This is a genomic window from Haladaptatus sp. W1, from assembly GCF_001723155.1.
Taxonomy (GTDB): Archaea; Halobacteriota; Halobacteria; order Halobacteriales; family Haladaptataceae; genus Haladaptatus; species Haladaptatus paucihalophilus.
The window spans coordinates 1-99,043 of record NZ_MEIH01000132.1 but is presented as its reverse complement, the minus strand read 5'-3'; the positions used below and the strand labels follow the sequence as shown (position 1 = coordinate 99,043).

At 61.9% G+C, this 99,043-nt stretch carries 104 protein-coding genes, 1 tRNA gene and 2 pseudogenes; 56 read left to right on the top strand and 51 right to left on the bottom strand.

Annotated features, from left to right (window positions below):
* The coding region (gene hisG, locus BG842_RS07585; protein WP_069450301.1) for an ATP phosphoribosyltransferase at nt 1–743 on the bottom strand (743 nt) is incomplete at its 3' end.
* 130 nt (nt 744–873) lie between these two features.
* Between hisG and BG842_RS07580 the strand changes: the two genes are divergently transcribed.
* The 6 genes from BG842_RS07580 (at nt 874) to hjc (ending at nt 6,061) form a co-directional block, all read left to right on the top strand.
* Nucleotides 874–2,166 (top strand): amidohydrolase, encoded by a 1,293-nt coding sequence (locus BG842_RS07580; RefSeq protein ID WP_069450300.1) that lies wholly within the window; start codon nt 874–876, stop codon nt 2,164–2,166.
* A 191-nt stretch (nt 2,167–2,357) separates the two neighbouring features.
* On the top strand, nt 2,358–2,981 hold the full coding sequence (locus BG842_RS07575) for a hypothetical protein (RefSeq protein ID WP_069450299.1): 624 nt from the start codon (nt 2,358–2,360) through the stop codon (nt 2,979–2,981).
* A 51-nt stretch (nt 2,982–3,032) separates the two neighbouring features.
* Nucleotides 3,033–4,316, top strand: a complete 1,284-nt coding sequence (locus BG842_RS07570; protein WP_069450306.1) for an adenosylhomocysteinase — start codon at nt 3,033–3,035, stop codon at nt 4,314–4,316.
* A gap of 119 nt (nt 4,317–4,435) precedes the next feature.
* On the top strand, nt 4,436–5,221 hold the full coding sequence (locus BG842_RS29670; protein WP_069450298.1) for a hypothetical protein: 786 nt from the start codon (nt 4,436–4,438) through the stop codon (nt 5,219–5,221).
* Complete coding sequence (locus tag BG842_RS07560) at nt 5,218–5,496, top strand: hypothetical protein (protein WP_069450297.1); 279 nt, start codon at nt 5,218–5,220, stop codon at nt 5,494–5,496. Before BG842_RS29670 ends, BG842_RS07560 begins: the two co-directional genes overlap by 4 nt.
* Nucleotides 5,497–5,572: 76 nt before the next feature.
* Complete coding sequence (gene hjc, locus BG842_RS07555) at nt 5,573–6,061, top strand: Holliday junction resolvase Hjc (RefSeq protein WP_069450296.1); 489 nt, start codon at nt 5,573–5,575, stop codon at nt 6,059–6,061.
* A gap of 45 nt (nt 6,062–6,106) precedes the next feature.
* Here the strand turns inward: hjc and BG842_RS07550 are convergent, their stop codons facing one another.
* Nucleotides 6,107–6,790, bottom strand: coding sequence for an SWIM zinc finger family protein (locus BG842_RS07550; RefSeq protein ID WP_175424098.1), 684 nt, complete (start codon nt 6,788–6,790; stop codon nt 6,107–6,109).
* Between the two features lie 325 nt (nt 6,791–7,115).
* Here BG842_RS07550 and BG842_RS07545 point away from each other — a divergent pair, with 325 nt between their 5' ends.
* Nucleotides 7,116–7,319 (top strand): transporter, encoded by a 204-nt coding sequence (locus BG842_RS07545; RefSeq protein ID WP_069450295.1) that lies wholly within the window; start codon nt 7,116–7,118, stop codon nt 7,317–7,319.
* A gap of 52 nt (nt 7,320–7,371) precedes the next feature.
* Here BG842_RS07545 and BG842_RS07540 read toward each other — a convergent pair whose 3' ends face one another.
* Nucleotides 7,372–8,436 (bottom strand): DNA primase large subunit PriL, encoded by a 1,065-nt coding sequence (locus BG842_RS07540; protein ID WP_069450294.1) that lies wholly within the window; start codon nt 8,434–8,436, stop codon nt 7,372–7,374.
* Nucleotides 8,437–8,582: 146 nt separating this feature from the next.
* Here BG842_RS07540 and BG842_RS07535 point away from each other — a divergent pair, with 146 nt between their 5' ends.
* Nucleotides 8,583–9,170, top strand: a complete 588-nt coding sequence (locus tag BG842_RS07535; protein WP_069450293.1) for a hypothetical protein — start codon at nt 8,583–8,585, stop codon at nt 9,168–9,170.
* A 29-nt stretch (nt 9,171–9,199) separates the two neighbouring features.
* Here BG842_RS07535 and BG842_RS07530 read toward each other — a convergent pair whose 3' ends face one another.
* Complete coding sequence (locus tag BG842_RS07530) at nt 9,200–9,943, bottom strand: DNA polymerase sliding clamp (RefSeq protein WP_007976444.1); 744 nt, start codon at nt 9,941–9,943, stop codon at nt 9,200–9,202.
* Between the two features lie 194 nt (nt 9,944–10,137).
* Here BG842_RS07530 and BG842_RS29665 point away from each other — a divergent pair, with 194 nt between their 5' ends.
* Nucleotides 10,138–10,293: a hypothetical protein gene (locus tag BG842_RS29665; RefSeq protein ID WP_007976446.1), complete on the top strand. Its 156-nt coding sequence runs from the start codon at nt 10,138–10,140 to the stop codon at nt 10,291–10,293.
* Between the two features lie 98 nt (nt 10,294–10,391).
* Nucleotides 10,392–11,156, top strand: a complete 765-nt coding sequence (locus BG842_RS07525) for a 23S rRNA (uridine(2552)-2'-O)-methyltransferase (RefSeq protein ID WP_007976447.1) — start codon at nt 10,392–10,394, stop codon at nt 11,154–11,156.
* Between the two features lie 9 nt (nt 11,157–11,165).
* Here BG842_RS07525 and BG842_RS07520 read toward each other — a convergent pair whose 3' ends face one another.
* The 3 genes from BG842_RS07520 to BG842_RS07510 are packed head-to-tail and all read right to left on the bottom strand — an operon-like array spanning nt 11,166 to nt 14,346.
* Complete coding sequence (locus BG842_RS07520; RefSeq protein WP_069450292.1) at nt 11,166–11,894, bottom strand: queuosine precursor transporter; 729 nt, start codon at nt 11,892–11,894, stop codon at nt 11,166–11,168.
* Nucleotides 11,887–12,060 (bottom strand): ribbon-helix-helix domain-containing protein, encoded by a 174-nt coding sequence (locus BG842_RS07515; protein WP_007976451.1) that lies wholly within the window; start codon nt 12,058–12,060, stop codon nt 11,887–11,889. Before BG842_RS07515 ends, BG842_RS07520 begins: the two co-directional genes overlap by 8 nt.
* Nucleotides 12,061–12,096: 36 nt before the next feature.
* On the bottom strand, nt 12,097–14,346 hold the full coding sequence (locus BG842_RS07510) for a twin-arginine translocase subunit TatC (RefSeq protein WP_069450291.1): 2,250 nt from the start codon (nt 14,344–14,346) through the stop codon (nt 12,097–12,099).
* 94 nt (nt 14,347–14,440) lie between these two features.
* Here BG842_RS07510 and BG842_RS07505 point away from each other — a divergent pair, with 94 nt between their 5' ends.
* Nucleotides 14,441–15,295, top strand: coding sequence for a twin-arginine translocase subunit TatC (locus BG842_RS07505; RefSeq protein WP_007976453.1), 855 nt, complete (start codon nt 14,441–14,443; stop codon nt 15,293–15,295).
* Nucleotides 15,296–15,423: 128 nt separating this feature from the next.
* Here the strand turns inward: BG842_RS07505 and larE are convergent, their stop codons facing one another.
* Nucleotides 15,424–16,455: an ATP-dependent sacrificial sulfur transferase LarE gene (gene larE / locus BG842_RS07500; RefSeq protein WP_394327463.1), complete on the bottom strand. Its 1,032-nt coding sequence runs from the start codon at nt 16,453–16,455 to the stop codon at nt 15,424–15,426.
* Between the two features lie 157 nt (nt 16,456–16,612).
* On the opposite strand from larE, the gene BG842_RS07495 reads away from it, so the two are divergent.
* From BG842_RS07495 to BG842_RS07480, 5 genes are all read left to right on the top strand, one after another.
* A complete protein-coding gene (locus BG842_RS07495; RefSeq protein ID WP_069450290.1) occupies nt 16,613–18,586 on the top strand; it encodes a DNA mismatch repair protein MutS in 1,974 nt (657 codons plus the stop codon).
* 75 nt (nt 18,587–18,661) lie between these two features.
* The gene (locus BG842_RS27315) at nt 18,662–18,820 is read left to right on the top strand and encodes a DUF1059 domain-containing protein (RefSeq protein WP_007976456.1); all 159 of its coding nucleotides are present in this window, start codon (nt 18,662–18,664) and stop codon (nt 18,818–18,820) included.
* Between the two features lie 75 nt (nt 18,821–18,895).
* On the top strand, nt 18,896–20,026 hold the full coding sequence (locus BG842_RS07490) for an ORC1-type DNA replication protein (RefSeq protein ID WP_069450289.1): 1,131 nt from the start codon (nt 18,896–18,898) through the stop codon (nt 20,024–20,026).
* A 106-nt stretch (nt 20,027–20,132) separates the two neighbouring features.
* Nucleotides 20,133–22,190, top strand: coding sequence for an excinuclease ABC subunit UvrB (gene uvrB / locus BG842_RS07485; protein ID WP_069450288.1), 2,058 nt, complete (start codon nt 20,133–20,135; stop codon nt 22,188–22,190).
* A 188-nt stretch (nt 22,191–22,378) separates the two neighbouring features.
* Nucleotides 22,379–23,284 carry a sulfite exporter TauE/SafE family protein gene (locus tag BG842_RS07480; protein ID WP_069450287.1) on the top strand — a complete coding sequence of 302 codons (906 nt, stop codon included), beginning with the start codon at nt 22,379–22,381 and terminating at the stop codon, nt 23,282–23,284.
* Nucleotides 23,285–23,311: 27 nt separating this feature from the next.
* Here the strand turns inward: BG842_RS07480 and BG842_RS07475 are convergent, their stop codons facing one another.
* On the bottom strand, nt 23,312–24,319 hold the full coding sequence (locus BG842_RS07475; protein WP_254662978.1) for an SPFH domain-containing protein: 1,008 nt from the start codon (nt 24,317–24,319) through the stop codon (nt 23,312–23,314).
* A gap of 255 nt (nt 24,320–24,574) precedes the next feature.
* Here BG842_RS07475 and BG842_RS07470 point away from each other — a divergent pair, with 255 nt between their 5' ends.
* Nucleotides 24,575–24,886, top strand: coding sequence for an antibiotic biosynthesis monooxygenase (locus BG842_RS07470; protein WP_069450285.1), 312 nt, complete (start codon nt 24,575–24,577; stop codon nt 24,884–24,886).
* 80 nt (nt 24,887–24,966) lie between these two features.
* Here BG842_RS07470 and BG842_RS07465 read toward each other — a convergent pair whose 3' ends face one another.
* Together BG842_RS07465 and BG842_RS07460 are read right to left on the bottom strand one after the other, a co-directional pair.
* Nucleotides 24,967–26,700: an excinuclease ABC subunit C gene (locus tag BG842_RS07465; RefSeq protein WP_069450284.1), complete on the bottom strand. Its 1,734-nt coding sequence runs from the start codon at nt 26,698–26,700 to the stop codon at nt 24,967–24,969.
* A gap of 9 nt (nt 26,701–26,709) precedes the next feature.
* On the bottom strand, nt 26,710–27,318 hold the full coding sequence (locus BG842_RS07460) for a hypothetical protein (protein WP_069450283.1): 609 nt from the start codon (nt 27,316–27,318) through the stop codon (nt 26,710–26,712).
* Nucleotides 27,319–27,407: 89 nt separating this feature from the next.
* Between BG842_RS07460 and BG842_RS07455 the strand changes: the two genes are divergently transcribed.
* Genes BG842_RS07455 through BG842_RS07445 form a run of 3 tightly spaced genes read left to right on the top strand, consistent with a single transcriptional unit; the run spans nt 27,408 to nt 29,505 of the window.
* Nucleotides 27,408–27,662 (top strand): hypothetical protein, encoded by a 255-nt coding sequence (locus BG842_RS07455; RefSeq protein WP_069450282.1) that lies wholly within the window; start codon nt 27,408–27,410, stop codon nt 27,660–27,662.
* Nucleotides 27,663–27,706: 44 nt separating this feature from the next.
* Nucleotides 27,707–28,621, top strand: coding sequence for an ABC transporter ATP-binding protein (locus BG842_RS07450; RefSeq protein WP_069450281.1), 915 nt, complete (start codon nt 27,707–27,709; stop codon nt 28,619–28,621).
* On the top strand, nt 28,618–29,505 hold the full coding sequence (locus tag BG842_RS07445; protein WP_069450280.1) for an ABC transporter permease: 888 nt from the start codon (nt 28,618–28,620) through the stop codon (nt 29,503–29,505). Before BG842_RS07450 ends, BG842_RS07445 begins: the two co-directional genes overlap by 4 nt.
* On the opposite strand, the gene ligA is transcribed toward BG842_RS07445, so the two are convergent.
* Nucleotides 29,502–31,559, bottom strand: coding sequence for an NAD-dependent DNA ligase LigA (ligA, locus tag BG842_RS07440; RefSeq protein ID WP_069450279.1), 2,058 nt, complete (start codon nt 31,557–31,559; stop codon nt 29,502–29,504). The genes BG842_RS07445 and ligA overlap by 4 nt on opposite strands.
* Before the next feature lie 115 nt (nt 31,560–31,674).
* Here ligA and BG842_RS07435 point away from each other — a divergent pair, with 115 nt between their 5' ends.
* Nucleotides 31,675–32,016, top strand: coding sequence for a hypothetical protein (locus BG842_RS07435; RefSeq protein WP_069450278.1), 342 nt, complete (start codon nt 31,675–31,677; stop codon nt 32,014–32,016).
* 139 nt (nt 32,017–32,155) lie between these two features.
* Here the strand turns inward: BG842_RS07435 and BG842_RS30530 are convergent, their stop codons facing one another.
* The gene (locus BG842_RS30530; protein ID WP_217493286.1) at nt 32,156–32,305 is read right to left on the bottom strand and encodes a hypothetical protein; all 150 of its coding nucleotides are present in this window, start codon (nt 32,303–32,305) and stop codon (nt 32,156–32,158) included.
* A gap of 317 nt (nt 32,306–32,622) precedes the next feature.
* Nucleotides 32,623–33,717 (bottom strand): aminopeptidase, encoded by a 1,095-nt coding sequence (locus tag BG842_RS07430; RefSeq protein WP_069450277.1) that lies wholly within the window; start codon nt 33,715–33,717, stop codon nt 32,623–32,625.
* Nucleotides 33,718–33,822: 105 nt separating this feature from the next.
* Here BG842_RS07430 and BG842_RS07425 point away from each other — a divergent pair, with 105 nt between their 5' ends.
* Nucleotides 33,823–34,839 carry a low specificity L-threonine aldolase gene (locus BG842_RS07425; RefSeq protein WP_069450276.1) on the top strand — a complete coding sequence of 339 codons (1,017 nt, stop codon included), beginning with the start codon at nt 33,823–33,825 and terminating at the stop codon, nt 34,837–34,839.
* A gap of 195 nt (nt 34,840–35,034) precedes the next feature.
* Here BG842_RS07425 and BG842_RS07420 read toward each other — a convergent pair whose 3' ends face one another.
* Both BG842_RS07420 and BG842_RS29660 read right to left on the bottom strand, forming a co-directional pair.
* The gene (locus tag BG842_RS07420) at nt 35,035–35,460 is read right to left on the bottom strand and encodes an EamA family transporter (RefSeq protein ID WP_069450275.1); all 426 of its coding nucleotides are present in this window, start codon (nt 35,458–35,460) and stop codon (nt 35,035–35,037) included.
* Between the two features lie 271 nt (nt 35,461–35,731).
* Nucleotides 35,732–35,884, bottom strand: coding sequence for a hypothetical protein (locus BG842_RS29660; protein WP_007976483.1), 153 nt, complete (start codon nt 35,882–35,884; stop codon nt 35,732–35,734).
* A gap of 84 nt (nt 35,885–35,968) precedes the next feature.
* Here BG842_RS29660 and BG842_RS07415 point away from each other — a divergent pair, with 84 nt between their 5' ends.
* A complete protein-coding gene (locus tag BG842_RS07415; RefSeq protein ID WP_069450274.1) occupies nt 35,969–36,604 on the top strand; it encodes a helix-turn-helix domain-containing protein in 636 nt (211 codons plus the stop codon).
* A 95-nt stretch (nt 36,605–36,699) separates the two neighbouring features.
* Here BG842_RS07415 and BG842_RS07410 read toward each other — a convergent pair whose 3' ends face one another.
* A complete protein-coding gene (locus BG842_RS07410) occupies nt 36,700–37,218 on the bottom strand; it encodes a metallophosphoesterase (RefSeq protein WP_069450273.1) in 519 nt (172 codons plus the stop codon).
* 141 nt (nt 37,219–37,359) lie between these two features.
* Here BG842_RS07410 and BG842_RS07405 point away from each other — a divergent pair, with 141 nt between their 5' ends.
* Together BG842_RS07405 and BG842_RS07400 are read left to right on the top strand one after the other, a co-directional pair.
* Nucleotides 37,360–38,328, top strand: coding sequence for a cation diffusion facilitator family transporter (locus BG842_RS07405; protein ID WP_007976487.1), 969 nt, complete (start codon nt 37,360–37,362; stop codon nt 38,326–38,328).
* Nucleotides 38,329–38,423: 95 nt separating this feature from the next.
* Complete coding sequence (locus tag BG842_RS07400) at nt 38,424–40,607, top strand: ATP-dependent DNA helicase (protein ID WP_083252466.1); 2,184 nt, start codon at nt 38,424–38,426, stop codon at nt 40,605–40,607.
* A 19-nt stretch (nt 40,608–40,626) separates the two neighbouring features.
* Here BG842_RS07400 and BG842_RS07395 read toward each other — a convergent pair whose 3' ends face one another.
* Nucleotides 40,627–40,800 carry a 2'-5' RNA ligase family protein gene (locus tag BG842_RS07395; protein WP_254662977.1) on the bottom strand — a complete coding sequence of 58 codons (174 nt, stop codon included), beginning with the start codon at nt 40,798–40,800 and terminating at the stop codon, nt 40,627–40,629.
* Here BG842_RS07395 and BG842_RS07390 point away from each other — a divergent pair.
* The 4 genes from BG842_RS07390 (at nt 40,774) to BG842_RS07375 (ending at nt 43,985) form a co-directional block, all read left to right on the top strand.
* Nucleotides 40,774–41,073 carry a hypothetical protein gene (locus tag BG842_RS07390; protein WP_254662976.1) on the top strand — a complete coding sequence of 100 codons (300 nt, stop codon included), beginning with the start codon at nt 40,774–40,776 and terminating at the stop codon, nt 41,071–41,073. The two genes, BG842_RS07395 and BG842_RS07390, sit on opposite strands and share 27 nt — an antisense overlap.
* 179 nt (nt 41,074–41,252) lie before the next feature.
* A complete protein-coding gene (locus BG842_RS07385) occupies nt 41,253–41,468 on the top strand; it encodes a surface glycoprotein precursor (RefSeq protein ID WP_007978619.1) in 216 nt (71 codons plus the stop codon).
* Between the two features lie 69 nt (nt 41,469–41,537).
* Nucleotides 41,538–41,816 (top strand): UPF0058 family protein, encoded by a 279-nt coding sequence (locus BG842_RS07380; RefSeq protein WP_007978620.1) that lies wholly within the window; start codon nt 41,538–41,540, stop codon nt 41,814–41,816.
* Nucleotides 41,817–42,233: 417 nt separating this feature from the next.
* Nucleotides 42,234–43,985, top strand: coding sequence for a hypothetical protein (locus tag BG842_RS07375; RefSeq protein WP_394327462.1), 1,752 nt, complete (start codon nt 42,234–42,236; stop codon nt 43,983–43,985).
* Here BG842_RS07375 and BG842_RS07370 read toward each other — a convergent pair.
* Nucleotides 43,982–44,287 carry a hypothetical protein gene (locus tag BG842_RS07370; RefSeq protein ID WP_007978624.1) on the bottom strand — a complete coding sequence of 102 codons (306 nt, stop codon included), beginning with the start codon at nt 44,285–44,287 and terminating at the stop codon, nt 43,982–43,984. The two genes, BG842_RS07375 and BG842_RS07370, sit on opposite strands and share 4 nt — an antisense overlap.
* 233 nt (nt 44,288–44,520) lie before the next feature.
* Here BG842_RS07370 and BG842_RS07365 point away from each other — a divergent pair, with 233 nt between their 5' ends.
* Nucleotides 44,521–45,933: an adenylosuccinate synthase gene (locus BG842_RS07365; RefSeq protein WP_069450272.1), complete on the top strand. Its 1,413-nt coding sequence runs from the start codon at nt 44,521–44,523 to the stop codon at nt 45,931–45,933.
* Nucleotides 45,934–45,985: 52 nt separating this feature from the next.
* Here the strand turns inward: BG842_RS07365 and BG842_RS07360 are convergent, their stop codons facing one another.
* On the bottom strand, nt 45,986–46,402 hold the full coding sequence (locus tag BG842_RS07360) for an EamA family transporter (RefSeq protein WP_069450271.1): 417 nt from the start codon (nt 46,400–46,402) through the stop codon (nt 45,986–45,988).
* Between the two features lie 100 nt (nt 46,403–46,502).
* On the opposite strand from BG842_RS07360, the gene BG842_RS07355 reads away from it, so the two are divergent.
* Genes BG842_RS07355 through corA form a run of 7 tightly spaced genes read left to right on the top strand, consistent with a single transcriptional unit; the run spans nt 46,503 to nt 51,240 of the window.
* Complete coding sequence (locus BG842_RS07355; protein ID WP_069450270.1) at nt 46,503–46,688, top strand: methytransferase partner Trm112; 186 nt, start codon at nt 46,503–46,505, stop codon at nt 46,686–46,688.
* 49 nt (nt 46,689–46,737) lie between these two features.
* Nucleotides 46,738–47,289 (top strand): hypothetical protein, encoded by a 552-nt coding sequence (locus tag BG842_RS07350; RefSeq protein ID WP_069450269.1) that lies wholly within the window; start codon nt 46,738–46,740, stop codon nt 47,287–47,289.
* Nucleotides 47,290–47,328: 39 nt separating this feature from the next.
* Nucleotides 47,329–47,832 (top strand): hypothetical protein, encoded by a 504-nt coding sequence (locus BG842_RS07345; RefSeq protein ID WP_069450268.1) that lies wholly within the window; start codon nt 47,329–47,331, stop codon nt 47,830–47,832.
* 55 nt (nt 47,833–47,887) lie between these two features.
* Entirely contained in the window at nt 47,888–49,375 is a 1,488-nt protein-coding gene (gene cysS / locus BG842_RS07340; RefSeq protein ID WP_069450267.1) for a cysteine--tRNA ligase, read from the top strand.
* A gap of 41 nt (nt 49,376–49,416) precedes the next feature.
* Nucleotides 49,417–50,052, top strand: coding sequence for a DUF6517 family protein (locus tag BG842_RS07335; RefSeq protein ID WP_069450266.1), 636 nt, complete (start codon nt 49,417–49,419; stop codon nt 50,050–50,052).
* A gap of 40 nt (nt 50,053–50,092) precedes the next feature.
* Entirely contained in the window at nt 50,093–50,263 is a 171-nt protein-coding gene (locus BG842_RS29655; RefSeq protein WP_175424097.1) for a hypothetical protein, read from the top strand.
* On the top strand, nt 50,260–51,240 hold the full coding sequence (corA, locus tag BG842_RS07330) for a magnesium/cobalt transporter CorA (RefSeq protein ID WP_069450265.1): 981 nt from the start codon (nt 50,260–50,262) through the stop codon (nt 51,238–51,240). The genes BG842_RS29655 and corA overlap by 4 nt, the downstream gene beginning before the upstream one ends.
* A gap of 1 nt (nt 51,241) precedes the next feature.
* Here corA and nreA read toward each other — a convergent pair whose 3' ends face one another.
* The gene (nreA, locus tag BG842_RS07325; RefSeq protein WP_069450264.1) at nt 51,242–52,501 is read right to left on the bottom strand and encodes a DNA repair protein NreA; all 1,260 of its coding nucleotides are present in this window, start codon (nt 52,499–52,501) and stop codon (nt 51,242–51,244) included.
* A 112-nt stretch (nt 52,502–52,613) separates the two neighbouring features.
* Nucleotides 52,614–53,579 carry a transcription initiation factor IIB family protein gene (locus BG842_RS07320; RefSeq protein WP_026177694.1) on the bottom strand — a complete coding sequence of 322 codons (966 nt, stop codon included), beginning with the start codon at nt 53,577–53,579 and terminating at the stop codon, nt 52,614–52,616.
* A gap of 129 nt (nt 53,580–53,708) precedes the next feature.
* Here BG842_RS07320 and rnhA point away from each other — a divergent pair, with 129 nt between their 5' ends.
* Together rnhA and BG842_RS07310 are read left to right on the top strand one after the other, a co-directional pair.
* Nucleotides 53,709–54,302 carry a ribonuclease HI gene (rnhA, locus tag BG842_RS07315; RefSeq protein ID WP_069450263.1) on the top strand — a complete coding sequence of 198 codons (594 nt, stop codon included), beginning with the start codon at nt 53,709–53,711 and terminating at the stop codon, nt 54,300–54,302.
* Nucleotides 54,295–54,840, top strand: coding sequence for a rnhA operon protein (locus tag BG842_RS07310; RefSeq protein WP_069450262.1), 546 nt, complete (start codon nt 54,295–54,297; stop codon nt 54,838–54,840). Before rnhA ends, BG842_RS07310 begins: the two co-directional genes overlap by 8 nt.
* Here the strand turns inward: BG842_RS07310 and BG842_RS07305 are convergent.
* Nucleotides 54,821–55,177, bottom strand: a complete 357-nt coding sequence (locus BG842_RS07305) for a PadR family transcriptional regulator (protein ID WP_069450261.1) — start codon at nt 55,175–55,177, stop codon at nt 54,821–54,823. The two genes, BG842_RS07310 and BG842_RS07305, sit on opposite strands and share 20 nt — an antisense overlap.
* A 214-nt stretch (nt 55,178–55,391) precedes the next feature.
* On the opposite strand from BG842_RS07305, the gene BG842_RS07300 reads away from it, so the two are divergent.
* From BG842_RS07300 to BG842_RS07285, 4 genes are all read left to right on the top strand, one after another.
* Nucleotides 55,392–55,925, top strand: a complete 534-nt coding sequence (locus BG842_RS07300) for an inorganic diphosphatase (RefSeq protein ID WP_069450260.1) — start codon at nt 55,392–55,394, stop codon at nt 55,923–55,925.
* A 174-nt stretch (nt 55,926–56,099) separates the two neighbouring features.
* The gene (locus BG842_RS07295; protein WP_069450259.1) at nt 56,100–57,212 is read left to right on the top strand and encodes a bifunctional oligoribonuclease/PAP phosphatase NrnA; all 1,113 of its coding nucleotides are present in this window, start codon (nt 56,100–56,102) and stop codon (nt 57,210–57,212) included.
* A 66-nt stretch (nt 57,213–57,278) separates the two neighbouring features.
* Nucleotides 57,279–58,625, top strand: coding sequence for an alkaline phosphatase family protein (locus BG842_RS07290; RefSeq protein WP_069450258.1), 1,347 nt, complete (start codon nt 57,279–57,281; stop codon nt 58,623–58,625).
* A gap of 70 nt (nt 58,626–58,695) precedes the next feature.
* Entirely contained in the window at nt 58,696–59,553 is an 858-nt protein-coding gene (locus BG842_RS07285) for a DMT family transporter (RefSeq protein WP_069450257.1), read from the top strand.
* A gap of 13 nt (nt 59,554–59,566) precedes the next feature.
* Here the strand turns inward: BG842_RS07285 and BG842_RS07280 are convergent, their stop codons facing one another.
* Nucleotides 59,567–60,097, bottom strand: a complete 531-nt coding sequence (locus BG842_RS07280; RefSeq protein ID WP_069450256.1) for an SRPBCC family protein — start codon at nt 60,095–60,097, stop codon at nt 59,567–59,569.
* Between the two features lie 102 nt (nt 60,098–60,199).
* Here BG842_RS07280 and BG842_RS07275 point away from each other — a divergent pair, with 102 nt between their 5' ends.
* Nucleotides 60,200–60,964 (top strand): NAD(P)/FAD-dependent oxidoreductase, encoded by a 765-nt coding sequence (locus BG842_RS07275; RefSeq protein ID WP_069450255.1) that lies wholly within the window; start codon nt 60,200–60,202, stop codon nt 60,962–60,964.
* A gap of 415 nt (nt 60,965–61,379) precedes the next feature.
* Here BG842_RS07275 and sugE read toward each other — a convergent pair whose 3' ends face one another.
* Nucleotides 61,380–61,703 (bottom strand): quaternary ammonium compound efflux SMR transporter SugE, encoded by a 324-nt coding sequence (gene sugE / locus BG842_RS07270; protein WP_069450254.1) that lies wholly within the window; start codon nt 61,701–61,703, stop codon nt 61,380–61,382.
* Between the two features lie 96 nt (nt 61,704–61,799).
* Between sugE and BG842_RS07265 the strand changes: the two are divergent.
* Nucleotides 61,800–63,771: pseudogene (locus BG842_RS07265) on the top strand (ABC transporter ATP-binding protein).
* A 33-nt stretch (nt 63,772–63,804) separates the two neighbouring features.
* Complete coding sequence (gene coaBC, locus BG842_RS07260) at nt 63,805–64,971, top strand: bifunctional phosphopantothenoylcysteine decarboxylase/phosphopantothenate--cysteine ligase CoaBC (RefSeq protein ID WP_069450253.1); 1,167 nt, start codon at nt 63,805–63,807, stop codon at nt 64,969–64,971.
* Between the two features lie 357 nt (nt 64,972–65,328).
* Here coaBC and mnhG read toward each other — a convergent pair whose 3' ends face one another.
* From mnhG to mbhE, 7 genes are read right to left on the bottom strand one after another with little or no spacing between them, the layout of a single operon-like run.
* Nucleotides 65,329–65,652 (bottom strand): monovalent cation/H(+) antiporter subunit G, encoded by a 324-nt coding sequence (gene mnhG / locus BG842_RS07255; protein ID WP_069450252.1) that lies wholly within the window; start codon nt 65,650–65,652, stop codon nt 65,329–65,331.
* Entirely contained in the window at nt 65,649–65,936 is a 288-nt protein-coding gene (locus BG842_RS07250; protein WP_069450251.1) for a monovalent cation/H+ antiporter complex subunit F, read from the bottom strand. The genes mnhG and BG842_RS07250 overlap by 4 nt, the downstream gene beginning before the upstream one ends.
* On the bottom strand, nt 65,926–66,516 hold the full coding sequence (locus tag BG842_RS07245; RefSeq protein WP_069450250.1) for a Na+/H+ antiporter subunit E: 591 nt from the start codon (nt 66,514–66,516) through the stop codon (nt 65,926–65,928). Before BG842_RS07245 ends, BG842_RS07250 begins: the two co-directional genes overlap by 11 nt.
* On the bottom strand, nt 66,513–68,090 hold the full coding sequence (locus BG842_RS07240) for a complex I subunit 5 family protein (RefSeq protein ID WP_069450249.1): 1,578 nt from the start codon (nt 68,088–68,090) through the stop codon (nt 66,513–66,515). Before BG842_RS07240 ends, BG842_RS07245 begins: the two co-directional genes overlap by 4 nt.
* A complete protein-coding gene (locus BG842_RS07235; RefSeq protein ID WP_007978675.1) occupies nt 68,087–68,443 on the bottom strand; it encodes a sodium:proton antiporter in 357 nt (118 codons plus the stop codon). The genes BG842_RS07240 and BG842_RS07235 overlap by 4 nt, the downstream gene beginning before the upstream one ends.
* A complete protein-coding gene (locus tag BG842_RS07230; protein WP_007978677.1) occupies nt 68,440–68,901 on the bottom strand; it encodes an MnhB domain-containing protein in 462 nt (153 codons plus the stop codon). Before BG842_RS07230 ends, BG842_RS07235 begins: the two co-directional genes overlap by 4 nt.
* Nucleotides 68,898–71,270, bottom strand: coding sequence for a hydrogen gas-evolving membrane-bound hydrogenase subunit E (gene mbhE, locus BG842_RS07225; RefSeq protein ID WP_069450248.1), 2,373 nt, complete (start codon nt 71,268–71,270; stop codon nt 68,898–68,900). The genes BG842_RS07230 and mbhE overlap by 4 nt, the downstream gene beginning before the upstream one ends.
* Nucleotides 71,271–71,765: 495 nt before the next feature.
* Between mbhE and BG842_RS07220 the strand changes: the two genes are divergently transcribed.
* The 6 genes from BG842_RS07220 to BG842_RS07195 all read left to right on the top strand — a co-directional run bounded on the left by BG842_RS07220 (nt 71,766) and on the right by BG842_RS07195 (nt 74,488).
* The gene (locus tag BG842_RS07220; RefSeq protein WP_069450247.1) at nt 71,766–72,170 is read left to right on the top strand and encodes a type IV pilin; all 405 of its coding nucleotides are present in this window, start codon (nt 71,766–71,768) and stop codon (nt 72,168–72,170) included.
* A gap of 358 nt (nt 72,171–72,528) precedes the next feature.
* Entirely contained in the window at nt 72,529–73,095 is a 567-nt protein-coding gene (gene hpt, locus BG842_RS07215; protein ID WP_007978682.1) for a hypoxanthine/guanine phosphoribosyltransferase, read from the top strand.
* A 1-nt stretch (nt 73,096) separates the two neighbouring features.
* Nucleotides 73,097–73,438: a hypothetical protein gene (locus BG842_RS07210; protein WP_069450246.1), complete on the top strand. Its 342-nt coding sequence runs from the start codon at nt 73,097–73,099 to the stop codon at nt 73,436–73,438.
* A gap of 44 nt (nt 73,439–73,482) precedes the next feature.
* A complete protein-coding gene (locus BG842_RS07205; RefSeq protein ID WP_069450245.1) occupies nt 73,483–73,734 on the top strand; it encodes a hypothetical protein in 252 nt (83 codons plus the stop codon).
* A gap of 7 nt (nt 73,735–73,741) precedes the next feature.
* Nucleotides 73,742–74,269: a hypothetical protein gene (locus tag BG842_RS07200; RefSeq protein WP_069450244.1), complete on the top strand. Its 528-nt coding sequence runs from the start codon at nt 73,742–73,744 to the stop codon at nt 74,267–74,269.
* Between the two features lie 6 nt (nt 74,270–74,275).
* Nucleotides 74,276–74,488, top strand: a complete 213-nt coding sequence (locus BG842_RS07195; RefSeq protein WP_007978686.1) for a hypothetical protein — start codon at nt 74,276–74,278, stop codon at nt 74,486–74,488.
* Here the strand turns inward: BG842_RS07195 and BG842_RS07190 are convergent.
* The 11 genes from BG842_RS07190 to BG842_RS07140 form a co-directional block, all read right to left on the bottom strand.
* On the bottom strand, nt 74,485–74,742 hold the full coding sequence (locus BG842_RS07190) for a hypothetical protein (protein ID WP_069450243.1): 258 nt from the start codon (nt 74,740–74,742) through the stop codon (nt 74,485–74,487). The genes BG842_RS07195 and BG842_RS07190 overlap by 4 nt on opposite strands.
* 40 nt (nt 74,743–74,782) lie before the next feature.
* Entirely contained in the window at nt 74,783–75,262 is a 480-nt protein-coding gene (locus BG842_RS07185; RefSeq protein ID WP_069450242.1) for a hypothetical protein, read from the bottom strand.
* Nucleotides 75,259–75,753: a hypothetical protein gene (locus BG842_RS07180; protein ID WP_254662974.1), complete on the bottom strand. Its 495-nt coding sequence runs from the start codon at nt 75,751–75,753 to the stop codon at nt 75,259–75,261. The genes BG842_RS07185 and BG842_RS07180 overlap by 4 nt, the downstream gene beginning before the upstream one ends.
* Nucleotides 75,754–75,833: 80 nt before the next feature.
* Entirely contained in the window at nt 75,834–77,201 is a 1,368-nt protein-coding gene (locus BG842_RS07175) for an ABC transporter ATP-binding protein (RefSeq protein WP_069450240.1), read from the bottom strand.
* Complete coding sequence (locus BG842_RS07170; RefSeq protein WP_254662973.1) at nt 77,174–78,322, bottom strand: ABC transporter ATP-binding protein; 1,149 nt, start codon at nt 78,320–78,322, stop codon at nt 77,174–77,176. The genes BG842_RS07175 and BG842_RS07170 overlap by 28 nt, the downstream gene beginning before the upstream one ends.
* 3 nt (nt 78,323–78,325) lie before the next feature.
* Nucleotides 78,326–79,282, bottom strand: coding sequence for an ABC transporter permease (locus BG842_RS07165; protein ID WP_083252465.1), 957 nt, complete (start codon nt 79,280–79,282; stop codon nt 78,326–78,328).
* 3 nt (nt 79,283–79,285) lie between these two features.
* On the bottom strand, nt 79,286–80,272 hold the full coding sequence (locus BG842_RS07160; protein WP_254662972.1) for an ABC transporter permease: 987 nt from the start codon (nt 80,270–80,272) through the stop codon (nt 79,286–79,288).
* 182 nt (nt 80,273–80,454) lie between these two features.
* Nucleotides 80,455–82,509, bottom strand: coding sequence for an ABC transporter substrate-binding protein (locus BG842_RS07155; protein WP_083252464.1), 2,055 nt, complete (start codon nt 82,507–82,509; stop codon nt 80,455–80,457).
* A gap of 143 nt (nt 82,510–82,652) precedes the next feature.
* Nucleotides 82,653–82,922 carry a hypothetical protein gene (locus BG842_RS07150; RefSeq protein WP_069450236.1) on the bottom strand — a complete coding sequence of 90 codons (270 nt, stop codon included), beginning with the start codon at nt 82,920–82,922 and terminating at the stop codon, nt 82,653–82,655.
* 53 nt (nt 82,923–82,975) lie between these two features.
* Nucleotides 82,976–83,659, bottom strand: a complete 684-nt coding sequence (locus BG842_RS07145; protein ID WP_069450235.1) for a type 1 glutamine amidotransferase domain-containing protein — start codon at nt 83,657–83,659, stop codon at nt 82,976–82,978.
* A gap of 191 nt (nt 83,660–83,850) precedes the next feature.
* Nucleotides 83,851–83,925 (bottom strand) — tRNA-Met (locus tag BG842_RS07140).
* 149 nt (nt 83,926–84,074) lie between these two features.
* Between BG842_RS07140 and BG842_RS07135 the strand changes: the two are divergent.
* Nucleotides 84,075–86,350 (top strand): annotated as a pseudogene (locus BG842_RS07135) (DUF2298 domain-containing protein).
* Here BG842_RS07135 and BG842_RS07130 read toward each other — a convergent pair.
* The 7 genes from BG842_RS07130 to BG842_RS07100 all read right to left on the bottom strand — a co-directional run bounded on the left by BG842_RS07130 (nt 86,347) and on the right by BG842_RS07100 (nt 94,475).
* The gene (locus tag BG842_RS07130) at nt 86,347–87,165 is read right to left on the bottom strand and encodes a nucleoside phosphorylase (protein ID WP_069450234.1); all 819 of its coding nucleotides are present in this window, start codon (nt 87,163–87,165) and stop codon (nt 86,347–86,349) included. The pseudogene BG842_RS07135 and the gene BG842_RS07130 sit on opposite strands and share 4 nt — an antisense overlap.
* A gap of 114 nt (nt 87,166–87,279) precedes the next feature.
* Complete coding sequence (gene cdd / locus BG842_RS07125; RefSeq protein WP_007978705.1) at nt 87,280–87,666, bottom strand: cytidine deaminase; 387 nt, start codon at nt 87,664–87,666, stop codon at nt 87,280–87,282.
* Nucleotides 87,667–87,907: 241 nt separating this feature from the next.
* Nucleotides 87,908–88,960, bottom strand: a complete 1,053-nt coding sequence (locus BG842_RS07120; protein WP_083252462.1) for an ABC transporter permease — start codon at nt 88,958–88,960, stop codon at nt 87,908–87,910.
* Nucleotides 88,953–90,266: an ABC transporter permease gene (locus tag BG842_RS07115; protein WP_069450232.1), complete on the bottom strand. Its 1,314-nt coding sequence runs from the start codon at nt 90,264–90,266 to the stop codon at nt 88,953–88,955. Before BG842_RS07115 ends, BG842_RS07120 begins: the two co-directional genes overlap by 8 nt.
* A complete protein-coding gene (locus tag BG842_RS07110) occupies nt 90,263–91,810 on the bottom strand; it encodes an ABC transporter ATP-binding protein (protein WP_069450231.1) in 1,548 nt (515 codons plus the stop codon). The genes BG842_RS07115 and BG842_RS07110 overlap by 4 nt, the downstream gene beginning before the upstream one ends.
* Nucleotides 91,811–91,858: 48 nt before the next feature.
* Complete coding sequence (locus BG842_RS07105) at nt 91,859–92,992, bottom strand: BMP family protein (protein ID WP_069450230.1); 1,134 nt, start codon at nt 92,990–92,992, stop codon at nt 91,859–91,861.
* A gap of 121 nt (nt 92,993–93,113) precedes the next feature.
* A complete protein-coding gene (locus BG842_RS07100) occupies nt 93,114–94,475 on the bottom strand; it encodes a phosphomannomutase (protein ID WP_069450229.1) in 1,362 nt (453 codons plus the stop codon).
* A 91-nt stretch (nt 94,476–94,566) separates the two neighbouring features.
* Here BG842_RS07100 and BG842_RS32465 point away from each other — a divergent pair, with 91 nt between their 5' ends.
* Entirely contained in the window at nt 94,567–94,698 is a 132-nt protein-coding gene (locus BG842_RS32465; protein ID WP_256388509.1) for a hypothetical protein, read from the top strand.
* An 18-nt stretch (nt 94,699–94,716) separates the two neighbouring features.
* Here the strand turns inward: BG842_RS32465 and BG842_RS07095 are convergent, their stop codons facing one another.
* Complete coding sequence (locus tag BG842_RS07095; RefSeq protein ID WP_007978721.1) at nt 94,717–95,190, bottom strand: DUF5793 family protein; 474 nt, start codon at nt 95,188–95,190, stop codon at nt 94,717–94,719.
* Nucleotides 95,191–95,427: 237 nt separating this feature from the next.
* Between BG842_RS07095 and BG842_RS07090 the strand changes: the two genes are divergently transcribed.
* Nucleotides 95,428–97,062 (top strand): type II/IV secretion system ATPase subunit, encoded by a 1,635-nt coding sequence (locus BG842_RS07090; protein WP_069450228.1) that lies wholly within the window; start codon nt 95,428–95,430, stop codon nt 97,060–97,062.
* A partial coding sequence (locus tag BG842_RS07085; RefSeq protein WP_069450227.1) for a type II secretion system F family protein occupies nt 97,062–99,043 on the top strand: 1,982 nt, incomplete at its 3' end. The genes BG842_RS07090 and BG842_RS07085, both read left to right, overlap by 1 nt.

Here is a 99,043-nt window from a genome sequence, read left to right as displayed (position 1 = left end):
ACGGCGACCTTGCCGTTTCCTGCGATGTCCATGACGGTCGGTCCGCCGAGGCCGGGAATCACTTCCCGAATCTCGTCGAGTTTGTCCTCGGGGGCGTTCATCATGAGGTAGCGTTTGCCTTCCGCCGAGATGACCGACTGGAGCGCCATCGTGACCTGTTCGACCTTCTCATCGCCGACCATGTCCTCGCGGGCGAACAGCCGAACCGAACTCGACAGCACTTCGTCGATGATGCCGAGGCGGTTGACCTTTAGCGTCGTCCCGGTGCTCGTGATGTCGATGATGGCGTCGGCCATATCGACGTGGGGGGTGAGTTCCGTGGCACCCGAAACCTCCACGATTTCGGGCGACACCTCGGTCTCGGCGAAGTACTGTTTCGCCACGTTCGGGAACTCGGTGGCGACCGTTTTACCCGCGAGGTCGGCGACTTCGTTAATGTCTCCCTCCTCGGGTGCTGCCAACACGAGCCGACACTGGCCGTAGCCCAAATCGAGGAGGTCCGAAACGTTGCCGGGGTTCGCCTCCCGCATCTGGTCGAGACCGGTGATGCCGATGTCGGCGGCGCCGTCGCTTACGTACTCCGGGATGTCGGCGGCTCGGGCGAACAACAGCGTCACGTCCGGGTCGACGGTGTTCGCGTACAGCTTGCGGTCCGCACCGTCCACGACATGCAGCCCGGCGTGTTCGAGCAATTCCATCGACGGGTCGTGCAACCTGCCCTTGTTAGGGACCGCGATTCGCATTATCTCGGGTTCGGTCGGCCAGACGGATTACTCTTGCTTTCCCGGTTCAAACTGCAAACCGTGATAAAACGTACCGTATCGCGGACTCCAATCCACCAGAGTCATGCGAGAGCGACGACAACCCCGAGCCATGACGACGCTCCGAATCGCCGGGGGGCAGGTACTGCGACCGGACATGACCGTCGAACGAGCCGACGTACTGATAGACCAGGACGACGGGACGATTCTCGCCGTCGGCGACGTCGCTGACGCCGACGAGACGCTCGACGCCAGCGACGGCCTCGTGATTCCGGGCCTCGTGAACGCCCACTGTCACGCCGCGATGACGCTCCTTCGCGGGTATGCGGACGATAAACCGCTCGATTCGTGGCTCCGCGAGGACGTGTGGCCGGTCGAGGCCGCCCTGACGCCGGAGGACGTGCGTGCCGGAACCGAACTCGGCATGCTGGAGATGATTAAATCCGGGACGACCGGCTTCGCGGACATGTACTTCGAGGTCGACGAGGTTGCCGAAGCCGTCGAGGAGGCGGGGCTTCGCGCCCGAATCGGTCACGGCGTGGTGACCATCGGAAAGGACGAGGAAGTCGCCCGCGAGGACTTCGAGACGAGCCTCGCCATCGCCGAGGAGTTCGACGGCGCGGCGGACGGCCGCATCACAACGGCCGTAATGCCACACAGCCTCACGACGGTCGGCGAGGAGTATCTGGACGACTACATCTCCCGCACGCGTGACCTCGGCGTCCCGCTCCACTACCACGCCAACGAAACCCGCGACGAGGTTGCCCCCATCGTCGAGGAGCGCGGGAAACGACCGCTCGAATACGCCCGCGAGAAGGGCATGACCGGCGAGTCCGATTTCGTCGCCCACGGCGTCCACGTCAACACGACGGAAATCGACCTGCTGGCGGAGACGGGCACGGGCGTCATCCACTGTCCGGCCTCGAACATGAAACTCGCCAGCGGGATGGCCCCCGTGCAGGCGATGTTGGACGCGGGCGTCACGGTCGGACTCGGGACGGACGGCGCGGCGTCGAACAACGACCTCGACATGTTCGGCGAGATGCGAGACGCGGCCATGCTCGGGAAACTCGCCGCGAACGACGCCAGCGCGGTCGCCGCCGAGTCGGTCGTGGAGATGGCGACACGCGGAAGCGCGACCGCCCTCGGGTTCGACAGCGGCCGCATCGAGGAGGGCGCTAACGCCGACCTCGCCGTAATCGACCTGTCGTCGGCCCATCTCGTTCCCCATCACGACCTCGTGAGCCACCTCGCCTACGCCGCGCGCGGCAGCGACGTGAAGCATACGATTTGTGATGGGACTGTCCTCATGGCAGATAGGGAACCACTCACGCTGGACGAAAAGTCGGTGACGGAAAACGCAGAAAAGCGGGCGAAGGAACTCGCCGAACGCGCTACCGAGTAGATAGCTGCGGCTCATTTACGAGGACTATTTCACGCCCGAAAACACATACTCTGTAGTTGTCATCAACGGTAAATTGAACGATTATATCGGTTTTTAAACTCTCTAGCGTTCTCTGAACTATTTATGTACAAATATAACGATGCCAAACGGGAATCGGGGTTTATGGGGGTATCCCCGGTGGAAGAAATCGCATGACAGCAAAACGATTTGCGATACTGCTCGCGGCGGCGGTGCTGCTCTCCGTCGCCGCGCCCGCCTTTGCAACGACTGGCACTGACGGACTGACGGTCGGTGTCTCCCAAAACGAGAACGTCATCGTGACTGTGACCACGAACGGAACGGCGGCCGAGAACGCCTCGGTCTCCGTCGAGGCGCTCAACAACTCCACCTACGCGGGTGCCGGGAGTTACACCACCGACGAAAACGGAACCATTGCACTACCGACTCCTGCGAACAACACCACTATTCACGTCGTGGCGACGAAAGGGAACCTGACCGATTCGACGACCGTCGCGCTGGTCGCGCCCGCGAACGAGGACGTCGAATCCGACGACTCCTTCGGTCACGGTGTCTCCTCGTTCGTCCACCAACTGCTCTCGGGCGAGGACGTGAAACACCCGGGGAGAGTCATCTCGACGTGGGTGACGTCCCACAACCCCGGTGCACAGAAGAAAGCCGACCACGCGAAGTCGAGCCACGACGCCGACGACCACCCCGGAAACGGTCACGACGACCACCCCGGAAACAGCCACAAACAGGGACACGACAAGGGGAAGAAGGACCACGACCGCGGTGACGACTCCGACGACGAATAGGCGTTGACCGCCTTCGGTACCGTTTTGAACGCGCTCGCCCATCTCGAACGTATGGGAACCTATCCGCCGATAAGCGAGCAGTTGGACGACGTTGAGTCCGCTCGCGCCGAGGGGCACCGCAAGATGGACTGGGCGCGCCAGCACATGCCGATAATGACGACGATTCAGGAGGAGTTCGTCGCCGACAAACCGCTGGAGGGCCAGCGCATCGGCATGGCGATGCACGTCGAGGCGAAGACCGCAGTTCTCGTCGAGACGCTCGCGGAGGGTGGCGCGGAAGTCGCCGTCACCGGGTGCAACCCGCTCTCGACGCACGACGACGTGAGCGCCGCGCTGGACGAACACCCGAACATCACCTGCTACGCGAAGCGCGGCGTGGACGACGAGGGTTACTACGAGGCCATCGAGTCCGTCATCGACCTCGAACCCACCATCACGGTGGACGACGGCATGGACATGGTGGCGGCCATCCACGAGGACCATCCCGAACTCATCGAAACCGTCGTCGGCGGCTGTGAGGAGACGACGACCGGCGTGCACCGACTCCGCGCGATGGACGAGGACGGCGCGCTCGACTACCCCGTCTTCGCCGTCAACGACACGCCGATGAAGCGCCTGTTCGACAACGTACACGGCACCGGTGAGTCGTCGCTGGCGACCATCGCCATGACGACCAACCTCTCGTGGGCCGGGAAGAACGTCGTCGTCGGCGGCTACGGCTACTGCGGCAAAGGAGTGGCGAAGAAGGCGGCGGGCCAGAACGCGAACGTCATCGTCACGGAAGTCGAACCGCGCCGCGCGCTCGAAGCCCACATGGAAGGCTACGACGTGATGCCGATGGCCGAGGCCGCCGAAGTCGGCGACGTGTTCATCACGACGACGGGCAACCGCGACGTCATCACGAAAGAGCACTTCGAGGTTATGAAGGACGGCGTTCTCCTCGCCAACGCGGGGCACTTCGACGTGGAGGTCAATCTGAACGACCTCGCGGACCTCGCGGTCGCCGAGCGCGACGCCCGCGACGGCGTTCACGAGTACGAGATGGAGGATGGCCGCCGACTCAACGTCATCGCCGAGGGCCGCCTCGTCAACCTCGCCGCGCCCATCGCGCTGGGCCACCCCGTCGAAGTCATGGACCAGAGCTTCGGCGTGCAGTCGGCCTGTGTGCGCGAGATGGTCGAAAACGGCGAGAAATACGACGCTGGCGTCCACGACGTGCCCGACGAACTCGACAAGGAGATTGCGGAAATCAAACTCGACGCGGACGGCGTGGAGTTCGACTCCCTCTCGGACGAGCAGAAGGAGTACATGGGTAGCTGGCAGCACGGGACGTAACACCGCTCTTCTCCCCGTATCGAGCGCAATTCGAGTCGAGTTGGGTCGAGTCGGATTTTCGTTCTCCGCCCGAGATGTCGTTCAACAAGTATTTACCGTCTCCTTTTTCAAACGGACGTATGCAACGCCGCCAGTTCCTCCAGAAGAGCGTTCCGCTCGCCGTCGGTGTCGGTGCCGCCGGGTGTACCGATTCGAGTACCGACTCCAGTTCCGCCGGATACGCCACCGACGAGATTGCGTCGAACGAGGGTAACGCGTGGGACGATTCCGATACCGCCGAATCGGACGGAAGCGACCCGGCGCTCGAAGCGCCACCCCGCGAGTCCGAAGTGTTCGAAGCCATCGAATCCGGCGACAGACGGGAAACCGTCGTCGTCACGTTCGAAGCGAACCCCGTTGTCCAAGCCCGAATCGGTTCGGGGACGACGACTACGACGATGACGACGCACACGGACGCGGAGAACACGACGACGCGAACGACTGTCGAGAGCACGACGACTACCGACGAAGAAAGTTCTCGGACGTGGATGGATAGTCTGTCGCCCGATTCCCTCCTTCCCGTCGGCGTCGCCGCCGGACGAGGCAGGGGAGGTCGAAGCGGCGGCGGACGGAGCGGTCGGGGTGGACGAAGCGGAAGTGAGGGCGGAAGCCGCGGAAGCGGACGGGGCGGGAGAAGTAGCGGTGGAAAGAGCGGAAAAAGTGGGGGCGGAAAGAAGGGAAAGAACGGGAAGGGGAAGTCGAAAAACGGTAGCGGAAAGGGAGACGGGAAAAGAAGTCCGGTCGTCGCGGCAGCGGGACGAGCGCGTTCGTCGGACGGAACGGGCGGTTCAAGTGGCACGGCGGGCGGTACGCGGCGTGGCACGACCGGCACGACGACGAACTCGACGAGTACGATGCGGTCGTGAGCAATTGCGGGGTCGGACGCATCGGCTCCGCGGACGCGACGGAGGACGACCTTCCCGGCGTCGGTGCCATCGACTGGAACAGCGAGTGCGACGGCGACCACGCCGAAATGCGGTTCACGCCGTCCGCATCGGGGTGGTACCGCATCGGTGCGCGACTGCAGACGACGGACGAGAGGCGCGACTTCGGGTGGGAAGCGGTGGACGTGAAAATCGTCGAAACGGACGAATCGCGCTGGGTGATCGAGAGCCAGTGGAAGGTCTCTCCCCGGCTCTGAACCGTCACTATCCCCGTTTCGTCGGGCGAAAAGCGGGAAACTAAGTCGGTGCGTACGAGAGGTCGAACCGAACAACATGGCGAATCGGAAAGGTGACAGGCGGGAGCGCGAACTCGTCAACAGGCTCGACGACACGGGATTCGCGGTCATGCGCGCTCCCGCGAGCGGGGGGGCAACGCAGCGCGAACTGCCGGACGTGCTGGCCGGAAACGGGAACGCGTTCTACGCCATCGAGGCGAAATCGAGCGCTGGCGACCCCATCTATCTGACGGGGGAGGAAGTCGAAGCGCTGGTCTACTTCTCGCAGAACTTCGGTGCGAAGCCGAAAATCGGCGCCCGCTTCGACCGGGAGGACTGGTACTTCTTCCACCCGGCGGACGTCCACCAGACGAAGGGCGGGAACTACCGGGTCAAGAAGGAGACCGCGCTGAACGAGGGTGAGACGATGGACGAGTTGTGGAAAGACGACGAGGACGAGGCGTCGAAACACAGCGTCTCGGACGTTCTCCACGCGGTCGAACAGGGGGTCCTCTCGGTGGACGAGGCGACGGAGATTTTGGAGTAGCCGTCGCTCCGCGGTCGGGGTTGAAAAACCGAAAAATTGGCTCGACTACTCCGGTTCCGGGAAGTCGGACAGTTCAGACTGATTTCCCGGACGCCCGGGGCGTTGGAGCCGCGAACGCGGGAACGAGTAGCGCCGCACGTGACGCGGCTCGACCTGTTCGGGGCGAAGCCCCGACGGAATCGGGTAGAGCACTTCGACCACTGGGTCGTCCGTCGGGTAGCCCTCGTTCGTCGGGTACTCCGCGACGGTGCAGTCGCGGCCCGGAACCTCGACTTGGTTGGCCCGATAGTCGGTCATGGCGACGACGACCAACAGGTCGCCGGTCGCGCGGTCGACTACGGGTTCGCCGGGTTCCAGTCGGCAGTGGTCGCAGAAGTGCGGCCCGGCGGCCGCCGTCTTCTCGTCCACGAAGATGACTGACTCGCATCTCGCGCACTCGACCGCCTCTTTTCCCGGCGGCGGGACGCGACCTTCGTTGATCTCGATTGCGACCCGGCGGATGTGTTTGCACCGGACGCCCCGCATCATGTGGTCGGGGCAGGTGCAGCGACTCCCGAGCAGATCCACGAAGTACGTGTTGTCGCTCTGGCTTTCGACTTCGTACAGTCCGCCACCGAGCGGCGTGACGGACATGCGCTCTGCTCTGGCGCGTTGGGACCGCGGGTCAGTCTCCTCGGTCTCGGCCAGCGGCGTCAGCGATACTTTTCCGGAAGCGGCTGTGTCTATCATGGGTGCTTCCTCCGACGTGAAACCTGACGACGAAAATCGGCTCGTACCGGCCACTCTACGTCGGTTTCGACGTATCATAGTACGCACCGAGCGACCCTAAGGCTTTCACCTGTCAACGCAAGTCTCGGCTTTTCTTGCCCCGCAAAACGCTGGTAATGGCTCGTTTCCGTGTCGCGGGAACGGTCCCGCCTTCGGGAAACTTCTACGGCGTTCGCGTTCGGCGCTGATTTGCCGTTAAAACGGCGTCGACCTCGCGAGTTCGGGGAGAGTCGGACGGCAACTTCGAAGCGGAGAACTTTTGACGCAACCACGGAAAACGAAGAGCATGAATCTCGAGGACGACACGGTTCGCGACATCGTCGTCTCCGTCGTGTCGGTCGGCGTCTTTATCGTAGCGATGTTTGTCGTGGGCTCGCAGTTCGAAAGCGGCGGAATCACCGGCACTGGCGCGCTCGAAATGGTCGGCGTCATCACGCTCTTCGTCCTCGTCATGACGGGTGTCGGCTTCTGGCTGGCGAATCAACACTGACGTTCGAACAGACTCGTACCGATCGCATCGATCCCCCCGGTCACACCGACCTCTACCGGTCGCGCCAATCCGTCACGGTCCCATTTTCGTCCAGCGCGTCCTCGTAGTACACGAGCGGATGCGTCACCGTCTCACATCGTTCGTCCTTGTTCACACAGTCCCCGTACGCTTGGAGCGTCGCGCAACTCGGCGGCGCGAACTGCGTCGTCCGTTCGTCCCGGAGCCGTTCGATTCGGGCGCGTAACCGGTCTGCGCGTCCCGACGAGCGAACTTCACAGAGCGAGAGGATTTCGTCCGCGTCGAGTCCGATGCTCGTGAGAAACGAGACGAGCGTGAACTCGGAGTGTGCGGGAAGCGACTCCGCGTCACGAGCGCGTGCGAGCAGTGCCGACATACACGGCGGGAACAGTTCCGGCGCGAGCGTGTCGATGTCGTGGGAGAAATCGGCGTCGGTGAACGACGACTCCAGTTCCGACAGTTCGTCGGCGAGCGTCGCGCCGATTTCGTCAGGGACGGGAAGGGGAAGGTCGTCGGCGATGCGTATTTCGACCGCCGTCCGAAGCAGTTCGTGTAGCTCCGCCTGCGAGACGACCACGACGCCATCGTCGAGTTGGCGCGTCACGAGTCGCCACTCGTCGCCGAACTCCCGAGCGAGCGAGATGTAGGTCGAGACGGCAACGCCGAACCCGTCACGACGGGTCACTACATCGTCGTCGAGGTCGAAATCGGCGAGAAACGTTTCGAGCGTGAGCGACGTGCCTCGCGTGCTTTTCAGTCCGTCATCCGGCGTCTCGAAGTCGGCGGTGAACCGCTCGTAGGCCGTCGTCGCCTCGGCGTTGGCGTACTTTTCGACCGCTCCCGGCGCGTCGAGGAGCGACACCAACATCCGGGCGATGGGGTACGAAAGCACCTCCGCCGACGTCGACCAGCGCCGCCCGTCGTCCGGCGCGCGCACGGTCCCGTCGAGGAGCGCCCGTCGCACGCGCTCCACGCCGCGCTCGACTGCCGGGTGGCGGTCGCCCTCCCCCGCGATGACTGCCGCGAGGTCGAGGTTCGCGTCCCGAACCGCCTCGCGAGCGGACGCGAGAAACGGGTATCGGGCATGGAGCGAGTTCATTAATCGCCTTTTCGAGCGGTGCCCGATAAACGCGACGGTCGCGCGGTAACGCGAGATTTCCCCGGCTCGACCCCCGCGGAAATCCCGCGTTTCCCCGGTTCGGCCGAATCCAATCACCTATTACCGGGGCGTGAGAAGCGGGGTTCGTGCCACGCTTCGCCTATCCGTGCCCCGACTGTCGAACGACGACGAACCTCCACGGCCCGGACTGCCGGTTCGACGGGGAGCCGTGGACGGACATCGAGAAAGCGTATACCGACATCGTCGCGGTGCTCTCGGCCGATTCGGTGACGGAGGAGGAACTCCGCGACGCGGTTCACGGCCGTTGGAACGCCACACACGTCGCGGCGCTCGACCGCCTTCGTCACGAAAAGCGGGTCGTGGAGAGCGACGGAACCTTACGCCTCCTCACCGCCGACGAGTTCCGAGAGACCGTCTCGGAGCCGAGCTTCGAGCCGATGCGGACGATTTACGAGAAGGGAAGCGTTCCGGGCTGTCACGACAACGCCGTCTTCGCCATGATCGCGTGGTACGAGATGGTCGGCCTGTCGTGGCCCGAGACGCGCGAGAACGTCGTCGAGTGGCTCCACAAGAGCGGAACGTGGGGGCGCGGCGGGTTCGAGGAGTCCTCGCCGGAGGAACTGGTCGAAACCAAGCGTCACGTCTACGAGGCCGGGTACGGGTGGAAAGAGAAGGCCCAGTCGGCGAAGGCGGTCATCGACCGGAACCTGTAGAAGCGAAAATCGAATCGAGTCGTTTTTCCTCAGTCGCTCTGGATCCGCGGCGCGAGCATGTAGGTCACGTCACCCATGCCTTCCGCGATTTCGAAGTGAAGTTTGACGGGGAACTCCTCGCCGAGGTCGATGGACACTTCGCCGTCGTTCGGGATCGCCTTGTTCATGTCTTTGAGATAGTCGAGGCTGAACAGGGAGTGGGCGGGACCGGTCGTGAGGTCGATGAGGTCGTCGCGGTCGAGTTTCAGGTCGACGTTGTCGGTGTCGCCTTCGGCTTCGACGTAGAATATCTCGTCGTCCTCGTTCACGCCAAGGGCGATGTGGTCGGAAACCATGTCGGCGGCTTTGACCGCGCGGTCGATGTCGGACCCTTCGACGACGATGGTCGCCGAGAGGTCGAGGTCCGGGATGTCTGGTTCTTGGCGAATGGAATCGGGGTCGATGAGCGCGAGCGTGTATTCGAGTCCGTCGATTTTAATGTGGAGTTTGCGCGTCTCTTCGTCCAACTCCATCTCGATGAGTTGGTCGGAGCTGGCCATGCCAGCGATGCTTTCGAGACGGTCGAGGTTGACGCCGAGGACGCCTCCGTCAGCCTCGTAGGATTCGAATGCTTCGGAATCGAGTTGGAGGTCCACCATTCCGACGTTGGCCGGGTCCACTGCCTTGATGGTGAGGCCATCCTCCTCGAGGTGGATTTTGCATTCATCCACCAGAACGCCCACGGAATCGATCGTCGTCCGGAGCGTATCCGCGCTCACGATAGCCTTGAACATGTTGGTGATTCCTATGAAAGGGTGGCATAAAAAGTCACCCGTTCGCGCGCGCGAGGTGCCGTGCAGAAACAACGGACATCGGATAGGAACCGGGAACGGCCGGTGTTTAACTCACCGCAGTCTCCCGATTATTACAGAAGATAATACAAAGATTTTTGATAAACGTTTTACGCTAGAAGGTATTCTGAACGTATATGTCGCAGGAGTGGCGGCCGGAAGAATACACGCTCGACGAAGACGACCCTCGATGGGGAGTCTGTAATTACTGTAAGAAGAAGGTCTTCGTCGGTGGCAAGAACAAATCGGATCTCATTCGGCATCAGGCCGAGTGTGAGTATCGAGACGGGTAGTTTCCCGTCGGCGAATCATTCATTTTGGTCGTAACGGCCAGCGGCGGGGCGACGAACGAAGGGCGTAAACATCCGCGTAGACAACCGTCTCACAACGAATGGCCCGTAAAGACCACTACTACAACAAATCAAAGCAGCAAGGCTACCGCTCGCGGGCGGCCTACAAACTCAAGCAGTTGGACGAATCCGCACACCTCCTCCACGAGGGCGAGACGGTCGTGGACCTCGGGGCGGCCCCCGGCGGTTGGCTCCAAGTCGCCGCCGAGGAAGTCGGCGACACCGGCACCGTCATCGGGGTCGACCTGCAGCGGATCAAGGACATCGACGGCGTGGAAACCATCCGCGGCGACATGACCGAGGAGGAAACCCAAGAGGAGGTCATCGACGTCGCCGGGTCCGCCGACGTCGTTCTCTCGGACATGGCACCGAACATGACCGGCGAGTACAGCCTCGACCACGCTCGCTCGGTGTACCTCGCCCGACAGGCGTTCGAGACGGCGCTCGAACTCCTCGATTCCGGCGGCGACTTCGTGGTCAAGGTGTTCCAGGGACCGGACTTGGACGACCTGCGCGAGGACATGGAACCCGAGTTCGAGTACGTTCGAACCATGAGTCCCGACGCCTCGCGCGACGAGTCCTCCGAGGTCTACCTCGTCGCCCGGAAACGCCTCACCGCGCCCGTCAGACCCGGCGACACCCTCGAAGTGACCATCGAAGGTGTGGGGAGCGAAGGCGACGGCGTGGCGAAAGTCGAGGAGTACACGCTGTTCGTTCCGAACACCGAGGAGGGAGAGACGGTCGAAATCCGCGTCGACGACGTGAAACCGAAGTTCGGCTTCGCACAGCGATTGGACCGAGACTGAAGTCCGCGTTCAGTCGGCCGAACTCGGCACCCTACTTGCGGCCGTTTGCGACCGGAGGAAACCGACGACGGCGTAGACGAACGGGGTGTCGAGCAGCGCGACGAACAGTTTGAAGACGTACTGGCCGACGATGAGCGAGAGGATGACGTTCTCCGGGAGTATCGGCCCGATACCGGCGAAGCGGGGGAGCGCGTAGAACGCGACGCCGACGAAAATGACGGTATCGATTGCCTGACTGCTCGCCGTGGACCCGATGTTGCGAGCCCAGAGGTGGTCGCCGTCGGTGAGGTCGCGGATTCGGTGGAAGACGATGACGTCCCAGTTCTGACTGACGACGTAGGCACAGAGGCTTCCGACGACGATGTTCGTGCTCGCGCTGAGGACGGTGCGGAACTTGGCGGGGTCCACGCTGTTCTGTGCGGCGGGCGCTTCGATGGTGGACCAGACGAGCACCAGCATGACGAATATCATGACGAAGGCGACGTTGACGAGTCGCTGGGCCGCCTTTCGTCCGTACACCTCGGCGTAGCAGTCGGAGGCGAAGAAGGTCAGCGCGTAGGCCAGCGCCGCCCCCGGAAGGACGAGCGCGTCGCCCGTGATCGGCAGGGTGAGCGGAATGGTGAACTGGAGCACCTTCGCCGCCGTGAGCTGTGCCGTCACGAGCGCCGTCACGAACAGCGCGGTGAGGCCGAGTTGCCCGGTGGCCAGTACTGAGTGAGCGTCCCGCCGCTCAGTCATCTTCAAGTCTCCCGTGCCGTTCGTCGATTTCGTCCAGAATGTCCAGCATCTTCCGAATCGAAGCTCGAATCGCCTCGCTCCTGTTGACGAACTTACCGTCGTCGCCCACGTGGTCGTCCAAATCCGAGAGGAGTTCGTCGGGCACTTCGACGCTTATCTTGGTCATACCGGGATATTCCGGGAGGAATACTTAAGCCCAGCGTCAGGCGCGTCGGCCGCCGAGCGTCCCTATCCAGAGGACGCTCAGTCCGAAGATGTACGCGACGGAGACGGGGATGGCGACGAGGAACATCGTGTAGAGGCTGTCGGGGGTCACCAGTGCGGCGACGGCGAAGACACCGATGACGATGCCGCGCCAGTATTCGAACATCGACTTGAACGGGACGATTCCGGCCCAGTGGAACAGGAACATCGTCACCGGTACGTCGGCGAGCAACCCGATGCCGACCGTGGTGAGGAACACGAGCCAGAAGAACGCCTTCACTCGGTAGTAGATGAGCATGTCGGCGTTGTGGGCGTCGGTGACGAGCCACGAGATGATGTTCGGGGCGACGATGGTGTAGCCGACGTAGCTCCCGACGATGAGTCCGACGAACAGCGTGCCGCCCCACAGGAAGAACACGTTGCGGTTGCCCCTGACGAGTTTGCGCTCCTTCATCGCGGGCCAACTGTAGTAGAGCACCATCGGGAGCACCGACACGGCGGCGAGCAGGGTGCTTATCTTCACCTCGAAGATGAGCGCCTCGACCGGGTGCAGGGTGACGACGTTGAGCTGTTGACCGTTCGCCAGTATCGACTGTGGCACACGGCTCGTGAAGTCGCTGTTGATGTCGCCGATGCCGCCCTGGTACAGGTAGACGAACACGCTGGCGAGCACGAGCATGAACACGCCGACGATGCGGAAGAACTTCGACGTGAGACTCTGGAGGATGAACGCGAAGTCGTAGTAGTAGCCGCCGATGTCGTCCTCGGTCGTCTCGTCTTCCGTGAACGCGTTCGTCATGCCCGCGGCGGTGCGCTGGAGGACGTTGCCCTCTTCTTGGGCCTCTTGGCTCGGTTGCTGGGCGACGTCCTCGGCGAGCGGTGCGCCCTCGGCCTCGCGGACCTCCTGGTCCGCTTCCGCGGCTTCCGCTTCCTCTTCTTCTTCCTCGGCGTTCGCTTCGTCGAAACGGTCGAAGATGGCCTGTGCCTTCTCGGGTTGGTCGGCCTCCATCGCGGCGCGGGCGTAGTCGAGCGATTCGCCCTCGTCCATCTCGGTGAACACTTCGGGCGGAGCGGCTCGAACCCCGGCGGCGTCGAGCTGTTCGATGTCGATCGCGGCCGGTGCGCCACTGCGCTGCTGGCCGACCGCGGCGTTCGCTTCGAGCGAGACGAACAGGTAGTAGAGAGCGGCGACGACGAGCGCGACGACCGCGACCGCTCCGGCGACGAGGAGGAGGGCCGTCCCGCGCGGCATGCCCAGCGCCTCCTCGATGGGGGAGAACGCCGCGGGTCGGAACTCGGCCGGGAGTGCTGGGAGCAGTTGGCTGTTCACGTAGCTGACCCCGGCTCGGCTGAAGAAGAGGTACGTCGCGCCACCGGCGATGAGCGCGATACCGAGGAGGTAGTTCCACCGCTCCGCCACCGATTTTCTGATGCTCACCTTGCTGCTCCCGCGCTTGATGGTGACGAGGATTTTCGACAGATAGAGACTGAATCCGTAGAGGATGACGAGCGGAATCGCCCACATAACCTGCGTGAACGGGTCCGGTGGGGACGCGACCGCGCCGAAGACGAAGATGATGAGGATTGCGTAGCGCCACTTGTCGCGGAACGTCTCGTATTTGACGATGCCCGAGTAACTGAGGCCGCTCATGATGAGCGGCAGTTCCGCGGCCAGACCGAACGAAAGCGAGATGATGAGGACGAACTCGGTCCACTGCACGATACCGTACTTCGGGCTCAGGTTCGCCTGCACCGCGTTCTTGGCGAGGAACTGGAACATCAGCGGGAGATAGACGGAGTACCCGTAGGCCAGTCCGCCGATGAACAGGGCCGCCGCGAGACCGACCAGCGGGATTATCTTCCAATAGGAGATGGAGAACTCGGGATACCATTCGCGTTGCCGAATCGAATCACGACCGAGATAGAGCAAAACGGGGATAGCGAGAATAATACCGGAGAACATCGCTATTTTCGCTTGGAGGAGAATGACGTCGAACGGCGTCACCGCGACGATTTCGACGTGTTTCATCACTGTCTGTGACATCCCGGAGGTCGTCACGTCGCGCAGGAACGGCCACACCACCATCGACATGGCGTAGAACATGCCGATGAAGCCGAGAACGAATACGATGAAGACTTTCTGCAGGTGCGTCTGTGCCGTCGAAAGCATCGCTCCGATGGTTTCTCGCCCGGAAGCGACGGTGTTGGCGGTATCCTCGTCGATGAGACTGTTCCCCGAGGTAGACATTGCTTGGGAATGGTAACCCCCTGCCAGTTATCAATCTTCTCGTCTCGCAAGATGAAGAAAGCCTATAATAACTCGGCTGCTTATCCCCGGGTGAATGGGCGAAGAATCGGAGGCGACGGCAGGCAGTAATATATCGAAGGTTCCGGCGTCGGAAGAAGCGCCGGAGCCGCCGGACGAGAACCTGTACGCGCCCGAGGACCCGGAGCCAGCAGTCGAGCGGCCGAGCCAGCCGATGGACGACGAGGAGATGCCGCTCGCCGACCACGTGGAGGAGATGATAAAACGGCTCGCCATCGTCCTCGTCATCGCTGGCGTCGTGAGTCTCATCACCCTCCCGTTCGCGGATCACGTCATCAACTTCCTCTGGAATCAGATTCTGCCGGTCGGTCCCGAAACCCGACCACGGCTCTACGCGCCGCTGGCACTCGTGATGACGAAACTCAAGGTCGCCAGCCTCGCGGGTCTCATCATCGCCCTCCCCGTCATGGTGTACGAGACGTACCTCTTCATGCGCCCCGGTCTCTACCCGCACGAGCGTCGATACTACCTCGCGGCGGTGCCGACGAGCCTCGTCCTCGCGTTCGTGGGCGTCAGCTTCGCGTACTTCCTCATCCTCCCCGCCATCTTCACTTACTTCCTGTCGTACACACAGAGCGCGAACGTCGCCGTCGCGTTCGGTCTGACGAAGACGTTCAACCTCATTCTGATGATGATGGGCGTGTTGGCCGTCGTCTTCCAGATTCCGCTTCTCATCATGCTCGCCATCATGATGGGCCTGACGACGCGCCAGTGGATGGCCAACCGACGGCTGTACTTCTGGGGTGCGTTCGCCGGATTCGCGTTCCTGTTCAGCCCCGACCCGACCGGGATGGCCCCGTTCCTCGTCGCCATCACGATGGTCGGCCTGTTCGAAGGCACCTTGCTCCTCCTGAAGTGGACGGGCAAGTGACGGTTTTGAACCGTTCTCTCGTCCTCCTCGAATATTCGGAATCACACAATGGCACCTTTCGATGTTCGTAACCGGGTTATAACTAAGGGAGTTTGTCTCCAACGGAGCGGTAGCGTTCGTGCCTACCCTTAGCTCGCGTGCCAGCAGCTACAGACCGCAGTTCGCGTGCCAGCAGACTGCCACCCTTCGGGTGCGAACGCCCGACGCTGCTTTCTACTGACCACCGGTCGGATACTCCGTGCTAAACACGTCTTCGACCAGCGGTTCGCCTTGCGGTCCCGACTCGCGCGCATCGCCGTCCGCTTGCTCGCGGGTCGTCCCTCCCCCTCGCCGTTTGATGCCTCGTCGACATCGCCTTCCGGACTTACACTCCCGGTTCGATAGCCGTGCAAGTCGAGCGTGACGTGTTCGAATCCGAGGTCCGTCAGGTGGTCCCGTGCGGCGCGAACGAACTCCTCGTCCAGCGCCCGCGACAGCTCGTCCTCGCCGATTTCGATGCGCGCCAGTCCGTCGTGGTCGCGGACGCGGAACTGGGTGAACCCCCACTGGCGGAGCACCGTTTCGGCGCGTTCGATTCGGGAGAGGCGTTCCTCGGTCACTTCCAAACCGGTCGGGATGCGCGAGGAGAGACATGCCATCGCGGGTTTGTCGGCGACGGAGAGGTCGTACGCTTCCGCGATTTCCCTGACCTCGGCCTTCGAGATGTCGTGTTGGAGGAGCGGCGAGTAGGCGTCCAACTCCTCGACGGCGCGGAGGCCGGGGCGGTGCCCTGCGGATACGTCGTCGGCGTTCGTCCCGTCGCAGACGATATCGATGTCGAGTTCGGCCGCCTTGTCGAACATCGCACCGAGGCGCATCGTCCGGCAGTGATAACAGCGGTCGTCGCCGTTCTCGACGAAGTTCGGGTCGTCCAACTCGCTGAACTCGGCGACGACGTGGCGGATTCCGATTTCGTCGGCGACACGATTCGCGTCCCCGAGTTCGGCCTCGGGCAGGGTTTCGCTCTTCGCGGTGCACGCGACGGCATCGTCCCCCAGCGCATCGTGGGCGATAGCGGCGACGACGCTCGAATCGACCCCACCGCTGAACGCGACGAGTACGCCGTCGCGCTCCGCGAGGTCTGCCTTCGCGGCGGCCAGTTTCTCCTCGACGGTTGGCATACTTCGTGATTGTTGCGAACGGGCAAAAGCGCCTCGTCACGCGTCCGTGTCGTCGCAGTTCGATTCGATTTCGACGCTCCACTTCGGGTGCGGAACCGTCTTTTCACCGATGCACGTCGGGAACGTTTTTTATGTATGACGCAATATCACGGAGCGAATGGACCTTGAGGCGGTACCCGGCGTCGGTGCGAAGACCGCGGACGCGCTCGCGGAACTCGACGACGCCGAGCGAGCGTTGGAAACCGGCGATGTCGCCACGTTGGCGCGAGCGCCGGGAATCACGGAAGGGCGGGCCGCTGCCATCGCGCGCGGTGCCATCAGGATTCGACACGACGACGACGGCGGCTTTCTCGCCACCGACAGGGCGCGGGAGTTGTACCGAGACGCCCTCTCGCTCGTGAAAGCGCGGGCCGTCACGACGCACGCGAAAAAGCGTCTCGAAACGCTGTATCCCAGTTCCGCCGCATCCAGAATCGAGGAGGTACAGGCGTTCACGCGTGGGGCGATGGAACGAACGCCGACGGCGGACGTTCGGGCGGCGTTGGCCGACGTCGAACCGCTCTCGGCCCCGCAAGGCGTTCGGGTTACCGACCGCTGTCTGGCGACGACCGACGCCGAGCGGTACGCGAAAGCGCGCGAGGTGATTCCCGAACTGCCGGTCGAAGTCGTGGAGGACACGCGGGAACTGGCGGAACTCGCGCGCGGATACTCCACCGTCGTCGCGCTGGACGAGGCGTTCGCGGGCGTCACCATCGACGGAGACGTTCGCGTCGAACCGGGTGCGCTGGAAACCCCGGCGGAACTCGTCCCCGAGCGTCCGCTCGCCTTCTTCGCCGCGAATCGGGACACCCTGCTCGCCGCCGCCGAAGTCCATCACGTCGCGGGGATGGACGCGCCGCTCGACATCGACGGATTGGAGTCCGCACTCGCCCGCGTCACCGCGGATGGCGGGGTGACGGGCGACGACGAACTCGCTCGGTTGACGGATGCCATCGCTGACTTGGACGCCGCCGTCTCGATGGCCGAAAACGTCGCCAACGACCGACTTCGGGAGGCGATTCGGGAGCGGGACGTGACCATCGAAGGCTCCGACCTGCTCTCGCTGGTCGAGCGCGGTGCGGGCGTCGATTCGCTCCTCTCGCGCGAGTTGGGCGACGAGTACGATGCCGCCGTCGAGGCCGCCCGCGAGCATTTGGTCGAGACGCTGGCGCTGGACGCCGGTGAAACCGAACTTGCACGGCAGGCGTTCCCGGAGGACCCGACGTTTCCCGTGGAGCACGACGAGAGCGTGATTTCGCGGCTCCGTGAACAACTGGAAGCCGAAAAGTCGCGGCGGGCGGCGCGACACAAGCGCGAACTCGCCCGCGAACTCGCGGACGAGCGCGAGGCGGCGGAAGAACTCGTTCGCGCCGCGCTCGAACTGGACGTGGAACTCGCCGTCGCCCGGTTTGCCAGAGACTTCGAGTGCGTCATGCCCGACTTCGACGGTGACGGGTTCGACATCGCGGCCGGGCGCTCCCCGTTGCTCGACGTGGAGTTCGCCGCCGTCGAACCGGTCGATTACGGCGTCTCGGGCGTGGCCCTCCTCTCGGGAGTCAACAGCGGCGGGAAGACGTCGACGCTTGACCTCGTGGCGCTCGTCGTCATCCTCGCCCACATGGGCCTGCCGGTTCCGGCGGACTCGGTTCGCTTGCGACGATTCGAGGAACTGCACTACCACGGCAAGACGCAGGGGACCCTCGACGCGGGGGCGTTCGAGAGCACGCTCCGGGAGTTCGCGGCTCTCGCCGACGGACAGGCGGGCCGCCTCGTGCTCGTGGACGAACTCGAAAGTATCACCGAACCCGGCGCGAGCGCGAAAATCATTGCGGGGATTCTGGAGGAGTTGGGCGAGCGCGACGTGACCGGCGTCTTCGTCTCCCACCTCGCCGACGAGATTCGGGACGTGGCGCGGTACGACGTGGCGGTGGATGGCATCGAAGCCAAAGGACTGGTCGACGGCGAACTCGTGGTAGAGCGCTCCCCGGTCAAGGACCACCTCGCTCGTTCGACGCCCGAACTTATCGTGGAGAAACTGGCCGACGGGGGAGAAAACGGGTTTTACGAGCGATTGCTGGAGAAGTTCGAGTAGCCCGACAGCCAGAACTGTTACTTACGAGTGTGCCGTTCCCGTTTGTGCCCCGTCGAGGGGGAGGAGAGATATAATATGGCACACCAGTTCGAATGTACGCAACAGGATTGTGACTTTATGGTACGGGCCGACGACGAGCAAGAAATCGTCGATATGGTGCAGGAACACGCCCGAGAAAAGCACGGTATGTCGATGGACCGAAACGACGTCCAAGGCGCGATAGAGCAAAGCTAGTCGCTCAAACGGCGGTTCATCGGCTCTTTTGTCTCTGGCGAAGGATTAAGTAGCTACGGGAGCGTGGTGAAAGTGATGGCAGACGACCCCGAGGAGGGGATGTTGTCGTGGGACGAGTCGGTGTTCCGCGAGGAGCACGTCTTCGAAATCGACTACGTTCCGGAGACGTTCAAACACCGCGAATCCCAGACACAGAGCCTACAATACGCGCTTCGGCCAGCAGTTCGCGGGTCGCGTCCACTCAACGTCATGGCGCGCGGACCGCCGGGGACTGGCAAGACGACCTCCGTACAGAAACTGTTCGACGAACTGTCGGCCCAAACCGACGTTCGGACGGTTCGCGTCAACTGTCAGGTGGATTCGACGCGATACGCCATTTTCTCGCGCATCTTCGAGGGGATATTCGACTACGAACCGCCGTCCAGCGGCATCTCGTTCAAGAAGCTGTTCCGCCAAATCACGGACAAACTGGTCGAGGAGAACGAGGTGCTCGTCGTCGCGCTGGACGACGTGAACTACCTGTTCTACGAGGGCGAAGCCTCCGATACGCTCTACTCGCTCCTTCGCGCTCACGAGGCCCACAGCGGGGCGAAAATCGGCGTCATCGTCGTCTCCTCCGACCTCAACCTCGACGTCATCGAGGGACTCGATACCCGCGTCCAGAGCGTCTTTCGACCCGAGGACGTGTACTTCCCGGTCTACGACCGACAGGAGATCGTCGATATCCTCGGCGAGCGCGTCAAGCGCGGCTTCCACGAGGGCGTCATCGGCCCGGACGTGCTGGAGCGCGTCGCCGAACTCACCGCCGAGAGCAGCGACCTTCGCGTCGGCATCGACCTCCTCCGGCGGGCGGGCCTGAACGCCGAGATGCGCGCCAGCCGAACCGTGAGCCTGCAGGACGTGGAGGACGCCTACGAGAAATCCAAGTTCGTCCACCTCTCTCATAGCCTGCACGCCTTGAGCGAAAACGAGGTCGCGCTCGTCCGCGTCATCGCCGAACACGACGGCGAACAGGCTGGCGAGGTGTACGACGTGTTCCACGAGGAGACCGACTTGGGTTACACCCGATATTCCGAAATCATCAACAAGGTGGACCAACTCGGCATCATCGACGCCACCTACACCAACGTCGATGGTCGCGGGCGGTCGCGGTCGCTGTCGCTGCGATATGACCCCGAAGCCGTGTTGGCGCGGTTGGACGACTGAGACTTCGGCCGGTTGGTTCTTTTTTCGTGTGTTTCGACTGTCGTAGAACCGTCGGGTATCATGCAAGCGACCTTCTCAAGTACCTCGAATCCTTACGAAAGATACCATGAGCGACACCCAGTCCGGCCCGCTTCGACCGGACAACCCGGACGCCGAAACCGATTTTCGAGTTGACGCGCCGTTCGACCCGGCGGGGGACCAACCCGAGGCCATCGAGCAGTTGGCCGAGGGGTTCGACGAAGGGATGGAGAAACAGACCCTGCTCGGCGTCACGGGGTCGGGGAAGACGAACACAGTTTCGTGGACCATCGAGGAGGTCCAGAAACCGACGCTCGTCATCGCGCACAACAAGACGCTGGCGGCGCAGTTGTACGAGGAGTTCCGGAACCTCTTCCCGGACAACGCGGTGGAGTACTTCGTCTCCTACTACGACTACTACCAACCGGAGGCCTACGTCGAGCAGACGGACACCTACATCGACAAGGACGCGTCCATCAACGAGGAGATAGACCGCCTTCGACACTCCGCGACGCGCTCCCTGCTCACTCGGGACGACGTTATCGTGGTGGCGTCCGTGTCGGCTATTTACGGCTTGGGTGACCCGCAAAACTACGAGGACATGCGCCTGCGACTGGAAGTCGGCGAGGAAATCGGACGCGACGAACTCCTCGCCCGTCTCGTGGACTTGAACTACGACCGGAACGACATGGACTTCACCCAGGGTACCTTCCGCGTCCGGGGCGATACCGTCGAAATCTTCCCGATGTACGGCCGCTACGCGGTTCGCGTCGAACTCTGGGGCGACGAAATCGACCGGATAGTGAAGATAGACCCGCTCGAAGGCGAAGTCAAATCACAGGAACCCGCCGTACTCGTTCACCCGGCGGAACACTACTCGATTCCCGAGGAGACGATGGCGGAGGCAATCGCCGAAATCGAGGAGGATTTGGAGCGCCGAATCCGCTACTTCGAGCGAAACGGGGACTTGGTGGCCGCCCAACGAATCGAGGAGCGGACCACGTTCGACCTCGAAATGATGAAGGAGGCGGGCTACTGTTCCGGCATCGAGAACTACTCGGTGTACTTCACCGAGCGCGAGGTCGGCGACGCGCCGTACACCTTGCTGGACTATTTCCCCGACGACTTCCTCTGCGTCATCGACGAATCTCACCAGACGGTGCCCCAGATTCGGGGCCAGTTCGCGGGCGATAAGTCGCGCAAGGATTCGCTCGTGGAGAACGGCTTCCGACTCCCGACGGCCTACGACAACCGCCCGCTCACGTTCGAGGAGTTCGAGGAGAAAAGCGCGAAGACGCTCTACATCTCGGCGACGCCCGCGGACTACGAACGCGAGCAGAGCGAGCAAATCGTCGAACAGATCGTTCGCCCGACGCACCTCGTGGACCCGAAGGTCGAAGTCGCCGACGCCTCCGGTCAAATCGACGACCTGATGGCGCGCATCGACGACCGAATCGAGTGCGACGAGCGCGTCCTCGTCACGACGCTGACGAAGCGGATGTCCGAGGACTTGACCGAGTATCTGGAGGAGGCGGGCGTCGCGGTCGAGTACATGCACGACGAGACGGACACGCTCGAACGTCACGAACTCGTTCGCGGACTCCGGTTGGGCGAGTTCGACGTGCTCGTCGGCATCAACCTGCTCCGCGAGGGGTTGGATATCCCGGAGGTGTCGATGGTCGCCATCCTCGACGCCGACCAGCAAGGGTTCCTCCGCTCGGAAACCGCGCTCGTCCAGACGATGGGCCGCGCGGCCCGGAATGTCAACGGCGAGGTGGTCCTCTACGCCGACGAGGTGACGGACGCGATGGAGAGCGCGATGGACGAAACCGGACGGCGGCGTCGGATTCAACGGGAGTTCAACGAGGAGCACGGCTACGAACCACAGACCATCGAAAAAGCGGTTTCCGAGGCGAACCTGCCGGGAAGCAAGACCGACACCGGCGGCGTCACCCGCAACGCGCCGGAAACGGACGAGGAGGCGCTCGAACAGATTGCCCAACTCGAAGACCGGATGGAGGAGGCCGCCAACAATCTGGAGTTCGAGCTCGCGGCTGACATCCGCGACCGGATTCGAGAGTTGCGCGAGGAGTTCGACGTGGAGACGGAGATCGGCGGCGTCGAACCGGAGCGTGGGGAGTTCTAATCCGGAATTCTGCCTCATCGTTCCTCGATATTTTCCCGAACATCAACCTTTTTCAGTGTAACTGTGCGTGTAGCAGTCACGATGTCACGATTACATGGAGCGACCGCACCGTGTCGGTTTTCGGATGTTTCCGGCGAGACCAATCGCGTTCGATACGCGCCGTTCCCCAACGAGGGTGTTAGCTGAGGATGTCGCTTCCGCTAGGATTCTCGCCGACCGGGTTGGCTTTCTTCGTTCTGCTGACCTTCCTCATCGCGACGACGGTCAACACGTTCGCCATGGAAGCGGCGGTACTGTTCACGCCCGCGTTCCTGTTCGTCTATCCGGAACTGGTTCCGGCGTTCCCCGACCTCGCGTTGCAGGGGGCTATCGGACTCGCGCTGTTCGTCGAACTGTTCGGGTACACGAGTAGCGTCTCGGCCTACTGGTTCCGCGGACAGGTGGATTGGACCGTCGCCAAAGCCGTCCTCGCGGTCAGCGTGCCGGTCGCAATCGTCGCCAGAGCGGTGTCCTACTTCGTCCCGTCCGCCGCGCTCAAAGTGCTGTTCGGCGGGATGTTGCTCGTGCTCTCTTTCGTCCTCTATCTCTCACATCGGGACGGAAAATCGCTCGGCGACTTGGTTGACGCGAGCCGACTCTTTGGAGATTCGTCCCGAATACGGACGGACGGTGGAACACCGGACTCCTCCCAGTTCGACCGGTTCGACCGCACAATCGCGGGCGTCGGCGGGGCGATGGCTGGCCTGGTCGGTATCGCCATCGGCGAACTCGCACAGACCCTGTTGACGGTCCGAAAGAACGTGTCCATCCGCATCTCCACGGGGACGAGCGCGCTCATCCTGCACGGAACCATCGTGTCCGCGCTCGTTGCGAACCTCCTTCTCCTGCGCTACGCGCCCGAATCGTTCAGCGGTCACAACTTCACCGTCCCGTTCGAGTTTGGACTCGTCGCCGGGGTGACCTGCGCTGTCGGCGGTCAGACGGGTGCGTTCCTCAACAGTCGCGTTCCGGAACACCGGACCGTGCAGACGATGACGGTCGTCTACTCCCTCGTCGGCGTGTTCACTCTCGTCCGCGTGTTCGTCCTCGGCTGACGCCCTTCGAAGTGAATTTCGGTCGAATCAGTTCGATTCCGGTTCGACCTTTTCACCGATATTCGCGGTTTCGACCGCCTCGGTGTCGATTTCGGAAAGCGTCTCCTCGATGTCGTCCAACCCGAGTAGTTCGCGCGTCTCGGGATCGAACTCGTTCGATTCGAGGAACTCCGCGCCGTCGCGCACGTCGCTGCCGGTGAGGTGCTTGCCGTAGCGGCCGACGAGCGAGGAGAGTTCTTGCGGCAGGACGAACGTCGTGGATTCTCCCTCGCCGATGGTTTGGAGCGTCTCCATCCCCTTCTCGACGATGGCGCGTTCGCCCATCGACTGGGCGGATTTCGCGCGGAGAACTATCGACACCGCATCCCCTTGCGCTTCCAGAATTTGGCTCTGTTTCTCACCTTGCGCGCGGATAACGTTCGACGCCTTCTCGCCTTCCGCCCGCTCAACGGCACCGCGGCGTTCACCTTGCGCTTCGAGAATCATGGCGCGGCGTTTCCGCTCGGCGCTGGTCTGCTGTTCCATCGCGTTGACGACGGCGCGGCTCGGCATCACTTCCTGCACTTCGACGCTCTCGACGCGAATGCCCCACTCGTCCGTCGGCGGGTCTATCTCCTCGCGGATTCGCCGGTTGATGACGTCACGGCGCGAGAGCGTCTCGTCGAGTTTCATGTCGCCGATGACGGCCCGGAGCGTCGTCTGTCCGAGGTTGGCGACGGCGCGTTCGTAGTTGTCAACGCCGAGAAACGCCCGCTCGGGGTCCATCACGCGAACGTAGAGGACGGCATCCGCGACGACGGGCGAGTTGTCTTGCGTGATCGCTTCCTGTTTCGGCACGTCGAACACCCGCGTTCGCATATCGAATCGTCGCGTAGCGCTCACGAACGGCGGGATGAAATGGATACCGGGGTCGAGCAGTTTGCGGTACTCCCCGAAAACGGTCAACGCGCGCTTTTCGTACGGACCGACGATTTCCACGGCGCTGTTCACCGTGGCAATCGCGAGGGCGAGCAGGAGGAGCCCCGCTATTGCCATCGTGTCGAGAAACGGGAGGGCAAGAAAGAAGAAGACGGCGAAACCGATGGCGAAGAGGGCTTTCCCTGCATTCATCCTCGACGTCGCTTTGCCGAGGGTGTAGAAGGGCTTATCCATACTACCCGATAGTTGTTCAGTTCGCATAACAGTTCCCACCGCGTCCGTCCCGAATCGAAGTGTATAATCGAATTTGGATTATATCAAATCGGTTTCGAGGGATAGAGTTAAACCCGGAACCGGCGCAGTATCCGGTGCATGATAGTCGTCGAAAACAGATTGTTCGTCGCCGAAGAGTACGCGGACCAGTTCGTCGAGCGGTTCCGAAACAGCATGGGTGAAGTGGAGTCCCAGCCCGGTTTCGTCAAGTTCGAGTTGCTGACTCCCGCTCGCCCCGACACGGATTCCTACGTCGCACAGACGTACTGGGAGTCGATGGCTGACTTCGAGGCGTGGACCGACACCGACGCGTTCCGCGAGGCGCACGCCGACCGACCGCCGAGGGAGATGTTCACCGACAAGAACCAACTGGAAGTGCACGAAGTTTCGTTCGAGCGGACGGGCGAGTAGTCGAGGTTCGTCTCTTCTGACGCTCTTTTCCGCCCGACGCACGTCTCACAGCCAGCGCTCGATCCCTCTCGACGTTCGACTCACAAGCGGCGTCGTAACGCCGTCACCGTTTTTTCACCGATACCGTCCACGTCCCGGAGTTCGGCGTCGGAGGCCGCGCGAATCCCGTCCAGACTCCCGAACCGTCGGAACAGTTTTCGACGCGTCTGGGGTCCGACGCCGGACACGTCGTCCAAGGCCGTCGAAACGTCGTCGCGGAGCGTCTGGTGGTACTGCACCGCGAATCGGTGCGCCTCGTCGCGCACCCGCTGGAGGACGTGGAGGTGTGGCGCGTCGTTCGGCCAGTTGTAGGTACCGTTCGGCGTGACGACGATTTCCTCGGCTTTGGCGAGTCCGACGGCGGGCACGTCCCAGCCGACGTCCGCCAGCGCTTCGCGCGCGGCGTCGAGTTGACCCTCCCCACCGTCGATGAGGAGCAGGTCGGGGTCCGGTCGTTCATCGCGGCCTTCGACGGCCCGTTTGGCCCGCCAGCGAACGAGGTCGTGCATGTTCGCGTAGTCGTCGTTCTTCTCGGTCAGCTTCTTCCGGCGGTAGTCGCGCTTCTCGGGCGACCCGCCGACGAGGACGACGTTGCTCCCGACCACCGACGACCCCTGCGCGTGGCTCACGTCGAAGCCCTCGATTCGCTCGGCGGACGGGAGGGAGAGCGCGTCCGCCAGCGCCCGGAGTTCGTCCGGGTTGCCCGCCCCCCTGCGGGCGTTTTTCAGCGCCAAATCTACGAGCGTCGCCTCCCGACCGGCACCCGGAACGCGAGTTCCGACGCCTTCCGCGTCCAACCAGTCGAGCACGTCCGCGTCGTCCGGTCGCTCGGAGAGCAACAGCGCGTCGGGCAACTCGCGTTCGGCGTAGAACTGCGGGATGAACCCGCCCAGTACCGCCGCCGCGTCGTCTCCGTCCGGCACCGACAGCGAGTGGTGGTCGCGGTCCACGAGTTGGCCGCGTTCGCTATGCAACCGGGCGACGGTCGCCCGTTCCCCCTCGACCGCGGCACCGAGCACGTCCACGGTTCGCTCGTCCGTCCGTGACGAAATCGCGCCCGCATCTCCACCGTGGAACGATTCGACGGCTTCGAGTCGGTCCCGGAGGTTGGCCGCCCGTTCGAACTCGCGGTTCTGGGCGGCGGCCTCCATCTCGCGGCGGAGCGGGCGCGCCAACACGTCCACCTCGCCGCCCAGGAACCGCTCGACGCTCTCCACGTCGCCGAGGTACGCTTCCCGGCCGATTTCGTTCGTGCACGGCGCGGTACAGAGGCCGATGTCGTGGTCGAGGCACGGTCGGTCGCGGTTGGCGAACTTGTGGTCCGAACAGCCGCGGATGCCGTACGTCTCCCGGAGCGCCTTGACGACCGTTTCGACCGTCGATTTGTTCGTGAATGGGCCGAACACCGTCGCCCCCGTGCGGTCGGGGTCACGGGTGATCTCTATTTGCGGAAATTCGTGGCCCGTCACCTGCACCAGCGGGTAGGATTTGTCGTCCTTCAGGCGGACGTTGTACCGCGGCTGGTAGCGTTTGATGAGGTTCGCTTCCAACAGGAGCGCCTGCGTCTCCGTGTCCGTGACGGCGAAATCGAGCGCGTCGGCGCGTTCGACCATCCGTCCGATGCGGTCGCTCCGCGGGTCCGCGTACGACCGAACCCGTGCTCGGAGGTCGACGGCCTTCCCGACGTACCGAACCGTTTCGCCTTCCAAAAACTGATACACGCCGGGTTCGCGCGGCAGTTCGCCCGCACGCTCCCGAACGGTGGCCGCGTCCATCGATTTCGACTAGTCGGCGCTCGGCTTTGAACTTGTCCCTACCGCCGCCCGAATCCGACGGGCGGCGTCTTTCGCCTCGTCGCCATTTACGGGCACGCGAATCGGGTCCCGACCCGCACGTTCGATTATCAGTTCCTCCGACCGAGTAGTGACGTAGAGGGCGCCGAAGACGGCGGCGGCGAGCAACAGCACCCCACCGACTGGAAGTAGCACGCTCGTGAGTAGGGTGAACGCGCTCACCATCATGCCGACCATCTGCTGGAGACCGAGAATAACGTCTCCCTCGGTCGGTGTCGTTCCGTCGAGGTTCGTGAGCAGACCGCTGCTGTTGAGCAGGTAGCCGCAGCCAACGAGAAGTAGGCCGTAAACGAAGCTCCTGACGCTCCACGAGAGGTAGTCGGGCTTTCCGGCGGCTTGGACGCGAGCGTCGAGAACGTTCGGTCGGTCTTCGTGGTCGAACCGTCTCTCACCCCCTTCGGGCATGAACGCGAGTAAACGATGGCTCGTCACCGCGATTCGTGCACCTTCCAACTCTATTTCCTCCTCTATTTCTTCACCCGCAAAGAGCATGTCGAGCAGGCGGTCGTCGGACGCCTGTGACAGCGGGGACTGTTCCATCGTTTACCGAGACAATCACTGCGATAAATAAGGTTGTGGCTGGGAACTCGCTCGTCAGATACAAATTCGAGACTCGCAAACGTCCCGCCATGGACGACGTTCGAGTGTGGTTGGTCGAGCGAACGTACAGCGACCGCGACCTACTGACGCTGGTGTACGCGACACCCGACGGCGAGCGATACCTCAGGAAGGAACGGGCGGGACGACTCGGCGGCGAGACGACCGCCGCAATCGACGTCGATGGTGAGCGGCTTTCCCCCGTTTCCGACGGGGACGACCGGGAGCGATACGCCGCCGAAGCGACTCGAATGAAGCGAAAATGCGACCCGAATGACACTGTGTAACACAGAACAACAATGTTATATGTTCGTTACCGAAAGCTGAAACTATGACCGCCATTCGACTCGACGGCGTGACGAAACGGTACGGTGACGTCACGGCCGTTAACGACCTCTCCCTCGACGTGAAAGAGGGGGAGGTGTTCGGCTTTCTCGGGCCGAACGGTGCGGGGAAATCGACGACCATCGACCTCGTTCTCGATTTCATTCGTCCGACGAGCGGCACCGTCACCGTCCTCGGGCACGACGCACAGGCAGAAAGCATCGAAATCCGAAACCGGACCGGCGTGTTGCCCGAGGGGTTCTCGGTCTACGACCGCTTGACCGGCATGCAGCACCTCGAATTCGCTATCGAAGCGAAGGACGCCGAAGACGACCCGGCGGAACTTCTCGACAGGGTAGGCATCCTCGACGCCGCGGACCGCAAGGCGGGCGGCTATTCGAAGGGGATGGCCCAACGCCTCGGGCTTGCCATGGCGCTCGTGGGCACCCCGGACCTGCTCATCCTCGACGAACCCTCGTCCGGGCTGGACCCCACGGGTGCCCGCGAGATGCGAGAAATCATCCGCGAGGAACAAGGGCGCGGGGCGACCGTGTTCTTCTCCAGTCACATTCTCGGTCAAGTCGAAGCCGTTTGTGACCGCGTGGGTATTCTCCGCGATGGCGAACTCGTCGCGGAGGACTCCATCGAAGGGCTTCGAGCGAACGTCGGCGACGGCACGACCCTCCGCGTCGAAACCACCTCGCTTCCGTCGGCGGCAGTCCAGCAGGTACGAGACATCGACGGCGTGGGAGGCGTCGAACGCGACGGCGAAACGCTCACCGTCGATTGTGATCGGAACGTCAAGACGACGGTCATCACCACCCTCGAAAACGCGGGTGCAACCGTCGCGGACTTCGACACGGAGGAAGCCTCGCTCGAAGACCTTTTCGTGGCCTACACCAGAGGCGGGGTGACAGCATGACGTGGCAATCCGTCGCACGAAAGGATTTCCGCGACTCCCTTCGGTCACGGTGGCTGTGGGTGTTGACGGCGCTGTTCGTCGTCCTCTTCGCTGTCCCACCGATTCTGGCCTTTTTGATAGAGAACGGGTCGATACAGGGTTCCGCCGGACAGAGTACGGACCAGTATCTCTACCTGATGAAACAGGAGACCGCCGTCCTCATTCCCCTCATCTCCATCGTCATCGGCTACGCCGCCATCACCGGCGAGCGCGAGTCGGGAACGCTCAAGCTCATGCTTTCCCTACCCCACTCGCGGACCGACGTGGTGCTCGGAAAGGTCCTCGGTCGAAGTAGCGTCGTCGGCATCTCCACCGTTCTCGGGTTCGTCGTCGCCGCTATCATCCTCCTGATAACCTCTCTCACGTTCAAATTCGTCAACTACGTCCTCTTTGCCTCCCTCACGCTCCTACTCGGACTCGTGTTCGTCGGCTTGGCGGTCGGTATCTCGGCGGCCGTGAAAACCGGCCGTCGAGCGATGGTCACGACGATATCGTTCTACATCGTCTTCCTCGTGCTCTGGAGCGGGCTGGCCAAACGGGTGGCTAGCCTCCTCGGACGGTACGCCGGTGTGGGAACTGCCGGACAGGTTTCGACGATTCTGTTTATCCGACTCCTGAACCCGATGACGGCCTACAAGACGTTGGTCGATACGATACTCCTGTCCAGCCAGCTCGATGCACGGGTCTTGCTGTTCAACCGCTACCTTCAGAGCACCGTCGCCACCATCCTCGGCAAACCCGTTCCGATATACTTCAGCGACGCCTTCGTCATCGTCTACCTGCTGTTCTGGCTGTTCGTCCCCGTCGCTGTCGGCTACTACGTCTTCGACCGGGCGGACCTCTAACGGTCGATACCCGCCTCTTCCAACAGGTTCCAGAACTCGTCTTCGGACAGTATCGGCACGTCGTTTTCGTCCGCGTCGTTCGGCTTCGACTGCCCCGGATTCTCGCCGACGACGAGGTAATCCGTGTTGCCGGAGACGCTCCCCGTCGCGTTCGCGCCGTGATTTTCGACGAGTTCGGAGATGTCCGACCGCGGTTCCGAGAGCGACCCCGTGAACACGAACGTCAGGTCGGCGAGCTCGTCGCCGCCTGCCACCTCCTCCCGTTCGGGTTCGACGTGTTTCAACAGTTGCTCGACGACGGACCGGTTCCGGTCCGAGTCGAAGAACTCCCGAATCCCGGCGGCGACCTTCGGCCCGATGTCCGGAACGGCTTCCAGTTCGTCGCTATCGGCGTTCATCACGTCGTCCATCGATTCGAACGTCCGCGCCAACTCCCGGGCCGTCTCGGTGCCGACGCGGGGAATTCCGATAGCCGAGAGGAAATCCGCGAGCGAGGGGCGTTTCGACTTCTCGATTTCAGCGAGTAGATTCTCGGCGCTCTTCTCGCCCCACCCTTCCAGTTCGAGCAGTTCCTCCTCGTCGAGTTCGTAAAGGTCGGGCAGGGATTCGAGCAATCCCGCGTCGATGAGTTGATTCACCCGCTCCTCGCCCAATCCGTCGATATCGAGCCCGTCGTCGCTTCCGTAGTACGCCACGGCCTGCCGAAGCTGTGCGGTACAGGCGAGTCCGCCGGTACAGTAGGCAATTGGCCCGTCGCGCTCGACCGGACTCCCACAGACGGGGCACCGGTCCGGCAGTTCGTAGTGCCCCTCGCTGTGCTTCTCGACGACTTCGGAGACGTAGGGAATCACGTCCCCCGCACGTTTTACCTGCACCTCGTCGCCGACGTTGATGTCCTTCTCGGCGATTTCGTCGGGATTGTGGAGACTGGCGCGCGAGACGGTGACGCCACCGACATCGACGGGTTCGAGCAGTGCGACAGGGGTCAGCCGTCCCGTCCGTCCGACTTGCACCGTCACGTCCATGATGCTCGTTCGCTCCGAGCGGGCCGGGAACTTGTAGGCGTACGCCCAGCGGTACGAGCGCGCGGTCGTGCCGAGTTCCGCGCATTTCTCCCGGTCGTTCACCTTGATGACCGTCCCGTCGATTTCGTAGTTCAGGTCCGCGCGGTCGGCCATCAACTCGTCACGATATTCGATGCAGTCCTCGATATCGTCCACCCGTTCGGTGCGGTCGTTCACCTTCAGACCGAACTCGGGTAACGCTTCGTACTCCGACCAGTGAGTCGGGAACTCCTCGCTCGCGGCGAGCACATCGTAGAAGAAACAGTCGAGCGGACGTTCGGCCGTCACCGACGGGTCGAGTTGTCGAAGCGACCCCGCGGCCGCGTTTCGTGGATTGGCGAACGGGTCTTCTCCCTGTTCGACTCGCTCGCGGTTGAATTCGGTGAACGCGTCCAACGGAAGGTACACTTCTCCGCGAACCGCGAGATAGTCCGGGTAGTCGCCGCGGAGGTGGTGGGGAATGCTGGCGATGGTGCGCACGTTTTCGGTGACGTCTTCGCCCGTCTCGCCGTCGCCGCGCGTGGCGGCGCGAACGAACGCCCCGTCCTCATAGACGACTTCCAGTGATAGTCCATCGAACTTCGGATCACAGACGTACTCGACGTCCCCGACTTCCCGGTGGATTCGGTCGTCGAATCCACGGACGTCCTCGGCTTCGCCGCTCGAATCGATGGAGAGCATGGGTGCGACGTGCTCGACGCTTTCGAGTTCGTCCAGCGGTTCGCCGCCCACCCGCCGAGTGGGACTGTCTGGCGTTTGGACGTCGAACGCCTCCTCTAACTCCTGTAGCCGCGTGAAGAGTGCGTCGTACGTCCGGTCGCCGATTCGCGGGTCGTTTTCGACGTAGTAACGGTAATCGTGATGTCGAATCGCCTCCCGGAGCAGTTCGGCTTGCTCGCTCGCTCCGGCTTCGTCCATCTCGGCTACGGGTTCGAAATCGGTGTCCGGCTCTTCGACGTACGGGTTCTCGTCCGCGCTCACCTCTGCCATCGTTCGGGCATTGTTCGTCGTCGGGTAAATATCTCGGTACCGCTAGTGCGCGGGAAACAAACCCCTGCAGTAGCAACCCCAGCGTTCACACCGCTTCCTGTTGGAATGCCACTTGATGACAGAGTACAGCGTTCACGAGCCGACGTTCAGCGGAACGACCGACGACGATTGGAGTGCGCCCGAGGAGAAGGACTTCGACACGAACGACCTCTCGGACATCGCGAGCCACTTCGTCCTCTCCTCGTCCGGGTTCGATGACCCGGACCGGTACAGCGACCTGACGCTCCCCGTCGTCGGCCCGGACGGACAGTTGAACAAGCACGCGGTCAAAACCGCCTACAACGGCGGCCACAGCGTCGAACGGGTGGACGATATCGACGATGACACGAAATCGAACGCGAAGGACGTTCTCTCCGACCTCGCCGATAACTTCGACGACCTCGATGTGAACGACTGACGCGTTCGTGAGTGTCGTTGGGATTCGGTGACCGTTCCAGAGAGACTGGTCGCTATCGAACTGACGGCGAGTAACGATGTGCGATATCGACCGTCCACTGTCGCTTCACTGCTGCTCGATAGAACGTCTCAAAGAACAGTTACAGCAGCTCAGCGACGTTCTCGATGGCGTTCCGGCAGAACGGACAGCGGTAGTTCGTCGAGAAGCCACTGGACTGAGCAATGGTTCTGGTTTCCAGTTCGTGGAACGCGATGTTCCGTCGACAGTCTGGACAGGCTACTTTTGACACGATTGTTGGTTTTCGACTGGACCCACTTAACTTCCGGGGGCCACAACAAATATATACTAACTCGTCGTTGGGCGTTGTCCTACGTGGCACTGGGGTCGTCCGAAGGTACTCGAATCCGCGGCGAACGTCGAGACGACAACCCGTTCTCCCTGAATGTGTCACTATGATTTGTCGAACTGAATGCGAACAGGCGGCACAACCGGTTTCGCGCGAAGGAAGGCCACACACCCGCCTGGACCGCTCGCGCGCCGATGATCAGGTCATGCCGGGGTTGGTCCCGGCACGGTATATAAACCCTCGCTGTGCTCCTCGCGGACCTATCCCTCGAAGCCGTCTTCGAATCTGAAGGTCCCGTTGCGCTGGACGATTTCTCCGTCCACCTCGATGAACGAGTCCTCGCTCATGTCTACGATGATGTCCACGTGCACCGCGCTCTCGTTTTGCTCTCGCTCGTCGGGAACACAGATGTCGTAGGCCATGCCGACCGCGAGGTGAACGGTGTCTCCCATCTTCTCGTCAAAGAGCATGTTGTAGGTGAAGCGGTCGATGTCGCGGTTCATGCCGATGCCGAGTTCGCCGAGTCGCCGTGCGCCCTCGTCGGTGTCGAGCACGCCAGCGAGGACCTCCTCGTTCTTCTCGGCGCTGAAATCGACGACCTCACCGTCTTCGAATTCGAGCCAGACGTTCTCCACGATGCTACCCTGATGGACGAGTGGTTTGTCGAAGAGCACTTCGCCCTCGACGGAATCGGGGACGGGTGCGGTGAACACTTCCCCGCCCGGAAGGTTGTTCTTCCCTTCGTCGTTGATGGTCTTCATTCCCGACACGGACATCGTGAGGTCGGTGGTGTCGCCGGAGACGATGCGCACCTCGTCGGCCGAGTCGAGAAGTTCGACCATCTGCTGTTGGAACTCGCGCTGTTCGTCCCAATCCTTGTTCATCGCGCTGTAGACGAACTCCTCGTAGGCTTCCGTGCTCATCTCGGCGAGTTGCGCGCTGCCGGGCGACGGGTACTGCGTGAGACACCAGCGCGACGAGAGGATTTCCTGCTGTATCGGCTGATACGCCTGATTGTACGCCGCGTGCGTTTCGGCGTCCACGTCGCTCATGTCCGAGGCGTTCTCGTGCGCTCGAACGTGGACGATGGCGTCCGCGGCCTCGAAGAGCGCCTGTTCGTGTTCGGGGGTTTCGAGGTCGTCCGGGTCGATGGCGCGAAGGAAGGCCGCCCGCTTTCTGTCCCGCCGACCCGCGGTGACGAGCGGAAACGCACCGCGTTCCCCGAGGAGTTCGGAGAGCGCAACCGCGAGGTCGTCCGCGACCGTCGGTGCGCGAACGACGACCGTATCGCCCGCTTCGACGTCGATGGAATGGTCAACTATCGTCTCGGCGTGGTCCCGAATTCGTTGGTCCATGGTGGAAAATTTTGCTGATACTGGGAACCACTTTCGATGTAATTTCTCCGGGAGCACCCTGCTCCTACCCTCGACTATTTGTCTGCCGGTGCGAAAGGAGCGCACATGCTAGACCTTCGGAGCGACACGGTAACGAAACCGAGCGAAGCGATGCGGGACGCGGCCACCGACGCCGACGTGGGCGACGACGTGTACGGCGAGGACCCGACCGTAAACGAACTGGAATCCGTCGCCGCGGAGCTGATGGGGATGGAAGCGGCCCTCTACGTTCCGACCGGGACGATGGGCAACCAGATAGCGGCGCGCGTCCACACCGAGCGCGGACAGGAGGTGCTGGTCGAGCGCGAGAGCCACATCTACAAGTGGGAACTCGGCGGACTGGCCCAGCACTCGGCGCTTCAGGTGCGAACGCTGGACGGCGGCGACCGCGGGATTCCGACGCCGGAACAGGTCCGTGACGGCTACGTCGAGGAGGACGCTCACCGACCCGGAACTGGGCTGTTGACGCTCGAAAACACGCACAACAGTAAGGGCGGCGTCGCCATCGCGTCCGAGAAGATAGACGCCGCGGCGGAAGCGGCTCACGACCTCGGCCTTCCGGTCCATCTCGACGGTGCGCGCGTGTGCAACGCGGCGGTCGCGCTCGACGTCTCGCCGTCTCGCATCACCGAGAACGTCGATTCCGTGATGTTCTGTCTCTCGAAGGGGTTGGGTGCGCCGGTGGGGTCGGTTCTCGCCGGTGACGAGGAGTTCATCGCTCGCGCACGACGCGTGCGGAAGTTGCTCGGCGGCGGCATGCGACAGGTAGGCGTGCTGGCCGGGCCGGGCCTGCTCGCGCTGGACAACGTGTCCCGACTCGAAGCGGACCACGAGAACGCCCGCGTTCTCGCGGAACTCCTCGCCGACGTGGACGGCCTCTCCGTCCAGTCGCCCGAGACGAACATCGTCCTCGTGAACACCGAAGACGCCGGACTCACCGCCGGGGAACTCCTCGACGCGTGCGAAGAACGCGGCGTTCTCGGGTCGGAATTCGGAACGCACGTCGTTCGGTTCTGCACCCACTGGGACGTGGACCGCGGGGATGTCGAAACCGCCGCGGAGCGGGTTCGAGACGCGCTCTAACTCGACGGGAGAGATTTACCGTCCGACTTGGGCGCCAGTGTACGCGAACGTCCGACTAGCTCTTGCTCGGAATCCTGTCGTCCCCGTTCGGCGGAATCGCGCTTATCGGAAACGTCGTCCTCCCTCGCCCTTCCGTACGAACGGGCGAAAGCGACGATGTGCAGTACTGTTTTCCGACCACTGTGTAGCGGCGATTTATCGAGCGACCAGGACGACGCCAATAACTGCGAACGCGATACCGGCAAATTTGGTCATCGTAACCTCGTCTCCGAGGGCGACCATGCCGATGATGGCTGCGACGACGAAGTACATGGCACCAAGAGTTGAGACGACCGTTGTTGACCCTTGAGCTAATCCGAAGTACATCGAAATAAGGCCGATTCCGGTGAACAATCCGGCCATGCCAGCAAGCAACCCTCCCCTCGCGGTAACGGTGATGGATGCGTCTGAAACGAGGATAAATCCGAGTGCGAGGAGCCCCGCTGTGAGATACGAGATGGCGGCTGCAGTCCTGGGGTCGATGGACTCCGACGCGGCGTTACCCAAGACGATCCAGATTCCCCATGTCACCATCGTAATCAAGCCGAACAAAACGGCCGAATCCGCTTCGATGAATTCCATTGGTGAGCGTCTCGTGTCTCCCCCCTAAGTAATCTCGTCCTCGTAATCACAGATTATTAAGTACCCTCTGCTACAGCGGTATCCTCCTCGCCGTGAACGGCGTGGCTTGAAAACCGAGAAACAGCACGACGGGCCAGCATGACAGCACGTTCGACGAACCAGCGGCGTCGTGACTTCAGCAGGGTATCAATCTCACACCGCGCTACTCACTCGTCATGTTTCTCAGCAATGGTTTCGACAACGCCAAAATAGCGTACTATCTCGATGTCGGCTAGCGCTGCCCCTTCTGTACTCCTTCCTGAAACCCCGTCAGCGTTCGGCGGATGAACAGATAGACGAAGAAGACGAAGCCGAGCATGATGACGAGAAGCGCGACGAATAGGGGGTCGTTGAGGAAGTTTTCGAAGATTCCGAGTGGTTCCATACCCAGTCTATCAGTCCACGAACCAAATTCGTTTCGCCGTTCTAGTGACAAAGTTGATTGACGAGCGGTTTCATACGGTCACTTATGGCTGATCTCTTGCCCTCCAGTTCCGACGTTGAACCCCCTTCGGGCGGCACTCCTCGGGTGCTCGGAGTGGACAGTGACGACGCCGACGATCTACTCGGGGCGCTCTCGTCCGAAACCGCACGCAGTCTTCTCTCCGAACTTCACGACCAACCGGCGACCGCTTCCGAACTGAGCGACCGCGCCGACACTTCGCTTCAGAACGCCCAGTACCACCTGAAGAAGTTGGAAGATGCGGACCTTATCTCCTCCGTCGATACCATCTACTCCGAAAAGGGCCGGGAAATGAAAGTGTACGCGCCGACGGACGGCCCGCTCATCCTCTTCGCGGGCACGGAAGAGCAGACGACCGGACTGAAAGGCGCGCTCTCCCGCGTCCTCGGCGTTGCCGTCCTGCTCGGTCTCGTCAGCGCCGCGATTCAGTACGCCGTCTCCGAAGGGCTGTTACAAATCGGCAAGAGGGCCGCGGAAACGGCATCCGGCGGCGGGCAGATGGGGACGTTTTCGACCGAATCGACGACGGCGGACGCCGCCGGAAATGTACTGGCGACGATTCCGCCGGGAGCGTTGTTTTTCGCGGGCGGCGCGCTCGTTCTCGCCCTCGGTGCGGCGGTATATTTCGTTCGAAATCGATAACTAAAACGCTCTTTTGAGCTTACCAAGGGTACATTATGTCCCTCCGCATAGGATGAAATGGAGCCGCCTTGCTTCGGCCCTCCACTGGTACGCCATCAACTTTCCAGCCCTCCAACGGGAATCTCCCCCATGATTTTCCCGTCCTGCCTGTAAATCCTCCCAGCGAAGCCCTTCTCCCTCGGTTCGAGTTCGATGTGTGTCGGATGGTTCCCCCGCGGCTGTGCGTAGCTCCCCGGATTCAACAGCAACACCTCACCAGCGCGCTCGGCGAGGTGTCGGTGCGTGTGCCCGAACACGACCACGTCCGCCTCTCGCTCCCGACCGAACAGGGACAGTGCCGTGCTGCCGCCTCGTTTCCGGTGCGTGAGAGCGAACCGAATCCCGTTTTCCTCGAACGTGCGCGCCTCCGGAAGCCGGTCGGCAACCGCTTCGGTCGCGTTGTTGCCGCGAACCGCCACCAACCGCGAGCTTTCCGCTTCGAACGCGTCGAGCGCCGCCGCGGTCGTAAAGTCCCCCGCGTGGACGACGAGTTCGGCGTTCCGCACGGCGTCGAGCGTTCGTCCCGAAAGCTCGTGACCGGTCGTGCTGTGGGTGTCCGAAACGATGGTTATCATGCTCCGACGTTGGTAGCCCCTCGTTTTCCGTCTTACGTCGGGTCGCGCTCGATTCTCACGGGTCCGTTCCGCGGTGTCGTCGGACTGCCGTTCGGCCCTCCGTCGTAAGGACTTTGACACCTCCTCGCCGCTAGTGGCATAATGGCGAATAGCAAGTCCGTCGTGATTGCCGCCCTCGTCGCAAACGCGGCGATTGCCGTGATGAAGTTCGTCGGTTTCGTCCTCACTCAGAGTCCGGCCATGCTCTCCGAGACGTTTCACTCCATCTCCGACACCGGGAATCAGGTGTTCCTCCTCATCGGTATCTGGTTCGGCGGGCGAAAACCGACGCGCGCTCATCCGTTCGGCTACGGCAAGGCACAGTTCTTCTACAGCTTTCTGGTTAGCGTCCTCCTCTTCGGTATCGCCGGGTGGGAGAGCGCGAAACACGGGTACGAAGCCCTGCTCCACCACGAGACGGTCAACGGTGAGGCGGTCCATTTCCTCGGACAAACGTTTCCGCCCGTCTACGTGAACTACGCAGTCCTCATCGGTGCGATCGTCTTCGAGAGCTACGCCTTCAGCAAGGCGTACCGCGCGACGAAACTCGAAATCGACCGCCGAAACTGGAGCGGATTCCGCGAGGCGTTCCACAAGACGAGCGACGTTTCGACGTTGACGGCGCTCACCGAGGACACGGTTTCCGTCAGCGGTGCCGGGTTCGCGCTGTTCGGCATCTGGCTGTCGCAAATCACCGGAAACCCGATTTACGACGCCGCCGCGGCGCTCCTCATCGGGCTTCTCCTGATGGGCTTCGCCGTCGCGCTCGCGTGGGAGAACAAGCGCCTCCTGCTCGGCGAAAGCCTGCCCAAGGAAGAGGAGGACCTCCTCCGGTCCAAGCTCGACGGCTGGGAGGGCGTCACCGAGATAATCGACTTCCGAACGGTCTACTTCGGCCCCAACCGCATCATCGTCACCGCCGACGTGGCGTTCGACCCGACGCTCGACACCGGCGAAATCGACGAACACATCACCGACATCGAAAACGAACTGTTCGAGACCAACGACAGCGTGAAGAAGGTGTACATCGAGCCGGAAGTGCAGGAGACGGCATCGGAATCGGTCGTCTAACCGAAGAACTCGAAACCGGTCCGCATCGGGTGCAAAACACGCGTTTCTCTCACGTAGGCAAGGGTTTTTGAACCAAGCCGCGAATATCCCGTATCGTGTCCACGACGAACGAGTACATGCGGTTCTTCCCGTACGATTCTCCCTACGAGAACCAACGGGAGGCGATGGACCGCATCTACAACGGATTGACGCGCGGGCAGGACGTGCTCTTCGAAGGCGCGTGCGGGACGGGCAAGACGCTCTCGTCGCTCGTCCCCGCGCTGGAGTTCGCGCGCGAGGAGGACAAGACGGTCGTCATCACGACCAACGTCCACCAGCAGATGCGCCAGTTCGTCACGGAGGCGCGCGAGATAACGCGAAAGGAACCGCTCCGCGCCGTCGTCTTCCGGGGGAAGGGGTCGATGTGTCACATCGACGTTGATTATCAGGAGTGTCAGGTGCTCCGGGACAACACCTACGAGGTCGTCGATAAAGAACGCGACAAACGGGAACTCGAACAGCGCCAGAGCGAACTGCTCTCCGATATGCAGGAGGGCGATTCGAACGCCGCCGAGGCGCGCAGCGCGGTGATGGACGAACTCGAACAGATTCAGGACGAGGTGGAGAATCTGAAGGAGAAGAACGTCTGTGAGTACTACTACAACAACCTCACGGGGAACACCGAGGAGTTCTATCAGTGGCTCTACGACGGCGTTCGGACGCCCGACGACATCTACGAGTACGCCGAGCAACAGCAGATGTGCGGCTACGAACTGCTGAAGGACGGGATGGAGGGCGTGGATTTGGTCGTCTGCAACTATCACCACCTCCTCGACCCGATGATACGCGAGCAGTTCTTCCGGTGGTTGGGCCGCGACCCGGAGGACGTCATCACCATCTTCGACGAGGCGCACAACATCGAGGGGACGGCCCGCGACCACGCCTCGCGCACGCTGACCGAGAACACCATCGACAGCGCGCTGGACGAACTCCAGGAGAGCGACGACTTCCGGAGCGAGGCGGGATTCAACGTCCTCGCCGCGTTCCAGCGCGCGCTGAAAGCCACCTACGAGGATTCGTTCGGTTTCGGCGAGCGCGAAGCGATCGGCGAGAACTGGCAGGACGTATCGGTTGCGAACGAGAACAAGCGCGACGACCTGACGCTGAACTTCCTGCAGGAGTACTCCGGGAAGGGAATCGACGCGGAGTTGGACGACGCGCTCTCGCTCGCCAAGGAACTCGACCAGAAGTACGAGGACGCCTACAAGGAGGGCGACGCGACGACGCGAAAGGAGTGCCAGACGTTGCAGGCCGCGGCGTTCGTCAAGTCCTACATGGACGAGGGGGCAGAACTCGGACAGTATCCGGTCGTCGCGGTGCGGCGCGACGAGGGAACCGACCAAGTGTACGGACGGGCGGAACTGTACACCTGCATCCCGCGCGAGGTGACGCAAGCCCTGTTCGACGAGGTGTACGCAACGGTGCTGATGAGCGCGACGCTCCGCCCGTTCGACGTGCTGTCGGACGTGTTGGGGCTCTCGGAACCCGTCACGCTGGCCTACGGACTCCAGTTCCCGGAGGAGAACCGTCGCACCTTCGCGGCGGAGACCCCGGCGTTGTTCGCCAGCGAGCGAAGCGACCCGGAGACGCAGGAGACCATCGCCGAGGCGTTGACCGACGCGGTTCGGTTCACCGCCGGGAACACGCTCGTCTTCTTCCCGAGTTACGCCGAGGCGGAGCGCTACCGCGACCTCGTTCGGAACCGCGTCGATGCGACCCTCTACTTCGACGAGGCCGGAACCCCCGTCGAGGAACTCCGCCAGCAGTTCACGTCGGACGGCAACGGCGTGCTCTTCACCTCGCTGTGGGGGACGCTGGCAGAGGGCGTCAGTTTCGACGGCGACGACGCGCGGACCGTCGTCGTGGTCGGCGTCCCGTACCCGCACCTGGACGACCGGATGGACGCGGTGCAGGAAGCCTACGATACGGTGTTCGCGGACCGCTCCGGCCGGAATTCGGGCTGGGAGTACGCCGTGGAGATCCCGACGATTCGGAAGACTCGGCAGGCGCTCGGGCGGGTGATTCGCTCGCCCGAGGACTTCGGCGTTCGCATCCTCCTCGACAAACGCTACACCGAGAAGAGCGTCCGAGAGATGGGGAAGTACAGCGTTCGGGAGACGTTCCCGCCCGAGGAACGCGGGGAGACCATCGACATCGCGCCGGAAAAGCTCAAGTTCGCCATGCTGAACTTCTTCACGGACAAGGACGCGTGGGACGGCGACCCGCCGAAACCGCAGTAAAAACGGAACCGAGAGCGAATCAGACGGGAAGCGCGATTCTGGCGGCGGTCTCCTCGTACTTTGCATCCCAGAGGTGGAGTTCCGTGACGCTCCACGAAATCGAATCGATATCGCGTTGGGCGAGTTGCCGCGCCGTCTCCACGTCCCCACCGCGCGCCAGCGTGACGTGCGGAACGTAATCCTCTCCTTCCAACCCCTCGATGATCCCGAACTCCTCGGTCAGTTCGCGGCACAGGAATCGACGACCGACATTGCGATACTCGCGTCGGCGGCATCGGTGCTCCTCTCGTGGCACCAGTTCTTCGTCAGGGGGAACCGCGAGCGCGGACTCTTCATCGGCCTCTGGCCGCCGACCATCCTCGCGTTCGCGAGCTACTTCAACCAGAAACGAATGGAGCAGCGAATGGAGTCGTTGAAACCGAGCAGCATCATCAACTCGCTCGACCAGATGTTCGGCAATCGGTGAGTCCAGACAGACAAGTTTTCGTTTCTCCGGCCCCACGGCCGGGGGATTTTCTGGAAGGACGAATTTAAGTTCTTTTTAAGAAAATCCGATTTCTTGGATTCAGAAACAGTGTTTTCAATACCGGTACAATCTACCCGTCAGACTTAAGAACACCCCTCCCGAAGCCCACAATTGTTCCAATGCCAAAGGTAGAGATTACCGTCCCAGAGCACCTCGAAATGCAAATCGCCCAGATGGTCGACCAGGGCGAGTTCGTCAACCGTGAGGAAGCCGTCGAGGACTTGCTCGCAACCGGTCTCAAGGCATACAAGACCAGTGGACCGATGGACAACGATAGAGAACCGGGACTCGAAGATGAGGGGATGATGGGTCACGAAGACGAGTACGTCTTCTAACGGACTGTGCCCTCAACGTGTGAATAGTTCTCAGAAACTCTTAAACCGACTAACTTCTAATGGCCGTGCATGCATAAGGACGAGCTTTTGGAGCTGCACGAGCAGATGGTGACCATCATGGAGTACTTCCGTGAACAGGACGACGTTCCGACCGGTGCGTTCGACGCATACGACCAACTGGACGTCGACCCCTCGCACGTTCACAAGTCCAAGAGCGAACACAAACACGCCGTCTTCGTTCTCGGAAACTCGCTCGCCGACGTCATGAGCGACGACGAGTTCAGCGAAGCGGGCCGTATCGGCAAGCGCATGGAAGAGCTCGCCGACGACGCCGAACAGAAAATCTGATTTTCGAACGACGCTATCGCCGGTTCGATGATTCGAACGGCGCGACCACTCCCCGCCCGAGACGCTCGTGCGAACGGTGTCTCACAAAAGCTCTCTCGCCTTTTCTCACTCCGTACTTGATGCGTGGACCCGGTTAACCCGAAACTATTTGAGGGGGATTCCGTTTTGACGTAATATGGATGCGCGCATAGTCGAGCAGATAACCGAGTGGAGCTCTCGTCCATTCTCCGGTGGGCTGGAGACGCTCCACGCACTTGCCGACGAGGAATTTTCCGGTGCGGTCAAAGCGGGCGGGACGTGGCTGTTCATGTTGAACGGCCGCGTCATCGGCGTGTTTGATGGCGCATTCGATACGTTCGAGGATGCCGACGGGACGCTGTTCGACGCCCCCACCCCTCGCTTCCGCTGTTGTTCAGCATGCAAGAGCGAGGTGGAAAGACGCAAGCGAAGTACTACACGAACGATACGCCCCTCAAGGAGGCGAGCGAGACGCTCGCGTCGAACAATTTCACGGGGTACATCGAACTCAGCGAGAACGTTCTCAGCGGCGACTACTACGTGGTCTACCACGCCGGGCGGTCGATGAGCGCCGCCTACGTCGGACAAAGCGAACAACTGGTTACCGGGGACGAGGCGTTCGAGCGGGCGAACGACGAGGTGGGGATTTACGAGGTCGTCGCGGCGGACGTGGACATCATCGAACTCCCGGAGCCGAAAACGCCCGAACCGGAACCCGAGCCGGAGCAGTCACCCGCGCCGTCCGCGCCTGACGAGTCGAGTTCATCGGCGGAACCGGACGGGACGAGCGAGCCCGAACTATCGACGGACGAAGCCCAGCAGTCCCCCGCATCGACGGCGAGCGAGGGACCCCGGTCGCCGACCGAAACGGAACCCGACCAACGACCGACCACGGAGACCGCGGCCGACGCCAACCGCCAGCCGACGCCCTCGACCACCGCGACCCCGACAACCGGCCAGTCGGCGGAGGCGAGCACACAATCGGCACCGACGCCGAACGCGTCGAGCGCCGAGGATGCCGAAAGCGATAACGGTGGTGGGGTATCCGACCCCCTGTCGGACGAACAGCAGTGGCAGGAGACCACGACGATTCCGTCGCTGGACCCCGAGAAAAGCAGTTCGTCGAAGTCCCGCGACGCGGGCGTCAAACAGCGACGGACCGCTCGGCAGACGCCACAACGCCAATCCGCACAGCGACAACCCACGCCGCAACAGTCGCCCCGACACGGGCAGTCGAACAGGGCGAAGGAGATAGAGGCCGAACTCACGGCGCGAGCGGAGAAAATAGAGGCGCTCCAGTCGAAACTCGCACAAACCGAAGCGGAGCGTGACGAACTGAAATCGGAGCGTGACCGACTTGAAGCGCGGGTTGGCGAGCTGGCGGACGAACTCGAAACGCTTCGGGAACAGAGTCCGGGCGTCACCGCCGAGCGCCAGTTGACCCCCGAACAGGCGCTCACGCAGACCAACTTCTTCGTCCGCTACGGCTCGAAGGGGAAGGGCACCCTGTCCGACGCCACGGCGGGCGAAGCCAGCCGCGAAACCATCGAGTCGAACCTGCAACTCGAACACCACACGCAGTTCGATACGGTGGGCGTCGCGGTCGATGGACAGGAGTTCGAGGCGTTCCTTCACGACTCGATGGAGTACAAGTTCGTCTCGTGGCTCGTCGTCGACCTCCTGTACGAGATTCTGGAGACGGGACACCAGCGCGGGTTGAAGGACCTGTTCGAAGCGATTCAGAAGATAGACCGCGTCGAACTACACGGAGCACTGGTCACCGAAGACGAGGAGGGTGGAGAGACGGAATTCCCCTTCGACGTCATTCTCCGCGACAGGATGGGCAACCCGCTCGTCGTGGCCAACATCAACGACTCGCGCGACCCCGCGACCGGCGAGATGATGGGGTCGCTGGTGGACGCGGCCAGCAGCGTTTCCAGCGCGAGCGACGAACTCAGCGCGGCCTTCCAGGTCACAAAGAGCTTCTTCGAACCGGCCGCGTTGGAGACGACCGAGGATGCGACCAGCGGTGGACTGTTAACGCGGGAAAAAAGAGAGAGTTTCGTCAAGCTATCCCGCAAACGAGGATATCATCTGTGTCTGGTGGAATCACGAAACGGTGAATTCCACGTTACGTTTCCGGAACTCTAGTTTTCGGCTTCGGCTTTCTCGCCGATCTTCATCGAGTCGAGTTTGTTCGTAATCTCGGAGAGTTTTTCATCGAGTTCGGAAACGAACTCCTCGGTACGGTCGGTCGTGATCGCACCTTGGTTGGAGGGCGAGATGAGGTTTTCCTCTTCGAGAACTCGCAGCGAGTAGCGAACCTTGTGATGGGGGTATCCCGTCTCGTTCGACATCTTCACGATGCCGATAGGTTCGTTCTCAATGACCATTTTCAGGACCTGCAAGTGGCGTTCCAGCATATCGACTTCCTTCTCCAGTCGATCTATCATGGCATGTGTTAACTTGTCTTAGAGCCTTTTAAAGGTTATTGTCCGCATCGCAAGCAGAAACGTAGAACGAATCTTTCTCTTGAGACGAGTTAACACTTCCGAATCGTCCGTCAGAATGTCGTCGAAATTGCTAGAATCGGCGCTCAGTCGCCACCGAAATGCACACGTTCGTGCATCATCTTGCTTCGAAGACCGTAATCGGTTTACGAGGTGCGGGAGAAATCACCTCCGGTATGACCGTAACCATCGTCGGTTCGCAACTCGGCGACGAAGGCAAAGGCCGCGTCGTAGACCTCTACGGCGCGGCCGCTGACGTTGTTGCTCGCTATCAGGGCGGCGACAACGCAGGCCACACCGTCGTCGAGGGTGGCAACGAATACAAGCTCTCCCTCGTTCCCAGCGGCGTCGTCCGCGGAAAGGTCGGCGTCCTCGGGAACGGCTGTGTCGTGAACCCGGACACGCTGTTCGACGAGATAGACACGCTCCGCGAGCGGGGACTCGACCCCGACGTTCGACTCGCGCGCCGCGCGCACGTCATCCTCCCGTACCACCGCGTCCTCGACGGTATCGAGGAAGACGTGAAAAGCGATTCGGACCGCAAGGTGGGAACCACGGGTCGGGGTATCGGCCCGACCTACGAGGATAAAGCCGGTCGACGCGGCATCCGCGTCGGCGACCTACTCGATTCCGAACTCCTCCGCGAGAAGCTCGAATACGTCGTCCCTCAAAAGCGAGCACTCGCCGAGAAGGTCTACGGCGTCTCCATGAGCGAAGCGATTGGAGGCTCGTCGGACGAATCCGACGGCGTCGAAACCGGCGAAGCGTTCGACGTCGATGCGCTCCACGAACAGTACGAGCGCTACGGCGAGCGCCTGAAAGAGGAGAACATGACCGTCGAGGCCGGGGAGTTCCTCTCATCGCGCCTCGACGCCGGCGACGAAGTCATCTTCGAGGGCGCACAGGGTACCCTCATCGACATCGACCACGGTAACTACCCGTACGTCACCTCCTCGAATCCGACCGCGGGCGGGGCCGCCACGGGAACGGGTCTCAGCCCCGGCGTCATCGGCGACGGCGACATCATCGGCATCGTGAAAGCCTATCTCACGCGCGTCGGGAGCGGCCCGCTTCCGACCGAACTCGGCGGCGTCGTCGGTGACACACCCGACTACGACGAGCAAGGGGCGGGCGAAAACGAGGACCTCGCCGAGTACATCCGCGAGGAAGGTGGCGAGTACGGTACCGTCACCGGCCGACCGCGCCGGGTCGCGTGGCTCGACATGCCCATGCTCCGACACGCCGCCCGCGCGAGCGGCTTCACCGGTCTCGCCGTCAATCACATCGACGTGCTGGCGGGCCTCGACGAGGTGAAAGTCGGATACAGCTACGATGTCGATGGCGAGGAAATTTTCACCATTCCTGCCACGACCGAGCGCTGGGGTCGCTGTGAGCCGAACTTCCGTTCCTTCGACGGTTGGCCGGAAGTGGACTGGAGCGAGGTCGCTGACGAGGGCTACGACGCGATTCCGGAGAACGCGCAAACCTACCTCGAATACATCAGTGACGAACTCGATGCGCCCATCTACGCCGTCGGTATCGGCCCGAGCAGGGAGGATACCGTCGTGCTCGAACACCCGTTCGAGTAACCGAACCACGAATCTCGCTTTCTCTTTTTGCGTTTCCGTTTTCTTCGGTCCGCTACTCGACCGCGGTGAGATATATCGCGACCAGAGCGAACCCGATTCCGGCGGTCTTTCGCGCCGTGAGCGGTTCGTCGAGAAACGCGATACCCAGAATCGAACTCGTGGCGATGAACAGGCCGAAAATCGGAACCACGACGCTGACCGGGCCTGATGCCAACGCACGATAGTAGGCGAGGATACCGATTGCGAGGAACACACCCGCGAGGTACATGTAGGGCGCTTTCTCGCTAGTGAGGTACGGAACGATTTGTTCGCCCTCGTACATCGTCACCGCGAGGGCCGCGATGACGAGCATGCCGTTCGCCACCAGTGCGGCGACCGTGTCAGGGATATCCTGCGTTGCGATGCTGACGAGGGGGGGCAGTGCCGTGTATCCGATGAGGGCGACGATGGCCCATCCGATGTAGTTCATGGATAAGCCTTTCACGCAGGGATGAGAGTCGTTTCGAAAGCGGAGCGCCCGAACCGCACAACCCGTCACGCTTTTTGCCTCCCCCTTCGTGGACTCGGGCATGAAGAAATCCCTGATGGACATCATCTGCTGTCCACTGGACAAACAGGAACTCGAACTCGACACACGACAGGAAGAGGACGAGGAAGTCATCTTCGGGACGCTCACCTGCACCGAGTGCGGCGAGGAGTACCCCATCGAGGACGGCATCCCGAACCTCCTGCCGCCCGACATGCGAGAGGCCTGAATCTTTTAATAGTTGAGTATTTTACTCTAACCCAAGAGGGAGGTGCACTGTGTCCGAAACGTTGTTAACACACATCAACCGCGACGGACTTCATCACATCGACGTAGCACCGTCGTTCGAAACCGACGACTCGTTCAGCGTTTCGCTCGCAAACCACGGTGCGCCGATTCACGTGCATCTCCATTTGGACGACGAGCTCTCCGACGTGGCATCCCTGTCCGCGACGAATCACTACATCGAGGCCAACTCGACTGAGGCAGTGCCGATTACGGTTCACGACGGTCCCGCCCGCGGAAAGCTGAAAGTCGTGACCGGATACGGGGCCGAAACGGCCTACGTGGACGTCGATATTGCCGAAATAGACCCGGAGAAAGACTCGATACCGGTGGACGAGTCCCTCTCGAAACCGCGACAGAAACCGGTTCAATCGGATGCCGATGCGTCGGAGCTGGCGCGAAACATCCCGCTCGTCGTCCTCGGCATTATGGCGCTGGTGCTCGTTCTCGGCGTCGGCGTTCTCGTCGATTGGGTCCTCGCGCTGTTCGGCGCGATTACGGTGCTGGTCGGTATCGGCGTCGCGGGGTACTTCCTCGTCCGGTAATCGTATTCCTTTTTCCCGCACTCCTCGTGCTGGTCGGTAATGTCACTCGCAGAAGCCACCCGAAACGCGGTTCGGCGACGGCCGTTCCTCCTCGAAGCGCTCCGTGCGGACGTGGTGAACTACACCGCCGCCGCGCGGTTCCTCGCGGACGAAATCGACGTCGGCGACGACACCGACGCGGTTTCGACGGCGCTCTCGCGGTTCGCCGACGAACTGCCGACGTACGAAATCGACTCCCGGGACGCCCGCGTCACCATGCGGAGCGGCCTGGGTCGAGCGGACGACCCCGCCGATTCGCTCCTCGTCGTCGGCGACGCAGGGTTCGCCCCCGATTCGGGGTCGTTGACCGGCGTCATCGCGGCGGGCGACGTGGACTGCGTGGCGTTTTCCGTCGTCCTCTCCCGACTCGTGGCGGAGGACGTCGATGTCGTCGCGACCGGGGTCGCGGAGTCGCTGGTCGTCGTCGTCGAGCGCCGCGACGGCGCGAACGCGGTCCGGTTCGTCGAGGATGCGCTGGACGCCGTTCCCGAACGGGACGATTGAGGCGGTTGGTGTCGCTTCCGACGATTTAAAACGGTTGCTGGCACTACCGTTCCCTATGACACTCTTCGTAACGAACACGCTCACGGGTGAGCGGGAGCCGTTCGAACCCGGCGACCCCGATTCCGTCCTCCTCTACTACTGCGGGTTGACCGTCTCGGACTTCGCGCACCTCGGCCACGCGCGCGGGTGGATTCACACCGACGTGATGCACCGATGGCTCGAACACCTCGGCTACGACGTCCACCACGTCGAGAACTTCACCGACGTGAACGAGAAAATCACGGCGCGCGTTGGCGAGGACGACCTCGGCGACGACGAGGCCGACGTCGCACGGACCTTCATCACGCAAGTCATCCGCGACATGCGCGACCTGAACCTGAAACGGGCCGACGTGTATCCACGCGTCAGCGAGCATCTCCCCGAAATCACCGATCTCATCGAGACGCTGGTGGAAAAGGACTACGCCTACGAATCCAACGGCTCGGTGTACTTCGACGTCACGACCTTCGAGGACTACGGCAAACTCTCGAACCAGAAGGTCGAGGAGATGGAAGCGCAGGGAGAGGGCGACGAACGCGGAGAGAAGCGTCATCCCGGCGACTTCGCCCTTTGGAAGGCCGACGGCGTGAGCGAGGGTGCCGTCGAGGAACACCGCGACCCCGACACGGAGTACGCGGTGTCCCACCCGTCCGGTCAGACGTGGGACTCCCCGTGGGGAGAGGGACGTCCCGGCTGGCACATCGAGTGTTCGGCGATGAGCATGGAACACCTCGGCGAGACCATCGACATCCACGTCGGCGGACAGGACCTCGTGTTCCCGCACCACGAAAACGAAATCGCCCAGAGCGAGGCCGCGACCGGCCACCAGTTCGCCCGCTACTGGCTCCACGTCCGCCTGCTCGAAACCGAGGGCGAGAAGATGAGTTCGAGTTTGGGCAACTACTCCACCGTTCGCGGCGCGATTTCGGAGATCGGCGCGAACGCCGTCAGGATGTTCCTCCTCTCTACGTCCTACGCCAACCGCCAGACGTTCAGCGACAAAACGGTGAACGAGGCCGTCGAACGCTGGGACCGATTTTCGGACGGCTACGACCGCGCCGTCGAAGCCCTCGACGGCCCGGGCGCGCGAACCAAGGTCGAGGACGACGAGTTGCGCCAAGCCGTCACCGAAACGCGCGAGGAGTTCGCGGACGCGATGAACGACGACTTCAACACCCGCCGCGCGCTCGCCGCGCTGCTTGACCTCGTGACGGCGGTCAACCGCCACGCGGACGCGCACGAGGAGTACGACTACGACGGCCTCAAATCGGCCGTCGAGACGTTCGAGGAACTCGGCGGCGACGTGCTGGGCTTCTCGCTCGGCGGAGAGGCGGGCGGCGACGTGCGACTCGCCGAAGACCTCGTGGAACTCGTCCTCGACCTCCGCGAGAGCGAGCGGGATGCCGGGAATTACGACCGCGCCGATGCGCTCCGCGACGACTTACAGGCGCTCGGCGTCGACGTTCAGGATTCCGACTCCGGTCCTTCGTTCAAGCTCCCGTAGCCGTCGGACTTATACTGGGGGGTTGAGTATCGGGGATAGACATGAACCGGAAACTGATTGCAGGCGCGTTACTGGCGACGCTCGTCCTCACGAGCGGTTGTCTCGGGTTTATCCTCGGAGACACCCTCGAAGTCAGCGCCACGAAGGCGACCGTCGGCGACAACGCGCTGTCGCAGACGGGCTACGAGAAAGCGAAGGTCGAATCCCTCGAAGCGAAACGGACGTTCGAAGCGGCGGGCCAGAGCCGCGAGGTGAAGGTGACGAACTGGGTCGCACAGTACGAGAAGACCATCGGTATCGATGGCGTCGCGGAGGGAACGGCGGCGACCTTCGTCGTCGTCAGCAGTCCCGACGTGAAGATAGCGTCCAAATCGTTCAACCCGCTGTCGAAGTTCGACAATCGGGACCTCGTCGAGAAGTTCGTATCTGGATACGGAAACATCCACGACATCCGAACCGTCGGGTCGGAGAACGTGACGGTACTGGGGACGAACACGAAGGTCTCTGAATTCACCGCAACCGCCAGCTCGCACGGCGCGAACGTGGACGTAACGATTCAGGCGACCAAGCTCAAACACGACGGCGATTATATCGTCGTGCTCGCGGTGTACCCGAAGCGGCTCGACGAATCCGATAGCGTCTCCAGCCTGCTCTCCGGTATCCAACACGGCGGCTAATCGGGCAACGTTTTTTCTCCCTTCTGTCGGTACGGACGGTATGAACCAAACTCTCGTTTCGGGACTCGGCCTCACCATCCTCGGAGTGGTGGGGTACCTGATAGGTCTCTCCGCGCCGTATCCGGGGCGCGCGTTCTCTATCACAGGAATCATGGTCGGCATCACGCTCGCCGCCATCGCCAACGCGACCGAACCGGAGGACGCCCAATGACGGTCGAATCGCTCCGGTTCGCCGACGGCGAAGTCGAGACGGTCGAGGACTTCCAATCCGCGCGCGTCGGATCCGGTACCGTCTGGGTGCGGGCGAGCGACGCCACGCCCCTCGAACTCGAACGCGTCGCGGAAGCGTTCGACATCCACCACCTCTCCATCGAGGACATCAGAAACGAGATTCGACCGAAGACGGAGGAGTTCGCGGGCTACACGTTCGTCCTGCTCAAGACGGTCGAACTCGCCCGCGGCGAAACCACCTTCGAGGAGGAGACCCGCGTCAAACCGGTCGGCGTGTTCGTCGGTGAGGACTGGCTCGTCACCCTCTCGGAGTACGACATCGACGCCGTTTCGCGCATCTGGCGCGCCGCGCTCGACGGCGACCGGCGAATCGTCGGCCGCGGGCCGGACTTCACGGCGTACCGCGTCTGTGACGGCATCGTGGACGGCTACTTCGCGGCGCTCGACCAGATAGAGGAACAGATAGAGGCCGTCGAGGAGGCCGTCATCAGCGACACGAGCATCGAGACGCTGGAGTCGATAAACGGCGTCCGGCGGGAACTGCTCGCGTTCCGAAAACTCGCGTGGCCGACCCGCGAGGCGGTGGGCTACCTCGCCCGCGGCGACCCCGAGGAGGTGCGCCCGGAGACGGAGAAGTACTTCCGCGACGTGTACGACCACCTCGTCCAACTCGTGGACTTGACCGAAACGTACCGCGATTTGGCGGGCGGCGCGCGCGACATCTACCTCAACATGCTCTCGGTCTCGACCAACGAGGTGATGAAGAAGCTGACCGTCGTCGCCACCATCGTCCTCCCGCTGACGCTCGTGGTCGGCGTTTACGGCATGAACTTCCAAGACGGCCCGTTCAACATGCCGGAACTGGGCTGGACCTACGGGTATCCGGCGGTGATGCTCGGGATGTTCCTCATGAGCGCGATTCTGGTCGTCTACTTCCGAAAAGCGGGTTGGTTGTGAGTCACGGGGCGAAATCCGAGAGGTTGGCCTGCACCCCGGAGACCATCTCGGACTTCCGGCGGAGCGAGTTCATCGAAATTGGAAGTTGCGGGACGATTTCACGAACGGCCCTGTGGAACGATTCCGCCTCCCCAAAGCGCCCGTCGAAGGCGTTTCTGACGCTCTCGCGCACCTGCCAGACGCCGACGGGTGCCCAGTAGTCGTCGCTGACCTCGCGGAGAACGAGGGCCTTGGCCTGTCGGCCGATGTCTTCGAGATGTTCCAGCACGCCGAGGCGGGAGGCGTAGTACGCTCCGGCGGTTTCATCGACGTAGCTCGTTCTGCCCTCGAAGCCCTCGTGGGCGCTCCCCATCCAGATGTCGCCGGTCGGCGAGGGATTCCAGATACTGCCGGGGGCTTTCATCTCCACGAGTTCGAACTCCCACTGACCCGGCGCGAGGATGACCCAGTAGCGGTTGCCCATGTACTCGTTCACCCAGACCTGCGTATCGTCGATGCTCGGCGCATTTCGGATGCGTCCGCGGAGGTATTGTCCCACCGTGTCGTCTACGGCGGTAATCGACCAGCGTGTCGGAACGAGCTTTCGGTTCTGCCCCTGACCCAACGCCCCCGCCGAGAGGATGGTGTTGATGTCGTACACGTCGAACCCGCGGCGGTACAGGTAGTTCATCGCGCCTTGGGCCTGCCAGTCGTCGTCTTCGAGCGTCTTCTTCACGGCGCGGGGAACGTGCGGGTTCTCGGTCAAATCCGCCGAGGACGCGCGGGCCGTCGGGCCGGTCGGCGTGGCGATGTCGTCCACGTTCACGTCCAAGTCGAGTTTCTCGGTCAGACCGATTTCCACGTCCACCGGGCGGTCGGCGATGGCGATTTCGCGCTGGACGCCGACGAACCCGTCCCACACGTCGTCCACGTTCACCTTCGCGGAGCGGTTCGAGTTCAGCAGGCCGGTCCGGTACTGGAGGACGTTATCGATACCGAGGCCACGCTGGTACCAATCGCCGCTGGTGGCGAACTCCGCGGCGTCCTCCTCCGCGCCGACCGGCGAGAGGATTCCCGTCGAGACGTTCGGGTAGGACGACCGGCCGACGAACACCGAGGGCGAGGTACTTCCGAAGAGCGAGTCGCCCTGCGCCACCTCGGAAAACCGGTCCTCGAAGTCGTCCACGTAGTCCAGAATCTCGTAGGACTTCTCCTCGGCCAGACAGCGGCGGCGCTCCTCCTCGTCCGGGCGCAAATCGTCGATATACTCGTCCAACCGCATCCACGGAACGTAGGGAAGCGAGAGGCTTCAACGTTCGGCAATCGGACGGAAACGGCCGCCGGGAACGCGCCGGCTGTCGCTCGAAAGGGACAAAAACGGAAGGATGACGCGGTTAGCTATGGATTCCCATCGCTTCTATCTGTTCCTGATACCGGTTGCGGATGGTGACCTCCGTCACCTGTGCCACGTCGGCGACTTCGCGTTGCGTCTTCTTCTCGTTGCACAACAGCGAGGCGGCGTAAATCGCGGCGGCGGCGTAGCCGGTGGGCGATTTACCGGACAACAATCCCTCTTCGGCGGTGGTTTCGATGATGTTGTTGGCCTTCGACTGCACCTCTTCGCTGAGTTCGAGTTCAGAACAGAACCGCGGAACGTATTTTTTCGGGTCGACCGGTTTCATCTCCAGACCGAGTTCTTGGGAGATGTATCGATACGTTCGTCCGATCTCCTTTCGTTCGACCCGCGAAACCTCGGAGATCTCCTCCAGACTTCGTGGAATCCCTTCCTTTCGACAGGCGGCGTACAGCGCGCTCGTTGCCACGCCTTCGATGGAGCGACCACGGATGAGGTCCTCCTTGAGTGCCCGTCGATAGATGACCGATGCGACCTCTCGTACCGACCGCGGGACACCCAGCGCGGATGCCATACGGTCGATTTCGGACAGGGCGAACTGGAGGTTTCGCTCGCCCGCGTCCTTCGTTCGGATGCGCTCCTGCCACTTACGCAGGCGGTGCATCTGACTGCGTTTCTTGGAAGAAATAGACCGACCGTAGGCGTCTTTGTCCTTCCAGTCGATAGTGGTCGTCAACCCCTTATCGTGCATCGTCTGCGTCGTCGGCGCTCCCACGCGCGACTTCTGTTGTCGTTCCTGATGATTAAAAGCACGCCACTCCGGGCCGGGGTCGATCCGTTCCTCCTCGACGACCAACCCACAGTCGTCACAGACCAGTTCGGCACGGTCGGTACTTTTGATCAACGTTTCGGACCCACATTCAGGACAAGTACGCTCTCCCTCTCGTTCGTTCGCCGTTTGCTCCCCTTCGAGTTGGCGCTCCCGCTGGCGAGTGGACCGTGTCATCGCACTTTTATAGTAGTAACTCCCAAACATTTAAACCCTTGGGCAAAACCTATATATATCTGACAAACGGTCACATACCACTCCCGCGAGACCGGAACCTGTTTACTCGAACACGGACGAGTGTCGGCAATGCCAGTCATCGAGTGTGACGTGGACGAGGCACGCCGGACGCTCGCCGACGCCGGGGTCATCGTCTCGGACGGCAAATCCGAGTACGAAGAGTGGCGGGCGAGACACGGCGACGCCGTCGCCATCGCATACGACGACAAGCTCGTGATTCAGGGGGCGAATCCACAGGACATCGAGGCGATTCTTCGAGATGCGGGGGGGCACGCCTACCTCTACTTCGACGGTGCCAGTCGCGGAAATCCCGGCCCGGCGGCGACCGGGTGGGTCATCGTGACGAGCGATGGAATCGCCGCGGAGGGCGGAACGAGAATCGGACGCGCGACGAACAACCAAGCCGAGTACGAGGCGCTCATCGAGGGGCTCGAAACGGCCTGCGACTACGGTTTCGACTCCGTGGACGTGAAAGGTGATTCCCAGCTCATCGTCAAGCAGGTGACGGGTGCGTGGAAGACGAACAACCCCGAACTCCGCGAGCGCCGCGTTCGCGTCCGGGAGCTGTTGGAGGAGTTCGACAAATGGTCCCTGAAACACGTTCCGCGAGAGGTAAACGAACGCGCGGACAAATTGGCAAACGAGGCGTTAGACGATGGCTGAACTGCCGGACGACACGGTTTCGGAGGCGGAACGATTGACCCACCTCGCGCGTGACCGCGAGGGCGAAGAGGCGGAGCAATATCGTACGGAACGGACGCAGCTGCTCGAAACACACGGTTTCGTCGCACGGATTCGGGAAGAGGATACCAGAACCGTACTGGTTCTCCATCCCGAGGAGTGGGTCGAGGACGGAACCATTCGCGTCGAGCGAATCGAGGACACGGACCGCGCGGTCGAAATCCCGCTGACGGGCGCTGGCGACCCGGACGATTGGGACGAAATCGACAAGCACAACCGCGCCGTTGCGGCGCGAGTCCGAGAGGAATACGGCGACGTCCACGGCGCGAACGCCGAGGCCTTCGCGGACTTCATAGGCAATCACTACGCGCGACCCGTCGAGTCGGCGACGAGCGACGAAGTGGACGAATTTCTGACGGAGTACTTCCCGCGGAATGCGTGGCCGACTTCGGAACAGAAAAAAGCGGTAAAAGAATCGGTCGAACTCGTGTTCGAGTGCGTTAGTCGGACTGCTCGATGAGCGCGCGGACCTTTTCGGCACGCGCGTCGTCGGTGATGAACTTCGAGAGCGACCACGCGAACGCGTCTTCGATGGCTTCGAGACCGGCCTGGGTCAGACCGTACTGGTTGGTCCGCTTGTCGAGTTCGCTCTTCTCGACCAGTCCGCGCTCGACCAGCGTGTCGAGGTTGGGGTACAGGCGGCCGTGGTTCACTTCCTCGTCGTAGTAACTTTCGAGTTCGCGCTTGATAGCGAGCCCGTACATCGGTTCCTCGGTGAGGACGATGAGGATATTACGCTGGAACGCGGTGAGGTCGCGGGCGGTACTGCTTTCGGTGAGTGTTTGTGCCTCTGACATTGGCTTTGACACGACGAAATATGTAACCGAGATATTTAACCCTTCTCAAGTTTCTTGGTGTTTCTCCGTTCTTTCGTTCGATTTTAATACCCAACTGCCACTCATGGATTGCGGAAGGGTGTCACACTTATGAGTGATTTCATGGGTACGAGTCACTTGTTTACACCCATGCCGAAAGGACTTTTTGGTCTTCCCGTCGAGTTCCAAGCGACCCATGACGAATCTCTGGGAAGACCTCGAAACGGGGCCGAACGCTCCCGAGGAAATCTACGCAGTTGTCGAGTGTCTCAAAGGCGACCGGAACAAGTACGAATACGACAAGGACATCCCCGGTGTCATGCTGGACCGCGTGCTCCACAGCAACGTCCACTACCCCGGTGACTACGGATTTATCCCGCAGTCGTTCTACGACGACGAAGACCCCTTCGACGTGCTCGTGCTCGTCGAGGATTCGACGTTCCCCGGCTGTGTCATCGAGGCCCGCCCCGTCGCCATGATGAAGATGGACGACGACGGCGAACAGGACGACAAGGTCATCGCCGTCCCCATCGAGGACCCGCGCTTCGACCACATCGAGGACGTCGAGGACATCCCGCAGCAGACGAAGGACGAGATCGACGAATTCTTCTCCACCTACAAGAACCTCGAAGCCGGAAAGGAAGTCGAGACGCTGGGCTGGGAGGACAAACAGGCGGCGTACGACGCCATCGAACACTCCCAAGAGCTGTACGACGAGAATTTCAACTAGATTTCATAGTCCGTTCAGCTTTTCGAACACTTTCCGACTTTTTTGGAACCGCTGAATAACGTCGATTACCGGCCGATTACGTCCGAATTCGCTACTTCTGTCCTCAATCCCACATAAAGATGCCATAGAATACACTCGAAATTATATACGAGTGGAAGGAGCTATGCGTTAGCAATGCTCGCCGGATTCGTCGCCGAAAACATGCCAGCGGTCGCCACTGCCGTTCTCTTGCTCCTCTCCGGCGGCGGCGTGCTGTACGCCGTTCAGTTTCGGTCGTGGGGTGGCACCGAGAACCCGGAATCGGCCGGGTCGCTCCGGAAGGTCGTCGCCGGACAGAACCGCGTCGCGCTCGTCGTCCCGGAAAGCCCGATTATCGACTCCTTGGCGGCGGCGGTCGGGGTACAAGCCCTCTGTAAGGACTGGGGCGTCGCGGCGCGAATCGCGGCGGAGGGCGAGATAACCGGCGAGGACAGCAAGGCGTTCTGCAACATCTTCGACATCGACGTGACGATTCTCGACGAAAACGGGGAAGGACTCCCGAACTGCGACGGCGGAATCGCAATCGGCGGCGGCGGTGCGGTTCCCCGACTGGCGAACAACCCCCCGGTCGTCGGCGTCATCCGGCACCGACCGACCGCGGAGGAGAACATCCTCACGATTACGCGCACGGACGACGGCGCGACATCGACGGTCGTGACCGAACTCGTGCGCGACATGGGGTTCGTTCCCGACCAGCGCGTGGCGACCGCGCTGTTGTACGGTATCCGCGCCGGAACCCGCGAGTTCCGGCGGGCCAACGGGTCGAACGACTACGACGCCGCCGGGTTCCTCCACGCCTACGCCGACCTCGGACGGATCGAGGAGTTGCGCTCGCCGGGCGTCAGCAGCGACACCTTCGACGTGCTCGGCGAGGCGATAGCGAGCCGGGAACGACGGGCGAGTTTCGCCGTTGCGAACGTCGGCGTCGTCCCCTCGGTGAGCGCGCTGGAGGAGGCCGCTGATTCGCTCCTGCGACTCGAAGGCGTCTCGACGGCCGCCGTGTTCGGCCTCCACGAGGAAACCATCGTCATCTCCTGTCGCGCGGAGGACGTCCGAACCAGCGCGGAGGATATCCTGACCGGCGCGTTCGACGCGAGCGAGACGACGGGCGGGAACGCGGACGCCGCGACTGCTCGGGTATCGCTCGGCATCTTCGCACGGGTCGATAGCGAGCTCACGAAGACGCTGGACTCGCTCATCGACGCGAGCACCCGGAAGGCGTTGTTCACCGCGTTCGAAAGTTCGTGAACGAAAACTTGAGAGGTTGTAGCATGGAAACGAAGGTTCTTGTAGTCGCCTGTGGTAGAGCGGCGTATGGGTCTATTCGATAGGCTCCGTGGAGACGACGCTCCGCGGGTCGCCTTCTTCGGCATCGACGGCGTGCCGTACAGCTTTCTCAAGGAAAACGCCTCGGAGTTCCCGAACATCGCATCGCTGGCGAGCGAGGGGAGCGCCGGAGCGATCGACAGCATCGTGCCGCCGGAGTCCTCCGCCTGCTGGCCAGCCCTCACGACGGGGGTCAACCCCGGGAATACGGGCGTGTACGGGTTCCAAGACCGCGAAAACGGTTCGTACGACACCTACGTCCCGATGGGACGCGACGTGCAGGCGACGCGCGTCTGGGACCGCGTGACCGACGCGGGCCGCGACGCGACGGTGATGAACGTCCCCGTCACGTTCCCACCGCAACGGAACGTCCAGCGCATGGTTTCCGGATTCCTCTCTCCCGGCGTTGACAAGGGTGCGTACCCCGACGAGATGCGGGACTACTTGGAGTCCATCGACTATCCCATCGACGCGAACGCAAAGCTGGGACACAAGGACGACAAATCCGAGTTCATCCAGAACGCACACGAGACGCTCGAAACGCGCTACGAGTCGTTCCAGCACTACATCGACCAGGACGACTGGGACCTCTTTTTCGGCGTCTTCATGACGACCGACCGCGTGAACCACTTCCTGTTCAAGGATTACGAGGAGGACGGCGAGTACAAAGAGGAGTTCATCGAGTTCTACAAAAAGCTCGACGAGTACCTCGGGAAACTCCGTGACTCCCTGCCGGACGACGTGACGATGATGGTCGCCAGCGACCACGGTTTCACCAGCCTCAACTACGAGGTTCACTTCAACTCGTGGCTCGAACAGGAAGGCTGGCTCTCCTACGAGGACGACGACCACGAGGAACTCGGCGACATCAGCGACGACACCGATGCCTACTCGCTCATTCCGGGTCGGTTCTACATCAACCTCGAAGGCCGCGAACCGCGCGGTAGCGTCCCGCAGGACGAGTACGAGGAGAAGCGCGCCGAACTCAAAGAGAAGCTCGAAAACCTCGAAGGGCCGGACGGCAACAAGGTTTGCTGGCGCGTCGTGGAGAAAGAACAGGCGTTCGACGGCGACCACGAGGACATCGCACCCGACCTCGTTGCCATCCCGAACCACGGCTTCGATTTGAAGGCCGGATTCAAGGGCCACGACGACGTGTTCGGCGTCGGGCCGCGCAACGGCATGCACAGCTTCGACAACGCGACGCTGTTCGTGGACGACCCGAACGCACGAATCCCGGAGGACACGGACCTCCTCGACATCGCCCCGACCATCCTCGACCTGATGGAACTCGACTACCCGTCGAGCGAACTCGAAGGGCGTAGCCTGGTCTGAAACCGGTCGCGTCGCGGTCGATTCACCGCTTTCGAATCTCCTTTATCCGCAACCGATAAACCTCGGTCGAATGAGCGACCGCCTCGGAACCGCGCTGGTCATCGTCTCGGCCGTCGGGTTCGGCACGCTGGGAATCCTCGGCAAGCTTGCCGCGGGCGCGGGGCTGTCGATTCCGACCGTGCTGTTCTTCCGGTTTCTACTCGCCACCGCGTTGGTGTGGGCGGGCCTCGCGGTGCGCGGACGACTCCGACGGTTTTCGGGACGGACCCTGCTCGTCGGCCTCGGTCTGGGCGCGTTCGGCTACGCGGCCATGAGCGGACTCTACTTCTGGGGCCTCTCGTTTCTGACCGCCGGACTCGTCGGCATCCTGCTCTACACCTATCCCGTCATCGTCGTCGTGCTCTCCGCGCTCTTCCTCGACGAGCGCATCACGCGCCGAACCGGCGTCGCGCTGGTTCTCGCCTTGGTGGGCGTCGCGCTCATCACGGGCGGCGACCCGGCGGGTGCCGACCCGCGCGGCATCGTCGTCGTCCTCGCCGCCGCGGTGGTGTACGCGAGCTACATCACCGCGAGCAGGGTCGCGCTGGACGCCGTGCCCGCCGACCTGCTCACGGCCCACGTCCTCCCCGCGGCGGCCTGTGCGTACCTCGTCTACGGTTCGGCGACGGGGACGCTCTCGGTCCCGGATTCGGGGAGCCAGTGGCTCATCGTCGCGGCCATCGCCGTGCTCGCAACCGCGCTGCCCATCTTTACTTTCTTCGCCGGACTGGGCCGCATCGGGGCGAGTCGCGCTAGCATCGTCAGTACCGTCGAACCCGTCGTCACGCTCCTGCTCGGCGCGGCGATACTCGCCGAACCGGTGACGCCGGTGACGGTGCTCGGCGGCGCGTCGGTGCTCGCCGGGGTCCTGCTCGTACAGGCCGAGTGAATCGATGCGAAAATCAGACGGCGTTGGGTTTCTCGTGGATTTCGAGGTCGACTGGTCGCGGTTCGCCCTCCAAGTCCGTGACGATGCGTTCGACGACCTTTTCGGCCTCCGAGAGCACGAGCGGTTTCACCTTGCTCACGACCCACCCGAGCGAGACGAACGCGGGGAGATTGAGCATCCCCGAATCCGCCGAGTCGGCGTCGAAGTGGATGGAGAGCCACACCCGGGAGGCGGTCTCCTCGCCCTCCGGCGCTTCCTCCGGGGCTTCCTCCACACGCCAGTGTCCGTGGGCGTGAATGTCCTTGATTATCTTCCAGTCGATGCGGTTCGGTGGGTCGAGTTCCGTCACCTCGGAGCGGACGGTGTACCGAACCTTCCACCACTTGAGGTGAATGTCGTACTCGGTTCCCGGCCCACCGTCACCCTCGTGCGTGACCTGCGTGAGGTGTTTCGAGTAGTTCGCGTAGCCCGGAAAGTCGAGCAGGAACTCGTAGGCCTCCTCCGGCGGCACGTAGACGACGGTACTGAGTTCGAGGTGGTCCACGCGTTTCGATTCTGTTCGACTGAAAGTAAACATTCCGGCGAGGTACCTGCACGAACGTACCTAATCCAGTCGTTTATACCACCCCATCGACAACCTCCGACCATGACGGACTACGACGTACTCATCGTCGGCGGTGGCGTCGCGGGCCTCTCCGCGGCCACGTTCACCGCACGCGCCGATCTCGACACGCTGGTCGTGAACGACGGCGTTTCCATCCTCCACCGAAACGCGATTCTGGAGAACTTCCCCGGATTCCCCGCCGGAATCGACTCGCGGTTGTTCTCCCTGATGCTCCAAGAGCAGGCCGAACGCGCCGGGTGCGCGCGTCTGGATGCAAAAGTCACAGACGTACGGCCTGCGGACGACGACGGGTTCGTTGTAAAAATCGACGGCGGAAGCAACGATGGCGGCGAGGACGGCGACGGGACGATTTCCGCCGAACGGGTCGTCGTCACCTCGTGGTCGGACGCCTCGCACCTCGACGGACTCGACCTCGACCTCGAAGACTCGGGGAGCAAGCGGTACGTCCCCGTGGATGACGACGGCCGAACCGACGTCGAGGGCGTCTACGCCGCCGGACGAATCGCCGAGCAGTACCACCAAGCCATCGTCTCGGCGGGCCACGGGTCGCAAGTCGGCATCACCGTCGTCCACGACGCCAACCCCGACTTCTACCACGACTGGGTGACGCCGGAGGGCTACTTCACCAACCGCGACCGCGAGGTCCCGGAGGGCTGCGAGGAGATTTCGGAGGACGAACGCCAGCGCCGCGCGCGGAAGGCCCACGACCGTCTTCGAGACTATCTGGAGGAGTGGGAGGACGAGCGCCCGGTTCCCCACCCGAGTTTCATCGAGAACATGAACTGACCCGAGTCGGACGAGAAGAAGGGATTTTGGTGGAAATACAGTCGTGAAGAAGTCTTCGAGGACTCCCACGAGACGAATTTGATTTTGAGGGCGCCACACGTACGTGATTACGTTTTCGAAAGCCCCCGCCCGCTCGGTGTCAGAAGATTTTGTTATCGCTGTGGCTACAACTACCGAGCGGCAATAAATTTCCGCACCGCGACCGCAACCGCATCAGCCACACCCTCCCCAGCCAATTCCTTCGCATTCGCTCAGTCATCCACCGTCAGAGCAACCCTTTGACGAGCCATTTGTTCGTTCCGTTGTCACTCACGAGGACCTCGCACGTTTCACCGGAACGACGCGGCCGAGCGTGGCCGCGTCGTCCAGCCAGCGCGCACCGGGGGTGTTCGGTTCCTTTCGACGAGTCCACATCTCAGTGCCCGCCGGAGGAGAGGTGCAGGCCGACGATGCCGACGACGATGACGCCGATGAAGGCGACCCGGAGGAAGTCCGCGGGTTCGTCGAACAGGACGATGCCGAGCGTCGCGGTGCCAACCGCGCCGATACCCGTCCAGACGGCGTAGGCGGTCCCGACGGGGAGCGTCTGGAGGGATTTCGCCAGCAGCGCCATGCTGACGACGAGCGCGACGACGGTGGCGACGGAGGGCCAGAACTTCGAGAAGCCGTCGGAGTACTCCAATCCGATAGCCCACGCGACTTCGAACACCCCGGCGACGATGAGCACCTTCCACGACATGGGTGGATTCTCGGGACGGGCGAACGCTATGTCTTGCGTTTCCCAGTCAGCCGAAACCCGTGGCTCTTTATGAATCCCTTTTGAAGCGTTCACGAAATGAGCGCCGACGAGGTGGACCCGGACGAGTTGGGCGAGTCAGTGGAGCGGCCGATGGTTCGGCTGTTCACCGAATACGGCGGCGACCACCTCCACTGGTTCGCAATCGGGTTGGTGACGAGCATGGCCACTCGATTCCTCTCGCTCGTCCCGCCGCTCGTCCTCGGCGTGGCGCTGGACGCGGTGTTCTACAGCAAGCGGGCGTACACTCTGCCGCTCCTTCCGGACGCGTGGATTCCGACGACGCGGATGGGCCAGTTCTGGTTCTCGGCCGAAATCATGGGCGTTTCGATGGTCCTCGCCGCGGTCTGCAACTTCGCCCACTCGTCCAGCCTGAACCTCTTCTCCCATCGCGTCAAACACGAGGTTCGGACGGCGACGTATCAGTGGATGCAGCGCCTCGACATGACGTTCTTCGACGACCACAAGACCGGGGAACTCATGAGCATCCTGAACAACGTTCACGAGAGCAAAGCTCTCGTGTGCCAACCAGAACCACTGTTCTGGTGACGACGCCAACCGCCTCGAACTGTTCCTCGACAACATGATGGGGAGCGCCATCCAACTGCTCGTCCTCATCATCGGCATCGGATATCTTCTCTTCACCATCAACCCGCAGTTGGCGCTCGTCACGCTCTCCATCATCCCCGTCGCGGCCCTGTTCACGTGGTGGTTCATGAAGCGCGTCGAGGCGTTTTACGCGGACGTTCGGTCGTCGGTCGGAGACCTGAACAAGCGACTGGAGAACAACCTCGGCGGTATCGAGGTCATCAAAACCTCCGGAACCGAGTCGTTCGAGGACGAGCGCGTTCGGAGCGCCTCCTACGAGTATTTCAAGCGCGACTGGCAGGCGCTCCGGATGAACTTCGTCTACCGTCCCGGCATGCAGTTGCTCACGTCCGTCGCCTTCGCCGCCACGTTCGTCGTGGGGGGACTGTGGTTCCTCACCGACCCGCCGCTCGGGTTTTCGGGCACGCTCTACGTCGGCCAACTCGTCACGTTCCTCCTGTTCACCCAGCGCATGGTCGAACCGCTCACCCAGATGAGCGAGGTGGTGGACCGGTACGAGGATGCGAAGGCATCGACCAAGCGCATCTTCGGCCTGCTGTCGATTTCGCCCGACATCACGAGCGGTCCCGGTGCGGTCGAACTGGATTCGATTCGGGGCCGCGTCGAGTACGACCACGTGGACTTCGCCTACGAAGACGGCCAAGAGGTCCTCTCCGACGTGACCTTCACCGCCGACCCCGGCGAGACGGTGGGTCTCGTCGGTCCGACGGGGGCCGGGAAGTCCACGATTTGCAAACTCCTCCCGCGCCTCTACGACGTGACGGGCGGCGAGATTCGCGTTGACGGCCACGACGTGCGCGACGTCACCGTCGAGAGCCTTCGGGAACACATCGGCTACGTCGGACAGGACACCTTCCTGTTCGACGGGACGGTGCGGGAGAACATCGCCTACGGCGCGTTCGACGCGACGGACGACGAAATCGAGGCGGCCGCGAAAGCCGCCGAAGCGCACGAGTTCGTCACCAACCTGCCCGACGGCTACGACACGCGGGTCGGCGAGCGCGGCGTGAAACTCTCGGGCGGTCAGCGCCAGCGCATCTCCATCGCGCGGACGATTCTCGCGGACCCCGAACTGCTCGTGTTGGACGAGGCGACGAGCACGGTTGACACCGAGACGGAGATGCTCATCCAGCGCAGTCTCGATAGGTTGACCGAGGACCGAACGACGTTCATCATCGCCCACCGCCTCTCGACAGTGAAGGGCGCGGACACCATCCTCTCCATCGAGGACGGGAGAATCGTGGAACGCGGCACCCACGAACGACTGCTCGACGGCGACGGCCTCTACGCCGACCTCTGGCGGGTGCAGGCCGGGGAAATCGACGCCCTCTCCGATGAGTTCGTCGCGGAGGCGACCCGGCGGGCGAGCGCGAGTCGGACGAGACAAGGGTCGAACCAGTGACCTTTTTCGGGCTACCGCGCCCACTACCGGGTAATGCTGACCGGAGTGAACGTGGCGTTGGGGGTGACGGGAAGTATCGCGGCGGTGAAAGTGGTCGAACTGGCACACGAACTGCGGAGGCGCGGCGCGAACGTCCGCGCGGTGATGTCGGGGAGCGCGCAGGGAATCATCCACCCGTGGGCGGTCGAGTTCGCCACCGAGAATCCGGTCGTGACCGAAATCACCGGACGGGTCGAACACGTCGAACTCTGTGGCCGCGAGGGGTGGGCCGACGTGCTCCTCATCGCACCGGCCACGGCGAACACCGTCGGGAAAATCGCCGGTGCGGTCGACGACACGCCGGTCACGACGTGCGCGACCACCGCGCTCGGTGCCGACGTTCCGGTCGTCATCGCACCCGCCATGCACGAACCGATGTACGACCACCCCGGCGTCCTCGACGCCATCGAGCGCGTCGAGTCGTGGGGCGTCGAGTTCGTCCCGCCGCGAATCGAGGAGGGAAAGGCGAAGATCGCCACCGAGGACGCCATCGCGCTCGACGTCGCCCGCGTGACGACGCCGGGCCTCCTCGACGGAAAACACGTCGTCGTCACCAGCGGCGCGACGAGCGAGGAGGTCGACCCCGTTCGCATCCTGACGAGCCGCGCCTCGGGAAAGACGGGGCGGGCGGTCGCCCGCGCCTGCTACGTCTACGGAGCCAGCGTCACGCTCGTTCACGACGGACCCGGCGTCCCCTACGCGACCGTCGAGCGGATCGAGACCAGCGCCGAGATGCTCGATGCAGTGGAGCAACACGTTGACGGACTCCCGGCGGACGCCCTCGTCTCCGTCGCCGCCATCAGCGACTACACCGCCGACGGTGCCGACGAGAAAATCCGGTCCGGGCAGGACCTCACCCTCGATTTACGGCCGACGCCGAAGCTCATCGACACGGTTCGTGACGACCACCCCGACCTCCCCATCGTCGGGTTCAAGGCCGAGACCAGCGGCGACGACGACGCGATGGTCGCCGCCGCCCGTGAAACGCTCGAACGAGCGAGTCTCTCGTTCGTCGTCGCGAACGATGCCAGCGTGATGGGCGAAGACGAAACCAGAACCCTGTTCGTCCGCGAAAACAGCGTCCGGGAGTACGGCGGGAGCAAAGCGGAACTCGGACTCCACGTCGCGGAAGAACTCGCCCGGGTGTTTGACGGCGAGTAAGTTGGAAACTCTCTGCACGAGGTATTTCTGGTATCGACGCCGTGGCTGCACCGATTGGGAATCCGACTTCGAAAGTTCACCACGCACACACGACGAGTCGTCTCCAATTTTTCCGAGCGTACAATTACCGAGCGGCACTGAAACCGCACCGCAACCGTCCACACGCCTCCCCAACCGATTCCTCGCTGACGCTCGTCATCCACTGTCAGAGCAACGCTCTGACGAGCCATTCGTTCACGAGAACTCTGTTCACGAAGACCTCGCGTGATACTCACGCAGGCCCGAGTCGAAGGGGCCTCGGGCCTGCTGGTGCACGCGCCACGGTGGTTCTCCTCGTGCCGAAACTCGAAGAACGCGTTACTCGTCGCCGGGCCATTCGGCGTCGCCGAAGAACTCGATGCCCATCTTCTGGGCGGAACGAGAAATCATGTGCGCGCCGGTCGGCGCGGTGAGGAACAGGAAGATGATGCCGACCAGCGAGGTGAGTCCGGCACCTTCCGGGCCGTAGTAGACGAACCCGGCGAGCAACAGCGAAGCCGAGCCGAGCGTCGTCGCCTTGCTGGTCGCGTGCATCCGGTTGTACACGTCGGGGAGTCTGATGAGGCCGACCGTGCCGACCACGAGGAAGAAACACCCGACGGCGATGAGCAGCGTGATGAGGATTTCTTGAACGAGGTTCATTTGACGATATCTCCTTCGATGACGTACTGCGAAACCGCGATGGTGCTGATGAACCCGATGATGGCGAGGACGAGGCTCACCGTGACGAACAACCCTTCGCCGGTTTCGAGCGCGTACAGGGCCGCGATGGCGACGACGTTCGTTGCGATGGTGTCGAGCGCGACCACTCGGTCGGGAACCGTCGGCCCCTTGATGACGCGGTAGCCCGCGAGCAGGGTCAGGCCGCTCGCGATGACGAGGCCGACCTGCACGGCGAGGGAGAATATCGCGGGGTCAGTTGCCACGCTTGACACCTCCTTCGGCCGGTTCGCCGGTCGCGTGGGCCATCGGAAGTTCCGGCACCGGGTCGCCGGGTTTGCCCTCCTCGTCGAAGATGACGAGGGCATAATCCTCCCACGTTCGAATCGGGTCGACGATGCCGTCCGTGTCCGTGGCGTCGATGCTGTGTACGTAGAGCGCGTTCGTCTCCTCGTCGTAGTCCATTGTTATCGTCCCCGGCGTGAGGGTGATGCTGTTTGCGATGGTCGTAATCGCCCCGTCCGTCTGCACGCGAAGCGGTACGACCACGACGCCCGGTTCGATGGGCATGCTCGGCAACAGGACGCGGTAGGCGACGTCGATGTTCGCCAGGATGAGGTCCTTGATGAATACGACGACGTACAACCCGGCGTAGGGGAGCGCCTGCACGGTTCGAGTGAGGTTCATGTCCAGGGTGTAAAACCGCCGGAACATGAACGCGATAAGCATCCCGAAGGCGAGTCCGATGAGGAACTCACCGATTATCCGCGTCGGGTCGAGCGCGACCCCGCGAACGAACAGCCAGAGGACCGCGAGGACGACGCCGATGACGGGCCACTTCTTCATGCGGGCCCACCTCCGAGCACCGCTTGGATGTACTCCCGTCTGTGAATCGCGGCACCGGCCGCCGCCTCTGCCGCCCGAAGCACGGGGTCGAACCCGATACCGACGAGCAGGACGAGGGCCGCGAGTCCGGCGAGGACGACCACGCCGGTCGGCTTCGCGCCGTTCTCGACCATCGGACTCACCGCGCCCCAGAAGCCGCGGTTCCACGCCCGGGAGAAGTACGCGATGGTGAGAATCGCGCCGAGCAGCGCGATGGCGAGCGCGACGGACGCGCCTGCGTCACCCGCGGTACGGAAGACGAGGAACTTCCCGAAGAAGCCCGAGAGGGGCGGTATCCCGATGAGCGAAAGCGCCCCGACGAAGAACACGGCCGACAGGACCGGTTCCTTGCGGGTCAGTCCCCCGAGGTCGGCAAAGCGCGTCGAACCGACCGACGAGAACACCGACCCCGAGGCCAGGAACAACAGGCCCTTCGCCAGTGCGTGGTTCAGCGAGTAGATGAGCGCCGCCGTGACCGCGAGAATCTGTATCTCTTCGCTTCCCGCAGTCGCGCCGATTGCGAGGGGCAGGACGATGAACCCGACCTGTCCGATGCTGGAGTAGGCGAGTAAGCCGTCGATGTCGTCGCGGCCGACCGCGCCGAGGCCGCCGAGCAGGATGCTCGCCGTCGCCATGATGAACATGACGGGGCCGAAAAAGCCCAGCGCGGACGTCCCGGACAGACCGGGCAGGCCCAGTCCATCCGGAATCGACAGCCACGAGAAGACGGTGAAGTACAGCCTGATGATGGCGTAGATTCCGACCTTCTTCACGACGCCCGCGAGCATGGCGGACACCGGCGCGGGTGCGGCGCTGTACGCCGGGGGCACCCAGAACTGGAACGGTGCCAGCCCGGACTTCAGCGCGAAGACCGTGAACAGGAGCGCCGATAGACCCAACAAGGGAAGCGGAGTGATACTGTTCGCCGCCGGGTTGGCGAGTCGGTGTGCCAAATCGGCCATGTTGAGCGTCCCCGTCGTCGAGTAGATGCCACCGATGGCGAGGAGCATGACCGCGCTCCCGATGAGGTTGAGGACGACGTACTGGAGCGCCGCGCGGGTGTGCTGTGGTCCGCTGTAGAACACCACGAGGACGTAGCTCGACATGAGCATCACCTCGAACCAGACGAAGAGGTTGAAGATGTCGCCCGTGAGGAACGCACCGCTCACCCCGACCAACATGAAGTGATACAGCGGGTGGTAGGAGAGTCGCTGACCGAACTCGTCCACGTACTGCACCGAGAAGACCAGCGCAGCGAACGAGACGATGGCGGCGAGTCCGAGCATGAACACCGAGAGCGGGTCGGCGACGAGCGTGATGCCGAACGGTGCGGGCCAGTTACCGAGTTGATACGGGATGGTCCGCGCCGCGCCCAAGGGGTCCACGTCGGTCCAGAGCAACGCGACGACGGCGACGTACGCCGCCCCACCGAGGACGCTGACGCCGCGCTGGACGGTCGAATACCGTCGAACGACGAGCGTCAGAATCGCCGTCACGAGCGGGACGAGCAGCGGTTCGATGACGAGTTGATTCATGTGGAATCACCCAATTCGTTGAGGTCGATAGTGCCGTGTTCTTGATAGACGCGATACGTCAAGACGAGCGAAAACGCCGTCGTCCCGAAGCCGATGACGATGGCCGTCAGGACGAGCGCCTGCACGACCGGGTCGGTGATGTGACCGCCGCCGTGGCTCCCGTGGCCGAAAATGGGGACGCTTCCGCCGAGTTTGCCCATCGTCACCAGATAGACGTTGGCGGCCTGACTGATGATGGTCACTCCCCAGATGACGCGTATCACGTCCCGTCGGAGGACGAGGAACGTCCCGAGGGAGAACAACACCCCGAGAACTATCGCGAGTATCAACTGGGGGTTCACGGCTTCGCTCATTCGGAACCCACCACCGAGAGGATCGTCAGGAGCGAGCCAACGACGACGAAGTAGACCCCCGTGTCGAAGGCCACCGCGCTCGCCACTTCGAACTCCGTGTAAATCGGGAAGTGGAACACCTCGTACGTCTGGTTCATGAAGGCGTCACCGAAGGCCATCGCAACCAGACCGCTTCCGGCGGCGAGCGCCAATCCGAACGCGAATAGGGTCCGGTAGTTCTCGACGATGCCGTGTTGGAGGTGTTCTATCGGCCCGCGAACGAGTCGGTGGAATATCTCCTCTTCGAGGAAGTCCAACCCGTAGACGATGTAGATGAGGGCGAACGCCGTCGTCGTCAGGACGCCCGCGATGAATCCGCCGCCGGGGTGGTTGTGTCCCTGCAACATCAACGCGACCGACGTGAGGAAGATGAGCGGGACGACGGTGCGTGTAACGGTCCGCGTGATTATCGTCGTCATTGGGTTTCACCTCGTTCACGCATGGCGATCAGCGTCAACACCGAGAGTGCGGCCATCGCGACGACGGAGATCTCTCCCATCGTATCGAAGCCACGGAAGTCCACCAGAATGACGTTGACGATGTTGTGACCGCCCGCCTCTTCCACCGTCACGCCGTAATCGAGGAAGGTCTGTGCGATGGAGTTGGCGGGGTCCGCTACCGTCGTGACCAACACCGTAACGAAGACGGTCGTTCCGACCGCCAGCGAGAGGATACCGTCCCGAACGGCGCGACTGCGTTTTATCTCGCCGTAGAACGTCGGTAGCCGGTCCAAGACGAGCAGGAAGATGACGAGCGTCAGCGTCTCGACGACCAATTGCGTGAGCGCGAGGTCCGGGGCGTCGGCGAGGATGTAAAATATCGCCACCATAAACCCGAGAATCGAGAGCGTAAGCACGCCCGAGATGTGGGACGGGGCGATACTGACCGCGAACGCGCCGACGACGGCGACCCCGAGGACGAGCGCGAGCGAGGGCGTCATACCCGCCGCGAATCCGAAACTCGGGAGGGCGACGCCCGCCGCCGCGTAGCCGCCGAGCGCGAGGAGCGTCACCGCCGTCAGCGACCACGTTGCGTAGGTTCGAAGTAGGCCGGTCTGGACGTGCGGAATCGTCTCGACGCTCGCGTCGTTCAGGCCGTACACCGCGTTGTCGTACCACCAGTTCGCGCGAAGGGGATTGACCGTGAGCAGGCGGTTGATGCCCCGGTGGAGGTCGTCGTAGTACTGATACGCGACGAGTCCCACGGCGATGGTTATCGCGCTCATGGTCGCGGCGGGTGTGACCGACGTCGGAAGGTGGTAACTGAAGTGAACCGCTTCGGCGGCCTCGGCGTGTGCCGCGGGCGGAAGGGTGCTTTCGACCACGCTTCCGACGAAGTGGTTGAGCGAGGTCGGCGCGATGCCGAACGTGTCCGTCACGCCGCCGAGTCCGATGAGCGCCGCGATGGTTCCGAGGATTGCGGGCGGAACCAACATCGTTAGCGGCGGCCGATGCACGTGGCCCAATCCCTTCGGTTTCTCGCCGAAGAAGAGCATCAGGAACCGAATCGAGTAGAGGAAGGTGAAGATGCTCCCGAAGACGGCGACGACGGGGAACAGCCACGCAAGTCCGCCGTGGATTTCGGCCGCGTGGTAGGCCGACTCGAAGAGGAACTCCTTCGAGTAGAAACCGTTGAACGGCGGTACCCCGGCCATCCCGAGGGCTGCGACGACGGTGATGGCCGCTGTGATAGGTAAGTCACGCCACAGCCCGCCGAGATGCTTTATCTTCCGCGTTCCGGCCTCGTGCGCGATGATACCGGCGACGAGGAACAGCGCGGCCTTGAACATCGCGTGATTCAGGATGTGGAACGCGCCCGTCTCGGCACCGTACTCGGAGGCGAACCCGAATCCGGCGACGATGAGGCCGAGGTGGCTCGCCGTCGAGTAGGCCAGCAGTTCCTTGATGTCCGTCGCCGCGACGGCGAGGATGGCCGTAATCGTCATCGTCACCAAGCCGAGCACCGCGAACAGCAACATCCAGTCGGGGATGATGTGTACTCCCTCGGGAAGGAACAACGGCCGGAATCGCCCGACGAGGTAGACGCCCGCCTTGACCATCGTCGCGGAGTGGAGGAACGCCGAAACCGGCGTCGGCGCTTCCATCGCGTTCGGCAGCCAGATGTGAAGCGGGACCTGTGCCGATTTCGCCGCCGCGCCGACGGCGATGAGCGCGAGCGCGGGAACGAACAGCCCCGCCGCGTGAAGTTGCGCGTTCACGCTGGCGGCGTCCGTGAGGATTCCGCCGGGCCCGAACATCGCAAAGGTACCAGTCACCTTGTTGATAAGGATGAACCCGATAAGCATGAACAGCCCACCGGACACCGTGATGAGCATGGACTTTCGGGCGGCGTACTGTGACGACCGTCGGTCGGTGTAGTGACCGATGAGGATGAACGACGACAGGCTGGTCAGTTCCCAGAACACGAACAGCGAGATGAGGTCAGCCGAGAACGCCACCCCCAGCATCGACCCCATGAAGGCCAGCAGCGCGGTGTAGTATTTCGCCTTGCCCGGTTCGCCGTGCATGTACCCACCGGAGTAGGTGAGGATGAGCACGCCGACTCCACTGGCGAGGAAGCCGATGAGCAAGGAGAGACCGTCCACGTAAAACTGCAACGAGACCCCGAGCGAGGGAATCCACTGGAAGGAAACCGAGCCGCTCGTGCCGAGTTGGCTTGCGACCATCCCAAAGCATGCGAGCGCGACCGCCGCCGCGTAGTAGGCGGTCCGCTCGCGGAGGACGCGGTAGACGAGTGGGGTCACCACCGCCGCCGCGAAGGGAAGCATCACCAGCGCAAGCACAACGACGGCTGTCGGGTTCGATGGTGATTGCACACTCGGAATTGGCGATGGACCTACCTTAACAGTTCTCAAAGCGTGTGGTCCTTGCGGGTATCTCCTTCCGACGCGTCGGGAGGAAACTGGAATTTCGGACCGTGCGGACACGTCCACCATGACGGACGACGCGTTCGATGTGGGTCGATGTCGTTATCTCCCCGAATCGAAAAGTACCACTCAGAAATATATCTCTCAGTCGTTTCTTCCCGACATACATTCAATTTTACGAGAATTACCATTGTATTTTAAATGGGTATATCCAGACATATCTTTATTAGGCAAGAGTATCAAAGCGTCTTATAACGCGCATACCGTCCGGGAAAAGCAAATAGAAATCAGGTTTGTAACTATCCTGAATCAGACATTTGTATCCAATTATCGGAATACGTATATACCGAATTGCGTTCGGACGGTGCGACCGCGCGTCGAAGGAGAAACCAAAACATGACACTCAAAGAAACAGTCAGCGCGAAGCTGTCCGAAACGCGAGCCGTAAGTCCCGTTATCGGCGTTATCCTCATGGTCGCCATTACGGTCATTCTGGCGGCCGTCATCGGAACGTTCGTGATGGGTCTGGGGAACAACGTGAGCAAGAATGCACAAGCAGGTGTGTCGTTCGACCAGGTAAATGACACACAGGTTGATGTTCAATTGACTTCGTTGGGGAACGTCCAAGACGCCGCTAACTTCTCGATAAAATCCAGTGGTTGTGGTGACGACGGTTCGCCATTCACTGAAGTCGGTGATGTTGCATCTGTCACCGGTTGTAACGGGAGTGGCGACAAAATCACAGTCGTTGCAGAAATCAACGGAAATGAGAACGTCGTTGCTACGTACGAACTGAACTAGATCTCTCCCAATTCTATCGTCCTTATTTGAGCCAACTGTGTTTCCAGAAGACACATTTTAGTCACTGAGATAATTGCCTTTCTCACAATTATCTGATTTCACAGTACACAAAAGGATGGAAACAAATCGAACCCTGCTGGGGTAGGGTAGGGGTGTTGGCAATCGATTTGTCGCGGGTCTCTCCGCCCGCATTTCTTCGGAGGAGGTACAGTGTAAAAGTTGTACGCCTTATCCGGGGTGAAAGTGAACGAGCGGGACTGAGGATGTGATACGCCACTGCTAGGAACTGCCACCCATCCCGTCGGACGTTGCGAGCGCGATTCCGGCATCTTTTACTGATGGACTGAATACCCCCATCATGGACCAGTTGAAGGAGTCGCTTTTGGAAGCCCCGATCATCGAGAAAGACGGCTATCATTACTTCGTCCATCCCATCAGCGACGGGATTCCGATGCTCGAACCGACGCTTCTGCGCGAAATCGTCATCAAGATCATCCGCAAGGCGGACTTGGAGAACGTCGATAAAATCGTCACCCCCGCCGCGATGGGGATTCACATCTCGACCGCCGTGTCGCTGATGACCGACATCCCGCTGGTGGTCATCCGCAAGCGTCAGTACGGACTCGACGGGGAAGTCTCGCTGTCCCAGCAGACGGGCTACTCGGAGAACGAGATGTTCATCAACAACGTGGACGAGGGCGACCGCGTGCTGCTGCTGGACGACGTGCTCAGCACGGGCGGAACAATGAAGGCCGTGACTCAGGCACTCGAATACATCGGCGCGGACGTTGTGGACGTGTGTGCCGTCATCAAGAAGGTGGGTGCGAACGAGTTGGACGACACCGACTACCAGGTGAAGACGCTCATCAACGTGGACGTACAAGACGGAGAAGTCGTCATCATCGACGAACACGGCGACGGATAACATGTTCTCCCGCCAGTTCCTCTCGATGGTTTCGACGACGACGCTCGTGATTGGCGCGTTGCTCGTGGGCGACGCCATCCACGGGTCGGTCGTGCTGGGGACGTACGGAGTGACGTCGCCCGCGTTCGTCCTTCGGGTACTTCCCGGTCTCGCGTTCATCTGGCTGGGATACACCCTGCGCGAGCACCACGAGAAGTTTCTCAACTCGTACTTCGCGGGGCGGGAGGCGGCGGCGAGACCCGACGACGGTGGAGAGGAGTTCGACGAGCGGATGTCCCCGCTCTCGGACGAGAGCATGGCGAACCTCGAAGCCCGCGAGCGGGAACGAGATAAAAGCGAGTGAACTCATTGCAGAACGTTTATGCTTGTGCCCCATTAGCACAAACCATGGCGTTGAAGACTAGCGTCCCGAAGTCGTTGCGTGGTCCAATTGGGCTACTGTCGATAATCGTCGCTCTGCTCGGAGCCGTTATCGGCTACATCTTCCTCCTGTTCGGGGTATCGCTGTATTTCCAACTGGTTCCGCAAATGAACGAGACGATGACGCAGAGCGAATCGCTCGTCGTCATCGTGACCGGTATCGTCGTCTTCGCAGTCGGCTACGCTGGCTGGCGTGGATTCCACTACTTCGCGTACTAACGAACGTATGGATATTCGAAACCATCCTGATTCCCCCGACTTCGAGGACCTCCAAGACCTCCTCATCGAACCCGTTTCGCGGTCCGAAATCGAAGCACGTCGAGACGACGGCGACGTACTCGTCGAGGACAACGTTCGGGAACGAGAGGACCTAAACGTCGTCGCGTACCTCAGCGGTGACCCGGACGCTGCCGAGACTGACAACATCGGCGTTCCGCTGTATCGACTCGTCCAACTGTTCGGCACACCACAACTGCCCGAACTACAAGCTGGCGAAGATATCAGCGGCCGGATGGATTCTACGTTCAAATATCTCTTTCGGGTGACGCATAAGGGGACGCCCGGTGAACTACCGACGGAGTGGCTCATGACGATTCACGATTCACACGTCAGGTTCGCTGCCAGCGTCGCCGAATGGCGGGATGCGGAGACCGAATTCACCGCCGACTCGAAACTCGCGCTGACGACCTACGCGCTCGCCCTCGAACTCGTCCTCGAACCGGTCGAGTGCGTCTACGAGGGCTTGCGCTTCTGAACCATCATGGACGACCTCGGAAATCGGCTCTTTTACTGGATGTCCGACGAGGCCAACCTATCGTTGCTGTTGTTCCTCGTCGTCGCACTGCTTGGGGGGTCGAGTCTCGTCCTGTTCGTCGTCTCACGTCAGCGGTCGGCAACGCAGTTGGAGTTCGTTCTCCTCGTCTCCGCGATGGTCGTCATGTTCTACATGACGCTTCGCAACAGCACGTTCTAACGGGTCAGAACGTGCATGATTGCGAACACGAGCGCTATCGAGCCGACGAGTAGTCCCGCAAACACCGGAATGATGGCACCGTAGGAGTACAGCCCGTACCAGTGTCCGGCGTACGTTAACACGATGAACGACGGAACGGAGAGGATGAAAAAGAGCGACGAGAGGTAACTGGCTAACGTCGGGTCGTCGCCGTGTTTTGCGAAGGTACCCCGCTCACGAACTAAACGCTCCCGGGTTGGTACGTCTTTCGACACGAACGCACCTACCGATGGACGGGACAAAACCCTCACGGTTTCACGTTGACACGTACGCACCGACCGTCAACGCGGAGAGATACGCACCGAGATACACCGCACCGTAGACGATGATCGCGGCGACGACGGCTGTTCCCGTCAGTTTCGGAAGCAGGATGTCACGAGCGCCGGACGTGTACGGTAGAAGCCAAAGCGGTGCGACCCACGACCCGACCAAGGTAATAGCCCCGACGAAGAATCCCACGAGTCCGACACGAATGCTTTCGTGCAGATCGTACGCCACGAGATGAGCGAATACGCCCGAAAGGGCGAGCGGGACGAGGACGAACACGGGGTCTATCGAAACCGCCATCAAGTCCGCTAAGCTGTACGTGAAAGCGGCCATCCCACCGATGACACCGACGGTCACGCTTTTTCCGAGGAACGCGAGCCGTCGCCGATAGACGCTTCCGTGGCGGCGGTCAGTCGTCCATCCGTTGGTTTCCGTCTCGGAGTTCCCGCTCGTTTCCGTCTCCGTCATCGCTCCGTCCCTCCGGTGTGGACCGAAACGTGTATTCCCTTCTCCCCGATTCTCCCGCGGAGGTTGCCGGAAAACGTCGCGGAGCCGGAGCGTATCGCTCGTTTCGCCCGTGCAGTGCGGTCGGGATTCAGACCGACTTCGACCTGTAACGTTACCGTCCCCTTCGCGGGAACGGTCGTCTCACCGAACGGTGTCGTCGTCCCGTCCGTCAACTGCGTCTCACCGTCGTAGACGTGTATCAAGCCGCTGTAAAACACGATATCCCGTCGCGTCGGGTTGTGAATGGTGAGCGTCGTCGTGAGGTGCTGTCCACCGTCGGTCACGGTCGCCCCCGATGTCGTTACGTCGACGGAACCGATGTTCATCGCTGCGATGTGTCCTACCATGGTCGGGACGAACAACCACGCCGTAACGAGGGCGGTGAGAAGGACGGCAGCCACGAGGAGGGGCCGCTCCGGTCGAAGTGCGGAGCGAGCGGTTGGATTTGACATTAGATAGCACTTGGTATGAATGTCATTGCCGTAAGGGTTTCCGTTTCTAACAAAAAAGAGTCGGAACGAAATTCCGAACGTCAGTCCGAGGCGTCCGGTGCAATCGCCTCTCTGTTCGACGCCGACGAATCGTAGAGGTGGCACGCGGTCGTCTGCTCTCCAGACTGGCGAAGTTCCGGGGAGCTTCGTTCACAAATCGAGCTAAACTTCCGGTTGAGTTGCTCCATTGCGTCCTTCTCGTTACCGTCGAGGAGGTCACGCGTGGCCGAACGAAGCGCGTTTTCTGCCTGTTTCGGTATGTCGAGCGAATCGACATCTACCGTTCCCATTCGCTCGCCATCGGCTTGATGTTCTTCGGGAAGTTCGAGCGAGAGACCGGTTTCGAGGACGGCATCGACCGCCGACCGTTGATCCGCGTGACCCTCAGCGATATCCTCGACTTCGAGATCACCCGTCTGAACGCGGCGTTTGAAGTTGAATCCACGCCGGAACGCATCCTGACTTCCCGACCAGTCCTCGGGCGGGATGATGTTCGCACACCGGGGATGGAATTTGCATCCGGACGGTGGATTCCGCGGGTTTGGAACCTCGCCGGTGACGTTCGCCCGTCGTCGCTGTGCACCGGGTTCGATTTCCGGCACCGCGTCGAACAGCGCCTCCGTGTAGGGGTGTTTCGGGTCGTTCACCACGTCGTCGGTCGGCCCCTGCTCGACGATATTCCCGAGATACATGATGGCGGTGCGGTCACACATGTATCGAATCAGCGAGAGGTCGTGACTGATGAACACGTACGTCAACCCGTACTCGTCCTGCAACTCCTTCATCAGGTTCAACACGCCCGCGCGAATCGACACGTCGAGCATCGAGACGGGCTCGTCACAGACGATGAAGTCGGGGTTCACGACCAGCGCACGCGCGATAGCGACCCGTTGGCGCTCACCGCCGGATAGCTCCTTCGGGAACTCGTTCAGATACGCCTCGGCAGGGGACAGACCAACGTCGTTTAGCACCTGAATGACCTGCTCACGTCGGTCTTGGTAGCCGTCGCCGATGTCGTTTATCTTGAGCGGCTCGACGACCGACTGGAACACCGTCATCCGTGGGTTCAGGCTCTCGAAGGGGTCCTGAAAGATCATCTGTACGCGCTGTCGGAACTCCTGTTGGTCCTCACGGAGCAGTTCGGACATGTCGCGTCCGTCGAACAGAATCCTCCCGCTCGTCGGCTCGTACAGTTTGACCAACAGCTTCCCGAGCGTGGTCTTCCCACACCCGGATTCGCCCGCGATACCCATGATATCGCCCTTGTTGATGGTCAGGTCGACGTCCTGAACCGCCCGAACCGGCTGTGCCTCGCGTCCGAGTAGTTGGTCGATTGCGCTCTGCGACAGGTCGAACAACTTCGAGACGTTCTGTATCTCTACTAGTGAGTCTGCGTCGTTTGTTGCCATTTTTCCTCCTTGCGTGCCTCAGTGCGCATCGTTTCGAGTTCGTCAACGCGGTAGCACGCCGACCGGTGGGTGTGCGGCGAACTCGCCTCGGTTCGTTTTCCCGTTTCGGCCTGCTCGGCGTCGTACATCGGCGGGTGGCTCGTATGACACTCGTCCACGACGAACGGACATCGCGGTGCGAACCGACAGCCATCGCTCGGGTCGAGCAGCGTCGGCGGCGACCCGGGAATCGAGATGAGGTTTTGGTCTACCTCTTCGACCGTCGGGAACGAGTTCTTCAGCCCGAGCGTGTACGGGTTTGCCGAATCGACGAGAACGTCCTGCATCGGGCCGCTCTCCATCATCTTTCCGCCGTACATGACCGCGAGTTTGTCGCAAATCTCGGCCATGACGCTGACGTCGTGGCTGACGACGAGAATGGCGACGTCGAACTCCTCTTGGAGTTCCTCTAGCTCCTCCAAGATACGGTCTTGGATGATGACGTCGAGCGCCGTCGTCGGCTCGTCCGCGATGAGCATGTCCGGGTTACACGCCATCGCCATGGCGATGACGGCGCGCTGTTTCATCCCACCGCTGTACTGATGGGCGTAGTCGTCCGCCCGGTCGGGGTCGATACCGACTCGCTCGATGAGATCACGTGCACGTTCGTGTGCCTTTTCGGGTGGGGTATCCGGTTCGTGACGCAGGATGGCTTCGACGATCTGATCGCCGACTTTGTACACCGGGTTGAGCGCGTTCATCGCGCTCTGTGGAATCAGCGCGATATTTCGCCAGCGCACATCCCGAATCTGTTGGTTGTCGAGCTGTGCGAGGTCGGTCATTCCGTCCGCACGCACGGGATACCGGTCGTCGTCGATGATTTCCCGACGTACGTTGCCGTGTTCGTCCTCCCACTCGGGAAGCGTACCGTCGAACCACACCTCGCCGCTTTCGATGTACCCGTTCGAGTCGAGCAGGTGCATCAGCGACTTCGCCAGCGTGGTCTTCCCACAGCCCGATTCGCCGACGAGACCGTACGTCTCGCCGTGTTCGACACTGAAGCTAACGCCGTCGACAGCGTGAACTTGCTTGTCACCGGCGTCGTAGCGAACACACAAATCATTTACTTCTAGTAATGACATGGTTTACTCCTGTGGATTAGCGAGGTCCTCCACCGAGAATCCGATGAAGTAGAACGCTGCCGCGATAGAGGTAATCGCCAGCCCCGGCGGGATGAGCCACCACGGTGCGTCGAAGACGTACCCCTTTGATTTGACATTCTGAATCATGATTCCCCACGAGTTGTTCGTGAAGTCGCCCAGACCGAGATACGCGAGCGAGGCCTGTGCGATAATCGCCCCCGCCGCGTCCTGTGCGAGGAAGACGAACGCGAGGGGAATAACGTTCGGAAGGATGTGCCGGAACACGATTCGCGTGTCGCTCGCACCCGCGACTCGTGCCGACTCGACGTACGCCCGTTCCTTGAGCGACAGGGTTTCCCCGCGAATGAGGATGCAGTTGTTGAGCCACGACGTAATCGCGATACCGAGGATGATGTTCGTCTGGCTGACGCCGCGGATAGAAACGAGGACGATGAGGAACGGAAGGAACGGCATTCCGTACATCACGTCCACGATGCGTTGAATGGTCTCGTCGATCCACGTATTCCCGTAAAATCCGCTGATGAGTCCGAGCGGAACGCCGACGAGACTGGAGAGGATTCCGGCCGCAAACCCGATGTAGAGTGCGTCTTTCGCGGCGTACACCAGTAGGGAGAATACCCCTTGACCAGTGCTGTTCGTCCCAAGGGGGATGAAGGCAGGATCACCGAACGCGGGTGGATGTGGGAACTGTTGGCTCTGCTGGAGCGTCAGGCGGGCGTACGGGTCGTTTCCGACGAAGAGGCGCCAAGATGGATTGTGCGGCGCGAACACCGACGGAAACAGCGCCCAGAGAACGTAGACGACGAGGATGAAGAGCCCGATAACCCCCATCTTGTGGTGGGTATACCGACTCCATCCTCGTTTGAAGCGTTCGATCCGCGGTTCCCATCGCTCTTTGAGCGTGTTCGTTGCTGAAGCGTTTTCGGATTGTGTTGACATTCGTTATTCTCCTCCAAACTTGATCCGCGGGTCGAGGAAGGTGTATGCGATGTCCGTGACAAGTCGCATCGTGATTATCATGACGGCGAGCAGGAAGAACGCCGCCTGCGTGATCGGATAATCCTGCGCGAAGACCGCGCTGACCAGCATATCCCCGATACCGGGCCAGCTGAACACCTGCTCGATGATGACGCTGCCGTCCACGAGGAACGCGAGACCGACGATGGCCTGCGTCGCAACCGGAATCAACGCGTTCCGAGCCGCGTGCTTCATCAGTACGGTCCGCTCACTGAGACCCTTCGCCCGGGCGAGGAAGACGTAATCCTCCCCGGTGACGTTGTTCATCGACGGTCGCATGACGAGCATCGACCCGACCCACCCGACGAACGCGATGCTGAATAGCGGAAGCGCGATGTGGTGTAAGATGCTTCCCATCGCCACCATTGGTGTCCAATCTTGTATCCCGAACTGATCGACCATGTACGCGCTCTTCAACCACTGCAGCTTGTAGTCGAACAGCCAGATGAAGAGCCACGAGATCCAGAACGCGGGCATGGAGTACATCGTGAGCCCCGACGTGTAGATGAACTTGTCCTTGTTCGTGCCTCGCCACCAACCCAGATACATGCCGACGAGCGGGCCGACCGTGTACGAGATGACGAATCCGGCACCGAACAGGATGATCGTCCGCGGGAACCGTCGAATGATGATGTCCCAGACCGGAACCTGCTTGGTCGGCGACCGGCCGAAGTTACCGGTTTGGTAGTTTATCATGAAGTCCACGTACTGACGCCACAGCGGTTCGTTGAGTCCCCACTGCTCCTGAAGCCGTGCGATCTGTGCCGGTTTCATCTCAGGCGTGATCATCTGCGAGATGAACGTCCCCGGCATGCTCCGGATGAGCACGAACAAAATCGTCATTATGACGAGCAACGTCAGATAGGAGACTATCAGCCGCTTTGCGAGATAACGGGTGCTAATCCTTGTCATATTTTGTCATCCGTTGATTTCGGTATGCTGTTTACCATATCGTTTACTCTTGCGTATCTATGCCATGCATGGCACACATTCATTATCAATGTAGTGATTCTCGTATCGACTGCGTATCAAATTCAACCACCACTTTCCCGACCTATACCGCAAAAAACCACCGTCGAGAGTCGAAGACGGGGTTACTTCTTCAGGTTCTCTTTGAGGTAGATGCTACTGTACTCGTAATCCCAGTTTGCGTATCCGGGGTCGACGATGTTCTCGACGAAACCGTCGAACTTCTTCGAGTTGACCGGCCAGCGGTATTTCTCGTAGTCACGAAGCATGTACGGCATGTCGAGGTAGATCTTCTCCATCGCCTTCGCGTACTTCTTCGAGCGTTTCTCGGGGTCGGTTTCGCTGTACGCGTCGGAGAGAAGCTTGTCGGAGCTGCCGCCCGAGACGCCGTATCCCGTGGAGTTGTACGCGAATTTCTCCGTATCCTCTCCGGCGTTGTCGGAGTGGAAGAACGAGTGGAGCGACGTCCCGTAGGGGCTGGTTCCGCCCCAACCCATCGGGTACACGTCGAACTCCTCGGTTTCGTACACTCTTCCGGTCATGGTGTTGAACGCGACAGGTTCGGTCTTGACCGGAATACCGACCTGTTGCATGTTCTTTTTCCACTGTTCGATGGCTTTGGCCTCTTGTGGTTGTTCGTTCGGCGGGTCGATGAAGAGGGTGATGGCGTCGCCGTCCATCATCTCCGGGATGGTCTTTCCATCCACACGGATTTCTTTGTCCACCTCTACCTTCGCGTTTTTGAGGTTCTTGGACTTGATGGAGCCGAACGTGTAGTTGTACTTCGCCTTCGACTGGCTGGCATTGACTCCCGAGAACGTCCCCGGGAAGTCCTTCCCGACGTAGGTCCCCTTCGAGCCGTCGATAACGGTCCCATCCGTCAGGAATTTTCGAATTTCTTCGACTTTGGGTTGTTTGCTACCCTTCTTTCCGCGGAAGTCGAACGCGTTCGTCCGCGGGTCCGTGAGGAGTTCGCCGTCGTAGACCGTCTCCGGTCGAACGCCTTTATAACCCGGCGACTGGGCGTAGTCGCCTTTGATGACGTAGCCGCCCTTGAGCGTCTGCACCCAGAACACGTCGTCGTATAGGAACGACATCGCTTGTCGGAGCGCCACGTCGTCGAGCGGGGCGCGACGACAGTTGAAACCGTAGTAGGAGAAACCACTGTCGTACCCTTTTACGAGCCCCTTGTCGTCCGCTTTCTTGACTTGAGAGATTTTCGAAGTCTGGAGACTTCCGTAGTGGGTATCGACCTTGCCGTTCAGGAACGCTTGCGTGAGCGGCGACGTTCCGCCGTACACCTTGAAGTTCACGCCGTCGAGGAACGGACCGCCGTGGATGAGCGTGTCGTGCTCTTTGATCCAGTCGAGTTTGTTGAGCGCGTAGGTGTTCTCGATGTAATCGCGGCGGAACTTGACCTGCATCGAGGTGTCCGGGTTCCACTGGACGAGTTTACCCGGCCCGGTTCCGACGGGACCTTCTTCATTTTCCGTCGTCGGGTCGTAGTTCTTGTAATCGACGCCTTCCCACTTGTGCTTGGGAATGATCGGTGGCGCGCCGAGGACGTCCGCGTCCCACGTACCAACCTGTCGAGACAGTTTGAGGTGGAAGTCCCAGTCGTTTTTCGCCTCCTCGATCTTCTCGTAATCGTTCCAAACCGAGTACTGTCCCGGTTCGTTGTCGAGTTGGAACTGGAAGGAGTACAGGATGTCCTCCATCTTGAACTTCTCACCGTCGTTCCACTCGAGGCCGTCCTTTCGGGCGTTGAAGTAAACATCCGGTTTGTCCTTACCGGTGTTTTTAATGGTCCAGTCGGTGAAGACGCTCGGCTTAACCTCGAACGTCACGGGGTCTTGACTGACACCGTAGTTGTAAACCGGGGCGAGAGCGACCGCAGAGTACACGCTGCCTGCCAGCATGATGTTCGGGCTGTCCGGCGCTTCGGCCATCCCGTATCGAAGCGTTCCACCGGGTTCGATGTCGTCAGGGCTGAGCGAGTTCGTACTCGGCGCTTCTGTTGTCGTGTTCTCGTCACCGCCGTCGTCAGACGTCTTCTCGTCGTTCGTGTCACCATTTCCGGAACAGCCCGCAAGGGAGAGAGCAACTGCACCGGCCCCACTCGCCTTCAGAAAGTTCCTTCGGCTGTCGTCTGCACCACTCGGGTTGCGTCGCCGTGGCATACCAAAGACTTGTAGAAGATGTATTTAAAGTTACTGATTGGCAGAAGGTTTTAGTTTTCCGAGCTTCATAGAGTCTAAAAACCCCGCAAAACTAGTCACTATCTTTCTTGCAAAAGAATCGTTATAGTATTGATTCAACCAGACTAGTCGCTTGTCGCTTGCCGAGCGAGCATCCCATAATATATCGTCCCGGCAACTGCCGTCGACCCCAAGAGGAGGTGTGAATCGGACGACAGCATCCCGGGATTGTTCCGCGTCCAAGCGATGCTAAGCCCGGACCAAAGGCTGGCGACGAAGAATCCCGCAGCCAATAACCACAGTCCCGTCGACTTTCGACCGGAACGAAGGGCGACGATAGCAGTTACCATGACGCCGCCGGCCATCACCGCCAGTACGCTACGCGTGCCAATCATCTCGTGTCAACTGGGAACGAATCGGGTATAAATCACGCGCTTTCGTCGGCAGATTACTCGATACCGAGCGCGGACAGGAGCGCCACCGCCGCCGCATGCGACGACCCCGGGCCGCGTCCGGTCAACAAGTCGCCGTCGGTCTGTACGCTCGTCTCGGCGTCGAGTTCCGCGTCCCACGTTCCGCCCGCCGCTTTCACTTCGTCCTCGACCCAGTACGGGAGTTTCCGACCGTCGGGCATGCAATCGTCATCGTCCACGATTCCCTCCTCCCATTCGTTCGGGAACCCGGTGACGGAACGTCCGTCCACGAGGAACCCACCGTCGCTGTCGCGGGTGAACGCCAACAGTCCGACTGCGTGACAGACGACGAGTGCTTTCTTGTCCCCGGTTTCCACCGCGTCGCGGAGCAATGTCCGGGCGTGCTTGTCCTGATTTACGTCCCACTCCGTTCCGTGCCCGCCGGGGAACACGACGGCATCGTAGTCGTCGGCGCTCGTCGTCGCCAACGGCACCGGGTTTTGAAGCCGAGGATCGGATTCGTTCGTTTCACGAACCCGTTCCGCCGTTTCCTCGCCGACGTTTTCCGGGTCGATGGATCGTTCGTCCACGACCGGCTTGCCGCCGCTCGGAGTTGCGACCGTTATTTCGACACCGGCCTCGTCCAGCGTCTGCAGCGGTTCGATACATTCCTCGCCCCAATATCCCTCTTCGCTCACCACGAACAATGCGGATGGCATGGACGGTACTACCGGGGCGGGACGAATAAGTCGGATGGCACCGGCCGATTTTGAGGGAAATCGACGAAATTGGCCGGTTGAGAACCTCTCAGTGCGAAATAACGAAGCTAATCGGAGTAGTGACGAACAGGTTGGCACCACCGCTGACCGAGACTAAATATCACTACTGTCGTAGACGAGTCGTCTGAAAATAGCGGGAGGTAGATTTGAACTACCGATCTGCGGGTTATGAGCCCGCCGGAATCTCCTGGCTATCCCATCCCGCTACCAGTTTGTACTGCCGTCGCCTAGTTAAGGGTTATGATTCGGCCGCCCTATGTGATTTCGTACCGCGACTACACTCCGAAAAACACATGTTTAACAATGAACAAGACCACAAGAAGTATATCACTGCAGTGCCCGAACTGACTCGAATATGGAGTTCTTGCTCGTTGCGTTCTGGCTAGTCCTCTACTACGTTCTCGCTCTTGCAGGGCTACCGGTCACAGCGGCACTCTTTCGACTATTTCCCGACCGGGGTGCGACGTTCGCACTCCCCGTGAGCCTCTCCGTCATGACGATTGTGACGTACTGGCTCGGTCAGTTCGTTTTCAGCGGTATCACGGTTCTCGTCGCGGTCGTAGTGCTCGCTTCGCTCTCCGTATTGCTGACACGGCGTGCGGTCGAAATCGACCTGCAGGGATATGCGGAAGCGATGGTAGTGTTCACCGTCGCCTTCTGTTTTCTCGTCGGAGTTCGTGCCATCGACCCGGGAATAATCGCGACCGGCGGCGAGAAATTCCTCGACTTCGGTCTCTTGCGGTCTATCATGCGATCGCCCGCGCTCCCCCCGAAGACATGTGGTTCGCGGGTGAGCCCATTCGGTATTACTACGGCGGCCACCTCATCGCCGCGATTCTGACGAAACTTTCGGGAACGCCGCCCCGCTACAGCTACAACCTCGCACTCGCGGGGTTTTACGGCATGCTCATCACCACCGCCTACGGGTTGGCGGGTGCGATAGCCGAGCGACACGGAACGCCTCGCCGCCTCGCTGCCGCCTCTGCCGCCTTTCTCGTCGGATTCGCCGGAAACCTGTTCACTCCGATGCGCTTGCTCGCGGGGAGTTTCCCCCGCTCGCTCCTCGAGGCCATCGCCAAACCGTTAGAGATGAATCCGTCCGCGGTTCCGCTCGCCCCCACCGACTTCTACTATTGGGAAGCCAGCCGCGTGATGGTCGATACGATAAACGAGTTTCCCTTCTTTGCGTACCTGAACGGCGACCTTCACGCCCACATGATGGGACAACCGTTTCTGTTGTTCGTCGCGGCACTCGGCTACGCCGTCTACCGTTCCGACGCCCGATGGCGGCGACTCCTCGTCTTCGGTGTGCTTCCGCCCGTCGTCGCATTCGTGAGCACCATCAGCTTCTGGAGTTTCCCGACCGCGCTCGGGGTCGTCTGGCTCTCGCTCGTGTTCGCGGAAACCCACCCGGCGACCCTCGTTCCGGGCGGTGAACGACTAGTCGCCGTGACCGAACGGTCGCCGTTCGCCGACGAACTCGGCCGTATCGCGATTTCGTTGGTCATCGTCACCGCCGTCGGTTGTCTCTCCCTCGTCTGGGCGGCACCGTTCGTCGTCAACGTGCTGTTCGGGACGGCGGGCACGCGCGGTCTCGGCTTTCTCCCCGACCGGAGTAGCGCCGTCGAGTTGCTCATCGTTCACGGCATGTTCCTCGGTCTGTTCGCGTTGTACCTCGCGACCAATACGCGGTGGCGACGTCGGACCGTCACACGTGCGGGAGCGCTCGTCATCCTACTCGCCCTCCTGAGTTGGCAAGGAGGCGTCGCAGCCCTGTTGCTGGTCGCACCGCTCCTCGTTGGCGGGTGGCTACTGCTTCGCCTCGACGACGGCTTCGGCTTCGAAACGGTGCTGTTGGTGGCCGGTGCGGGCCTCGTCCTGCTCGTGGAGTTCGTCTACGTGAAGGACAACGCCATCCCCGGCCGGTTCAACACGGTGTTCAAGGTGTACATGCAGGTGTGGGTCCTCTGGGCTGTCGCTGGCGGCGTCGCACTGTCCCGACTGCTCGCGGGTGCCATACCGACCGTCCCCACCGTTCACGAAGGACACGTTCCGCCGTCACTCCGCCAGGGCATCGCAATCGTTGCCGCACTTCTCGTGCTGTCCACGTCCGTGTATGGCGTCTTCGGCCTCGGCGAGCATATCGCGTCGGATAATCCAGTCCACCGTGCCGACGACCCAACACTCGACGGACTGGCGTTCGTCTCGACGGTCCATCCGGGCGAGGCGGGTGCGATAGAGTGGCTCGACGCGAGGGACGGACGTCCGCACATCGTTTCCGCACCCGGTGACCCCTACGTCTGGGGAAGCCCCGCGTCCTCGCTCACCGGTCTTCCGACCGTCGTCGGGTGGTATCAGGAGCGGATTTACCGCGGTAATTCGGCCTACGCCGAACGAAAACAGGACGTCGAGCTGATGTTCAGCCCGAACACGGCGTGGACAACCCGCGCCGAAAAACTCGACCGATACGACGTTCGGTACATCTACTACGGCCCGCGGGAGCGAAATCGATACGGTCGAACGGCGTTCAACCGATTCCCCGGCATCCAGCGAGTGTACCGCTCCGGGTCAGTTTCGATTTACCGCGTCAACCAGACGGTTATCGAAGCGCAAGTCGACGAAGCGAATTAGTCGAGCGAGAGGCCCGGATGCCAGCGGTCCACACCGGCTTCCGCTTTCATCTCGTCCATTCGGGCCAGTAGTTTCACCGCGAGGCTAGCCGTCTCCGCGGCGCGGTGTTCTCCCTCGGTTCTGAACTCGCCCGTCTCGCGGTTCGCGTACACCGAACAGACGGCACCCGCGCGGAGGCCGTAGACGTTCGCAATCGTCAGAATCGCGCTCGCTTCCATCTCGATGTTCTTGACGTTCGCGGCTTTTAGGTGGGACACCAACTCGTCGCCGCCTTCCGCGAGGAAGCCCTCGAAACCGGGGCGACCCTGCCCCGCGTAGAAACTGTCCGCGCTCATCGTGATCCCGGTGTGGTAGTCGTAATCGAGTCGCTCCGCGGCGGCGACCAGCGCCGCGACGACCTCGTAGTCCGCGACCGCCGGGTAATCCTCGCGGACGTACTCGTCGCTCGTCCCCTCCTGTCTAACGCCACCCGTCGTGATCACGAGGTCGCCGACGTCCATCTCCGGTTGAATCGCGCCGCACGACCCGACGCGAATGAACGTATCGGCGCCGATTCGCGCCAGTTCCTCGACGGCGATGGCGGCCGAGGGACTGCCGATACCGGTTGACGTGACGCTGATTGGCGTCCCGTCGTAGTCGCCCGTCACGGTCCGGTACTCGCGGTGGAACGCCTTCTCGTCCGCCGAGTCCCAGAACTGCGTTATCTTCTCGACGCGCTCCGGATTGCCAGGGAGAAGAACGGCGTTCGCAACGTCGTCTTCCCCGACTTCGATGTGATACTGCACGTCCGCGTTCGGGTCTTCGCTGTCTTCCATACCACCCACGTTTGGCGCCGCGAAAATAGGTGCTTCGCGTTTCGGGCGGCGAGATTCCCACCGTCCCCCGTTGCCGTCACCCCTCCCATTCCCTTTCCGACGTGTCTTTCGCCCTCAGCCCAGCATGTCTTCGGTTATCGTGTCCGGAAGCAACTCGCCGAGCGTGTACTCCGTCACGTCGTCACCGTGGTCACAGACGACCACCAAGTCGTCGTCACAGAACTCCGCGAGCGTCTGTCGGCACATCCCGCAGGGCGTCACGCCATCCCGGCGTGCGGAACTGACCGCTAAGCGGTCGAATTCACGGTGGCCCGATTTTATCGCCTCGGCGATGGCGACCTCCTCCGCGTGGAGCGAGTTGCTGAAGTTCGCGTTTTCGATATTACAACCCACGTAGACGGTACCGTCCGCCGTTCGAAGCGCCGCTCCGACGGGGTACTCCGAATACGGAACGTGCGCTCGGTCCTGAATCTCGCGTGCCTGCTCGACGAGTTCGTCCATGGAGGACGTGCGGTTCCGGGCGTCAAATAACAACCGACAGCCGAGTCTTTTTATACTAAGACGGGACCAAGCCCGTCGTGTTTCGCCGCCTCGTCTCTCTCGTCCGCGCCCTGCTCGGCACCACACCGAGCGCCGTCTCTGTACGGAGGTATCGAACCGGAATCAACCGACGACGAGAAACGGAACGGCTTCGAAACGAACACCGTAAAAAATCGGTCGTGGCGAACGACCGGCCGCCGCCTCACTCCTCGCCGGATTCGTAGGGTTCGCCCGCGGCGTCCGGGGTTCGCGTGTGTCCGACGAACACCAGCACGATGATGACCGTCACGTACGGGATGACGCCGATGAGTTCCCTCGGAACGCTGAAACCGACCTGCTGGAGTCGCAACTGAAGCGCGTCGAGGCTCGCGAAGAGGAACGACGCGCCGAACGCCCCGAGCGGGTTGTAGTTCCCGAACAGGTAGGCGGTGATGCCGATCCAGCCGCGGCCATCGACCATCGTGGCACCGCTCCCGTTGAACAGTCCCGCCTGTCCGAGCGACAGCCCAGCGCCGCCAATTCCGGCGAGCGTACCGGAAATGAGCACGCTCGCGTAGCGAACGCGATGGACGTCGACGCCGACCGTATCGAGCGCCATCGGGTTCTCTCCGCTGGCTTTCACCCAGCGGCCGAACGCCGTCTCGTTCAGCACGAACCACGTTAGCGGTACGGCGACGAGGAGCATGTACACCGTCGGATTCGCGTCGAAGAGGATCGGCCCGATTACGGGTATCTTCGCGAGAAGCGGGATACGCCAGTTCGAGAGCGTTCCGACGCTCGGACTGTTGATACCGCCCCACAGAATCTTGCTGGCGAACGGCGCGAGCCCCAACGCGATGAGCCAAACGGCGAGTCCCGCGATTATCTGGTCGGCCTTGAACTCGATACAGACGACAGCGAACAGGAGTGCGAAGAGCGCGCTCGCAAGTACTGCCGCGAAGAACCCGAGCCAGAGCGTCGTCTGTGTCGCGCTTCCCGACCCGGCCAGCGCGTTCGCGACCGCGACGCCGGTGAACGCCGAGATGATGAGGTGGCCTTCGAGCCCGATGTTGATGACGCCGCTCTTCTCGGCGAAGATACCGCCGAGTGCGGCGAAACCGATGGGAACGGTGAATCGGAGCGCCGCGCTCACGTAGCTCGCGTTGATAGTACCGACGATTTTGCCGAGTGCGCTGTTCGGGAACACGAGACCGAGAACGGCGAGAACCGCCGCAATAGCGACGGATACCCCGGCGATTCGGAGCCGTTTATTCATCGTCCTCACCTCCCTCGATTCGGGACCCGCCATCCGCGGCGACGGCCCCCGACGGTTCCGGCGTCGTCACCCGTTTACCGATCATCCGGAAGAACTCCGGCATGGCGACGAACAGGATGATGAGCCCTCGCAAGACGCCGACGAGTTGTTTCGGAACGCCGAGCGCGAAGTCGATGGCGAGGCTTCCGCTCTTCAGCATGCCGAACAGCAGCGCCGCCAGCGGGACGCCAAGCGGGTTGTTGCCCGCGAGAATCGTCACCGTGATGCCGTCGAACCCGTAGGACGGGACTCCCTGTTGCCATCGACCGAGGATCATCAGGACGTAGACCGTCCCGCCGATACCGGCGATGGCACCGGAGAGCGCCATGCTCGACACCATCGTTCGCTTCGCGTCCACGCCGCCGTATTCGGCGGCTTCCGGCTGAATTCCGCTCGTCCTGAGGTCGTATCCGAACGCGGTTCGGTGCAACAGCAGGTAGATGCCGACCGCGAGCGCGAGTGCGCCGACGAGCACGAGTATCGAGAACGACGCCTGACTCGGGAACACGATGGGCGACAGCACCGCGGCTCCCGGGACCGGGCGCGTCTCGACGGTCTGGCTCGCCGGGTTCTTGAAGTACTCCGAGACGAGGACGAACGCGATGCCCGTCGCAACGAAGTTGAGCATGATGGTCGTGATGACCTCGTTCGCGTCCGCGTACGCCTTCATCGCCCCCGGAATCGCGCCGTACGCGCCACCGACGAGCGCCCCGACGACCAAGCCGAACGGAATGAGGATGAGACTGCCGACGAGTCCGCCCGGAACGTACGGAGCGACCCACAACACCGACAACGCTGACCCGAGTGCGCCGAGCACGAGCTGACCTTGCGTACCGATGTTGAACATCCCGGCACGGAACGCGACTGCGGCGGCCAGTCCCGCGAACAGGAGCATGCTCGTCTGCCGGAGCGTCACGGCGAGACTGAACTTATCGAGAACGAAGTCCGGCGGGAACAGAGTGGACGTCTGCGGGTTCGCGAACGACCCGACGAAGAGGTACTTGTACACCTGAATCGGGTTGTAACAGAACGACCCCGGTATCGGGAACTGGACGCCCCAGCCGCCGGTTCCCGGAATCGAAATGAGCACCTGCTGCGCGAGGAAGGGGTCGGAACAGGTCGCGACCCATCCCGAGATGAGAATGACGAACCCGCCGACGATGATGGACATGACGAGCGCCGCGAGACTGATGAGCACCCGCTCGACCGCGGACGCCTCGACGAGCCGGGAAAGACCCTGCTCCGCCCGATCTTGCCACGAACTCACTGTGCTTCACCTCGGAGACTCGGTGTGTCCGCCGGATGCTCGCCCGCCATCAGCAGGCCGAGTTCCTCTTCTGTCACACGGTCCGGGTCGACGACGTCCATGATTTCACCTTCGTACATGACTGCGAGTCGGTCCGAGAGCTGCTGTACTTCGTCGAGTTTCGAGGAGATGAGGACGATGGCCTTTCCTTCGGCCCGTAAATCGAGCAGTCGGTCGTGAATGAACTCGATACTACCGACGTCCACGCCGCGTGTTGGGTGGGCAGCGACGACGAGCGACGGGTCGCGGGCGAACTCCCGACCGACGATGAACTTCTGTTGGTTTCCGCCGGAGAGCGATTCCGCCGACGCGTCCGCGTCGGGCGGGCGAACGTCGTACTGTTCGATGATGTCCTCGGCGTGGGCTCGCGTGCCGTCCCAATCGATCCGCCCGTCGTGCGTGAACGGTTCCGAATGCTGGCTTCCGAGCAGCCCGTTCTCCACGAGGTCGAACTCCATGACCAAGCCCTGTTCGTGGCGGTCCTCGGGAACGTAGGCCATCCCGGCGTCGATTCGGTCACGACGGGACATCCCCGTGATGTCGCGCCCGTTGAACGAAATCGCACCTTCGTCCGGCGAGGCCAAGCCGGTGATGGCCTCGATGAGTTCGGATTGGCCGTTTCCGTCGACGCCCGCGATGCCGAACACCTCGCCCTCTCGGGCGACGACATCGACACCTGATACCTGTTCGACGCCGCGTTCGTCCGTTATTCGAAGTCCGGAAACGTTGAGCATCACGTCGCCCGGGTCGGCCGATTCCTTCTCGGTTTCGAGCAACACCTCGCGGCCGACCATGAGTTCCGCGAGTTCCTCGCGGGTTGTCCCCTCGGTATCGACCGAGCCGACGTTCTTCCCGTCCCTGAGGACGGTGATTTGGTCGGCGGCGTCCATGGCCTCGCCGAGCTTGTGCGTGATGAAGATGATGCTCTTTCCCTGTGCGGTGAGTTCGTCGAGCACCGTGAGCAGGTCCTCGATTTCCTGCGGCGTGAGCACCGCGGTCGGTTCGTCCAGGATGAGGACGTCCGCGCCGCGGTACAGCGCTTTCAGGATTTCGACGCGTTGCTGGACGCCGACGCTCACGTCTTCGACGAGCGCGTTCGGGTCCACGTCGAACCCGTACTGGTCGCTTAGCTCGCGCACCTCGCGTACGGCGCGGTCCCTGTCCATCGCCAATCCACCCCACTTTCGGGGTTCGTTTCCGAGAACGATGTTTTCGGCAATCGAGAGGGTATCCACCAGCATGAAGTGTTGGTGGATCATACCGATACCGCTCTCGATGGCGTCTCGCGGCGAGTCGAACTCGCGTGGCTGGCCGTCGACGACGACGCGCCCCTCCGTGGGCTCGTACAGACCGTAGAGCACGTTCATCAGCGTCGTCTTTCCGGCACCGTTCTCCCCTAAAAGTGCGTGAACCGACCCCGGTTCTATCGTCAAATCGACGTTATCGTTTGCGACGACACCCGGGAATCGTTTCGTAATGCCGTCGAGATGTACCGCCCGGCTCATTCTTAATCTGGATTTCCGTCCTACTTGTATAAGCGCGCGGGTTTGCGCTTACTTCTCGACCGTCGTCGGAACTTCGATGTCGCCGCTGATGATCGCTTCGCGGGACTCTTTGACCTTCGATTTCACGTCGTCGGGGATTTCCGACCCGAGGTCGGCGCCGTACACGGCCTCGATGCCGCCTTGCTCCAGGCCGAGAGTGTTGACTTTGCCGCCCTTGAATTCGCCGTCGATGACGTTCTTCGTGGAGCGGTAGACCGCCTCGTCCACCTTCTTCACCATGCTGGCGAGGATGACGTTGCTGAACTTCGCCGTCCCCTTGGCCTTCGACTGGTCGCTGTCCACACCGATGGCGAACCGACCCTTCTGGTTCGCGGCCTTGAAGACACCAGTTCCGGTACCACCAGCCGCGTGGTACACGATGTCCGCGCCGTTTTCGTACATCGAGAGCGCCGCTTCCTTCCCCTTCACGGGGTCGCTGTACGTGCCAGCGTACGCCGTCTTGACCTCGATGTCCTCGCTCGCGTGTGCGACACCGGCCTTGTAGCCTGCCTCGAACTTCTTGATGAGGGGAACCTCCTTGCCGCCGACGAAGCCGACGGTCTTCTTCCCGGACTTCGTGGAGCTTTTGCCCGCGCTGAAGTCCATCTGGGTCAGCTGTCCCGCGAGGTGGCCGACGAGGAACGACCCCTGTTGCTCCTTGAAGACGTAGTTGGCGACGTTCTTCACGAGGTCGCCGTTGTCCGTCTCCGCCACGCTGTCGACGAGCATGAAGTTCTGGTCGGGGTACTGTCCGGCGTTCTTGATGAGGGAGTTCGTCTGAACGTAGCCGATACAGCAGATGAGGTCGTAGTCCGGGCTGCTGGACTGGGCGAACTGGCGCTGGAGGCTCTCCACGTCGGTCGGGGAGTCGGGTTCCGCGTTCTGGAACTGAACGCCAAACTCCTTTTTCGCCTGCTTGATACCCATGTTCGCCATGTCGTTGAACGAGTTGTCGCCGAGGCCGCCCGTCGCGTAGACCATCCCGACGTTCGTGGTGTCCTCCCCGTCGCCGGAGCCACCGTCCGTTCCGTCGGTCGACGTGTTGTCGGTTCCGTCGTCGTTTCCGTCGCCGGAGCCACCGTCACTGGGGCTACTGATACACCCCGCGAGGCCAGCAATACCGAGCGCGCCGCCAGTTTTCATCAATGTTCGACGCCGTTTGTCAATGTTAGTCATCTATGCGTAACCAGACGGGTAATTTGTGATAAACGCGTCGCTTCACGTTTGAAAGGTCGAAAAATAACGGACAGGAGGCTATTGACGGTTACTTTTTTGCAGCGGATACGGCGTTCCCTACGACGTCTTTCGTCTCGGCGACGAGTTCGTCAACGGTCTCGCTCTCGGCGTAGATTCTGACGTACGGTTCGGTGCCGCTCGGTCGAACGAGCACCCACGAGCCATCTGCCCGTTCCGCACGGACCCCGTATTCTGTTTCGACGGTCGCGTCGGGGAACCGCTCGGGAATCGCCGTCTCGACGCGTTCCATCGTCTCGGTCTTCGCCGCGTCGGGGCAATCGACGCTCACCTTTCGATAGGGTCGTTCGGTCACGTCGGCCCGAAGCGCTTCCACACCACCGGCGTCCGCGATGAGTCGGGAGAGCACCGCCGCGCTCACCACGCCGTCTATCCAACCGCCGAACTGGGTGTGGATGTGTTTCCACGGTTCGGCGGCGAACACGACTTCGGTGCCGTCGTCGCCCTCTTCGAGGGCCGCCGCGATGCCCTCGTGAAGCGCACCGAGGCGCACGCGCTCGACGCGACCACCGGCCGCCCGGACGCGCTCGTCGATTCGCGCCGAGGCGTTCGGCGTCGTCACCACCACGGGGTCCTCGGCGTCGCTGGCGTGTGTGTAGTGTTCCGCGAGGAGTGCGACGACGGTATCCTCGTGCACGACGTCGCCGTCCGCGTTGACGAGGACGATACGGTCCGCGTCGCCGTCGTGGGCGAGGCCGAATTCGAAATCGTCCGAGGCGACGAACGAACGCAGGTCGGTCAACGTCTCGGGCGTCGGCTTGCTCGGTCGGCCGGGGAAATGACCGTCCACGTTCGCGTTGAGCGAGATGACGGTCGCTCCCAGCGCCCGAAGCACCTGTGGGGTCGCCACGCTCGCCATCCCGTTTCCGCAATCGACCGCGACGCGGACGCCGTTCAGCGGCGCACCGTACTCGCGTGCGTACTCAATAACCGCGTCCCGGTACGCGTCGAGAACGTTCTCGTTGGTGCTCTTTCCCCACTCGTCCCACGGCCGGGGTGGTTTCTCGTCCTCGACGCCGGTTTCCACGGCGCGTTCCGCGGCCCGGTCGTACTCCTGTCCGTCGTCGAAGAGTTTGATACCGTTGTCCGTCGACGGGTTGTGACTCGCGGTGAGCATGACGCCGCGGCGACCCTGCGAGGCGAACGCGAGCGCGGGGGTCGGAAGTTGTCCCGCACGGCGGACGGTCGCCCCCGCGCTTTCGAGTCCCGCTTCCATCGCGGCGGCGAGCGCCGCGCCCGTTTCGCGTCCATCACGGGCGACGACGAACTCCGCTCCCTGTCGTCCCGCGGCCCGCCCGACGGCGAGAGCGAGTTCGGGCGTCACTCGCTCGACGACATCACCACGGATACCCGCAGTTCCGAACAAATTCATACGGAGGGGGTTCGCACGCTGGTACTTAGGTTCCCGCGATTCCGTTTTACCCCCCAATAACGATATGCCCACCAAGGTCGTAGCGGTTGACATGAACGTACCAAAGCTGACGACGCCGAATGGACTGTTCGACTACCTCATCGGACTCATCATCGTCCTTGCAGCAATCGCGGGACTCTACATCGTCGCGGTGATGAACGGCGTCATCGCTCCGTGGTTCTGAAGGCGCGAAAAGGGTGGGTTACAGTTCGACGCCGCTCGGGATGAGGCTGTGTTGGCGCAACAGGTTGCCTTCGCTGTTGTAGACGAGAAACGTGCTCTTGTCGTACTCGACCACGTGGTCGCCGTTGATGGCGATATCGACGTGATAGCGTCCGTTCGACTCGTCCGTTTCGTCGCCGTACGCACGGGCCGCCCGGATGAATCGGAGCACGTCGTCCGCGTCCTCGTTGAGTTCGAGGATGAAATCGCCCGTCGTTCGATTCGTTACGCTCACCACGCCCGTCGCCGTCGGGTCGTCCAGACTGGCTTGGAGTCGGAAAGTAACGTCCGTTTCGCTCGCATCGAGGAGTTCGTCGGATGGGCCGGTAAGTCGCTCACGGAGCGTGGCGGACGGTCCCTCGAAATCGATGATTACCGTCGGCTTGCGGGGAGTCCCGTCCGCTTCAACCCAGTCGATATTTTCGACGTTCAGTGTGAAATAATCGCGCCTCATTCCGTACGCGAACCTACGTTCTCGCGTCTCATGAACGTAACGCCATATCTCGAAACGAGACCATTACGTCACGTATCATTTCTCACCTCCTCCACACCTCTCGAAACTGAAATTGTCCAGCCATTGATTTAAGTACTCCCACTCCAATGAGCGTGACAAGATACGTCTCACACGTGCGAACGCGAGTCGGTCGGGGACCGACGCTCGAAACACCCGCACGAGGGACAGGGAACAAACATGTCGGGGTTAGCGATAGACGAACTGACCGTTCGCGTCCGTGAGTGGCGACGGACGATTCGCCGCACGGCGGAGATGCTTCGGGGTTCGACCGTTTCGGTCGGCGACTACGACCCGGCGACCCACGGGTCGCTCATCACGTTCACCGGAGTGCCGGGATACGAAGAGGTGGAGCGGTACTGGGTGAACGCGCCGTTCGCGTTCGTCTCCATCAACTACGACTCGGACGCGAACGAACACCTGTATCACGTCGTCGAACCCGAGTTGGATGACGTCGAAGTCGAACTGCTGGAGCGGCTGTTTTCCGACCTGCGCGAGTCGCTCATCTACCGCCGCGAGATGGGTAACGAGACGGCGGAAACCGTCCTCCGCGACGAACTGCGCGAACTGCTCGAAGTGTACGGCGTCGAGGTGAACGCCGCGACCTACTACCGGTTGTTTTACTACCTCTTTCGCTCGTTTCGCGGGTTCGGTAAGCTCGACCCGCTCATCAACGACCCGCACATCGAGGACATCTCGTGTGACGGCTACGACCTCCCCATCTTCGTCTACCACGACACGTACAACGACATCGGGACGAACGTCGTCTACTCGAAGGACGAACTCGACAGCCTCGTCGTCCGTCTGGCCCAGCAGTCCGGCCAGCACGTCAGCGTCGGCGAACCGGTCGTCGAGGCGACGCTCCCGGACGGCAGCCGCGCAGAACTCGCCCTCGGCGAGGAAGTCACGCCGCGAGGGTCGGCGTTCACCATCCGAAAGTACGCCGACGAGCCGTTTACGCCGGTGGACCTGGTGAACTACGGAACCTTCAACCTCGACCAGATGGCCTACCTCTGGCTCGCCATCGAGAACAACAAGTCGCTCATCTTCGCGGGCGGCACGGCGTCCGGCAAGACGACTTCGATGAACGCGATTTCGATGTTCATCCCGCCGCGCTCGAAGGTGCTAACTATCGAGGACACGCGGGAGTTGACGCTGTATCACGACAACTGGCTGTCGTCCGTGACCCGCGACCGGTTGGACGAGGGAACCGACATCACGATGTACGACCTGCTCCGGTCCGCCCTCCGCCACCGCCCCGAGTACATCGCCGTCGGCGAGGTCCGCGGCGAGGAGGCGATGACGCTCTTTCAGGCGATGAACACCGGTCACACCACCTACTCGACGATGCACGCCGACTCGGTGCAGACGGTCATCAACCGCCTCGAAAACGAACCCATCAACGTCCCGCGGGCGATGATACAATCGCTCGACATCCTCTCGATTCAGTCGTTGACCTACGTCGGCGAGGAGCGTTTGCGGCGGACGCAGACGCTCGCCGAAATCAACGGCATCGACCAGCGAACTGGCGATCTGGACTACACGACCACGTTCTCGTGGGAGCCGAGCAAAGACACGTTCCGCAAACGCGACAGCGGCGTGCTAGACGATATTCGACGCGATCACGGCTGGTCGCAGTCAGAACTGCTCACCGAACTCCGCGACAGGAAACTCGTCCTCCAGTATCTCCGCGAAAACGGCATCTCCGACTATCGGCGCTTTACGGGGATGGTCAACGAGTACTACGCCGACCCGGAGACCGTCGTTTCGAACGTCAGGGAAAGCACCGACTCGGCCGTCGCGGAGCTCGACTGATGGGTCTGCTCAACTTCGTCCCGCTCGTCCTCGCGCTCGCGTTTCTCGCTCCCGTCGCCCTCTCGCCAGTCAGCAGGACGGCGTACCGAACCGTCACCCGCGTTTCGCTACAGCTCTTCGGCAGCTACGTCCGCGACGGCGGGGGGAAACGGAACCGCCGCGAGGAGCTGTTGCGGGCGGCGCACGTCGGTGAGACGTACCGACTGTACGCGTCGAAAACGTGGGTGTACACCACACTGGCCACCATCTCCGGCAGCATCATCGGTATCTACGTCGTCGGGCTCGTGTTGGCCGTCCTTTCGGTCTCCCCGGCGACGCTCCGTGCTGAACTCCCGGCGAGGTTGCAGTTTCTCGCCAATCTCGTGGTCGTCCCCTCGATCACTCTCGGCGAACTGTTCGTCCTGCTCGTGTTCAGCAGCGCGACGGTCGGCCTCCTCGGTGGCGCGTTGACGTACTGGCTTCGCTGGGAGTTGCCGTCCTACCGGGGAAACGCCCGCGCCCGGAAGATTGACGGCAGCCTCTCTCGAACGGTCGCGTTCACCTACGCGCTCTCCCGGAGCGGGATGGGAATGCCCGCGATAATGCGGACGCTGGCGCGGAACCGCGACGTGTACGGCGAGGCGGCGGCGGAAGTCGGGGTCGGCGTCAAGGCCATGGACTTGTTCGGACTCGACGTGCTGACCGCCATCAAGCAGATGTCGCGCCAGTCGCCGAGCGAGAAGTTCGAGGATTTCGGCGAGAACTTGGCGAGCGTCCTCCAGAGCGGCCAGAGCCTTCCGACGTACCTAAGCGAGCAGTACGAGCGCTATCAGCGGGACGCGAAAGCCGAACAGGAGTCGTTTCTCGAACTGCTCTCGGTGCTCGCCGAGGGGTACGTCTCGCTGTTCGTCGTCGGTCCGCTCCTGCTCATCACCATCCTCGTCATCATGGGGTTGATGGGCGTCGCCGACACGCTCGACTTCCTCTATCTGATGGCGTATCTGCTCATCCCCCTCGGTAACGTCGGATTCGTCGTGTATCTCGACAGCATCACGGAATCGCTTCGAATCAGCCGCGAGTCGAGGACGACGCCGAGTATCACCGTTCCGACGGTCCGGCGCGTCGCCGACCCGGACGCCGGACGCACGGTGAGCGACGGCGGAACCACCCCGACCAACGTCGAACGATTGGCGACCTACGACCGATTCAAGGACGTTCGGGACGGCCTCGCGGACCCGTTCCGAACCGTCCGCCGGAACCCGGATACGCTGTTGTACGTGACGGTCCCGCTCGCACTCCTCTCCGTCGTGCTTCGCGTCTTCCCCGACCTCGCGGCGGGGACGGCGACGCCCGCGTCCGTGGATGGCGTCGTGATACAAGCCGCGCTGTTCGTCTTGGGGACGTACGCCGTCGTTCAGTGGGCGTACCGTCGCCGGGTTAAAGCGATAGAGGCCGCCGTTCCCGACATGCTCGACCGACTCGCCAGCCTCAACGAGGCCGGGATGACGGTCGTCGAAAGTTTCCGTCGGGTGACGAACAGCGACCTCGGCGCGCTGAACGACGAACTAGAGCGCATGTCGCGCGACATCGAGTGGGGAACCGACGCCGCGACCGCGCTTCGACGGTTCGAGGACAGAATCGACACGCCGACCGTCACGCGGGTCGTCTCGCTCGTGACGAACGCGATGCACGCCAGCGGCGACATCGGGCGCGTCCTTCGAATCGCCGCGGACGACGCACAGGAATCGAGACGGCTCCAGCGCCAGCGCGAGGACGAGATGAAGACCTACCTCATCATCATCTACCTCTCGTTTTTTGTCTTCCTCGTCATCATCGGGGCGCTTTCGGCCATCCTGGTTCCCGCGCTCCGGGACCTTCCCGCCGGAAACGCGGCCGGTGGTCCGGTCGGCGTCGGTGGCCTCGGCAACGTCGCGGCGGTGGACATCCACTCCTACACCATCGTCTTCTTCCACACCGCGCTCGTCCAAGCCGTCGTCTCCGG

Excerpts from the sequence above, each read along its gene's own strand:
- BG842_RS07580 (WP_069450300.1), top strand. The coding sequence starts at position 874 with ATGACGACGCTCCGAATCGCCGGGGGGCAGGTACTGCGACCGGACATG.
- BG842_RS07575 (WP_069450299.1), top strand. The coding sequence starts at position 2,358 with ATGACAGCAAAACGATTTGCGATACTGCTCGCGGCGGCGGTGCTGCTC.
- BG842_RS07570 (WP_069450306.1), top strand. The coding sequence starts at position 3,033 with ATGGGAACCTATCCGCCGATAAGCGAGCAGTTGGACGACGTTGAGTCC.
- BG842_RS29670 (WP_069450298.1), top strand. The coding sequence starts at position 4,436 with ATGCAACGCCGCCAGTTCCTCCAGAAGAGCGTTCCGCTCGCCGTCGGT.
- hjc (WP_069450296.1), top strand. The coding sequence starts at position 5,573 with ATGGCGAATCGGAAAGGTGACAGGCGGGAGCGCGAACTCGTCAACAGG.
- BG842_RS07550 (WP_175424098.1), bottom strand. The coding sequence starts at position 6,790 with ATGATAGACACAGCCGCTTCCGGAAAAGTATCGCTGACGCCGCTGGCC.
- BG842_RS07545 (WP_069450295.1), top strand. The coding sequence starts at position 7,116 with ATGAATCTCGAGGACGACACGGTTCGCGACATCGTCGTCTCCGTCGTG.
- BG842_RS07540 (WP_069450294.1), bottom strand. The coding sequence starts at position 8,436 with ATGAACTCGCTCCATGCCCGATACCCGTTTCTCGCGTCCGCTCGCGAG.
- BG842_RS07530 (WP_007976444.1), bottom strand. The coding sequence starts at position 9,943 with ATGTTCAAGGCTATCGTGAGCGCGGATACGCTCCGGACGACGATCGAT.
- BG842_RS29665 (WP_007976446.1), top strand. The coding sequence starts at position 10,138 with ATGTCGCAGGAGTGGCGGCCGGAAGAATACACGCTCGACGAAGACGAC.
- BG842_RS07525 (WP_007976447.1), top strand. The coding sequence starts at position 10,392 with ATGGCCCGTAAAGACCACTACTACAACAAATCAAAGCAGCAAGGCTAC.
- BG842_RS07520 (WP_069450292.1), bottom strand. The coding sequence starts at position 11,894 with ATGACTGAGCGGCGGGACGCTCACTCAGTACTGGCCACCGGGCAACTC.
- BG842_RS07515 (WP_007976451.1), bottom strand. The coding sequence starts at position 12,060 with ATGACCAAGATAAGCGTCGAAGTGCCCGACGAACTCCTCTCGGATTTG.
- BG842_RS07510 (WP_069450291.1), bottom strand. The coding sequence starts at position 14,346 with ATGTCTACCTCGGGGAACAGTCTCATCGACGAGGATACCGCCAACACC.
- BG842_RS07505 (WP_007976453.1), top strand. The coding sequence starts at position 14,441 with ATGGGCGAAGAATCGGAGGCGACGGCAGGCAGTAATATATCGAAGGTT.
- larE (WP_394327463.1), bottom strand. The coding sequence starts at position 16,455 with ATGCCAACCGTCGAGGAGAAACTGGCCGCCGCGAAGGCAGACCTCGCG.
- BG842_RS07495 (WP_069450290.1), top strand. The coding sequence starts at position 16,613 with ATGGACCTTGAGGCGGTACCCGGCGTCGGTGCGAAGACCGCGGACGCG.
- BG842_RS27315 (WP_007976456.1), top strand. The coding sequence starts at position 18,662 with ATGGCACACCAGTTCGAATGTACGCAACAGGATTGTGACTTTATGGTA.
- BG842_RS07490 (WP_069450289.1), top strand. The coding sequence starts at position 18,896 with ATGGCAGACGACCCCGAGGAGGGGATGTTGTCGTGGGACGAGTCGGTG.
- uvrB (WP_069450288.1), top strand. The coding sequence starts at position 20,133 with ATGAGCGACACCCAGTCCGGCCCGCTTCGACCGGACAACCCGGACGCC.
- BG842_RS07480 (WP_069450287.1), top strand. The coding sequence starts at position 22,379 with ATGTCGCTTCCGCTAGGATTCTCGCCGACCGGGTTGGCTTTCTTCGTT.
- BG842_RS07475 (WP_254662978.1), bottom strand. The coding sequence starts at position 24,319 with ATGGCAATAGCGGGGCTCCTCCTGCTCGCCCTCGCGATTGCCACGGTG.
- BG842_RS07470 (WP_069450285.1), top strand. The coding sequence starts at position 24,575 with ATGATAGTCGTCGAAAACAGATTGTTCGTCGCCGAAGAGTACGCGGAC.
- BG842_RS07465 (WP_069450284.1), bottom strand. The coding sequence starts at position 26,700 with ATGGACGCGGCCACCGTTCGGGAGCGTGCGGGCGAACTGCCGCGCGAA.
- BG842_RS07460 (WP_069450283.1), bottom strand. The coding sequence starts at position 27,318 with ATGGAACAGTCCCCGCTGTCACAGGCGTCCGACGACCGCCTGCTCGAC.
- BG842_RS07455 (WP_069450282.1), top strand. The coding sequence starts at position 27,408 with ATGGACGACGTTCGAGTGTGGTTGGTCGAGCGAACGTACAGCGACCGC.
- BG842_RS07450 (WP_069450281.1), top strand. The coding sequence starts at position 27,707 with ATGACCGCCATTCGACTCGACGGCGTGACGAAACGGTACGGTGACGTC.
- BG842_RS07445 (WP_069450280.1), top strand. The coding sequence starts at position 28,618 with ATGACGTGGCAATCCGTCGCACGAAAGGATTTCCGCGACTCCCTTCGG.
- ligA (WP_069450279.1), bottom strand. The coding sequence starts at position 31,559 with ATGGCAGAGGTGAGCGCGGACGAGAACCCGTACGTCGAAGAGCCGGAC.
- BG842_RS07435 (WP_069450278.1), top strand. The coding sequence starts at position 31,675 with ATGACAGAGTACAGCGTTCACGAGCCGACGTTCAGCGGAACGACCGAC.
- BG842_RS07430 (WP_069450277.1), bottom strand. The coding sequence starts at position 33,717 with ATGGACCAACGAATTCGGGACCACGCCGAGACGATAGTTGACCATTCC.
- BG842_RS07425 (WP_069450276.1), top strand. The coding sequence starts at position 33,823 with ATGCTAGACCTTCGGAGCGACACGGTAACGAAACCGAGCGAAGCGATG.
- BG842_RS07420 (WP_069450275.1), bottom strand. The coding sequence starts at position 35,460 with ATGGAATTCATCGAAGCGGATTCGGCCGTTTTGTTCGGCTTGATTACG.
- BG842_RS29660 (WP_007976483.1), bottom strand. The coding sequence starts at position 35,884 with ATGGAACCACTCGGAATCTTCGAAAACTTCCTCAACGACCCCCTATTC.
- BG842_RS07415 (WP_069450274.1), top strand. The coding sequence starts at position 35,969 with ATGGCTGATCTCTTGCCCTCCAGTTCCGACGTTGAACCCCCTTCGGGC.
- BG842_RS07410 (WP_069450273.1), bottom strand. The coding sequence starts at position 37,218 with ATGATAACCATCGTTTCGGACACCCACAGCACGACCGGTCACGAGCTT.
- BG842_RS07405 (WP_007976487.1), top strand. The coding sequence starts at position 37,360 with ATGGCGAATAGCAAGTCCGTCGTGATTGCCGCCCTCGTCGCAAACGCG.
- BG842_RS07385 (WP_007978619.1), top strand. The coding sequence starts at position 41,253 with ATGCCAAAGGTAGAGATTACCGTCCCAGAGCACCTCGAAATGCAAATC.
- BG842_RS07380 (WP_007978620.1), top strand. The coding sequence starts at position 41,538 with ATGCATAAGGACGAGCTTTTGGAGCTGCACGAGCAGATGGTGACCATC.
- BG842_RS07375 (WP_394327462.1), top strand. The coding sequence starts at position 42,234 with ATGCAAGAGCGAGGTGGAAAGACGCAAGCGAAGTACTACACGAACGAT.
- BG842_RS07370 (WP_007978624.1), bottom strand. The coding sequence starts at position 44,287 with ATGATAGATCGACTGGAGAAGGAAGTCGATATGCTGGAACGCCACTTG.
- BG842_RS07365 (WP_069450272.1), top strand. The coding sequence starts at position 44,521 with ATGACCGTAACCATCGTCGGTTCGCAACTCGGCGACGAAGGCAAAGGC.
- BG842_RS07360 (WP_069450271.1), bottom strand. The coding sequence starts at position 46,402 with ATGAACTACATCGGATGGGCCATCGTCGCCCTCATCGGATACACGGCA.
- BG842_RS07355 (WP_069450270.1), top strand. The coding sequence starts at position 46,503 with ATGAAGAAATCCCTGATGGACATCATCTGCTGTCCACTGGACAAACAG.
- BG842_RS07345 (WP_069450268.1), top strand. The coding sequence starts at position 47,329 with ATGTCACTCGCAGAAGCCACCCGAAACGCGGTTCGGCGACGGCCGTTC.
- cysS (WP_069450267.1), top strand. The coding sequence starts at position 47,888 with ATGACACTCTTCGTAACGAACACGCTCACGGGTGAGCGGGAGCCGTTC.
- BG842_RS07335 (WP_069450266.1), top strand. The coding sequence starts at position 49,417 with ATGAACCGGAAACTGATTGCAGGCGCGTTACTGGCGACGCTCGTCCTC.
- BG842_RS29655 (WP_175424097.1), top strand. The coding sequence starts at position 50,093 with ATGAACCAAACTCTCGTTTCGGGACTCGGCCTCACCATCCTCGGAGTG.
- corA (WP_069450265.1), top strand. The coding sequence starts at position 50,260 with ATGACGGTCGAATCGCTCCGGTTCGCCGACGGCGAAGTCGAGACGGTC.
- nreA (WP_069450264.1), bottom strand. The coding sequence starts at position 52,501 with ATGCGGTTGGACGAGTATATCGACGATTTGCGCCCGGACGAGGAGGAG.
- BG842_RS07320 (WP_026177694.1), bottom strand. The coding sequence starts at position 53,579 with ATGACACGGTCCACTCGCCAGCGGGAGCGCCAACTCGAAGGGGAGCAA.
- rnhA (WP_069450263.1), top strand. The coding sequence starts at position 53,709 with ATGCCAGTCATCGAGTGTGACGTGGACGAGGCACGCCGGACGCTCGCC.
- BG842_RS07310 (WP_069450262.1), top strand. The coding sequence starts at position 54,295 with ATGGCTGAACTGCCGGACGACACGGTTTCGGAGGCGGAACGATTGACC.
- BG842_RS07305 (WP_069450261.1), bottom strand. The coding sequence starts at position 55,177 with ATGTCAGAGGCACAAACACTCACCGAAAGCAGTACCGCCCGCGACCTC.
- BG842_RS07300 (WP_069450260.1), top strand. The coding sequence starts at position 55,392 with ATGACGAATCTCTGGGAAGACCTCGAAACGGGGCCGAACGCTCCCGAG.
- BG842_RS07295 (WP_069450259.1), top strand. The coding sequence starts at position 56,100 with ATGCTCGCCGGATTCGTCGCCGAAAACATGCCAGCGGTCGCCACTGCC.
- BG842_RS07290 (WP_069450258.1), top strand. The coding sequence starts at position 57,279 with ATGGGTCTATTCGATAGGCTCCGTGGAGACGACGCTCCGCGGGTCGCC.
- BG842_RS07285 (WP_069450257.1), top strand. The coding sequence starts at position 58,696 with ATGAGCGACCGCCTCGGAACCGCGCTGGTCATCGTCTCGGCCGTCGGG.
- BG842_RS07275 (WP_069450255.1), top strand. The coding sequence starts at position 60,200 with ATGACGGACTACGACGTACTCATCGTCGGCGGTGGCGTCGCGGGCCTC.
- sugE (WP_069450254.1), bottom strand. The coding sequence starts at position 61,703 with ATGTCGTGGAAGGTGCTCATCGTCGCCGGGGTGTTCGAAGTCGCGTGG.
- coaBC (WP_069450253.1), top strand. The coding sequence starts at position 63,805 with ATGCTGACCGGAGTGAACGTGGCGTTGGGGGTGACGGGAAGTATCGCG.
- mnhG (WP_069450252.1), bottom strand. The coding sequence starts at position 65,652 with ATGAACCTCGTTCAAGAAATCCTCATCACGCTGCTCATCGCCGTCGGG.
- BG842_RS07245 (WP_069450250.1), bottom strand. The coding sequence starts at position 66,516 with ATGAAGAAGTGGCCCGTCATCGGCGTCGTCCTCGCGGTCCTCTGGCTG.
- BG842_RS07240 (WP_069450249.1), bottom strand. The coding sequence starts at position 68,090 with ATGAATCAACTCGTCATCGAACCGCTGCTCGTCCCGCTCGTGACGGCG.
- BG842_RS07235 (WP_007978675.1), bottom strand. The coding sequence starts at position 68,443 with ATGAGCGAAGCCGTGAACCCCCAGTTGATACTCGCGATAGTTCTCGGG.
- BG842_RS07230 (WP_007978677.1), bottom strand. The coding sequence starts at position 68,901 with ATGACGACGATAATCACGCGGACCGTTACACGCACCGTCGTCCCGCTC.
- mbhE (WP_069450248.1), bottom strand. The coding sequence starts at position 71,270 with ATGCTTCCCTTCGCGGCGGCGGTGGTGACCCCACTCGTCTACCGCGTC.
- BG842_RS07220 (WP_069450247.1), top strand. The coding sequence starts at position 71,766 with ATGACACTCAAAGAAACAGTCAGCGCGAAGCTGTCCGAAACGCGAGCC.
- hpt (WP_007978682.1), top strand. The coding sequence starts at position 72,529 with ATGGACCAGTTGAAGGAGTCGCTTTTGGAAGCCCCGATCATCGAGAAA.
- BG842_RS07210 (WP_069450246.1), top strand. The coding sequence starts at position 73,097 with ATGTTCTCCCGCCAGTTCCTCTCGATGGTTTCGACGACGACGCTCGTG.
- BG842_RS07205 (WP_069450245.1), top strand. The coding sequence starts at position 73,483 with ATGGCGTTGAAGACTAGCGTCCCGAAGTCGTTGCGTGGTCCAATTGGG.
- BG842_RS07200 (WP_069450244.1), top strand. The coding sequence starts at position 73,742 with ATGGATATTCGAAACCATCCTGATTCCCCCGACTTCGAGGACCTCCAA.
- BG842_RS07195 (WP_007978686.1), top strand. The coding sequence starts at position 74,276 with ATGGACGACCTCGGAAATCGGCTCTTTTACTGGATGTCCGACGAGGCC.
- BG842_RS07185 (WP_069450242.1), bottom strand. The coding sequence starts at position 75,262 with ATGACGGAGACGGAAACGAGCGGGAACTCCGAGACGGAAACCAACGGA.
- BG842_RS07180 (WP_254662974.1), bottom strand. The coding sequence starts at position 75,753 with ATGTCAAATCCAACCGCTCGCTCCGCACTTCGACCGGAGCGGCCCCTC.
- BG842_RS07175 (WP_069450240.1), bottom strand. The coding sequence starts at position 77,201 with ATGGCAACAAACGACGCAGACTCACTAGTAGAGATACAGAACGTCTCG.
- BG842_RS07170 (WP_254662973.1), bottom strand. The coding sequence starts at position 78,322 with ATGTCATTACTAGAAGTAAATGATTTGTGTGTTCGCTACGACGCCGGT.
- BG842_RS07165 (WP_083252465.1), bottom strand. The coding sequence starts at position 79,282 with ATGTCAACACAATCCGAAAACGCTTCAGCAACGAACACGCTCAAAGAG.
- BG842_RS07160 (WP_254662972.1), bottom strand. The coding sequence starts at position 80,272 with ATGACAAGGATTAGCACCCGTTATCTCGCAAAGCGGCTGATAGTCTCC.
- BG842_RS07155 (WP_083252464.1), bottom strand. The coding sequence starts at position 82,509 with ATGCCACGGCGACGCAACCCGAGTGGTGCAGACGACAGCCGAAGGAAC.
- BG842_RS07150 (WP_069450236.1), bottom strand. The coding sequence starts at position 82,922 with ATGATTGGCACGCGTAGCGTACTGGCGGTGATGGCCGGCGGCGTCATG.
- BG842_RS07145 (WP_069450235.1), bottom strand. The coding sequence starts at position 83,659 with ATGCCATCCGCATTGTTCGTGGTGAGCGAAGAGGGATATTGGGGCGAG.
- BG842_RS07130 (WP_069450234.1), bottom strand. The coding sequence starts at position 87,165 with ATGGAAGACAGCGAAGACCCGAACGCGGACGTGCAGTATCACATCGAA.
- cdd (WP_007978705.1), bottom strand. The coding sequence starts at position 87,666 with ATGGACGAACTCGTCGAGCAGGCACGCGAGATTCAGGACCGAGCGCAC.
- BG842_RS07120 (WP_083252462.1), bottom strand. The coding sequence starts at position 88,960 with ATGAATAAACGGCTCCGAATCGCCGGGGTATCCGTCGCTATTGCGGCG.
- BG842_RS07110 (WP_069450231.1), bottom strand. The coding sequence starts at position 91,810 with ATGAGCCGGGCGGTACATCTCGACGGCATTACGAAACGATTCCCGGGT.
- BG842_RS07105 (WP_069450230.1), bottom strand. The coding sequence starts at position 92,992 with ATGAAAACTGGCGGCGCGCTCGGTATTGCTGGCCTCGCGGGGTGTATC.
- BG842_RS07100 (WP_069450229.1), bottom strand. The coding sequence starts at position 94,475 with ATGAATTTGTTCGGAACTGCGGGTATCCGTGGTGATGTCGTCGAGCGA.
- BG842_RS32465 (WP_256388509.1), top strand. The coding sequence starts at position 94,567 with ATGAACGTACCAAAGCTGACGACGCCGAATGGACTGTTCGACTACCTC.
- BG842_RS07095 (WP_007978721.1), bottom strand. The coding sequence starts at position 95,190 with ATGAGGCGCGATTATTTCACACTGAACGTCGAAAATATCGACTGGGTT.
- BG842_RS07090 (WP_069450228.1), top strand. The coding sequence starts at position 95,428 with ATGTCGGGGTTAGCGATAGACGAACTGACCGTTCGCGTCCGTGAGTGG.